The organism is Mesorhizobium sp. M0862 (assembly GCF_040319795.1).
Lineage (GTDB): Bacteria > Pseudomonadota > Alphaproteobacteria > Rhizobiales > Rhizobiaceae > Mesorhizobium.
The window spans coordinates 55,667-169,724 of sequence record NZ_JAMYOJ010000002.1 but is presented as its reverse complement, the minus strand read 5'-3'; the positions used below and the strand labels follow the sequence as shown (position 1 = coordinate 169,724).

At 61.3% G+C, this 114,058-nt stretch carries 102 protein-coding genes and 1 pseudogene (2 of these 103 cut by a window edge); 57 read left to right on the top strand and 46 right to left on the bottom strand.

All coding sequences use genetic code 11. The features are described 5' to 3' along the window. Both NKI15_RS03435 and NKI15_RS03430 read left to right on the top strand, forming a co-directional pair. Window positions 1-1,449: the 3' portion of a sugar ABC transporter ATP-binding protein gene (locus tag NKI15_RS03435; protein WP_352885776.1), read on the top strand. The gene continues 78 nt to the left of window position 1, outside the view; 1,449 of the gene's 1,527 nt are visible here — the last part of the coding sequence; its start codon lies off the left edge, out of view; its stop codon occupies window positions 1,447-1,449. Window positions 1,450-1,460: 11 nt separating this feature from the next. Next, a complete protein-coding gene (locus tag NKI15_RS03430) occupies window positions 1,461-2,444 on the top strand; it encodes an ABC transporter permease (protein ID WP_352885775.1) in 984 nt (327 codons plus the stop codon). Between the two features lie 60 nt (window positions 2,445-2,504). Here NKI15_RS03430 and NKI15_RS03425 read toward each other — a convergent pair whose 3' ends face one another. The 7 genes from NKI15_RS03425 to NKI15_RS03395 form a co-directional block, all read right to left on the bottom strand. Beyond that, window positions 2,505-3,335 (bottom strand): HAD-IIA family hydrolase, encoded by an 831-nt coding sequence (locus NKI15_RS03425; protein WP_352885774.1) that lies wholly within the window; start codon window positions 3,333-3,335, stop codon window positions 2,505-2,507. Window positions 3,336-3,750: 415 nt separating this feature from the next. Beyond that, window positions 3,751-4,488: an SDR family oxidoreductase gene (locus NKI15_RS03420; protein WP_352885773.1), complete on the bottom strand. Its 738-nt coding sequence runs from the start codon at window positions 4,486-4,488 to the stop codon at window positions 3,751-3,753. Continuing rightward, window positions 4,485-5,282, bottom strand: a complete 798-nt coding sequence (locus NKI15_RS03415) for an HpcH/HpaI aldolase family protein (RefSeq protein WP_352885772.1) — start codon at window positions 5,280-5,282, stop codon at window positions 4,485-4,487. Before NKI15_RS03415 ends, NKI15_RS03420 begins: the two co-directional genes overlap by 4 nt. Then, complete coding sequence (locus NKI15_RS03410) at window positions 5,279-6,250, bottom strand: phosphoglycerate dehydrogenase (protein ID WP_352885771.1); 972 nt, start codon at window positions 6,248-6,250, stop codon at window positions 5,279-5,281. The genes NKI15_RS03415 and NKI15_RS03410 overlap by 4 nt, the downstream gene beginning before the upstream one ends. Before the next feature lie 16 nt (window positions 6,251-6,266). Then, window positions 6,267-7,445 (bottom strand): Gfo/Idh/MocA family protein, encoded by a 1,179-nt coding sequence (locus NKI15_RS03405; RefSeq protein WP_352885770.1) that lies wholly within the window; start codon window positions 7,443-7,445, stop codon window positions 6,267-6,269. Window positions 7,446-7,516: 71 nt separating this feature from the next. Further along, window positions 7,517-8,587, bottom strand: a complete 1,071-nt coding sequence (locus NKI15_RS03400) for a LacI family DNA-binding transcriptional regulator (RefSeq protein WP_352885769.1) — start codon at window positions 8,585-8,587, stop codon at window positions 7,517-7,519. A gap of 123 nt (window positions 8,588-8,710) precedes the next feature. Then, on the bottom strand, window positions 8,711-9,736 hold the full coding sequence (locus NKI15_RS03395; protein ID WP_352885768.1) for a Gfo/Idh/MocA family protein: 1,026 nt from the start codon (window positions 9,734-9,736) through the stop codon (window positions 8,711-8,713). Window positions 9,737-9,797: 61 nt separating this feature from the next. On the opposite strand from NKI15_RS03395, the gene NKI15_RS03390 reads away from it, so the two are divergent. Further along, window positions 9,798-10,694, top strand: coding sequence for a sugar ABC transporter substrate-binding protein (locus NKI15_RS03390; RefSeq protein WP_352885767.1), 897 nt, complete (start codon window positions 9,798-9,800; stop codon window positions 10,692-10,694). Window positions 10,695-10,721: 27 nt separating this feature from the next. Here the strand turns inward: NKI15_RS03390 and NKI15_RS03385 are convergent, their stop codons facing one another. Together NKI15_RS03385 and iolD are read right to left on the bottom strand one after the other, a co-directional pair. Continuing rightward, window positions 10,722-11,591: an SMP-30/gluconolactonase/LRE family protein gene (locus NKI15_RS03385; protein WP_352885766.1), complete on the bottom strand. Its 870-nt coding sequence runs from the start codon at window positions 11,589-11,591 to the stop codon at window positions 10,722-10,724. 32 nt (window positions 11,592-11,623) lie between these two features. Next, the gene (gene iolD / locus NKI15_RS03380; protein ID WP_352885765.1) at window positions 11,624-13,492 is read right to left on the bottom strand and encodes a 3D-(3,5/4)-trihydroxycyclohexane-1,2-dione acylhydrolase (decyclizing); all 1,869 of its coding nucleotides are present in this window, start codon (window positions 13,490-13,492) and stop codon (window positions 11,624-11,626) included. Between the two features lie 124 nt (window positions 13,493-13,616). Here iolD and NKI15_RS03375 point away from each other — a divergent pair, with 124 nt between their 5' ends. Together NKI15_RS03375 and NKI15_RS03370 are read left to right on the top strand one after the other, a co-directional pair. Next, window positions 13,617-14,387: an SDR family NAD(P)-dependent oxidoreductase gene (locus NKI15_RS03375; protein ID WP_352574111.1), complete on the top strand. Its 771-nt coding sequence runs from the start codon at window positions 13,617-13,619 to the stop codon at window positions 14,385-14,387. 26 nt (window positions 14,388-14,413) lie between these two features. Then, the gene (locus NKI15_RS03370; RefSeq protein WP_352885764.1) at window positions 14,414-15,538 is read left to right on the top strand and encodes a Gfo/Idh/MocA family protein; all 1,125 of its coding nucleotides are present in this window, start codon (window positions 14,414-14,416) and stop codon (window positions 15,536-15,538) included. A 58-nt stretch (window positions 15,539-15,596) separates the two neighbouring features. On the opposite strand, the gene iolG is transcribed toward NKI15_RS03370, so the two are convergent. The 5 genes from iolG to NKI15_RS03345 form a co-directional block, all read right to left on the bottom strand. Beyond that, window positions 15,597-16,601 carry an inositol 2-dehydrogenase gene (iolG, locus tag NKI15_RS03365; protein WP_352885763.1) on the bottom strand — a complete coding sequence of 335 codons (1,005 nt, stop codon included), beginning with the start codon at window positions 16,599-16,601 and terminating at the stop codon, window positions 15,597-15,599. Window positions 16,602-16,624: 23 nt separating this feature from the next. After that, window positions 16,625-17,632: an ABC transporter permease gene (locus NKI15_RS03360; protein WP_352885762.1), complete on the bottom strand. Its 1,008-nt coding sequence runs from the start codon at window positions 17,630-17,632 to the stop codon at window positions 16,625-16,627. Continuing rightward, window positions 17,629-19,149 (bottom strand): sugar ABC transporter ATP-binding protein, encoded by a 1,521-nt coding sequence (locus NKI15_RS03355; protein WP_352885761.1) that lies wholly within the window; start codon window positions 19,147-19,149, stop codon window positions 17,629-17,631. Before NKI15_RS03355 ends, NKI15_RS03360 begins: the two co-directional genes overlap by 4 nt. Continuing rightward, window positions 19,146-20,048 carry an ABC transporter permease gene (locus NKI15_RS03350; protein WP_352885760.1) on the bottom strand — a complete coding sequence of 301 codons (903 nt, stop codon included), beginning with the start codon at window positions 20,046-20,048 and terminating at the stop codon, window positions 19,146-19,148. The genes NKI15_RS03355 and NKI15_RS03350 overlap by 4 nt, the downstream gene beginning before the upstream one ends. 156 nt (window positions 20,049-20,204) lie before the next feature. Next, the gene (locus tag NKI15_RS03345; protein ID WP_352885801.1) at window positions 20,205-21,326 is read right to left on the bottom strand and encodes a sugar ABC transporter substrate-binding protein; all 1,122 of its coding nucleotides are present in this window, start codon (window positions 21,324-21,326) and stop codon (window positions 20,205-20,207) included. Between NKI15_RS03345 and NKI15_RS03340 the strand changes: the two genes are divergently transcribed. The 4 genes from NKI15_RS03340 to NKI15_RS03325 are packed head-to-tail and all read left to right on the top strand — an operon-like array spanning window position 21,308 to window position 25,433. Next, window positions 21,308-22,333: a TIM barrel protein gene (locus NKI15_RS03340; protein WP_352885759.1), complete on the top strand. Its 1,026-nt coding sequence runs from the start codon at window positions 21,308-21,310 to the stop codon at window positions 22,331-22,333. The genes NKI15_RS03345 and NKI15_RS03340 overlap by 19 nt on opposite strands. Window positions 22,334-22,346: 13 nt before the next feature. Beyond that, window positions 22,347-23,654, top strand: coding sequence for a histidinol dehydrogenase (hisD, locus tag NKI15_RS03335; RefSeq protein ID WP_352885758.1), 1,308 nt, complete (start codon window positions 22,347-22,349; stop codon window positions 23,652-23,654). Then, window positions 23,651-24,439: an SDR family NAD(P)-dependent oxidoreductase gene (locus tag NKI15_RS03330; protein WP_352885757.1), complete on the top strand. Its 789-nt coding sequence runs from the start codon at window positions 23,651-23,653 to the stop codon at window positions 24,437-24,439. The genes hisD and NKI15_RS03330 overlap by 4 nt, the downstream gene beginning before the upstream one ends. Window position 24,440: 1 nt before the next feature. Next, on the top strand, window positions 24,441-25,433 hold the full coding sequence (locus NKI15_RS03325; RefSeq protein WP_352885756.1) for an ROK family protein: 993 nt from the start codon (window positions 24,441-24,443) through the stop codon (window positions 25,431-25,433). Here NKI15_RS03325 and NKI15_RS03320 read toward each other — a convergent pair. Both NKI15_RS03320 and NKI15_RS03315 read right to left on the bottom strand, forming a co-directional pair. Beyond that, window positions 25,430-25,987, bottom strand: a complete 558-nt coding sequence (locus NKI15_RS03320) for an HAD family hydrolase (protein WP_352885755.1) — start codon at window positions 25,985-25,987, stop codon at window positions 25,430-25,432. The two genes, NKI15_RS03325 and NKI15_RS03320, sit on opposite strands and share 4 nt — an antisense overlap. Window positions 25,988-26,013: 26 nt before the next feature. Then, window positions 26,014-26,502 carry a VOC family protein gene (locus NKI15_RS03315; protein ID WP_352885754.1) on the bottom strand — a complete coding sequence of 163 codons (489 nt, stop codon included), beginning with the start codon at window positions 26,500-26,502 and terminating at the stop codon, window positions 26,014-26,016. A 101-nt stretch (window positions 26,503-26,603) separates the two neighbouring features. Here NKI15_RS03315 and NKI15_RS03310 point away from each other — a divergent pair, with 101 nt between their 5' ends. After that, entirely contained in the window at window positions 26,604-28,160 is a 1,557-nt protein-coding gene (locus tag NKI15_RS03310) for a sugar ABC transporter ATP-binding protein (RefSeq protein ID WP_352885753.1), read from the top strand. A 112-nt stretch (window positions 28,161-28,272) separates the two neighbouring features. Here the strand turns inward: NKI15_RS03310 and NKI15_RS03305 are convergent, their stop codons facing one another. After that, window positions 28,273-28,437 (bottom strand): hypothetical protein, encoded by a 165-nt coding sequence (locus NKI15_RS03305; RefSeq protein WP_352885752.1) that lies wholly within the window; start codon window positions 28,435-28,437, stop codon window positions 28,273-28,275. On the opposite strand from NKI15_RS03305, the gene NKI15_RS03300 reads away from it, so the two are divergent. From NKI15_RS03300 to NKI15_RS03275, 6 genes are all read left to right on the top strand, one after another. After that, entirely contained in the window at window positions 28,419-29,132 is a 714-nt protein-coding gene (locus NKI15_RS03300; protein ID WP_352885800.1) for an ABC transporter permease, read from the top strand. The two genes, NKI15_RS03305 and NKI15_RS03300, sit on opposite strands and share 19 nt — an antisense overlap. Before the next feature lie 9 nt (window positions 29,133-29,141). Further along, window positions 29,142-30,173 (top strand): sugar ABC transporter substrate-binding protein, encoded by a 1,032-nt coding sequence (locus tag NKI15_RS03295; RefSeq protein WP_352885751.1) that lies wholly within the window; start codon window positions 29,142-29,144, stop codon window positions 30,171-30,173. A gap of 25 nt (window positions 30,174-30,198) precedes the next feature. Further along, the gene (locus NKI15_RS03290; RefSeq protein WP_352885750.1) at window positions 30,199-31,188 is read left to right on the top strand and encodes an ABC transporter permease; all 990 of its coding nucleotides are present in this window, start codon (window positions 30,199-30,201) and stop codon (window positions 31,186-31,188) included. Continuing rightward, a complete protein-coding gene (locus NKI15_RS03285; protein WP_352885749.1) occupies window positions 31,172-31,978 on the top strand; it encodes a LuxR family transcriptional regulator in 807 nt (268 codons plus the stop codon). The genes NKI15_RS03290 and NKI15_RS03285 overlap by 17 nt, the downstream gene beginning before the upstream one ends. A 197-nt stretch (window positions 31,979-32,175) precedes the next feature. Continuing rightward, the gene (locus NKI15_RS03280) at window positions 32,176-32,814 is read left to right on the top strand and encodes an acyl-homoserine-lactone synthase (protein ID WP_352885748.1); all 639 of its coding nucleotides are present in this window, start codon (window positions 32,176-32,178) and stop codon (window positions 32,812-32,814) included. A gap of 22 nt (window positions 32,815-32,836) precedes the next feature. After that, window positions 32,837-33,730: a LysR family transcriptional regulator gene (locus NKI15_RS03275; RefSeq protein ID WP_352885747.1), complete on the top strand. Its 894-nt coding sequence runs from the start codon at window positions 32,837-32,839 to the stop codon at window positions 33,728-33,730. Here NKI15_RS03275 and NKI15_RS03270 read toward each other — a convergent pair. The 11 genes from NKI15_RS03270 to trbB form a co-directional block, all read right to left on the bottom strand. After that, window positions 33,727-33,951: a DUF2274 domain-containing protein gene (locus NKI15_RS03270; RefSeq protein WP_352885746.1), complete on the bottom strand. Its 225-nt coding sequence runs from the start codon at window positions 33,949-33,951 to the stop codon at window positions 33,727-33,729. The two genes, NKI15_RS03275 and NKI15_RS03270, sit on opposite strands and share 4 nt — an antisense overlap. 3 nt (window positions 33,952-33,954) lie before the next feature. Then, window positions 33,955-35,091 (bottom strand): TraB/TrbI/VirB10 family type IV secretion system protein, encoded by a 1,137-nt coding sequence (locus NKI15_RS03265; RefSeq protein WP_502898674.1) that lies wholly within the window; start codon window positions 35,089-35,091, stop codon window positions 33,955-33,957. 62 nt (window positions 35,092-35,153) lie between these two features. Continuing rightward, window positions 35,154-36,257, bottom strand: coding sequence for a P-type conjugative transfer protein TrbG (trbG, locus tag NKI15_RS03260; RefSeq protein ID WP_352885744.1), 1,104 nt, complete (start codon window positions 36,255-36,257; stop codon window positions 35,154-35,156). After that, window positions 36,254-36,937 carry a conjugal transfer protein TrbF gene (trbF, locus tag NKI15_RS03255; RefSeq protein ID WP_352885743.1) on the bottom strand — a complete coding sequence of 228 codons (684 nt, stop codon included), beginning with the start codon at window positions 36,935-36,937 and terminating at the stop codon, window positions 36,254-36,256. Before trbF ends, trbG begins: the two co-directional genes overlap by 4 nt. Then, on the bottom strand, window positions 36,937-38,298 hold the full coding sequence (trbL, locus tag NKI15_RS03250; protein ID WP_352885742.1) for a P-type conjugative transfer protein TrbL: 1,362 nt from the start codon (window positions 38,296-38,298) through the stop codon (window positions 36,937-36,939). Before trbL ends, trbF begins: the two co-directional genes overlap by 1 nt. A gap of 4 nt (window positions 38,299-38,302) precedes the next feature. Beyond that, a complete protein-coding gene (gene trbK-alt / locus NKI15_RS03245) occupies window positions 38,303-38,587 on the bottom strand; it encodes a putative entry exclusion protein TrbK-alt (RefSeq protein WP_352885741.1) in 285 nt (94 codons plus the stop codon). A 10-nt stretch (window positions 38,588-38,597) separates the two neighbouring features. Continuing rightward, window positions 38,598-39,359: a P-type conjugative transfer protein TrbJ gene (gene trbJ, locus NKI15_RS03240; RefSeq protein WP_352885740.1), complete on the bottom strand. Its 762-nt coding sequence runs from the start codon at window positions 39,357-39,359 to the stop codon at window positions 38,598-38,600. Next, complete coding sequence (gene trbE / locus NKI15_RS03235; RefSeq protein WP_352885739.1) at window positions 39,356-41,812, bottom strand: conjugal transfer protein TrbE; 2,457 nt, start codon at window positions 41,810-41,812, stop codon at window positions 39,356-39,358. The genes trbJ and trbE overlap by 4 nt, the downstream gene beginning before the upstream one ends. Before the next feature lie 22 nt (window positions 41,813-41,834). Further along, the gene (locus NKI15_RS03230) at window positions 41,835-42,116 is read right to left on the bottom strand and encodes a VirB3 family type IV secretion system protein (RefSeq protein WP_352885738.1); all 282 of its coding nucleotides are present in this window, start codon (window positions 42,114-42,116) and stop codon (window positions 41,835-41,837) included. Then, window positions 42,116-42,448: a TrbC/VirB2 family type IV secretion system protein gene (locus NKI15_RS03225; protein WP_352885737.1), complete on the bottom strand. Its 333-nt coding sequence runs from the start codon at window positions 42,446-42,448 to the stop codon at window positions 42,116-42,118. Before NKI15_RS03225 ends, NKI15_RS03230 begins: the two co-directional genes overlap by 1 nt. Then, entirely contained in the window at window positions 42,445-43,428 is a 984-nt protein-coding gene (gene trbB, locus NKI15_RS03220) for a P-type conjugative transfer ATPase TrbB (protein WP_352885736.1), read from the bottom strand. Before trbB ends, NKI15_RS03225 begins: the two co-directional genes overlap by 4 nt. 313 nt (window positions 43,429-43,741) lie before the next feature. On the opposite strand from trbB, the gene NKI15_RS03215 reads away from it, so the two are divergent. Further along, entirely contained in the window at window positions 43,742-44,404 is a 663-nt protein-coding gene (locus NKI15_RS03215; RefSeq protein ID WP_352885735.1) for an FMN-dependent NADH-azoreductase, read from the top strand. Between the two features lie 78 nt (window positions 44,405-44,482). Here the strand turns inward: NKI15_RS03215 and NKI15_RS03210 are convergent, their stop codons facing one another. After that, window positions 44,483-45,700, bottom strand: coding sequence for an ABC transporter substrate-binding protein (locus NKI15_RS03210; protein ID WP_352885734.1), 1,218 nt, complete (start codon window positions 45,698-45,700; stop codon window positions 44,483-44,485). 39 nt (window positions 45,701-45,739) lie between these two features. Between NKI15_RS03210 and NKI15_RS03205 the strand changes: the two genes are divergently transcribed. Next, complete coding sequence (locus tag NKI15_RS03205; protein WP_352885733.1) at window positions 45,740-46,843, top strand: GntR family transcriptional regulator; 1,104 nt, start codon at window positions 45,740-45,742, stop codon at window positions 46,841-46,843. Between the two features lie 19 nt (window positions 46,844-46,862). After that, window positions 46,863-47,780, top strand: a complete 918-nt coding sequence (locus tag NKI15_RS03200) for a LysR family transcriptional regulator (RefSeq protein ID WP_352885732.1) — start codon at window positions 46,863-46,865, stop codon at window positions 47,778-47,780. On the opposite strand, the gene NKI15_RS03195 is transcribed toward NKI15_RS03200, so the two are convergent. The 3 genes from NKI15_RS03195 to NKI15_RS03185 form a co-directional block, all read right to left on the bottom strand. Then, a complete protein-coding gene (locus tag NKI15_RS03195; RefSeq protein WP_352885731.1) occupies window positions 47,759-48,619 on the bottom strand; it encodes a polysaccharide deacetylase family protein in 861 nt (286 codons plus the stop codon). The two genes, NKI15_RS03200 and NKI15_RS03195, sit on opposite strands and share 22 nt — an antisense overlap. A gap of 59 nt (window positions 48,620-48,678) precedes the next feature. Then, window positions 48,679-49,380 (bottom strand): DUF1989 domain-containing protein, encoded by a 702-nt coding sequence (locus tag NKI15_RS03190; protein WP_352885730.1) that lies wholly within the window; start codon window positions 49,378-49,380, stop codon window positions 48,679-48,681. A 90-nt stretch (window positions 49,381-49,470) separates the two neighbouring features. After that, window positions 49,471-49,608 carry a hypothetical protein gene (locus NKI15_RS03185; RefSeq protein ID WP_352885729.1) on the bottom strand — a complete coding sequence of 46 codons (138 nt, stop codon included), beginning with the start codon at window positions 49,606-49,608 and terminating at the stop codon, window positions 49,471-49,473. A 97-nt stretch (window positions 49,609-49,705) separates the two neighbouring features. Here NKI15_RS03185 and NKI15_RS03180 point away from each other — a divergent pair, with 97 nt between their 5' ends. The 22 genes from NKI15_RS03180 (at window position 49,706) to NKI15_RS03075 (ending at window position 72,125) form a co-directional block, all read left to right on the top strand. Next, window positions 49,706-50,161: a hypothetical protein gene (locus tag NKI15_RS03180; RefSeq protein WP_352885728.1), complete on the top strand. Its 456-nt coding sequence runs from the start codon at window positions 49,706-49,708 to the stop codon at window positions 50,159-50,161. Continuing rightward, entirely contained in the window at window positions 50,122-51,315 is a 1,194-nt protein-coding gene (locus NKI15_RS03175) for a hypothetical protein (protein ID WP_352885727.1), read from the top strand. The genes NKI15_RS03180 and NKI15_RS03175 overlap by 40 nt, the downstream gene beginning before the upstream one ends. 293 nt (window positions 51,316-51,608) lie before the next feature. Beyond that, window positions 51,609-52,001, top strand: a complete 393-nt coding sequence (locus NKI15_RS03170; protein ID WP_352885726.1) for a hypothetical protein — start codon at window positions 51,609-51,611, stop codon at window positions 51,999-52,001. After that, complete coding sequence (locus NKI15_RS03165) at window positions 51,994-52,809, top strand: hypothetical protein (protein ID WP_352885725.1); 816 nt, start codon at window positions 51,994-51,996, stop codon at window positions 52,807-52,809. Before NKI15_RS03170 ends, NKI15_RS03165 begins: the two co-directional genes overlap by 8 nt. Before the next feature lie 26 nt (window positions 52,810-52,835). Further along, window positions 52,836-53,084 carry a hypothetical protein gene (locus NKI15_RS03160; protein WP_352885724.1) on the top strand — a complete coding sequence of 83 codons (249 nt, stop codon included), beginning with the start codon at window positions 52,836-52,838 and terminating at the stop codon, window positions 53,082-53,084. Window positions 53,085-53,205: 121 nt separating this feature from the next. Further along, window positions 53,206-54,180 carry a BMP family protein gene (locus NKI15_RS03155; protein ID WP_352885723.1) on the top strand — a complete coding sequence of 325 codons (975 nt, stop codon included), beginning with the start codon at window positions 53,206-53,208 and terminating at the stop codon, window positions 54,178-54,180. Between the two features lie 89 nt (window positions 54,181-54,269). Further along, window positions 54,270-55,787 (top strand): ABC transporter ATP-binding protein, encoded by a 1,518-nt coding sequence (locus NKI15_RS03150; RefSeq protein ID WP_352885722.1) that lies wholly within the window; start codon window positions 54,270-54,272, stop codon window positions 55,785-55,787. Continuing rightward, the gene (locus NKI15_RS03145) at window positions 55,784-56,878 is read left to right on the top strand and encodes an ABC transporter permease (protein WP_352885721.1); all 1,095 of its coding nucleotides are present in this window, start codon (window positions 55,784-55,786) and stop codon (window positions 56,876-56,878) included. Before NKI15_RS03150 ends, NKI15_RS03145 begins: the two co-directional genes overlap by 4 nt. Beyond that, window positions 56,875-57,816 carry an ABC transporter permease gene (locus NKI15_RS03140; RefSeq protein WP_352885720.1) on the top strand — a complete coding sequence of 314 codons (942 nt, stop codon included), beginning with the start codon at window positions 56,875-56,877 and terminating at the stop codon, window positions 57,814-57,816. Before NKI15_RS03145 ends, NKI15_RS03140 begins: the two co-directional genes overlap by 4 nt. Before the next feature lie 448 nt (window positions 57,817-58,264). After that, window positions 58,265-59,476, top strand: a complete 1,212-nt coding sequence (gene metC, locus NKI15_RS03135) for a cystathionine beta-lyase (protein ID WP_352885719.1) — start codon at window positions 58,265-58,267, stop codon at window positions 59,474-59,476. After that, a complete protein-coding gene (locus tag NKI15_RS03130; RefSeq protein ID WP_352885718.1) occupies window positions 59,460-60,041 on the top strand; it encodes a cysteine dioxygenase family protein in 582 nt (193 codons plus the stop codon). Before metC ends, NKI15_RS03130 begins: the two co-directional genes overlap by 17 nt. Window positions 60,042-60,051: 10 nt before the next feature. Beyond that, window positions 60,052-61,692, top strand: coding sequence for a rhodanese-like domain-containing protein (locus NKI15_RS03125; protein WP_352885717.1), 1,641 nt, complete (start codon window positions 60,052-60,054; stop codon window positions 61,690-61,692). 101 nt (window positions 61,693-61,793) lie between these two features. After that, window positions 61,794-62,936, top strand: a complete 1,143-nt coding sequence (locus tag NKI15_RS03120; protein WP_352885716.1) for an ABC transporter substrate-binding protein — start codon at window positions 61,794-61,796, stop codon at window positions 62,934-62,936. A 33-nt stretch (window positions 62,937-62,969) separates the two neighbouring features. Continuing rightward, a complete protein-coding gene (locus NKI15_RS03115) occupies window positions 62,970-63,836 on the top strand; it encodes a branched-chain amino acid ABC transporter permease (protein ID WP_352447447.1) in 867 nt (288 codons plus the stop codon). After that, window positions 63,833-64,828, top strand: coding sequence for a branched-chain amino acid ABC transporter permease (locus NKI15_RS03110; RefSeq protein WP_352885715.1), 996 nt, complete (start codon window positions 63,833-63,835; stop codon window positions 64,826-64,828). The genes NKI15_RS03115 and NKI15_RS03110 overlap by 4 nt, the downstream gene beginning before the upstream one ends. Then, window positions 64,825-65,640 carry an ABC transporter ATP-binding protein gene (locus tag NKI15_RS03105; RefSeq protein WP_352885714.1) on the top strand — a complete coding sequence of 272 codons (816 nt, stop codon included), beginning with the start codon at window positions 64,825-64,827 and terminating at the stop codon, window positions 65,638-65,640. The genes NKI15_RS03110 and NKI15_RS03105 overlap by 4 nt, the downstream gene beginning before the upstream one ends. Continuing rightward, the gene (locus NKI15_RS03100; protein WP_352885713.1) at window positions 65,630-66,367 is read left to right on the top strand and encodes an ABC transporter ATP-binding protein; all 738 of its coding nucleotides are present in this window, start codon (window positions 65,630-65,632) and stop codon (window positions 66,365-66,367) included. The genes NKI15_RS03105 and NKI15_RS03100 overlap by 11 nt, the downstream gene beginning before the upstream one ends. 24 nt (window positions 66,368-66,391) lie before the next feature. Next, window positions 66,392-67,012, top strand: coding sequence for a DUF1989 domain-containing protein (locus tag NKI15_RS03095; RefSeq protein WP_352885712.1), 621 nt, complete (start codon window positions 66,392-66,394; stop codon window positions 67,010-67,012). 27 nt (window positions 67,013-67,039) lie between these two features. Next, complete coding sequence (locus tag NKI15_RS03090) at window positions 67,040-67,852, top strand: IclR family transcriptional regulator (RefSeq protein ID WP_352885711.1); 813 nt, start codon at window positions 67,040-67,042, stop codon at window positions 67,850-67,852. A gap of 76 nt (window positions 67,853-67,928) precedes the next feature. After that, on the top strand, window positions 67,929-68,951 hold the full coding sequence (locus NKI15_RS03085; protein WP_352885710.1) for a M14 family metallopeptidase: 1,023 nt from the start codon (window positions 67,929-67,931) through the stop codon (window positions 68,949-68,951). Between the two features lie 31 nt (window positions 68,952-68,982). Next, on the top strand, window positions 68,983-69,816 hold the full coding sequence (locus NKI15_RS03080; protein WP_352885709.1) for a nitrilase-related carbon-nitrogen hydrolase: 834 nt from the start codon (window positions 68,983-68,985) through the stop codon (window positions 69,814-69,816). Then, on the top strand, window positions 69,813-72,125 hold the full coding sequence (locus NKI15_RS03075; protein ID WP_352885708.1) for a molybdopterin-dependent oxidoreductase: 2,313 nt from the start codon (window positions 69,813-69,815) through the stop codon (window positions 72,123-72,125). The genes NKI15_RS03080 and NKI15_RS03075 overlap by 4 nt, the downstream gene beginning before the upstream one ends. Before the next feature lie 15 nt (window positions 72,126-72,140). Here NKI15_RS03075 and NKI15_RS03070 read toward each other — a convergent pair. Next, window positions 72,141-72,479 (bottom strand): annotated as a pseudogene (locus NKI15_RS03070) (ATPase, T2SS/T4P/T4SS family); the annotation flags it as partial. 208 nt (window positions 72,480-72,687) lie between these two features. On the opposite strand from NKI15_RS03070, the gene NKI15_RS03065 reads away from it, so the two are divergent. The 5 genes from NKI15_RS03065 to NKI15_RS03045 all read left to right on the top strand — a co-directional run bounded on the left by NKI15_RS03065 (window position 72,688) and on the right by NKI15_RS03045 (window position 77,901). After that, window positions 72,688-73,812 carry a sugar ABC transporter substrate-binding protein gene (locus NKI15_RS03065; protein WP_352885707.1) on the top strand — a complete coding sequence of 375 codons (1,125 nt, stop codon included), beginning with the start codon at window positions 72,688-72,690 and terminating at the stop codon, window positions 73,810-73,812. A 94-nt stretch (window positions 73,813-73,906) separates the two neighbouring features. Further along, entirely contained in the window at window positions 73,907-75,481 is a 1,575-nt protein-coding gene (locus tag NKI15_RS03060) for a sugar ABC transporter ATP-binding protein (RefSeq protein ID WP_352885706.1), read from the top strand. Next, on the top strand, window positions 75,478-76,455 hold the full coding sequence (locus tag NKI15_RS03055; protein WP_352885705.1) for an ABC transporter permease: 978 nt from the start codon (window positions 75,478-75,480) through the stop codon (window positions 76,453-76,455). The genes NKI15_RS03060 and NKI15_RS03055 overlap by 4 nt, the downstream gene beginning before the upstream one ends. Further along, window positions 76,452-77,411: an ABC transporter permease gene (locus NKI15_RS03050; RefSeq protein WP_352885704.1), complete on the top strand. Its 960-nt coding sequence runs from the start codon at window positions 76,452-76,454 to the stop codon at window positions 77,409-77,411. Before NKI15_RS03055 ends, NKI15_RS03050 begins: the two co-directional genes overlap by 4 nt. 28 nt (window positions 77,412-77,439) lie before the next feature. Next, window positions 77,440-77,901, top strand: a complete 462-nt coding sequence (locus NKI15_RS03045) for a cupin domain-containing protein (RefSeq protein ID WP_352885703.1) — start codon at window positions 77,440-77,442, stop codon at window positions 77,899-77,901. A gap of 11 nt (window positions 77,902-77,912) precedes the next feature. On the opposite strand, the gene NKI15_RS03040 is transcribed toward NKI15_RS03045, so the two are convergent. Further along, window positions 77,913-78,839, bottom strand: a complete 927-nt coding sequence (locus NKI15_RS03040; protein WP_352885702.1) for a LysR family transcriptional regulator — start codon at window positions 78,837-78,839, stop codon at window positions 77,913-77,915. 162 nt (window positions 78,840-79,001) lie between these two features. Here NKI15_RS03040 and NKI15_RS03035 point away from each other — a divergent pair, with 162 nt between their 5' ends. From NKI15_RS03035 to NKI15_RS03025, 3 genes are all read left to right on the top strand, one after another. After that, the gene (locus NKI15_RS03035; protein WP_352885701.1) at window positions 79,002-79,916 is read left to right on the top strand and encodes a LysR family transcriptional regulator; all 915 of its coding nucleotides are present in this window, start codon (window positions 79,002-79,004) and stop codon (window positions 79,914-79,916) included. A 209-nt stretch (window positions 79,917-80,125) separates the two neighbouring features. Continuing rightward, on the top strand, window positions 80,126-80,908 hold the full coding sequence (locus tag NKI15_RS03030) for an SDR family NAD(P)-dependent oxidoreductase (RefSeq protein WP_352885700.1): 783 nt from the start codon (window positions 80,126-80,128) through the stop codon (window positions 80,906-80,908). Window positions 80,909-81,094: 186 nt separating this feature from the next. Then, window positions 81,095-82,162, top strand: a complete 1,068-nt coding sequence (locus tag NKI15_RS03025) for an SDR family oxidoreductase (RefSeq protein ID WP_352885699.1) — start codon at window positions 81,095-81,097, stop codon at window positions 82,160-82,162. A 128-nt stretch (window positions 82,163-82,290) separates the two neighbouring features. Here NKI15_RS03025 and NKI15_RS03020 read toward each other — a convergent pair whose 3' ends face one another. After that, entirely contained in the window at window positions 82,291-82,596 is a 306-nt protein-coding gene (locus tag NKI15_RS03020) for a NifU family protein (RefSeq protein WP_352885698.1), read from the bottom strand. Further along, window positions 82,593-83,603: an amidohydrolase family protein gene (locus tag NKI15_RS03015; RefSeq protein WP_352885697.1), complete on the bottom strand. Its 1,011-nt coding sequence runs from the start codon at window positions 83,601-83,603 to the stop codon at window positions 82,593-82,595. Before NKI15_RS03015 ends, NKI15_RS03020 begins: the two co-directional genes overlap by 4 nt. A gap of 220 nt (window positions 83,604-83,823) precedes the next feature. Here NKI15_RS03015 and NKI15_RS03010 point away from each other — a divergent pair, with 220 nt between their 5' ends. From NKI15_RS03010 to NKI15_RS02990, 5 genes are read left to right on the top strand one after another with little or no spacing between them, the layout of a single operon-like run. Then, the gene (locus NKI15_RS03010) at window positions 83,824-84,732 is read left to right on the top strand and encodes a transketolase (protein WP_352885696.1); all 909 of its coding nucleotides are present in this window, start codon (window positions 83,824-83,826) and stop codon (window positions 84,730-84,732) included. After that, on the top strand, window positions 84,729-85,706 hold the full coding sequence (locus NKI15_RS03005; protein ID WP_352885695.1) for a transketolase family protein: 978 nt from the start codon (window positions 84,729-84,731) through the stop codon (window positions 85,704-85,706). Before NKI15_RS03010 ends, NKI15_RS03005 begins: the two co-directional genes overlap by 4 nt. 46 nt (window positions 85,707-85,752) lie before the next feature. Then, window positions 85,753-87,042 carry an SGNH/GDSL hydrolase family protein gene (locus tag NKI15_RS03000; RefSeq protein ID WP_352885694.1) on the top strand — a complete coding sequence of 430 codons (1,290 nt, stop codon included), beginning with the start codon at window positions 85,753-85,755 and terminating at the stop codon, window positions 87,040-87,042. A gap of 44 nt (window positions 87,043-87,086) precedes the next feature. Then, a complete protein-coding gene (locus NKI15_RS02995; RefSeq protein WP_502898670.1) occupies window positions 87,087-88,562 on the top strand; it encodes an NAD-dependent succinate-semialdehyde dehydrogenase in 1,476 nt (491 codons plus the stop codon). Between the two features lie 12 nt (window positions 88,563-88,574). Beyond that, window positions 88,575-89,480 (top strand): LysR family transcriptional regulator, encoded by a 906-nt coding sequence (locus tag NKI15_RS02990; protein ID WP_352885692.1) that lies wholly within the window; start codon window positions 88,575-88,577, stop codon window positions 89,478-89,480. An 8-nt stretch (window positions 89,481-89,488) separates the two neighbouring features. Here the strand turns inward: NKI15_RS02990 and NKI15_RS02985 are convergent, their stop codons facing one another. Both NKI15_RS02985 and NKI15_RS02980 read right to left on the bottom strand, forming a co-directional pair. After that, a complete protein-coding gene (locus NKI15_RS02985) occupies window positions 89,489-89,935 on the bottom strand; it encodes a ribbon-helix-helix domain-containing protein (RefSeq protein WP_352885691.1) in 447 nt (148 codons plus the stop codon). A 9-nt stretch (window positions 89,936-89,944) separates the two neighbouring features. Continuing rightward, window positions 89,945-91,936, bottom strand: a complete 1,992-nt coding sequence (locus NKI15_RS02980; RefSeq protein ID WP_352885690.1) for a conjugal transfer protein TraG — start codon at window positions 91,934-91,936, stop codon at window positions 89,945-89,947. A gap of 476 nt (window positions 91,937-92,412) precedes the next feature. On the opposite strand from NKI15_RS02980, the gene NKI15_RS02975 reads away from it, so the two are divergent. Next, the gene (locus NKI15_RS02975; protein ID WP_352885689.1) at window positions 92,413-93,156 is read left to right on the top strand and encodes a hypothetical protein; all 744 of its coding nucleotides are present in this window, start codon (window positions 92,413-92,415) and stop codon (window positions 93,154-93,156) included. 108 nt (window positions 93,157-93,264) lie between these two features. Here NKI15_RS02975 and NKI15_RS02970 read toward each other — a convergent pair whose 3' ends face one another. Beyond that, window positions 93,265-94,143: a hypothetical protein gene (locus NKI15_RS02970; protein WP_352885688.1), complete on the bottom strand. Its 879-nt coding sequence runs from the start codon at window positions 94,141-94,143 to the stop codon at window positions 93,265-93,267. Between the two features lie 128 nt (window positions 94,144-94,271). Next, window positions 94,272-95,099, bottom strand: coding sequence for a hypothetical protein (locus NKI15_RS02965; RefSeq protein ID WP_352885687.1), 828 nt, complete (start codon window positions 95,097-95,099; stop codon window positions 94,272-94,274). 331 nt (window positions 95,100-95,430) lie between these two features. Between NKI15_RS02965 and NKI15_RS02960 the strand changes: the two genes are divergently transcribed. Next, entirely contained in the window at window positions 95,431-102,942 is a 7,512-nt protein-coding gene (locus tag NKI15_RS02960; RefSeq protein ID WP_352885686.1) for a coiled-coil domain-containing protein, read from the top strand. Window positions 102,943-102,944: 2 nt separating this feature from the next. After that, on the top strand, window positions 102,945-109,433 hold the full coding sequence (locus NKI15_RS02955) for a hypothetical protein (protein ID WP_352885685.1): 6,489 nt from the start codon (window positions 102,945-102,947) through the stop codon (window positions 109,431-109,433). Window positions 109,434-109,655: 222 nt separating this feature from the next. On the opposite strand, the gene NKI15_RS02950 is transcribed toward NKI15_RS02955, so the two are convergent. The 6 genes from NKI15_RS02950 to NKI15_RS02925 all read right to left on the bottom strand — a co-directional run. Next, the gene (locus NKI15_RS02950) at window positions 109,656-111,428 is read right to left on the bottom strand and encodes a relaxase/mobilization nuclease domain-containing protein (protein ID WP_352885684.1); all 1,773 of its coding nucleotides are present in this window, start codon (window positions 111,426-111,428) and stop codon (window positions 109,656-109,658) included. Between the two features lie 253 nt (window positions 111,429-111,681). Continuing rightward, window positions 111,682-112,443, bottom strand: coding sequence for a lytic transglycosylase domain-containing protein (locus tag NKI15_RS02945; RefSeq protein WP_352885683.1), 762 nt, complete (start codon window positions 112,441-112,443; stop codon window positions 111,682-111,684). Between the two features lie 4 nt (window positions 112,444-112,447). Beyond that, window positions 112,448-112,786, bottom strand: a complete 339-nt coding sequence (locus tag NKI15_RS02940) for a DUF736 domain-containing protein (protein WP_352885682.1) — start codon at window positions 112,784-112,786, stop codon at window positions 112,448-112,450. A 44-nt stretch (window positions 112,787-112,830) separates the two neighbouring features. Continuing rightward, a complete protein-coding gene (locus NKI15_RS02935) occupies window positions 112,831-113,376 on the bottom strand; it encodes a S26 family signal peptidase (protein ID WP_352885681.1) in 546 nt (181 codons plus the stop codon). Continuing rightward, a complete protein-coding gene (locus NKI15_RS02930) occupies window positions 113,373-113,891 on the bottom strand; it encodes a DUF2840 domain-containing protein (RefSeq protein WP_502898669.1) in 519 nt (172 codons plus the stop codon). The genes NKI15_RS02935 and NKI15_RS02930 overlap by 4 nt, the downstream gene beginning before the upstream one ends. Continuing rightward, window positions 113,888-114,058, bottom strand: the 3' portion of a protein-coding gene (locus tag NKI15_RS02925) for a hypothetical protein (protein ID WP_352885680.1). It continues 84 nt past the right edge of the window; 171 of the gene's 255 nt are visible here — the last part of the coding sequence; its start codon lies beyond the right edge, outside the window; the stop codon is at window positions 113,888-113,890. The genes NKI15_RS02930 and NKI15_RS02925 overlap by 4 nt, the downstream gene beginning before the upstream one ends.

The window sequence follows — 114,058 nt, the reverse complement described above, 5'->3', positions numbered from 1 at the left end:
AAATCATTTCCCGGTACCCACGCCCTCAAATCGATCGACCTGGATGTTTTTTCCGGGGAAGTGCTGGGCGTGGTCGGCGAAAACGGCGCCGGAAAATCGACACTCATCAAGATCCTGACCGGGGCCTACGTCCCGTCCTGTGGATCCGTGATGATCGACGGGAAAAAGGTCGATCTGAGAACTCCCGCGGATGCTCAGGCACTGGGTCTGAACGCCGTGCATCAGGAGGTTGTCCTTTGTGCACATCTCAGCGTTGCCGAAAATATCTTCCTCGGTCTCGAACCGAATCGTATCGGAATGGTCCAGCGCCGGCTGATGAACCGGCAGGCCCAGGCCGTACTTGACCGTCTCGGCTTCGAGATCAATGCAGGCAGGCAGCTGGGGCAGCTCACAATCGGCCAGCAGCAGCTGGTGGCAACTGCCCGCGCCACGGTGCGCGACTGCCGTCTTCTCATCTTTGATGAGCCTACAGCCTATCTGACAAGGCAGGAAAGCAATCAGCTTTTCCAGCTGATCGGCCGCCTGCGCGCCCAGGGCGTTGCTGTCATCTACATCAGCCACCGCATGGAAGAGGTCTTCGAACTTTGCCAGCGGGCGGTGGTGTTGCGCGACGGTGAACTGGTCGCGACAAGAATGGTTTCGGAGACGAACGAGCGTCAGCTCATCCGCGATATGGCCAACCGCGAGATCGGCGACGTCCACTACAAGCAACGGATCAGTATCGGCAAAGAGGTCCTGGCAGTCGACGGGCTCTCCGGTCCCGGTTTTGAGGACGTCAGCCTCACGCTCAGGCGCGGAGAGATTGTTGGTCTCTTTGGCCTTGTCGGAGCGGGCCGCAGCGAGCTTGCCCAGTCTCTTTTCGGGCGGCAAAGGCTGACTGCGGGCACGATCACGATCGAGGGCGCGCCGTTCGTTCCGCTTTCCGAACGAATTTCGATCCGCAAGGGTCTCGCGCTGGTGCCAGAAAGCCGGCGCATCCAGGGACTTTGTCTCAACCAATCGGTCGCCTTCAATCTCAACCTTGCTGCCTACGAGCGTATCAGCCGCGGCGGTCTTGTCTCCCGCAACAGGGAGCGCGCAGTCGCGGCCGAACAGATCGGCTCGTTAAAGATCGCAACAGCAGGACAGGGGACCGAAGTTGCCAACCTTTCGGGGGGCAACCAGCAAAAGGTCGTGATTGGCAAATGGATCAACCGCGGCGCCGACATTTTCATCTTTGACGAACCCACGGCCGGTGTGGACGTCGGAACCAAGCGTGAGATCTACGGCCTCTTTGCCGAGCTGCTGAAGAAGGGCGCCGCGATCCTTTTGATCTCGTCCTACCTGCCGGAGGTCTACGACCTCAGCGATCGCCTTGTTGTCATGTATCGCGGTCGCGTTGCCCGAACTTTCGAAAATCCGCGTTCAGTCAGTCAGGATGACGTCCTGGCTGCCGCCATCGGCGACTAGAGGAGAGCACCATGTCTGAAAGTGCCGTGACGGCCCCGCAATCAACGCGCGGACTGCAGCGTATCCGTTTTGGTGTGCTCCTCAATCTGACCCTGTTTGGTCTTCTCATGGTGATCTGGGGGCTGCTCGCGGTGTCGACAGACTCCTTTATGACGGCCGGCAATCTTACCAATCTGATGCGGCAGTTCTCCCTGCTGGCGATCATTGCCATCGGCCAGACTTTCGTCATCATAACAGGCGGGATCGATCTCTCCGTGGGAGCGGTCGTCGGGCTGAGCAGCGTGATCGTCTCCATGCTGCTTGTGGCGGGATTGCCGATCCCGCTTGCGATCTTTGTGACCCTGCTCGCTGGCGCGGGAATAGGTGCGATCCATGCGTTCGGCGTAGCTTACATGCGACTGCCGCCGTTCATCATCACGCTTGCGGGTCTGACAGCCTGGCGCGGGGTCGGGCTACTTGCAACAAACGGCTTCAACATCTCTGGCCTGCCCAAGGAGTTCAGCGGGTTTTCCCGAGCCGAGTTTCTCGGCTTGCCGTCGCTTTTCTGGATGGTTCTTCTCGTTGCCATTCCAGCCTATGTGCTGCTCCATATCTCCCGCTGGGGGCGCTATATCTATGCTGTCGGCTCCAATGCGGAAGCAGCGCGGCTGTCAGGTATCAACATCCGCCACACGATTTTTCTTGTCTATATGATCTCTAGCACATGCGCCGCGCTTGCCGGGGTTCTGGCCGCGAGCCGGCTGAGCCTTGGCATCGCCACGACAGGCGACACCTGGGAATTGCAGGCGATTGCTTCGTCTGTAATTGGCGGTACGAGCCTGTTCGGCGCAGTCGGCAGCGTTGTCGGCCCAACGTTAGGCTCCCTGCTGCTGTCCACGATCAATCAGGGTGCAAACCTGCTCAATATCAATCCTTTCTGGCAGAGGATCGTAACCGGACTGCTGATCGTGTTGATCGTTTTCCTTGATCAGCTGCGGCGCACACGCAGGAACTAGATGCCACGCCTCCGGCGGCTGGTTCGCATCGGTTGCTGCTGGCTTTGCGTCACCGCCCTGTCAGGGTTTGATGATGATCTTGGCGAGATCGGCCAAACGTTCGATGACGTGGTCCGGCCTGAACGAAAACCGTTGAATGTCGGCCCTCGTGCTCACGCCAGTTAGTACTAAAACCGTGCGCAGGCCCGACTCCAATCCAGCGAGCACATCCGTATCCATCCTGTCTCCGACCATGACCGTATCAGCCCCGTCGACCCCCAGGCGCTCGAGAGCGCTTCGCATCATGAACGGGTTCGGCTTCCCGACGAAGTAAGGCTGCCGGCCGGTGGCCTTTTCGATCAGTGCTGCGACCGCACCGCAGGCTGGATGGAAGCTACGCTCGGTCGGCCCGGTGGCATCCGGGTTGGTTGCGAGGAACCAGGCGCCCTCCGCCACAAGTTCGGCACCTCTGGCGATCTGCTCGTAGTGATACGAAGTCGTGTCGCCAAGCACTACAAAATCGGGGGCAAACTCAGTGATCCGGCAGCCTGCAGACCGCAGGGCCTCTACCAGGCCATGGTCTCCGACGACGTATGCGGATGATCCGGGTTTTTGCAACGCCACGAACCGGGCGGTCGCCAGCGCTGACGTGTAGATATGTTCAGCTCCCACGGGGAAGCCAACCGCCCTCAGACGCGCGGCATGATCTTCCGGCGTGAAGCGCGAGTTGTTGGTGAAGATCTGGAACGGCTCGTCCTTGTCGATCAGTCCGGCGACATAGTCTACCGAACCTTCTATCGGTCTGCCACCGCGAACCAGGACACCGTCCATGTCGAGTAGATGCGCTACGATCATCGGAGATCGGCCCTCATTGTCTTTGGTTGGATTGACTGAAGCATGTGCTGCGTCCACCGCGATGCTTCTTTCCTAGGCGAAGATGCGCGTGCATGTGTACCGGTTCAGGATTGCGCGGGAAGGGCGCCCAACCATTGATGCGGCAATAGGATGCGGCAGCGTAAGAATGGGTCGCCGGCGCAATCCGGCCGGCGCGCGGGCTACACCGCTGGCCGCCCCGTCAATCGGGACCTTAAACTTTGATTGACCCCGGACAGTGGGCACGTGATGAACTTGGTCTTCACGCGCCGAAAATCAGCCGTGTCGGGTCATGGCAGATTGTCGTCCGGGCGATATGGGCAGTGCCTGGGTCTAGATAGTCGACAGCCATCAATTGTTAGGTGACGCGGTCCCACTTCGCTTCGGTGCCGGATTTGGATTCTGATCGGGCGACGCCTGCCGGAGCCCGCGCAAAATGGACGTGGGGTAAAACTCAGGTGACTGTTCGCCCGCCATTCACTGCGAATTTCTGTCCAGTGATGAAATCGGCCTTGGACGAAGCGAGGAACACGACCATATCGGCAATGTCGCGCGGCTTGCCGAAATATCCAAGCGGTGTCCTTGCCAGATACCAGTCGCGCTTGTCCTGCGGCACATCCGCGTGGCGTTCAACCGGAATCCAGCCCGGTGCCACGAGATTGACCGTGATGCCCTCCGGCGCCAACTCCTTGGCCCAGGATCGTGTCATTGACAGCATGGCGCCCTTTGCCGAGGCGTAGTTGCCGAAATACGGATTGCCGAGTTCCGCGATCTCGGAGCCGATGTTGACGACCCGCCCGGACTTGCGGGCACGCCAGTCAGGAAGCACGGCCTGCAGGAGTTCCAGTGGCGCCTTGACGAAGAATTCGAGCTGGTCGAGATAGCTTCGCCAGCTTTGCGCCATCAGCGGCATTTCCGGCTGCGGACCGGTGGCATTGTTGACGATCAGATCGACGGGGCCAAGGTTTCGCGCGATGGTCTCGACGCCGCCGGCAAGTTGGTCCTTGTCGACGACACTGAACTTGGCCGCGAAGGCGCGTCCACCCGCCTCAGCGATCTCGCTGACCACGCGGCCGGCGCCGTCGCTGTCATGGGCGTAGTTTACCGCCACCGCCCAGCCATCCGCTGCCAAGCCTCTGGCGATCTCGGCGCCAAGGCCGCGCGAAGCTCCGGTTACAAGCGCTGTTTTCATGATGCTGCCCTGCCTGCTGTTTCCCGCCCATGCGAGGCGTCAAAAGATGTGCGCAGGGCCTGGGCGCCCTGCATGAGGAATGTCTGATCGCTCGACAGCAGGAAGAAGCTGGCGCCCCGCTCAATCCAGACTGGGACGTCCGCGAGGTTGGAGACGAACATGCCGACCCGCCGGCCTGCTTCGCTTGCACGACGGCAGATCTCGGTCACAGCTTCTATGACGGCTGGGTCATCCGGGGTCTGGGCGCCCATCGAGATGGTGAGGTCGATGCGGCCGACAAAAACGCAGTCGAGACGATCGATGCGGACGATTTCGGCCAGATCGTTCAACGCTTCCCGATCCTCGAGCTGCGCGATGATCGCTGTGTCGTCGATGGCTCGCTGCCGATATGCCGCCATCGGGCTGCGCGTGAAGCCGGCAGCGCGGGTCGAGCCGGCATAGCCGCGTCCGCCAGGTCCAAACAGGCAATGGCGAACCAGCGCTTCAGCATCAGCGCCGGAACGGATGTGGGGAGCGACCACGCCGCTCGCGCCGAGATCCAGCGCGTTGAGAATGTTTTCGGGTGAGGACGAAGCCGGGCGGACCAGAACCGGCATTCCTTGAGCTCTCGACGCGAAGATAGCGCCATCGAGGTCGCTGCGGTCAAATGGAGCGTGCTCGGCGTCGAGGCACAGCACATCGAGCGCGGCACCTGCCAGAACCTCGGTTACGACACGGCTCGGCGTCTTGATCCAGGTCCCGACGAGCGGCTGTCCCGACAGCAATCTGCCACGGAATCCGAGTGCCGTGCTCATACCGGTGCCCGCAACGTCTGCCGGTTGACCACCGTTTCCGGCATGCTTCCGGCCAGCACATCAAGGACGGATTGTGTGGCCGAGGCGGTCATCCTGGCGACGGATTCGCGGCTGATGCCACCCATATGGGCTGCACAGACGAGGTTTGGTACACCGTCGAGCGCTTGCGGATCGGGAGGCTCGATCTCAAACACGTCCAACGCCGCACCGGCGATCTGGCCGGACTTCAGCGCCGCAAACAATGCCTGTTGGTCGACCACGGGCCCGCGGGCCGTGTTGATGATGAGGGCCGATGGTTTCATCCTGGCGATCGCAGCGGCGTTGATGAGGTGTCGGGTCTCGTCTAGCAGGGGAACGTGCAGACTGATGATGTCGCAACGGGCATAGAGTTCGGTCAGGCTCGCAAGTTTCGTTGCACCTGGAAAATCATCGACCATCTGGTCGAAATAGCAGATCGAGACGCCGAACCCGGCAAGCCTGCGCGCGACGGCGCGTCCGATCGTACCGGCACCGATGAGGCCGACGGTCTTGCCGGGCAGTTCGGAGGGCGTAAACGGGCCGACCCGTTCCCATCTGCCGGCCTTTACCGAGGCATCCTGCAGCGCAACCTTGCGGACCAAGGCAAGGATCAGGGCCAGCGTGTGGTCGGCCACCGTTTCGGCATTCATGCCGGGGGTGATCGAAATGGCGACGCCATGAGCGTCGGCTGCCCCGCGGTCGATGGAATCAAAGCCGACACCGACGCGCGCGATGATCCTGAGCGAGGGCAGGGCGCTTAGAACCTCGGCGTTGAAGGGATCGGTGCTGACAATTGCTCCTGTGCAGCCGTCGGCGAGGCGAACCACCTCCTCTGGCGTTCGCGCACCGAGTTTGGGGGCGAGCACCAGTTCGTGGCCTGCCTCGACCAGGCGGCGCCCGGTCTGTACATCTTCCGGATCATAGCCCGGCCAGCTGACGAATATTTTCATGACGCGCTCCCAAAGGTCAGAGCGACCTGTAGTTGATGTCGATCTTCTGCCCGGTCTGGGCCGCCCTTACAGCGGCGTCGATTATTTCCGAGCAATAGTAACCGTCCCTGAAGCTGGCTCCGATCGGTTCGACCTCGTGAAGACCGGCGATCGCGCCGAGAATATGGACTGCCTCATGGCTGAACGTGTCGACCCAGCCCAGCGGGTGGCCAGGCGGGAACCAGTTTGCCCGCAATGGATCATCCTCGCGCAATACAGGAATGGTGCGGAAGGCGTGATCGCGCCCGGCAACCTTGAGCTCGTTCAGAGTCTGCAGGGAGAAAGCGATCGAGCCCTTCGAGCCGTCGACCTCGATGCGGCTGGTCACCAGGTGGCCGCCGGCGACACGTGAAGCCTCGACGACGCCAAGCGCGCCATTGTCGAAGTCGAGAAGTGCGGCGAACTGGTCGTCGGTTTCGATTGCGGCGCCATCGGCGTCGGAAGCTACCTTGACGCGGGTCGTTGCCTGCACGCTGCGCGGATCGCTTGCGAGCAGAAAGCGCGACAGATCGAGGTGGTGCGCCGCAAGGTCGCCAAGAGCGCCTGCGCCTGCGGCGTCCTTGTCATCGCGCCAGCTCTTGCGTCGGCCGTCCCCCAGCGAAGAGGAAACCAGGAACTGCGAGCGATAGTGGTAGACGTCGCCGATCTCGCCCGACTGGATGATTTGCCGTGCCAGCTGCAGGGCAGGAAAGAACCGGTAGTTGAAGGCACACATGTGCTTGACGCCGGCTTGCGCCGCTGCTTGCCACATGGCGAAGGCGGTGTCCGCTGTTGGGCCCAGGGGCTTTTCGCAGAAGACATGCTTGCCGGCCTTGACCGCGGCGATCGTCGGCTCGACATGCAGCGCGTTGGGACCTGAATTGTCGATAAGCTGGATGGCCGGATCGGCGATCAGCTCCTTCCAGTCGGCCACGCCGCGTTCCCAGCCGAGCCGGCGGCGGGCTTCCTCGAGCCTGTCGCCGTTCCTGCCGTAAAGCGCCACGAGGCGTGGGCGGGGAACGCCATCGGCGGCGATTGCTGTGACATCGCGGTAGCCAAGCGAGTGAGCCTTGCCCATGAAGGCATAGCCAATCATCCCGACGCCAACCTCGCTCGATCCCGGCATATCCGCACCTATGAATGCTTCGTTGTTGTGACCGCGCCAATGGCGGATCATCTGCCATATCTACAATATGAATAGCTATGCAATGTCAATCCGGAAATCGGCTTCGACCAAAGGAAGGTTGGCTAGCGGAGTGTCGATTTCCGATCTTTGAGGATGCCCGGCACAAGCTTGAGCCTGCCGGCGGTGGCCGCGCCTTCCTGCCAGCGCTGCTTGAGCAGTCCGATTGCCGCGTCGACCATTTCGCCGGCGTTTTGCTGGATGGTCGTCAGTCCGTATGACGGCCAGGCGGAGAAGGAGGCGTCGTCGAAACCGGCGATCATGATGTCTTCTGGAATGCGCAGTCCAAATTCGAACCGCGCACATTCCATGACGCCGATTGCGGTGAGGTCGTTGGCGCAAAAGACGGCGTCTGGCCGGTTCGAACCTGCAAACATTTCCTTGGCTGCGGCGTAGCCGCCCTCATAGTGGAAGTCTCCCTGGATGATTTCCACTTCGTCGACGCCCAGTTCGCGCAGGCGGCCGATAAAGCCGGCCTGACGATCGGTATTGGCGAGCGTTTCCTTGCCGGCGATGTAGGCGAAACGGCTGCCGCCTTTCTGGAAGAGGAGATTTGCGATCTGGCGGCCACCCTCGACATTGTCGCAGCAGACAGCCGAAACCCATTTGTTCTGCTGGCGCCCGTTGAACAGGACGACGGGAATGCGCATGTGCGCGCATTCGTCGGCGGCCTCTTTCGACAGGATGGACAGCGCCGAAATGATGCCGTCGACGCGGTAGCGCATGATCAGCGGAATGGCATCGTCGAAATACTCGTTGTGGTCGACGAAGAAAACGAGAACCTGGTAGCCCTGGGACTGGAACTGCCGGGTGAACAGTTCGAAAATCTGGGCATAGTAGGGATTGTACATGCCACCGATGACGATCGCGATCAGTTGCGATCGATGGGTGACCAGAATGCGCGGCAGGATGCTCGGCTGATAGCCAAGTTCGCGTGCCGCGGCGATCACCTTTTCGCGCGTCTTCTTGCTGACGCTGGCGCCCGTCGTGAAGGCGCGTGAGACCGCTGACTGGGATACGCCGGCAAGGCGTGCGACATCGATCGAGGACGGCTGCAATTTCGCGCGTCCCTCGCTTTCGAGCAGGGGCTCGCCCCCGGCCCGCTTTTTGTTCTCGTCGACGCCGTCTCCGCGCACCGTTGCCTCCGGGAATCGCGCTGCCTTGCAATGCATGGCGACGTTAGCCGCATCGGGGATCGGGGACAATGATCCCGGCGCCGATTGCACCGCAAGGTCGCCGGCCCTCGGCAACTGAGGAATTCAGGACCTGCCGGCCGCCGGCAGATCTTCCGAAACGGGCAGTCGGCCGGCCGCCGCGTTGACGCGCTCGAGAAGATCGAATGCATTCAGTCCATCGAGGATCGTCGAGATCGGCGCCGCGCGACCAGCAAGAAGGCTGGCGAGATGATCAATTTCAGCCTGATAGGCGGCCTGGTATCGGTCGGGAAAGTGCTCATGGCGACGCGGCAGGCAAGTGGCTTCGGCGCCATCGAAGACCACGGGGCTTGTCATGGGATCGCCGCAGATCAGCCGGCCTTGCGAGCCGAAAACTTCAAGCCGCTGCTCGAAGCCATGGGCTGCGCGGCGCGTGGCGGTGATATGGGCAACAGGGCCGTCTTCCCACTCGAGCTGGACGGCAACGCTGTCATGGTCGTCCAGCTCGGCCAGGCTTTTGTCGACGTTGTTGGCGAGGGCTGCATGTACACGCTCCGGCGGTCGTCCAACCAGCCACAACAGCTCGTCAAGGTCGTGGATAATCATGTCCGCCACGATGCCGCCCTGATGGGCGATCACGCCACGGTCCGGCAAGCGGGGGTCGCGGCTGATCTGCAGCAGATGTTCGATGCTGCCGATCAAGCCCTGGCCGATCTTGTCCTTGACCTCGCGACGGTAGGGATCGAACCTGCGGTGAAAGCCGAGAATGACCGGAATGTCAGCGATCCTGACCGCCTCCACCGCCTCGGCGATCGGCTGTCTGGTCAGCGCAACCGGCTTCTCGCACAATGAAGGCAGACCAAAGCCCAGCGCTTGCTTGAGATATTCGACATGGGTCGCCGTCGGCGACGCGATGACCAGGCCCTCGGGGCGAAGGCGCTCGACTGCCGTCGCCAGCGAGGGAAAGCAGGGCACCCCTACGGATTGTGGCAGATCGCCCGCTTCGAATTCATTGACGAAGCCGGTGAGCTCGAGCGCCGGATTGCGGCGAACCGAGAGCGCGTGGACCGCTGCTATTCTGCCCGTGCCGATGATGACGATACCGCGCCTGCGCATATATGCACTTTTCATTTGAAATGGCGTCTACGACGTTATAGCACTAGCAGAATTGAATAGCTATGCAAGGATGAGCATGCGACCGAAGCGCCTGAAGTTCTACGCCGTCACCCATGACATTTTGGGCGATGTGTTCTGGGAGGTGTTCCGCAACGGCCTGATGGATGCGGCGCAACGCTACGATGTTGATGTCGAGCATTTGCGGCCGGGGAAGTTCTCGCCCGAGATCCAGGCCGGGCTTATCGAAGGGGCGACCTATGCGCTCCCGGACGGCATCATTTCGACCATCCCCGAGGTCGCCGCGGTCGATGCACCGCTGCGCAATGCGATCGCCCGCGGAATCCCGGTCATCGCCATCAACGCCAAGGATCCGAGGCCAAAAGGTGAGCGTATCCCGTATCTGTTCTACATCGGCGGTGACGACACCAATGCCGGCCGGATCGCCGGCGACTACCTGATCAAGGAGACGCCGCCGCGGGCCGGCATGTGCGTCGATCACTATCTCTACGAACATATCTGCCATTCCGATCGCTATCGCGGCTTCGACCAGGCATTCTTTGCGAAAGGATTGCCGGTGGACCGGCTGCGCGTCCCGGGTGGCGACGCCGAGGCCTGTGCGCGGGCGGTCGCCAGCTATCTCATGGAAAACGAAAGCGTTGACGCGGTGGCGACGCTTGGCCCTCCCGGCGCCCAGGCGGTTCTCGACGCGCGCAAGCTTTTGCCGCCACAGCGGAAATGGTCGCACATCACGTTCGACGTTGCCCAACTCCAGATCGATGGCATCAGGTCGGGTGAGATCGTCGCGACGATCGACAGCCAGCAATATCTGCAAGGCTATCTGTCGGTCCAGCAGATGTGGATGCATGTGGAGCAAGGGTTTACCATGGCCGACGACATCTACACGGGCCCGGCTGTCGTCGACGCCCGCAACATCGATGCTGCCGAAGCAGGGGTCCGGCGGGGAACCCGCTGACACATCACGCTGAGTGTTTTGCGCCTTTCAGAGGCTGCAGACCGGCTCGCGCCGGCCGCTGACATCGGTCTTGAAGATGAACAGATTGCCCGCTTCGGTCTGGATTCGTCGTTGGTCATCGTCCAACAGCCGCTTGGCGGTGGTCACGACAAGATGGTCCAACTCTGGCCCGGCAAAGGCGCAGGACGTCACCTGGCTGACCGGCAGGGGAACTTCGCCGACGATCTTGGCCAACTGGTCGTGGACCACCACCCGACCCCCGCCGAACTTGGCATTCCATATCGTCCCGTCCTGGGCGAGGGCCGCTCCGTCGGGAATGGATGGCAGCGCGCGATCGTCGACAAAAACCTGACGCTCCGACAGCGTGCCGTCATCCAAATCGACCTGGAAGCGCCAGATCGCCTTCAGATGGCTGTCGGAAAACAGCAGTTGGTTGTCGGGAAGGAAGACCAGCGAATTGGGGACATGGATCCCCGACAGCACCTGGCGGACAAGGCCGCCGGCAGAGACTCGATACAGCGCGCCTTCCGGCCGGCGCCCCAGCGTCGAGATCGAGCCGATCCAGAAATTGCCCGCATCGTCCGTCTTGCCTTCGTTGAGGCGGTTCGATGGCATGCCGGGTTCGGGATGGAGCAAAAAGCGGTACTGCCCGGTATTGGGGCTGAACCGGAACAGGCCAGTCTGGGCGGCGACGATCAGCTCATCATCGCCCAAAAGTCCGAGACCGCCGCCGAGCGCGGGCAGGGGCCAGGTCCTTATCGCTCCGCTGGCCCAGTCGCGTTCGAACAGGGTGCAGCGGATGATGTCCACCCAGTAAAGACGATTGTGGCGATGGTCCCACAATGGACACTCACCGAGCTCCATCTGCACCGCCGGCACGTCGACCAGTGCCGTCATGCCCACACGCCTTCTGTGTTCTGCCGACACGATCACACCAGGGCCTTCTGCCTTGCCCGGCCGGTTTCGTAGCGTTGTCGCGCAGCTCTGACCCGTTCGAGCTCGGAGACTTCGGCCACACCGACTTCCCACCAGAGGTCCGCGCCCGGTGAGCCGCCACGCTTTTCGGCCTGGGCGATGATGACGCTCGGACCGTCGAGCTTTTTTGCCTTGTCGAGCGCCTCGGCCAGTTCCTGGGGGTTCGAAGCCACAAAAGTCACGCAGCCCATCGAGCGGGCATTGGCCTCATAGTCGACATCGACATAGTCGCCGTCCGGCTGCCTGCCGGCAGCGGTGCGGCGGCGGAACTCGTTGCCAAAATTGTCGGCACCGGTCGAATGCTCTTGCAAGGCGCGAATGCACTGGAAGCCGCCATTCTCGATGACGATGGTTATCATCCTGGCGCCCTCCTGCGCCGCCGTGACGAGCTCAGTCGGCGCCATCAGGTAGGTCCCGTCGCCGATGACAACAAACACATTGCCCTGGTTGTTTCGGGCCAGGGCCACGCCCAGGCCGGCTGGTATTTCGTGTCCCATGCAGGAAAAACCGAACTCTATGAAGCACTCGCTTCCAGCTGAATTGTCCCAGGCTTTCATGATTTCCCCCGGCGAGGTGCCGGCGGCGGCAATGACGACGTCACCCTTGGCGGCGGCTGCATTCACCGATGCAATGATGGTGCCCTGTTTCATGGGCGCACCCTGCTCGTGGGTGATGGAGCCGTGATAGGTCGCCCACCAGCCTGAGATCGCGTCTGCCACTTCGGCGCGATAGGCGTCTGCAGTGGCGTAGTTGCCGAGGGCATCGCCAAGCGCCAGCAGGGCGAGCCTGGCGTCTGCAACCACCGGAGCGGCACCGAGCTTGTAGGCGTCCTGCGCATTGACATTGATCGCCACGAACCGCGTCTCATCGTTGAAATGGGAGCGCGAAGCGGTGGCGAAGTCGGTGAGCCGCGTGCCTATGGCGATGACCACGTCAGCCTTCTCGCCGATCCGGGCAGCAGCGGCGGTGCCGGTCGTGCCGCCGCCGCCGAGCAGCAGGCTGGCATTCTGCGACACGCCCTTACCGGCAAAGGTTTCCATCACAGGGATGCCGAAGCGGTTGCAAAAAGCCACGAGTTCGGTCTGCGCCGCCGAATAACGGACACCCCCGCCGGCAATGATCAGTGGACGCTTTGCGGTAACGATCAATGCGGTAGCGCTTGCAATCTCGTCGTCGTTCGGACGCGTGCGACGGATCTGCCAGCGGCGCTTTTCGAAGAAACGGGCAGGAAAGGGGAAGGCCTCGCCCTGCACGTCCTGCGGCAACGAAATGGTCACCGCACCGGTTTCTGCGGGATCGACCAGCACGCGCATCGCTTCGGGCAATGCGGTCAGGAGCTGCTCCGGCCGCGAGATGCGGTCAAAGAAGCGAGATAGCGGCCGAAACGAATCATTCACCGACAGGTCGGCTTCGATCGGATGCTCAAGCTGCTGCAGCACATTGCCTGGCCGCCGATGGGCGAAGATATCGGAGGGCAGCAGCAGCACCGGAACGCGGTTGATCGTCGCCGTCGCCGCACCGGTCAGCATGTTGGTCGAGCCAGGGCCGATGGAGGCCGTGCAGGCCAAGGTGGCGCGCCTGTTCTTGGCCTTGGCGAAACCCATGGCGGCATGCACCATCGATTGCTCATTCTTGGCCTGGTAGAAGGGTAGACCTTCGCCGTATTCGTCGAGCGCCTCACCCATGCCGGCGACATTGCCGTGGCCGAAGATGCCGAACATGCCGCCAATCAGCCGTTCCTCCACGTCGTCGTAAACGGAGAACTGCGATTTCAGGTAGAGCACCACCGCCTGTGCTGCGGTGAGCGATCTGGCGTTCGTCATCTTCCGATTCCTCATATTGACTAGCTATGCAATTTAGGCTTCATACTCCACCCAAGCGTCGAGTTCAACTAGGGCAGGGGAGCCTCCCGAACGAAATCGGCCCGAGACCAAATGGCGGCAAAACGTGGAATTGAACCCTATGCAAGGCGACGGGCTGAAGCGTTTCGAAGGCAAGATTGTCCTGGTAACGGGTGCCTCTACCGGCATTGGCCTCGCCACCATAAGGCGCATCCACGGCGAGGGGGGCAAAGTTGCGGCCGCTCATCGGCGAAGCAACAAGGACATCGACCTCGACGACGCCTACTCGGTACGGCTCGATGTCACATCCGCCGACGAGTGGGAGCAGGCCATGCGTTCCGTCGTCGACCAGTTTGGACGGCTCGACGTTCTGGTGAACAATGCTGGGGCCCGGGCGAGCGGCGGGGTCGAAGAAACCGACCTCGATCTCTGGAACGAGATGCTGCGCACCAACCTGACCAGCGTCTTCCTTGGTTGTCGCGCTGCGGTGCCGCATCTTCGTGCCGCCGGTGGCGGAGCGATCGTCAACGTCGGCTCGATCACCGGCATTCGTGGCACCGAGAATATGGTGGCCTACAGCGCCTCCAAGAGCGGCATCACCACGCTTACCGCGTCGCTCGCGCTCGATCTCGCCAAAGACAGGATTCGCGTCAATGCATGCTGCCCGGCGGCAATCGGCACGCGCATGGTGTCGAACTGGCTCGAGGCCGCGCCAGATCCAGACGCGGCGACCGATGCGGTCGTTGCCAAGCATCCCATCGGGCGCATCGGGCGCCCGGAAGAGGTGGCAAGCGTCATCGCCTTTCTGGCCAGCGATGACGCCAGTTTCATGACCGGCCTGTCCATACCGGTCGATGGCGGCCGGTCGATCAGATAGGAGCATACGGATTGGGAGAGCATCACGTGCAAAGTTTGAGGTTCGGTATCGTCGGTTCGGGCTATATGGCCAAGACCCACAGCCTGTCACTGCGCAATATCGAAGGGTTCCTGTGGCCGAAGATGCCGCGCATCGAGATGGTTCGGCTTGCCGACATCGATCTGAGCCTGGCCGAAGACAGCGCCCGGCGCTGGGGATGGCGCGAGGCGACCACCGACTGGAAGGCCGTGACGCGCGGCGACGACATCGATGTCGTCGTCATTATCACGCCCAATGACAGCCACGAGGAGATTGCGCTCGACGCCTTTGCCAACGGCAAGCACGTCTTCTGCGAGAAGCCGTTGGCCAACACTGCGGCTGCCGCGCGCCGCATGGCCGAGGCTGCCGAATGCTCCGGCAAGGTCAACATCGTCAACTTCGTCTATCGCTGCTGGCCTGCCGTGCAGTTCGCTCGCAAGCTGATCGACGACGGCGAATTGGGTGAACTGCGTCACTTCGAAGGGCATTTCTTCCAGGATTACGCAAATGATTCCGGCCTGCCTCATGCCTGGCGTTTCGACAAGGAAAGGGCCGGCGCTGGCGCGGGCGGCGATCTTGGATCGCATATCAGCGACATCGCCGTTTTCCTGTTCGGGCCGATCGGCCGCGTCGCAGCCAACACCCGCACCTATTTTCCCGAACGTGCGACGGCCACCGGTCCGACAACCGTAACCGTCGACGACATGACGACGACGCTTGTGGAATTCCGCTCCGGAGCGACCGGCTCGGTCCATTCCTCATGGGCGGCCACCGGCCACAAAAGCGATCTCGCCTTCACGATCATCGGCTCGAAGGGATCGCTTTCGTTCAGCTGGGAGCGCAGCAACGAAATCCATCTCTACACAGAAGCGGAACGCAAAGATCGCAGCGGTTTCCGCCGTATCATGATCGGAGGCATCCATCCGGAAGCGGAGCCGTTCTGGTATGCGCAGGGGCAAGGTCTGGGCTATGGCGAAGCCTTCGTGATCACGGCCCGGCGCCTCATCGAGGCGATCCAGAAGAACGACACTTCAGCTTCGCCCAATTTTGCTGAAGCAGCTCATATAAACGCCGTTATAGAAGCGACTGTCAAAGCTGCCGCAACACGGAGTTGGCAGGACGTCGTAGGCTGATCGCCAGTGTCGCCGGCGGCGTGTTTTGCGCGGCGATCTGCAGGCGAGTGGACGGAGTTCAACCGAGCCTTACAGCAAGGCCCGACCTCATCGACTCCTCTGCAGCCTGGGCGATCTCAAGCGCTTTCAGGCCGTCGGCCGCACCTGGTGACAAGGCGCCTCCCTCTTCGAGGCGGCTGACAAAGTAGTCGAGCTCTCGCCGGTAGGCTTCGGCATATCGTTCAAGAAAGAAGGGCTGCGGCTTGTCGGATAAGCCGCCGCCGGCGTTCCAGGCGACGACGGGGGTCGGCAGCACGTTGCCGAGCTGGAGCATGCCGCCCGCTCCATGAACTTCCGCGCGCTGATCGTAGCCATAGGCAGATCGCCAGGAATTGTTGATCGAAACGAGTGTTCCCGACGGCATGGTCAGGGTCACCATGACGGTGTCGACATGTCCGGCTGCCACGATCCGCGGGTCAGTGCGCGCCGCACCAACGGCATAGACACTATCCGGCTCCTCGCCGGTCAGCCAGCGCGCCATATCAATGTCGTGGATGGTGGTCTCGCGAAGCATGCCGCCTGACGCCACGACATACTCGATCGGCGGCGGGCCGGGATCGCGGCTGGTGAGCAGCACCAGTTCCGGGGCTCCTGCCTCGCCCTGTCGCAGCCGCGAGGCAAGCGACGCAAACCCTGGATCGAAGCGACGGTTGAAGGCCAGCAGGAATGGGATGCCTGAAGCCTCAACGGCGGCGGCAAGGGATCGAACCGTGCCGAGGTCGCGTGCCAGCGGCTTCTCGCAGAAGACGGCCTTGCCGCAGCCAAGTGCCCGCTCAATCAGTTCGGGGTGCGTGGAAGCTGCGCTGGCAATGACGACGGCGTCTATGGCCGGATCGTCGAAGACATCGGCTGTCGTGCGCACACGAGACCGGGAGGCGCGCGCCAGAACCTGCGCGGCTGCTTCATCCGGATCGCAGATCCCGGCAAGTGCTGCACGGGGGTGGGCAACAATGTTTGCCGCGTGGATGGTGCCCATGCGCCCGGCGCCAAACAGCGCCAGCTGCAACTGCCGCTGTTTAGACATTCGTCCTCCTTCCCGGCCGCGTCCTACTTGATGATGCCAATTTTCTCGCGATCGATCGTTATGGCGACGGCAATCACGATAACCACGCCGAAGACGATGTTCTGGTAGGCGGGATTGAGCCCGACGATGACCGTTCCGATGCGCACCAGACCGGCGATCAGCCCACCGATCAGGGCGCAGGCGATGCCCCCGATGCCTCCCGAAATGGCAGTACCGCCGACCACCACCCCGACGATCGCCGGAAGGAGGTAGTTGTTCGCCATTGCAGGCGAGCTGTATCCGGTCTGCCCGAGCAGGAGCAGGCCGGCGACAGAAGCGCAGATCGCCGAGATGGCGAAGGCCACCACCTTGACGCGCAGGGTCCTGACACCCGACAGGAGGGCCGCCCTTTCTGAAGCGCCGACTGCAAAGATCTCGCGGCCAAGGCGGGTAAACCGGAACAGGGCGCCGAGGATGGCGGCCGAGACGAGAACAACGATCACGCCGTTCGGCAGTCCGGCGGTTCGGCTGCCGAAGAAGGAGATGATGGCCGATGGCTGCGACAGGGGGGCCGCAGTGGCATTCGAAATGAAATGGGTGATGCCGTAGAGCATACCCAGAGATCCGAAGCTTACGACAAACGACGGAATCTGGGCCCGGTGGTGGACAAAGCCCTGTAGCGCGCCAATGAGGCCGGCAAGCGCGATTACAGCGAAGAATGCGAGTTCCCCAAGGGCCGGATTGAGGATGACGAAGGCAACTGCCGCAAAGGAGGCCATGGTTGCCACGCTGAGGTCGATACCACCAAGCAGGATGACGACGGCACTGCCCATCACCAGCATGAGCAGCGGCGCGGCGTCTGTTGATAGTCCTGCAAGGGCCCGCAACGACAGGAGTTTGGGCTGGACACACGCGATGGCCGAAAACAGCGCGACAAGCGCGATCGCGGGAACGGCGATCGACCTGAGCTTACGGGCAATTTCAATACGCCTGATGGATGCCGTCTGTTCGCCAGCCTGGCCAGCGCGCGTTTCTGGACTGTCGCCACTCATACCATTGCCTCGACAATTTCTTCGGGTCTGGGCTTGTGCAGGCAAAGGTCTTCAAATCTGGCCGACACTTCGCCGTCACGCATGACGATCACGGTGTCTGCCATGCCCAGCGTCTCCTCGAGCGTCTCCGAGACGAAGATTATCGCCAGCCCCTGGCGTGCAAGCCCTCTCATGACTGCGAAGAGATCGGCCTTGGCGCCAGGATCAAGCCCCCGCGTCGGATGGTCGAGGATGAGGACCTGCAGCCGCTCCGACATCAGCCATTTGGCGAGAGAAATCTTCTGCTGGTTGCCCCCGCTCAAGCGCTCGACATATTCTACAGGCGAGGGCGTCTTGACCTTGAGCCTGTTGATCCAGGAGAGCGCCTGCGCCGTTTCCTTTTTCCGGTTGACCAGACCGCCCCGTCCCATCTGCGGGCCGAAGGTGAGGACGATGTTTTCCAGGACAGTGCGTCCAACTAGGACACCCTCAAGCTTGCGCTCGGCAGGGACGTAGCCAATGCCGGCGCGAATTGCTGCATCGGGCATGGCGGATGAACCCAGTTCGTCGCCTGCGACCCTGACGCTGCCACTCACTGCGTCCTCGGCGCCGAAAATGGCACGGCAGAAGGGTTCGGCGCCCGAGCCTGCCACGCCGGTGACGGCCACGATCTCGCCTGGCCGGACCGAAAGCGACACGTCGCGAAACCTGCCGGGTGCGGTGAGGCCGCTGACCACCAAGCGCGGTTCAATCGCCTCTACCGGCCCGCGACCGCTTTCCTGATAGTAGTCGTCGGAGCGTCGCGAGCCGACCATCAGATGATAAAGTTCCTCGTGGCTCGTGGTGGCTTGCGTTCTTTCCGCGACATTCTCGCCATTGACCATGACATGCACGCGGTCGGAGATCTTCAGCACCTCGTCCATCCGGTGCGACACAAAAACCACCGAAGCGCGCGTCCGCAGGCGCCTGATCTGGCGAAACAGATCGTCGACCTCCGATGGGCTGAGCAGTGACGTTGGTTCGTCAAACAGGATGACAAGTGGCTGGTCCACCAGTTCCTCGATTGCCAGCACCTTGGCGAACTCGACCATCTGCCGGTCCGGAAAACTCAGCGCGTCGACCTTGATGTCTGGGGGAATATCGCACTCAAGCTTTGCGAGCTGGCGGGCGGCTTCCCGGTTGAGACCTTTCCAGTTGTAGATGCCGAAGCGGCGGTGCGGCGACGGCTTGTCGAAAAAGATGTTCTCGGCAACCGTGAGATTGGGGATTAGCGACTGCTCCTGGTGAACCAGCCCTATTCCCATGCTCGCCGCGGCCAGTGGCGAGCGGACCACGGTGTCAACGCCACGCAGGCGGATTGTCCCGGTGGTCGGCTGCTCCATCCCAGAAAGGATCTTCAGAAGCGTCGACTTGCCGGACCCGTTCTGGCCAATGAGACCAAGAACCTCGTTCTGGCGCAGCTCGACGCTGACATCGTGCAAGGCACGCACGCCCGGATAGGTCTTGCCAATGCCTGTCGCAGCGAGAACCGGGGTCATTTCACGATCCTCAGCCGCCCACGCAGGCTCCAGTTGCCCACGACCAAGGCTGCGATGATGGTGAGGCCCTCGGCGACATGGCGCAAATAGGGGTCGACGCCTAGCTGGATCATGCCGTTGCGCAGGACCTCGAGAATGAACACGCCGATGATCGACTGGAGCACGCCGCCGGTGCCGCCACTGAGAAGCGTCCCGCCAATCACGGCGGCACTGACAGCCGGGAACAGGAAACCCTCGCCGGCCGCGGGATTGCCGACGGCGAGCTGCGCAGAGATCATGACGCCGCCAACGCCAGACACGAGCCCCATAAGCACAAAGGCCAGGATTTTGTGAAAGCGGACATGCTGTCCTGACTGCCTCGTGGCCTTCTCGTCGCGGCCGATGGCGTAGGACATGCGCCCGAACTGGGTATAGGTCTGCAGAAGCCATCCAAGTGCAGCAACCGCGAGCGCCAGGAAAACCAGGGCAGAGACGCCAAGGCTCTTGTCCAGCGCCAGGCGCGTCAGCCGCTCATCAAGAATTTGTGGCTGCCTGCCCGGAAAGAGCAGGGTGGCGATACCCAACCCGACAAACCAGGTTGCGAGCGTGACGATCAGGGACGGCAATCGCAGGACTGTGTAGACAAGGCCATTGACCAGGCCAAAAGCCGATCCGAGACCGGCGCCTGCCAGGATGGCCCACCAGCCCAGATCGAAACCCGTCACCGAATTGGCAATAAGCAGCGAGACCAGCATGCTCGATGCTGCCATGACGCCTTCGATCGACAGATCGATTGAACCCTGGACCAGGATGAAGGAAAGGCCGACGACGAGAACAACCGGGATCGCACTCGATTCAAGAACGACCTTCAAATTGCCAGCCGTCAGAAACTGCGCGCTTGTCAGTGAAAAGACCAGCACCAGAACTGCAAGCGTGGCGACCGGACCAAGTTCCCTGAGCGGAAGCCGCCACCTTGATGCAACCCTTGCCTGGCCCGCAGGTCTCCCCGCATTCGTGTGCGGGGAGGCTTCGATGGACGCATTTTGCGTAAGTGTCATGACCGACCAGTTTCCAGTCTACTTGTTGGCACCGGCGGGGATCTGGCCGACCGAGGCGGCCCAGAAATTGGCCTTCACCTTGTCGTAGCTATAGGCAGCCGGATCGTTTTTCTTGGTGAGGATCGCGTCGACATTGTCCTTGTTGACCAGGGTCTGCGACAGGTAGAAGTCACGTTGCTCATTGCCCAGTTTGGAAAGGTCGATGTCGCCGGTAATTGCCCCGACCGCCAGCGCCGTGGCCGTGGCACCCTGGACAAAGCCGTCGATGTACATCGTCGACAGCATCTCACCGGTCTTGATCAGATGCATGGCATCACTGGAGCCATCCGATCCGGTGACCGGAATTTTTCCCGCGAGGCCCTGCTCGCGCAGGGCCGCTACAGCGCCCAACGCCATACCGTCATTCTCGGCAAAAATGCCGTTCAGGCCTTTGCCATATTTGGTCAGCCATGCCCGCGTAATGTCCTGGCCCTGGGTCTGGTCCCAGTTGCCAACCTGAACGTCAACCAGCTTCATGCCGGGGCACTCAGCCACTGCTTTTTTCAGGCCGGCGAGGCGTTGCTTCGCCGGCGGATTGTCGGGAATTCCCTCCAGGGCGACGATGTTGCCATCACCCTTGAGCGCCTTGCACAGTTCCATGCCGTTGCGGTAACCGGAATCCACGCCGTCAAACGATATGTTGGCAACCCAGGCATCGGGGGCCGTATCCCAGGGGTGAATCTCGTCGGGCCGGTTCCACAGATTGACGATCTTGGCGCCGGCTTCACCGGCACGCTCCACGATTGCCTTTGTAAAGGCATTGGATGCCGGGTCGACAGCAATCGCGCAGCCTTCGCAGCCTGTGGCGAACACGGCCCCGAACTGCTCCAGCAGTTTTTGCCCGTTGAAGTCGCTGACAATGACGTTGACGTCCTTGCCCTTCGATCCTGCGACCGCCTTTGCACCCTCGATGAAAGCCGCCCAGTACTCGCTCGACGCGCTCCCGACGCCCACATAGACGTTGGCGAGATCACTAGCGGAGGAGGGCGTTGCCGCGAGCGACAGAACCCCAAGTCCGACGGCAAGCTTTCTCCTGAAATTCTTTAGCATGGCTTCCTCCCTAGTTTTGAAAACCACCCGCCATGGACGGGCTGCCGTCACCAAACGCCAAATTGCATAGCAATGCAACTGGAATCTTGCATTGCTATGCAGCATGTGATTATGCTGATCCACCGCAGCCGCGAAACGGCAACACAAATGCACAGCCAGGGGATATCCAGATGCTCGTCAAGCTTTCCAACGCGCCCGTATCCTGGGGGGTCGACTATGCCGACGATCCCAAAAATCCGGCATGGCCGCATGTGATGGATGAGATCAGCGCTGCCGGTTACGGCTACACCGAGCTAGGGCCTTACGGGTATTATCCGACGGATCCTGCGGTTCTGAGGCCCGAGTTCGAACGCCGTAGCCTCACAGTGATAGCGGGGTTCGTCTTTCAGGATCTGCACAGTCCGGAGAAGGCTGAATTCGTGCTCGACGTTGCGGACCGCACCGTGCGCCTGCTTGCTGCTGCCGGCGGAAAGTATCTTGTCACGATCGATCATATCTCACCGGAACGGATGAACACTGCAGGGCGGCGTGACCTCGCAGAGCCGATCGGTGCGCAGCGCCTCAACCATCTTGTCGGGTTGATCGACCGGATCGCCGACCTGGCGCTCGCCCATGGCGTCATGCCTGTCATTCATCAGCATGCCGGCTGCTACATCGAATTCGAGGACGAATTCGAGACCATCCTGGACAAACTGGACCCTGGCCGGGTCGGCATCTGCATCGATACGGGCCACATGGCCTACGCCGGCATCGATCCTGTTGCCTTCTACCGACGGCATCAGCATCGCGTACGCTACTTCCACTTCAAGGATATCGATCCCGCCGTCCACAAGCGCGTGCTGGCAGAGCGCATACCGTTTCTCACTGCTGTCGAGCAGAAGGTCTTTTGCCCGCTGGGCAAGGGCGTTGTCGACTGGGCCGCACTGGCGAAGGCCTTGCGGGATACCGGATATGACGGGGCCGCTACCGTTGAACAGGACATTGATCCAACGATTTCACTCAATCCGGCGGAGGATGCGCGGGCCAGTCTCGCCTATCTCCGCTCGGTCGGCTTCTAAGCGAGGTGCTGCAATGATCCGTGTCCTGAAAGAAGGCCGTTCATCGGTCCAGAAGGCCAACGACCATACCTCCGTCAAGACGGCGGTGGAAGCTGTACTGGCCGCGGTTGAGCAGCGCGGCGACGAAGCCGTGCGCCACTATTCAGAAACATTCGACAAATGGACGCCTGACAGTTTCCGCCTGTCACAGGCCGAGATCGATGAATGCATCGCCGCTGTGGCTCCCCGGGACCTCGAGGACATCCGGTTCGCACAGGCGCAGATCCGGCGTTTCGCCGAGATCCAGAAGGATGCACTTCGGGACGTCGAGGTGGAGACGCTGCCTGGCGTGGTGCTTGGGCACAAGAATATTCCGATGAATTCCGTCGGCTGCTATGTGCCGGGTGGCAAGTACCCGCTGGTGGCGTCGGCGCATATGAGTGTCGTCACCGCCAAGGTCGCCGGAGTGAAACGCGTCATTGCGATGACGCCACCCTTCCACGGCAAGCCGGCGCCGGCGGTGATCGCGGCAATGGCGATGGCCGGTGCCGATGAGATCTACGTTCTTGGCGGCATCCAGGCGATCGCTGCGATGGCGATCGGCACCGCCACGATCGCGCCGGTCGACTTCCTCGTCGGGCCAGGCAACGCCTATGTCGCCGAGGCCAAACGTCAGTTGTTCGGCCGTGTCGGCATCGACTTGCTGGCCGGGCCGACCGAAACCCTGGTGATCGCCGACGCGACGGTCGATGCCGAGCTCTGCGCCACGGACCTCCTGGGTCAAGCCGAGCACGGTCCCAACTCGCCGGCGATCCTTTTGACCAACTCCGAACGGCTGGCCCGAGACACCGTCATCGAGGTAGAGCGGCTCCTCGAAATCCTCCCAACCGCGACGATCGCCCGCCAGGCCTGGACCGACTACGGCCAGGTCATCGTCTGCGACACCGATGAGGAGATGCTGGCGGAGGCCGATCGCATCGCTTCCGAGCATGTCCAGGTGATGACCCGCGATCCCGAGTACTTCCTTGCCGGGATGACCAACTACGGTGCGCTCTTCCTTGGGCCGCGCACCAACGTTGCCTACGGCGACAAGGTCATCGGCACCAACCACACTTTGCCGACGCTCGGCAACGCCCGGTTTACCGGCGGCCTGTGGGTTGGCAAGTTCATGAAGACCTGCACCTACCAGCGCATCCTCACCGACGAAGCCTCAGCAATGATCGGCTCATACTGCTCGCGCCTTTGCGTGCTGGAGGGGTTCCTGGGCCATGCCGAGCAGGCCAACATCCGCGTGCGGCGCTATGGCGGCCGGAACGTGCCTTACGCCGAGGCGGCCGAGTGAGCGCAGCGCAAGAGCCTGGCCTCGCATTGCCGGTGACACCGTCCTTTCGCCTCGACGGCCGGCGCGCCCTGGTGACTGGCGCCGGCCGTGGACTGGGCGTGGCGATAGCGGCAGCACTTGCAGACGCGGGTGCGCAGGTGCAGCTGATCGCGCGCACGGCTAGCGACGTGGAAGCGGTGGCTGCCGCGATCGAAGCGCGTGGCGGCCGCGCGGGCGCGGCCCTTGTCGACGTGACCGACCTCGATCAGGTCCGCGCGGCGCTGGGCGCAATGCCTGCCTTCGATATTCTGGTTAACAATGCCGGCACCAACCGGCCAAAGCCGATGACCGAGGTGACACCGGCGGATTTCGCGGCGATTTTCGACCTCAACGTGCGCGCTGCCTTTTTCGTCAGCCAGGCAGTCGTCGACGGCATGATCGCAGACGGTCGCGGCGGTTCGATTATCAACATTTCCTCGCAGATGGGCCTTGTTGGAGCGCCTAACCGCACCCTTTACTGCGCTTCAAAGCACGCGCTCGAAGGGCTTACCAAAGCCATGGCGGTGGAACTCGCGGCGCGTGGCATCCGGGTCAACACGATTGCCCCCACTTTCGTCGAAACGCCGATGACGCGGCCCTATCTCGAGGACCCGGCATTCTCGCGGGACGTGCTGTCCAAGATCAAGCTTGGCCGCCTCGGACGGGTCGAGGACATCATGGGAGCGGTAGTGTACCTTGCTTCCGATGCGTCGGCCCTGGTGACCGGGACCGCGCTGGTTGTCGATGGCGGCTGGACCGCCGATTGAGATGCTTGCTCTGGTCTATGAAATCGGCGGATCGAACACCCGCGCAGCACTCGTCAACACGCTCACGCTTGAGGTGCTGTTCGAGGCGCGCTCGCCAACACCCAATTTTCACAGTCACGGCAAGGCGGGGATCGATGGACTGCTTGAGGCTCTGGCCGCGACCATCCGAGACCTTGCGCAAAGTGCTCGATCACACGGGCAAGCAAACCTGGTCGCGATCGGTTATCCCGGCCCAATCTCGCCAGAAGGGATAGCCTTGTCGTCGCCGACTTTGCTCGGCGCCTCGCTCGACCGCCATCTCGATATCGCCGACCTTGTGCATCGAGCGACTGGACTGCGCCGTGTGGTGGCAATGAACGATGTGACTGCCTGCGGCTTCCGCTATGTTGCGGACGGAGAAACCGACTTCGCGCTCATCAATGTCGGTTCGGGCGTCGGCAACAAGCTTTTCGTTCGCGGAAATCCGGTGATCGGTCCCGGTGGGCGCGGCGGTGAGTTCGGCCATTTCACCGTCGACATGCGGCCCGATGCATCGCTTTGCGAATGCGGCGGGCGCGGCCACCTGGCCGGCATATCATCTGGACGTGGCGTCGAACGTGCGGTCCGCCAGGCGGCCAGGCAAGATCCACCAGGATTTCGCGGCAGCGCGCTGGGCGAGGACGACAGCGACCTCCGCCTCATCGACACGCCGGCGATCGTGGCCGCCTTTCGCGGCGGTGATGAATGGACCATCCATCACGTCGCAACGGCCACCCGGCCTCTGGCTCACGCCATGGCCGGATTGCACACGGCGACCGGAACCGAATCCTTCATCCTGGTCGGCGGTTTCGCTCTCGCGCTCGGTCCCGCCTGGCGTGATCTTCTGGCTGTGCAATGTGCGGCAGCGTGTTGGAATCTCGGTCAGGATTGGCAACGCATGGTTCGGCTTGGCGAGCCGGGAGATCGCGATGGCCTCATTGGTCTCGCTTTCGCCGCCGGCCGCGATGTGGCTTAGAGCAGAAGCGCCCGCAGCTGCTCCACATCCTGGAACAGGATCGCGTCGAAGCCCGCCGCCTCGGCTCGAAGGGCGGATGCCGGATCGTCCTCGATCATCAACGGCCGCTCGGCGAAAGGGCCGGCGAGGCGATAGGCATGCCGGAACAGCGCGCCGTCGCGCTTGTCCTGCCGCACCTCGAACGATCGGAATTTCAGGCGGGGCAGGGCGGTCCAGGGATACAGGCGCTCGAGCGCGTCGACACGATCCTTCACGGTCTCGGCAATGATGCCGAGTTCATGCCCGCGCTCAGTCAGGTCCGACAGCAGCGCTTCCATGCCTTGGTGGGGCAAGAAACTGGCGATCCAACGGTCGCGGAAAGCGCCGGTTGCAAGACCTGTGATGGCGCGGACATCGTTTTCGACCACGCGCCAGAAATCGGCCGGTTCGATCTCGCCGCGCCGCAGCGCCCAGGACAGGGGGCTACTGACGATCGCTTCCAGGGCGGCATGCTGGCCGCGCCCCTCCCTCTCAAGGCTCCCGATGAAACGTGCAGTGCCATTCTCGAACAGCACGCCACTGGCGTCGAAGAAGATCGCTCTCATCGATGGCCTTGGAGCAATTCGTAGCTGTGCGAATAGATCTCGATGACGGTTCCGAAAGGGTCGCGGCAGTAGCACATTTTGTAGTTCGGATCGCCGCCGCGTTCGTCCCAGACTCCTGACAATAGCGCGCCACCCGATGCGACGATCCTGTCAGCAAGTTCCTCGACATCGGGATGGGTGACACAGATATGGAAAACCCCGCTCTTCCAAAACTCGACTGCATCGTCCCGACGCTCGAAAGGCGGCTCGATCGAATGGAAGAACTCGATGCCGATGCCATTGATTGAACTCAGATGTGCCTGGCGCATCCTTCCAAAGCGCGAACCGAGCACGTTTTGCGCCTGGCGGTCGTTGCTCACCTCGACCGGGCCTGAAATCAGCCGCATTCCCAGAATGTCGCAATACCAGGCGATTGCCGCATCGATGTCGGCGACCCCGATGCCGACGTGGTTGAAGGCGACCGCGAACGCGGGTCTGTCGTTCATTTCCGTGCTCCCGTAAAAATCGACAGCACCATATTGCATAGCTAGTCAATTTTGGCTAGCGTCCATCCATGAGGCGCGCCGTTGCCGCCGGGAGGGATGCCATGTCAGGCTTGGCCGAAGCGAATGTCGTCGTCGCCGACAGGGCGCCGGTGATCGCGCTCTCGGCGATCGCCAAGAGTTTCGGCGGCAAGGTTGTGCTCGAGAATGTGTCCTTCGCCGTCCGTCCAGGCGAGTGCTTGATGCTGGTCGGCGAAAACGGAGCCGGCAAGTCGACGCTGAAGAACATTATGTGCGGCCTGCTGCAGCCGGATGCAGGATCGATCACGATTGACGGCCGCGCTCTGACCATAGGTGGACAGCGGCAGGCGCAGGAATTGGGTATTGCTACCATCCATCAGGAATTGAGCCTGTTCCCGAACCTGTCGGTGGCCGAGAACATTCACCTCGGCCAGGTATCGGGACCCGCCGCCAGGATACCTTGGAAAGCCTGGCGTGAGCGCGCCTTGCGCATCCTGCGCGACCAGCTCGAAAGCGATATCGAGCCGAACGCAACCGTCGAGGACCTCAGCATCGGTCAGCGCCAGCTCGTTGAGATCGCCAAGGCGCTCGTGCTCGACGCTCGCATCGTCATCCTGGACGAGCCGACAACCTGCCTTACTCTTCCCGAGCGCAACCGGCTGATTGCGCTTGTCCGCCGGCTTCTCGCCGATGGCATAGCGGTCATTTACATCACCCATTTCATGGACGAGGTCTATGCGCTGGCCCATCATATTGCGGTCCTGCGCGACGGCCGGCTGGTTGGCGAGGGCAAGCCTTCCGAAATCCCCCGTTCGGAACTTGGCAGGCTGATGGCGGGGCGCGAAGTCGCGGAGTCTATCGGTACCTTGCCGCCTGCGCCCGTCTCCGGCCCAGCCCGACTGCGGGTGGTCAACCTCGCCGACGGCGGGCTGGTTCGCGATGTCGGCTTCAGCGTGCGTCCGGGCGAGATCGTCGGTCTGGCCGGTTTGGTGGGCAGCGGCAGAAGCGAAGTGGCAGAACTGCTCGTCGGCCTTCACGAGGCGTCGTCAGGACAGATTTTCCTCGACGACGTGGCGGTCCGCCCCGCCGGTCCCCGCGATGCCCTTGGCCTTGGCATCGCACTCATCTCGGAGGATCGCCGCAAGGACCAGGCATTTCTGGAGCGACCGGTGCTTGAGAACATGACGGCGCCATTTCTGAAGCGCATGATCGGCTCAATCGGTCTGCTCAGCAGCAAGGCCGAAGCCGCAATGGCAGCGAAGCTATCGAAATCCTACCGCATCAGCCATCCCGGCAACCACAGCCCGATGTCTTCGCTGTCGGGCGGAAACCAGCAGAAGGTCATCATCGGCCGCTGGCTGCAGACCAATCCGCGATTGTGCATCCTCGACGAGCCGACCAAAGGCATAGACATCGGCGCGCGCGAGCTCATCCATCGCCTGATCGCAAATCTGGCCGGCAAGGGCATGGCGATCTTGCTCATTTCCTCGGACCTGCCGGAACTGATGGCGTTGTCCCACCGTCTCGTCATCCTCCACAAGGGGCGCACGGTCGGTGAGGCCGATCCGAGCACGATATCGCCGAGCGAACTGATCCAGATGGCCTCGTCAGGGTCGACAGCCGGGAGTGCTACCCAATGATCGCGGCGCCGCGCCGAATGTTCGCGCATACTGAGCCGCGTGGCGCAGCACTGCTCGGCGTCCTTGTGGTTCTGGTTGTTGCCTTCGGCATCCTCTCCGACCGATTCCTCGACTACGACAACATGGCCAATCTCCTGCTCCAGTCGAGCATTACCGGGATCGCCGCGATCGGGCTCTCCTTCGTCATCATGACTGCCGGCATCGATCTCTCGGCAGGCTCTTCGATGAACCTCGCGCTGGTGCTGGCGATCTCGATCGCTGGCACGGCCGGCACCATGGAACTGGGTCGTCTATCCCGTCGCGCTGATCGCCGGCACGGCACTTGGTTGCCTCAATGCTTTGGCCATCATCGTCCTCAGGCTCAGTCCGCTCATCGTCACGCTGGCGACGCTAAGCTTGTACCGCGGGATTGCACTTCACCTGACGGGCGGGCGGGAGATGCTTGTCTTCGGCTCGATCCGGGAATTCGGGCGAGGGATGGTCGCGATCGGCATCGGCTATCCGGTCGTGGCGATGTTTGCACTGGCCGCGCTGGCGACGGTTCTGCTGCGCCATGTCAGCATCGGCCGCTTCGTCCTGGCCGTCGGGGGATCCGAACGCTCGGCCCGCGAGAATGGCATTCCCACGCATCGTGTCTTGTTCTTCGCCTATGGTTTTGCCGGCTTTGCGGCAGCGGTTGCCGGCCTGGTGCTTGTCGGCCGCGTCGGCGCCGTCAATCCGGATCTCGGCTGGCAGTTCGAGTTCACTGTCATCACTGCCGTTGTCCTGGGGGGAACCAGTCTGCTTGGCGGCAAGGGATCGATCCGTGGCGCCATCGTCGCCGCCGTGGTGCTCAGCACCATCAGCAATGGGCTGAATCTAATCGGTGCAGACCCATTCATTTATGACGTTGTCAGAGGCTGTGTCCTGTTGTTTGCGGTCGTGCTTGACGCCGCCGCACAGCTTCGCACCCCCGCAATCCGAACGGTCTGACGATCACACATGGAATTCATCGTGCGCGCACATGAATGCATAGCAATGCAACCGGAGGAGTATAAAATGATAATGAAGTCTGGAATTTTCGCTTTGTCGTCGCTCGCAATCGCCATTTGCGCCGGGGCCAGCCAGGCCGCGGCACAGGAGCCAATCGTCATCGGCGTTTCTTTCGACAAGATGGAATCGTTTCGCGAAGGCGAGTTGAACGCGATCAAAGCGGCAGCGGCCGCCAAGGGCGCAAAGATTGTCTTCCAGAACGCTCAGGAGGACGCGCAACGCCAGGCATCGCAGATCGAAAGCATGATCGCGCAGGGGGCAAAGGCCATTATCGCCATTCCGTGGGACATCGAAGCGGCGGTGAACGACGCCAACAATGCCCGAAGTGCGGGGGTGGCTTATGTGACGCTCGATCAGGCGCCGGCCGATCTGAAGGCGGTCGATTTCCATGTTGGTGGTGACCCATGTGCAGATGGCACCGCGGCCGGCGAATTCTTTGCCAAGGCAGCGGGCGAGAAGCCCTACAAACTGCTCGAACTGCAAGGCGGCTTGTCGAACGACAACGGCATTCGACGCTCGAAGTGCCTGGATGAGGTTCTGGCCAAACATAGCAATATTGTGATCGTCGCGCAGGTGCCCACCGACTGGAAGCCCGAGAAGGCACTGACTGGGACCGAGAACGCGTTGCAGGCGCACCCCGATCTCAACGCCATCTATTCACCGTGGAACATCGGCCTTCAGGGCGTCTTCTCCGTGCTCGAAAAGGCCGGGAAGCTGAAGAAGGTCGGCGAAAAGGGCCATATCGACATCGTTTCCATCGACGGCGCCCCAACAGGTTGCCAGGCCGTCCGCGACGGCTTGATCGACATGGACCTGGCCACTCCGGTGGGCGACATGGCGGCAGCCGCCGTGGATGCGGCGATTGCTGTCGCCTCCGGGGGCAAGCCGGCCGCGCCAACGGCCTTCCTGCCTGGAACGCCCTATACTCCGGCGGACGTGGCGACCCAGGCCCCGAAGGTCTGGGGCTGCGTGGCTGGCTGAGCGGATCGACAAGGTGGAAAAAGTGATGGTTAGCAAACGGCCGGGCGACGCTGTCGCCCGGTCCTCCGAGTTCGGCTTGCGGCTTGTCGCTGCGTTGCCGCTTTTGCCTATCGTTCTTGTCGTCGCACTGGCGATGTGGGTCCTGGTGCCGGGCTTTGCCACGATGATCAATCTGGAGAACATGGCACGGGTGCTTGCGCCGCTGCTCGTTGCCGCGATCGGCGCGACCTTTGTCATGATCACCGGCGGAATCGACCTCTCTGTCGGCGCGACATTCGGGCTGGCGTCCGTCGTCGGCGCAACCGTCATGCGCGACACCGGCAGTGTTGGTCTCGGCCTGGTCGCCGGGATTGCCGTGGGTGCCGCGGTCGGTGCCGCCAACGGTTTCGCCGTGGCTCGGCTCAGACTTTCGCCCTTCGTCTATACGCTGGCGATCCTTTTGACCGTGCGGGCGACGGCTTTCCTGCTCTCGCGAGGCTACTCCGTGGGCCGGCTTCCCAGCGAGGCGACTGCCTTCGGCCGCTCGCAGATCTTCGGCGTCCCGTCGCTTCTGTGGATCGCGCTCGTGATCTTGGGGATCGGGCTGGTCGTCCTGCACAAGACGCCGTTTGGGCGCTCCGTCTATCTGGTCGGCTCAAATGAGCGCGCCGCCACCTTCAACGCCATAAACGTCCAAATTACCAAGTGGCTTGTCTATTTCATCGGTGGCACACTCTCCGGCGTCGCCAGCATGCTCGCCGTGCTTCGGCTCGGCTCCGGAGCGCCGGTCCTCGGCGATGCTATCCTGTTGCAGATCATTGCGGCGGTCGTCGTCGGCGGCACCAGCGTGTTCGGCGGCGAGGGCGGTTTGTGGCGAACCTTCACCGGAGTCGTGCTGGTCGTGATGCTCGAGAAGGGCCTCGATCTGATGGGGGTGGCCTTCTACGACCAGGCGATCGTCATCGGCGCGGTGATCCTCTTCGGAAGCGCCTTCGGCGTCTATCTGCGGCGTCGCAGGAATGTTGGCCTGCGATAAGTTGTCCTTTGGTGCGCGCCTGAACGTTCCGCTCAAGTTCCGAATGGCCCAGAGTTTCGTGAAAGTGATGACGCTTCTCGACCTCACACTGAGAGACTTCATCGACGCCCTTGAAACGGCCCATGAGGAGGCTGGCTTCAAGGGGGCCGCGGATCGTTTCGCGGCGCGACTAGGCTACCGATGGTTTGCCTATCTCGGGTTTTCTGATCCCTCGCTCAAGGTGCTTTCGTCATACCCGCGGTCGTGGGCACAGCAGTATATCGAGCAGCGATACGAGGATATTGATCCCGTGGTCGGGCTGGCTCGATCATCACAACGGTCGTTCCAGTGGGATCGCTGGACGTTGCGCCCGCAATCCGCATCTCAGCAGCGCTTCTTCACTGAGGCCGCCAAGTTTGGAATTCACAGTGGCTCGACTGTTCCGATAAGGGGAGGTTTTGGCCGCTTCGCTGCATTCACTGTCGCAGGCAGCAGGGAAGCAGGGCTTGATCGTCGCCCACCCGATGAAATGGATATCCTCCAGCTTGCCGGCTTGTACTATCATGCCCACGTCTATGCGAAACTTCAGTTGGGCCTGACGCGGCTTGCCGACGCGCCACTCACACAACGAGAGCGGCAGTGTCTTTACTGGGCGGCGCGCGGCAAGAAGATGCCAGAAACCGCCATTATTCTCGGCATTGCCACGCGAACGGTGGTCTTCCATATCGAGAATGCCCGGTCCAAGCTGGGAGCATCAACTGTTGCGCAAGCCGTGGCCGAGGCCGCGCACCGCGGCCTTATCTCTTACTGAGAAAGCGCGCTTGTCTGTTTGCCCAGGATCAAGGGCAACGCCCTGAATTGGGTATCCCGCAATCGAAGCCATTACTACGACAACCGCGGCTGTTGTACGCCAGTGCTTCCTCGCCTCGTTCGCCCTGTAAGACCCTACAGCTACGCCAGGTGGCTCGAAGTGCTCTTTGTTTCTCGCAAACAAAGGAGCCTGCAGCCATGCGCATCCACGCCGTCACCCATTTGGAGTACCCGGAATTTCACGACTTGATCGCGGATATGCACCGCTTGCGCTATCGCGTGTTCAGGGATCGTCTGAACTGGGATGTTTCTGTTTCAGGCGACATGGAGATCGACGCTTACGACGCTCTCAAGCCGACATATATCATTGCTGTCGACGCCAGTGGTGCCGTGGTCGGCTGCGCGAGGCTGCTGCCGACGTTAGGACCAACGATGTTGGTGAATACCTTCCCGGCGCTGCTAGGGTCTTACCCTGCGCCGAAAAGTGACAGCATCTTCGAAAGTTCTCGCTTCTGTGTGGACACCGGAGCGGCAGAGGCCGTGGCCGCGACCGGGCTTCGCGATGCGACGCTCAGTCTCCTGGCAGGGATACTCGAGTGGGGACTTTTGACGCGACTGGAGGCCGTGGTCACTGTCACAGATGTTCGCTTCGAGCGCATCTTGAGGCGCGCTGGATGGCCCCTGGAACGCTTCGCTCAACCTATGCAGATCGGCGACACAAGGGCCTTGGCCGGTCGTCTGGCGATCTCCCAGGCCGCGCTGATGAGCGTCCGTGAGATTGGCCAGATAGAAGGGCCGGTGCTGACGGCCCGCACTGTCCGCCCGGAAGCAGCATGATGGTCTTTGCCGCAAGTCTGTAATGGCGATCGAACTGCGCCATCTTCGCTTTGCTGTCGCCGCTGCGCACTACGGCAGCTTCCGCCGTGCTGCAGAGGCGCTTGGCGTCAAGCAGTCGTCGCTCAGCCGCCTCATGCGCCAGATGGAGGAGCGTCTTGGCGTGACGGTCTTCGAACGGTCGAGCAGCGGTGTGCGGCTGACACCGGCCGGCGTCGAAATCCTGCGCACCTCCCGGCATCTGGTCGATGGACTGGAGGATATGGTGGCGTCGGCCAAGGCGGCAGGCCGTGGGGAGGCCGGTCGGCTGTCCGTCGGCTTCTACACCTCGCTGTCGGCGGGAAATTTGCGCGCGAGCCTGGTGGAACATGCGCGGCGATTTCCGCAGGTGGAAATCCGCATGATCGAGGCGGCGCGGGCGAACCTCTTGGTGGGCTTGCGTCACGCCCAGCTTGACGTCGCCATCATCACTGGCGAGCCGGTTGACCGCGAAGGGCGAACGATGGCCTTGTGGAGCGAGCGCATCATGGTCGTGCTGCCGGAGAGCCATCCACTGGCCACGAACGAGATCGTCTATTGGACCGACCTTAGAAGCGAGAGTTTTCTGCTGAGCCGCCGCGACCCCGGACCGGAACTGCGCGACATCTTGCTGGCAAAACTCGCTTCGCCCAAGGTTGTCGGCCAGGACGTCAGTCGCGAAAGCATAATGGGCCTGGTCGGGGCCGGCTTTGGGGTCAGCCTGATCTGTGAAGCGGGCATCGGCGCCAGTCACGCCGGGGTTGTCTATCGCGATCTGCAAGACGGCAATGGCCCAAGCCGGATCAACTACGCCGCCTATTGGCGCAGCGACAACGACAATGCGGCTCTGCTGAACTTCCGTAAGCTCCTGGAAGAGCGCTATCCCTTGCCTTCTAGCTAGGGTTGCCGTGTCCGCCGCGCTTTGGCGAAGGCTCGATCTGTCGCCATAAAGCGCTCGATCATGGGTGAAATCAGTTTGGCGGGGTCGCCAACGGGACTTCCCGTTTCCTGAGCGAGCACATCGGCATAGGCGACCAACTGGCGGTGAATCGCTGCCGGCAAATCCACAGTGACCCTGACCGGTTTGTCGTCGGCAATCGCTCCTAGTTTCAGCTTTGGCATGGATCATCCTGCATAGGGTTCGAGGACAAGATCGTGGGTGACGATCACGCGGACAGGAAAGCCCGGCCGGATGGTGAGGGTGGGTGCAATATCGAGCTGGCGACCGACGATCTGCTGGCCGATCTGGCTGATGCTGTTGGACGCCCCCTGACGCAGCGCGCGAACGATATCGCCTTCACCACTCGATGATCCGGTCTCCGCACCGATGCTGAGCAGTGTCGAGAGCGTGGCGGCCTTGAAGAGTTCGCGCCAGTGATAATCGACGCCGTCCTCGAGACCGGCGTAGCCCTCGGCATCGGCGCCAGGTTGCCGTTCCAGAACGATGGATCGGCCGTTTGGCATGATGATGCGGTTCCAGGCCAGCAGCACGCGACGCTGGCCGAAGCCGATGCCATTGTCGTACTGACCGATCAGCCGCGCGCCCTGCGGGACGACGAGGATGCGTCCGGTCGGACTGTCATAGACGTTCTCGGTCACCTGGGCGGTGATCTGGCCGGGCAGGTCAGATCGAATGCCGGTGATGAGGGCGGCCGAGATGATCGAACCTGCCTGTAGGACGTAAGGCGAGGCCGGCGCGGCAACCCGATCAGGACTGACGGTGCGCCGATCGACCGCGGCGTTGAGGAAGGCGGCCTGCAGTTCCTGCGCCGTCGGCGTCACCGGCTCCGGCGCGAGGCCAAGCCCTGCGAGCGTCGGTTGTTGCGTTGTTTGCGTTTCTCCGGAAGCAGCCACTGGCGTGGCTGGTGCGGACCGACCCTCGGTGCCGGCGAAAAGCCGGCTGGTCCGCGCGGCATCGATTTCCTGGAGCCGGCGCTGTTCCTCAGCGCTGGCGCCTGTAACAGGCTGACCACCGTTCTGGGCGCTGAGTATCGGACGCCCAAGGTCTCCTGGAAGCGGCGGACCCAATTGTGGAACATTGGGCCGCGGCACGCCGGAATAATCGCGTGGCAATCCGGCGAGCCCGTCGGCCGTGGCCCGATTGTCTGTCGAATAGAGTTCCTCGCTGCCGGCGCCGCCATGGCGCGACTGGAGGCCATAGACGAAGGCGCCGCCAATGCCGAGACAGGCGATCAAGCCCAGCCCGGCCAGCACGCGCCTGGACAGGCGGGTAACCCGAGGTGGATCCCCACGCAGCCGCATAGTGGAGAGGCTTGGCGCTCCTGGCTCGAACTGCTGCTGCTCGTCCTCCTCCCGGCCCTCGCTCACCACGCTTGCCCTCCGCTGTCGTTCCGGGGGCTGGAGTTTCGCATCCATGAAAACGGCCCGTGCCTTACCCCGTCGGTGCGTGTGATGCGAACGCGCTGTTGCTGACGACCGCTGCCGAAGCGGAGCTCGGCGGCGGCAAACAGACGGTCGACAATCATGTGATTGCCGCGGACGCGGTAGTTGACGAGCTCGGAGGTCTTGCCCTCTGGACCGACGACAAACAGCGGCGGCATTTCGCCCTGGCCGATGCCGCGCGGGAATTCGATGAACACCTGGCGGCCATCGTCGAAGGCGCGCAGCGGCCGCCACGGTGCGCGGTCTCCATCGATCGCGTAGCGGAAGTTGATCGCGGCAAGGTCGACGCCAGTGGCCACAGGCTGGGCGGCCTGCGCCTCGGTATTCTGCCGATGCAGCGCGATGAGCTGGTCCTGCGGGTACTGCCAGGAGACCGATGCCATGTAGGTCTTCTCGGTCGACCGCAACTCCATATGGTAGGTGCGGCGATCGGTGTTGATGACGAGGTTGGTCGTCAGGTCGGCACGGGTCGGCTTGACCAGGATGTGGATCTGACGCGTTGCGCCCGAGCCACTTTCGGTGTCGCCGATCAGCCAGCGCACCGTGTCGCCGGCGGCGACGGGGCCGCTACCGACGAACTGCTCTCCGGGTTGCAGCGCGACGTCGGTAATCTGGCCGACGGCGGCATAGACCTGATAGAGCGCGCCGGCGACAAACGGATAGACCTGCATCGCGTTGATGAAGCCATCGCGAACCGGTTGCATGCGGGCAGCGGCGTTAGCCTGGTTCACCCGGATGGTCGGCTCGGTCGGCTCGGGAGCGCGGCGGGTTTCCTTGATTGGCTTCAACTGACCAGGCAGCGGCAGGGGTCGGGGAAGTTCGACCACCTGCACCGGCGCGGGCGGGGCGGGCGCGAACACAGCGGGTTGCGGATCGTTGTAGGAAATCTGCGGCGGCTTTCTGGTGGCGCAACCGCCAAGCACAGTTGCTGAGAGCAGCACAAGCGGAAGTACGGATTTACGGAAACGGTGAAGTCCGGCTTTGAGTGGATCCGACCCAACGGTTTTACAAGAATGCAAGATCATTGGCCCAGTTCCTTCGACCAGTTGATGGCGTTGATGAAGACGCCGAGGGGATTCTTGCGCAGCCGCTCAGCGTCGCGCGGCGGCTGGATGACGACAGTGAGGATGGCGGTCCAGCGTTCCGTGGATGCGAGCGAGCCGTCCTGGTAGCGCCGCTCGACCCAAGCGACGCGGAAACTATCGGGAGAGGCGCGGATGACGCTCGACACTTCAACGGCAATCTGCTGCTTGCCGACCTTCGAGAAGGGATCGTTGGTGCGGGCGTAGTCGTTGAGGGCCAGTGCGCCGCGGTCGGTCGTGAAATCGTAGGCTCTCAGCCAATTCTGGCGAACAATGATCGCGTCGGCGGGAATGGAGCGGACCTGTTCGATGAAGCGCGCCAGGTGCCAGGCGATCTGCGGATCAGTCGGGCGGTAGTCCGAGACTGCGGGCTCCACCGCCTGGGCCTGTCCGAGCCGGTCGACCTGTACCACCCAGGGCACGACCGTGCCGCGCGCGGATTGCCAGACCAGCGCCGTTGCGAAGCCGCCGGCGAGCACTAGCGAGCCGAAGGCCATCAGGCGCCAGTTCCTAGCCTGGACGCGTGCCGAACCGATGCGCTCGTCCCAGACCTGTGCCGCCCTTTGGTACGGGGTCTCGGGCTGGGGCGTCTTGGCGTAGTGAGTGGATGAGCGTCGAAACATCAGCGGTCCCCTTCGGAGAGATTGATGGATGAGCCGCCGCCACGCGCGTCGCCCGATCGGACGGCATGGCCGACGGCCGATACCCCATGGCTGACCGTCTGGGAGCGCTTCATGCGCTTGGCCCAGTCTGGTGGGGCTGAGGAGCTCGCGAGAGCGGAAGGACCGCCTGGGGTTGCTTCCGCGCCGCCGAGAGTGCCTTGTGTCGATGAGCCACCGGTGGCCTCAAAAGCGGATGTCGCACCGCCGGAGAAGCTTTGCTTCATGGTGTCAGTGGTGCGTGACGCGGCGGCTCTGAACGGCGATATGGCCGCGGCCGCGCCGGCACGCGCGACACCGCCGAGGCCGGAGGCCACGCCGGCAGCACCCGTCTGGCCGGCGGAGGCGATGGTGTAGGAAGTCGCGGCGCCGCCGGCGAGAGTTGCGCCACCGCGCGCGGCGACCGCGGCCCCACCTGCCATAGCGCCGACGCCGCCGGAGGCCGCGGCAAGGCCTGCTCCGCCCGCCACTGCCAAGCCACCGGCAGCAAGACCCGTGCCGATAGCGGCGCCGGCGCCGAGCTGTGGTCCGCCGGAGACGAGGCCGTTGGCAATGCCGGGTCCAAAAATGCCAAGGCCGAGAAGAGCGAGTGCCGCAAGAACGATCGCCATGGCGTCGTCGATCGTTGGCGTTGCTCCGCCGAAGCCGGCGGTAAATTCGGAAAAGAGCGTCGAGCCTATGCCGATGATGACGGCCAGCACCAACACCTTGATGCCGGAGGAGATGACGTTGCCGAGCACGCGCTCGGCCATGAAGGCGGATTTGCCGAAGAGGCCGAAGGGGATCAGCACGAAGCCGGCGAGCGTGGTCAGCTTGAACTCGATGAGGGTGACGAAGAGCTGGACCGCCAGAATGAAGAAGGCGAACAGCACCAGTGCCCAGGCCAGAAACATGCAGGCGATCTGGATGAAATTCTCGAAGAACGACCAATAGCCCATCAGGCCGGAGATGGAGTCGAGCAGGGGACGTCCTGCGTCCAACCCTGTCTGTGCGACCTTGCCGGGTCGTAGAAGATCGGCTGTCGAAAAACCCGTTCCGGAGGCCTTCAGGCCGAGGCCGGCGAAGCTTTCGAAGACTATGCGGGCGAGATTGTTCCAGTTGCCGATGATGTAGGCGAAGACACCGATGAATAGCGTCTTCCTGACCAGCCGCGCGATGATGTCGTCATCGGCGCCCCAGGACCAGAACAGCGCCGCCAGCGTCACGTCGATCACGATCAGCGTGGTGGCGATGAAGGCGACCTCGCCACCGAGCAGGCCGAAGCCTGAATCGATGTAACGGGTGAAAACCTCGAGGAAATGATCGATGACGCCGGTGCCACCCATGATGCTATCGGACCTGCGGCCGATCGATCGCCGGCGGCGCAGGCGTGAGGAAGCGACGGCGGCTCTCGGCCCAGGCGCGCAGACAGGCCGGATCGCGTGTGCCCGCTTCGCCAAGCTGCTGGCACCGGCTCAGCTGGTAGCGCAGCGCTTCGGTGCTGGGAGCTACACTTGGGCCTACCGACAAGATTGGGGAGCGATCCCCCTTGCGGGTCAATTCGAACGCGGCCGCCGCGGCGGCGACCGCGACGAACACGAATGCGCCCAGCCGCGCGAGCATCTTTGCGTCCATGGCGCTGTCCTCAGTTGCCGTTCTGGAACATGCGGGCGTTGCCCGGCTGGTAGCCGGCGCCCGGCGTCAGGAAGCGGCGGCGCTGCTCGCGACCCTGTTCGGCAGCCGCTGCTTGTTCCGCTGATTGAAGCGCCTGTGCCCGGCCGTTCGCGGCAACCACGGCAGTGAGGTCGGCAAGCTGCTGCGCCTGAAGGCCGAGCAGCTGGTTGCCGGCCTGCGCCGCCTGCAGCGCGCCGGTGGCGCCCTGGCTCTGCCCGATGAGGGCGGACATCTGCGTCCGGTTGGTGTCGATGTTGCCGACGACGGTGGCCTGGACACGCATGGCGTCTTGGAGGCCGCCGACGGTGTTCTGCCAGCGCTCGCGAGCGCCAGCGATCAGCTGCTGGTCCGAAGCCGAAAGCGAGGCATTGCCGTAGGTCGTCTGGAAGGCGCGGTCGATCTGCTGCACGTCGAAGGCGATGTTCTGCGCCTGGGAGAGGAGCTGCTGCGTCCGTTGTACGGATTGCTGCAACTGCTGGAGCGCGGAATAGGGCAGGCTCGCGAGGTTGCGGGCCTGGTTGATCAACATCTGCGCTTCGTTCTGAAGCGAGGTGATCTGATTGGTGACCTGCTCCAGTGCACGGGCGGCCTGAAGGACATTCTGCGCGTAGTTCGTCGGATCGAAGACGATGAAGGCATAAGCGGATGTCGCGACCATCGGCGAAAGTGCCGCGGGTGCTGTCACGAAAGCTGCCGCCATGCAGATAGCGAGCGAACGGGAACGGGTCTTCATGATTGTGGCTCCGGCTGGTTTTGGGGACTGAAGTTGGTGAGATCGGGAATGAGGTCGACCGCCCAGGCGACGCCGCGGGCGCGCAGCCAGGCCGGTACAAAGCCGTCTCGGCCGTGCTCAGCGAGGACGCGCTCGATCGCTGCCTGGTCGCTCTTGGACGACGTGGCGGTGAAGGCCAGCGCGACGTCGCCGAGCCCAAGTTCGAACAGGCGGTTGCCGCGGCGGCTCTGGCAGTAATAGTCGCGCTTGGGGACGGCTCGGGCGAGGATCTCGATCTGGCGGTCGTTGAGGCCGAAGCGCCGGTAGATCGCGGTGATCTGCGGCTCGATCGCCCGCTCGTTGGGCAAGAGAAGGCGCGTCTGGCAGCTCTCGATGATCGCGGGCGCAATCGCCGAGCCATCGATGTCGGAGAGCGACTGCGTGGCGAAGACAACGCTGGCGTTCTTCTTGCGCAGCGTCTTCAGCCACTCGCGGAGCTGGGCGGCAAATCCCTCATCGTCCAATGCAAGCCAACCCTCATCGACGATGAGCAACGTCGGCCGTCCGTCGAGACGGTCCTCGATGCGGTGGAACAGATAGGAGAGCGCGGCGGCCTCAGCGCCGGTGCCGATCAGCCCTTCGGTCTCGAAGGCCTGGACCGAGGCCTCGCCGAGCCGCTCCGTTTCGGCGTCGAGCAGCCGGCCGTAGGGTCCACCGACACAATAGGGTCGAAGCGCCTGCTTCAGGGCCGATGATTGCAGCAACACGGAGAGGCCCGTCAGCGTTCGTTCCGCCACCGGGGCCGACGCAAGCGAGGTCAACGCCGACCACAGATGCTCTTTCACCTCCGGCGTGACAGCGACGCTCTCGCGCATCAGGATCGCCACGATCCAGTCGGCAGCCCAAGCGCGCTCGGGTGTGTGATGGATACGGGCGAGCGGCTGGAGTGAGACTGAGCCCGCGGCACCATCGGTCAGGTCGCCACCGAGGTCATGCCAATCTCCGCCCATGGCCAGCGCGGCGGCGCGGATCGAACCGCCGAAGTCGAAGGCAAAGACCTGCGCGTGTTCGTAGCGCCGGAACTGCAGGGCCATCAGCGCAAGAAGCACCGACTTGCCGGCGCCGGTCGGGCCGACGACAAGGGTGTGGCCGACATCGCCGACATGAAGAGAAAACCGGAACGGTGTCGAGCCTTCGGTCTTGCCGAACAGCAGAGGGGGGGCCGCTAAATGCTCGTCCCGTTCCGGCCCCGCCCACACCGCTGAGAGCGGGATCATGTGGGCGAGATTGAGTGTTGAGATCGGCGGCTGCCGAACATTGGCGTAGACATGGCCGGGCAGGGATCCTAGCCAGGCATCGACCGCGTTGATGGACTCGGTCATGGCGGTGAAGTCGCGGCCCTGGATCACCTTGCCGACAAGGCGCAGTTTCTCTTGGGCGATGCGTGGATCGTCATCCCAAACGACGACGCTTGCCGTGACATAGGCTTGCCCGATCAGGTCGGAGCCAAGTTCCTGCAGCGCGAGATCGGCATCGACCGCCTTGTTGGCCGCATCGCTGTCGATCAGCGTCGACGCCTCGTTTGTCATGACTTCCTTCAGGATTGCTGCGATCGACTTGCGCTTGGCGAACCATTGCCGGCGAATTTTCGTGAGCAGCTTCGTGGCATCGGTCTTGTCGAGCAGGATTGCGCGGGTCGACCAGCGATACGGAAAGGCGAGCCGGTTCAGCTCATCGAGGATGCCAGGTGTCGTCGAGGCCGGAAATCCGACGATGGTCAGCAAGCGCAGGTGGGCTTGGCCGAGCTGCGGCTTAAGGCCGCCGGTCAGCGGTTCATCCGCAAGCAGCGCGTCGAGATACATCGGGGTCTCGGGCACGCGCACCCGATGGCGCTTCGTCGAGACCGTCGAGTGCAGGTAGGTCAGTGTGTCGGCGTCATCGATCCAGGCGCATTCGGGCATGAAGCTTTCGACGAGCTGAAGCACCCGGTCTGTGCGGTCGATGAAGCCGCGCAGTATTGCGCGGGCGTCGACGCCGCTCTGTGCCTTGCCCTCATAGAGCCAGCCCTCGGCCCGCGCGGCGTCCTCGGCCGGCGGCAGATAGACGAAGGTCAGGTAGTAGCTGGACTCGTAGTGCGCGCCTTCTTCCTCGAACTCGGCCTTGCGTTCGGCGTCGACGAGGGCGGATGCCGCGTCGGGAAATTGGCTCTCGGGATAACGCTGTGCTGTCAACCTGGCCGCCTCGACGAAGATTGCCCAGCCAGAGCCGAGCCGGCGGAAGGCATTGTTGAGGCGGCCGGCTACAGCGACGAGTTCGGCAGGCACCGAGGACTCAAGATCGGGGCCGCGGAAACGTGCGGTCCTCTGAAAGGAACCGTCCTTGTTCAGGACAACGCCTTCACCGACGAGAGCGGCCCAAGGCAGGAAGTCGGCCAGGTGAGAAGGCGTGCGGCGATATTCGGTGAGGTTCATCATGGCGGGCTCCGATCCATCTCTCTCAGACGTGCAAATGGCCGGGTATGCGCAGATGCCTGCGCACCACATCGACGAACATTGGGTCGCGCTTCGCCGCCCACACGGCTGCGAAATGGCCTATCGCCCAAAGCATCAGGCCGACCAGCCAGAGCCGCAGGCCAAGGCCAAGCGCTGCGGCCAGCGTCCCGTTCAGGATTGCGACCGAGCGCGGCGCGCCGCCGAGCAGGATGTGGTCGGTCAGTGCGCGGTGGACGGGGGCGGTGAAGCCTGGGACGTCGCTGCCAGTGTCAAGAATGCCCGCCATCAGATGAGCGCTCCGCCGCCGAACGAAAAGAAGGACAGGAAGAAGGAGCTGGCCGCGAAGGCGATGCTCAAGCCGAACACGATCTGGATCAGGCGGCGAAAACCGCCCGAAGTGTCACCGAAGGCCAGCGTCAGCCCGGTGACGATGATGATGATCACCGCCATGATCTTGGCGACAGGTCCTTCGACGGATTCGAGGATCGACTGGAGGGGCGCTTCCCAGGGCATCGAGGAGCCCGCCGCCTTGGCGCAAGGCGGCAACAGCAGCGTGGCGAAGCTGGCGAAGGCTGCGGTCGCGATGTGACGGGGAATATTGAAGGCAGGGCGGATCATGGGCGGTCTCCTTGGATCTCGAGTGTTGCGGGGGTGAGGGCGTAGTCGCCGGTCCGGTCCAGCCCCTCGACGCGGGCGAGTTCGGCAAGGCGTCGGTGCGAGCCGCGACCGGAAAGTACGGCCACCAGATCAATGGTCTCGGCGATCAGTGCGCGCGGCACGGTGACGACAGCCTCCTGGATGAGTTGATCCATGCGGCGCAGCGCACCCAGCGCGCTGCCGGCGTGAATGGTGCCGATGCCGCCAGGATGGCCAGTGCCCCATGCCTTGAGCAGATCCAGCGCCTCGGCGCCGCGGACCTCGCCGATCGGAATGCGGTCGGGGCGCAGGCGAAGCGACGAGCGCACGAGGTCGGAAAGCGAGGCAATGCCGTCCTTGGTGCGCAGCGCCACAAGGTTCGGTGCAGCGCATTGCAGCTCGCGAGTGTCTTCGATGAGCACCACCCGGTCCCCGGTCTTGGCGACCTCAGCCAGCAGTGCGTTGGTGAGCGTGGTCTTGCCGGTAGACGTGCCGCCGGCGACGAGGATATTCTTGCGGGCGATGACGGCCGCGCGCAGCAGTTCGGCCTGCTCGGCCGTCATGATGCCGGCGGCCACATAATCGCCAAGAGTGAAGACGGCGACTGCCGGCTTGCGGATCGCGAAGGTCGGGCCCGCGACGACAGGCGGCAGCAGCCCCTCGAACCGCTCTCCGGTTTCGGGCAGTTCGGCCGAAACGCGTGGGCGGCCGGAATGGACTTCGGCACCGACATGGTGGGCGACGAGACGAACGATGCGCTCGCCATCGGCAAACGACAGCTGCTCGCCCGTGAAGGCGAGCCCCTGGGAAAGACGGTCGACCCATAGCAGCCCATCGGGGTTGAGCATCACCTCGACGATTTCTGGATCTTCGAGAAACCCGGCTATTGCCGGACCAAGCGCTGTGCGCAGCATGCGCGCGCCGCGAATGATCGCCTCGGATTGCTGGTGAAAGCCCGCCATGTCGTCCCCTTTCGCCCATGAACCGCAAATGCGGCTTTGGCTCGGGGATGATCAGAAAGGGCAGGAAACAGGAGCTGGCAACAACAACTATGTGGCGTCGTAGCCTGGCGTGCAAAGACAGGCGGCCGGCGGGTGGACCTGGTCGCGAGCGGGCCAGGCTGCGGGTCCCGATAGCGGCATGCCGCGATAGGAATTTCTGCTGCGGCCGAAAGCAGTTGAGCTCGATTCATGCATGCTTGAGGAGTTCGATTTTGCGCCCGACAAGGGAACGGGCTAGTTGCGGGCATCTTCTCGCTACAAGGGGCTACCGGAAATGAACAGGCGCACGATACTGCATATCGACTCCAGCGCGCGGCTCGCTCGATCGCATTCCCGTAGGCTTGGCAGGATATTCGTGGACGCCTGGCTCGCCGAGCGCGGGCAGGACGAAGTCATCTATCGGGATATTGGGATCAATCCACCACCATTCATGACACAGGACTGGATAGCGGCAGCCTTCACCAAGCCCGAAGCGCGCAGCGATGCGATGAAACAGACTCTTGCCTATTCGGATGAGCTCATCGACGAAATTGAACGAGCCGAGGTGATTGTGTTGGGCGCGCCCATGTACAACTACAATATGCCGGCCGCTCTCAAGGCCTGGTTCGACCAGATAGCAAGAATTGGTCGGACGTTCTCGTTTGACCTGGCGCGTGGCGACTTTCCAATCGAGCCTATTTTGAGTGGCAAGACACTTGTCGTGGTGTCGTCGCGCGGCGAGTTTGGATTCGACGGGGGCGTAAGGCAGCATATGAATGCGCTGGACATGGGCATCTCGGCATGCTCGCACTACCTCGGCGCTTCCAGCATCCACACGATTTCGGCGGAATTTGAAGAGTTCGGCGGCGAGCGCCGGGCAAACTCTGTCGAAGCCGCCGAAATTAAAGCCAGGGCCTTGGCCAACTCGCTTGTTTCCAGTCTCCGACAGGCCGCGTAGCCGATCCGCAAAGGCTCCCGGGGAGGCGGTTCCACGCTTCCCTGGGAGCTGCTGCCAAACGGATGAACCAGCGCAGGTTCAATGGCGAAAGTTCAAGAAATCATGCCAGCGTCTGACCAGGTAATTGTGCTCGTCCATCACGGCATTCCAGATCGCGACCTTTGAGATGCGCTCCTGATAGGAGCCACCCTCGCGGACGCTGCCCCGCCTGACAACGGGGTCGCCGAAGGGACCCGGCAGATCTTCTGCTGCAGGCAGACCTCCATACCAGTAGTCCCATTCAGTGCTGGTGAGATGACTGCGAACCGGTTCGAGTGCCGAGAAGTAGTATCCGTGGCGCGCAACGACTGCAGCTGGCCAACCGTCCATCCACCAGTTCAGATACTCATATGCCATGTCGAGAGCGTAGCCATCGGCATGACGCGAAAGCGACATCCCGCCAAACCAGCCACGATATCCCTCTTTTGGGGCTGCAGTTCTGATGTCAATGCCGCGTAGTGCCGGCAGGACCAGGGCCGAGGACCAGATGCTGCCGATGCGTGTCCGGCCATTGGAAAACAAATCGGCCGACTGCGCCTGTGTTTCCCAGAAGCCTGAGAAATGCCCACGCTTGCGCAGTGCCATGAGCACGCCCATCAAACGGTCGATCTCCTCGATCGACAGGTTGCCGGGGTCTTTGAAGTCGACGAGGCCGGCGGCACGCACCGCAAGCACTGCATCGATGGCGCCAATGGATGCGTTGTTCTGAAGAGTGACGCGCTTCCAGGACGGATCGAGCAGCCAGGCCCAGCTCTCATTCTCGACGTTTGCGCCATCCGGCAGCAGATCACGTCGATAACCAAAACTGTCGGCACAGTGGCTTAGAGGCAGCATGCTGATCCGCTCGGTCGGATTGTCGGACAGACGTCCGTCACCCTGCACGAAAAGCAACCGGTTGGGCGCGCCTCCCGGCACTGGCGGCAGGTCGGCGTCGGCCCTACCGACGAGCGCGACTTTGCCGATGTCCTTCCACCTGGCTATGCGCTCCAGCTGAATGGGCTGGATCGAATGCGCTGTCCAAACGAACTCCAGATTGTGAAACCACTGGTCATAGATGTCGAAACTTTCCGGCGCGATCACACCGACCTGGTGGGCCACGTTGCCGTCCAGAACCTTGCCCTCGACCTTGAAGCCAAGGTCGGCGTTGGCACCGGTCAGAATGGGCTCGAGCACCGTCGATGCAGTGCCCAGCACTCTGAGGACGCGGGTCCTTGTGTGGACGGCTGGGCGCGACAGGCTCTTGCCCGGATCAATCATGGCGGTCTCGTTTGGTCAGCCTTGATCCTGCATAAAACGATGTTTGTTTACAAGCATCATTTTTTATGCGACGATTTTCACCTGCCTTGCATCTCATTTCAGCCGCGCGCGGCTGGTCACTGGAACTGCGACAGGCCTATGCAATCATCTGTTTCTGAGAGCGAGAACGAAACCGCCTCGCTCTACAGGCGCTGCACGTCACAAATTTCAGCTGCGATCGAAAACGGCTTGCTCGAGCCGGGGCTGGTCCTTCTTGAAGGCTCGATTTCCCTCATCTTCGAGACGAGCCGCGCCACAATACGCAAGGCTCTGACGGCAATCGCTGATCAAGGCGCCATTGAACGCTTCGACGGTCGCGGCTTTGTGGTTGGCGGCAGTGCTCCGGGCTCCGTTCCGATACGGCGCGATCTGTCGGGCGAGGATTTCGCGCTTCAAGGTCCAGCGACGACAAATGGAAAGGCCGCAGCTGACCAGATCATTGCCGATGTTGAGGCGGCTATCATGGTTGCCATCGCCTTTGGCCACTACCGCATCGACGAGCAAAGGCTCGCCGACAGCTACGGTGTCAGCCGTCTGGTAGCCCGAGAGGTGCTGTGGCGTCTTCGCGAAGCCGGGCTTGTAGAGAAGGACCATCACTCGCCATGGCTGGTAGGGCCGGTGACCGCGCGGGCTGTTGCGGAGGACCGCGAGCTTCGCATATTGCTGGAACCGCATGCGCTCAAGCAGTCCGCGCCCAGTCTGGAGACCGGCGAACTGGTCGCAATGCGTGACACGATTGCCCGGGCAAGGGCACATCAGGGAAAGTTACCTCGGGCCGACATCGAACGCATCGAGCAGGATCTCCACATCTCCTGCTTGCGACACTACGACAACAACCGCATCAGGTTGATCTTGCGCAGTTGTCGCCTGCCGATGATCGTGGACGGTCTGTTCGCCGAATTCATAGGGATCTACAGGGACGACGCCACCTTCACCGAGCACATGACAGTCATCGATAACCTGCTTGCAGGCGAGTTCGAGGCTGCAGCCGCCTGTCATTCAGCACATCTTCGCCAGGAGAGCCGTCGCACGCTCGACCGGCTTAAGGTCCTATCGGTCCTGCCGGAGCCCGAGGTGGCGCCGTATTTGCAGCGAATCGTCTAACCGGAGAACGGAGACCGCCATGCGCAAGCTTCCACCCCTCAACGCAATTCGCGCCTTCGAGGCCGCGGCCAGGAATCGCAGCTTCACGGCGGCCGCGTCGGAACTTTGCGTTACAGTGACCGCCGTCTCACACCAGATCCGCCACCTCGAAGACCAGATCGGGCAGAAGCTGTTCGAACGCACGCCGCGAGCCGTTACCCTGACGTTGCTCGGCGAGAGGCTCTTTCCGGCATTGCGGGAAGGTTTCGATCGCTTCGCCGAGGCTTTTGAGGAACTGGAGGAGAACAGCTCAGGCGACACGCTCACCGTCACGACAACGCGCGCATTTGCAGAGCGCTGGCTGATGCCACGGCTGTCACGCTTTACGCGGGCCTTTCCGGAACTGGGCGTGAATGTCGAGGGATCGGATGCACTGGTGGATCTGCGAACAGCCAACACGGACGTCGCCATCAGGTACGGCATGCCGGCAGGTGATGAGCTTTATTCCCTGCCGCTTCTGGACGATGTCTACCACCCCACGGTAGCGACCGGGCCAGGTTCGGTTGCCTCCTCGAGGATTGAAGACTACCGGCCGGGACCCCTGCTCACCTACAAATGGCACAACAGGTCGATCGATTGTCCGACCTGGGCAAAATGGCTTCGCGCCGCCGGCAAGCCTGATGAGGATTATCGGCTATCCTGGATCAATGAAGAAAGCCTGGCACTCCACGCCATGGAGCGCAGCTTCGGACCTCTTTTGTGCTCCAGCGTCATGGTGTCGGAAGGCATACAGGATGGCCGCCTTGTGCGATTGGACGGGCCGGATCTGAAGGGCTTCAGCTATCGGATTGCCTATGTGCCAACGCGCAAGACCAAGCGAGCAATAGGCAAATTCACCGACTGGCTGCGCAGCGAGGCAAGCGAGTTCGGAAGCACCTACAGCGGGCTCGCCGCCTGACGACGGATGTCCTCGTTCATCAGCATGACCGGCCTGTCATAGTAAGGCAGGTGCTCGACACGCACGTGTCCGCCGCCGCGTCGGAACGTCTCGACATGCTCCACAATGTCACGCAGCGGAGCAAACCAGACCTTGTGCGTGGACAGTATTTTCTTGAGGAACTTTTCGACCAGCCGCCATCGCGCCAAGCGGCCAGTCAGGAACGGATGCCAGACCGGCATCCAGAGACCGCCGGCTTCGTAGTGGGCCTCGAACTCCTCGAAGAAGGCAGACAGGCCGATGGAAGGGGAACGCACGGGCATCATGTAGCCGATCTCCTCGAAATGCGCGAACGCTGGCCAGTCGTCGTTGCCCCAATGAGGTGGCACTTCAAACAGCTCTCCGGCAGCGGTTTGCATGACATAGGGAATGTCATCGGCCATGAGTGATGAATCGTAGCGAAATCCATGTTCGACAAGCAGGTCGACTGTACCCTGGGTGACATTGTAGACCGGCGCCCGGTAACCTGACGGGCTCTTTCCGGTCATGCGCTTGTGGACCTCAAGAGCCCGCTCGAACCAGTGGCGCTGTTCCGGCTGCGAAATAGTGGTCGGGTCCTCGTGCAGGAAACCATGATGTCCGACCTCATGGCCGTCGCGGAGGATTGCTTCCAGCGCATCCGGATATTGCTGCATGGTCCAGGCCGGTATGAAGAAGGATTGCTTCAGACCAAGGCGCCGGTAGGTCTCCAGAATCCGCGGCAATGCGACTGTGGGTCCATAGCGGCCCATGGTGATTGGATAGAGCCGGTTGAAGCCATCGCGCGGTCTGGCGATGTGGATCAGGCTATCGGCATCCATGTCGAATGATATCGAGCAGGCGCACCGGGCACCGTTCGGCCACGGAATGGGGTTCATGATCATCGACGTGGCTCTGCTACGAGGAATGACAGGCCGTGCGGCATCTGGTCTGCGCCATTGATCGGAACCATGTCCTGCGGACACGCTGACATGACGGCGACCACGTCCATTTCAGCACGAAGAACAAATCGGTCCCCTTTTGAAGAGACCGGAGCGAGCCAGGAGATCGAACCGTCAGCGGCGACCGGTGTATTCATCCAGATGTTCAACGGCGCAGGCACGCCGGATGGGTGACGGCCGATCGCCAGCAGAGCCTGCTTCAGATTGTCTGTGCAGTTGTCGTGATAGCCATGTGCACCAAGCTGGCGATAGCGATGCACGTCGCATGCAGCGACAACGGTATCGTGAACGCCCGGCGACGTATCCTCGATCAGGGTCATGAGTGGCCGGCGTGCATTGCTTACCAGCGCATCTCCCTGCAGCAGCCTCACCCCGCTCGATACAGCGTGCTGATGCGGCATTGAGAGAAATTCATTTCTGTCTGCCGCGTTGAAAGCCCAGAAATCGCAAACCTGGGAGCCGTGGGTGTTGACGATGGTGAGGGATTGTCCTGCTCGCACCACGACGGCGCGCGCCTCACGCGCGGGGATTTCGTAGAGAAGTCCGTGGATCGGAGTTCCGTCTGGCGAAATCGGGCTGACGGAACTGCCGTTCCGGCCATCGGGAACGCCTGGGTCGCTCACTGCCTGGGAGGTTGTCATCGTTTTTCGGCTCCTTCAGATCGTGACCAACCTTTGCCATTTCGTTGCGGCGGGCACGAATGGGATAATTTCAACCGGGGTGCCAAAAAACTAATCGCGGGATGCAGAGGGTGACGCCCAGAGCCCGGCGGCAAGGACGGCGTCATCGGAACCGGAGGCTGCTGTCAGGCGCACCGATGTCGGCAGGCCATCGGAATCGACACCGGACGGCACGGCAAGGCCCGGCATATCCAGAAAGCTCCCGATCACCGTCGTCGGCAGTGATTATTCACTGCGCAGTGAATATTGCATTCCTACCACCTGAAAAGGATCGGGCTCAAAGTCAATGCGATCGAAGGCGCACTCGTTTTTTCCGACGCTTTTGACGGCCGGACGCGCCAAGGCAGACGACGCGGACAAGCGGCTGCTGGTGTGGGATGAAGCGGTGAAGGGCGAGACGCAAGCTCTGGCTGCAACCGCATTTCAACACGTTGACACGAGAAATCTGAGACGCCTCACTATTACGCACGACGGCTCGACGACAGACGGCGTCAAAGCGGATTGTCTTGGCGTCCTTGGCATCGCGGATGTAGCGACCGATTTTTATGTTGAGATCAATCCCGAGCATCTGCTTCCGGGCGTAGGAACCGTCAAGCCGATTTTCCGCGCATCGGCAACAGCTGAATTCAAAGCTGGCTTCAAGTCTCCGTTCGGCGCCGGCGCAGTTGACGCCGTTTATCGCAGGTTTCGCAGGATAAGGGTATGGCTTCCATTTCAGCGGTTGCGGCAGCCAACTTCTTGAGTTTGGAAAATAACTCGCTCCTGCGGGCACGCTCAAGTTTCCGCTCCTCGCGCCCGACCTCCAGCGGCTTTCCACTTCGTGTATCCTGCGATTGGAACCTGAGACGTTACGTTGATGGCATTCGCGGACCGGCTGTGTATGCTTGGTTCGGCATGTTGCCGACTTCAAACGGGAATGGAGCAAAAGGAATGGCCAAAAGAAAGTCAGAAAAAAAGCCCTCCGCTTCTGCCGCGAAGGCCGTCTCGCGCCAGCGCGCACACGCTGCTTCGCAGGACGAGGGTCTCAAAAGTCTGGGCGCGCTTGGGCGGGAGAGCGACTCGTCACCGGCTGCGGAAGGGCGGTTTGGTCAATTGGCAGACACATCGGATTGCGTTGGCATCGATCAGGATCGCGTCGCGACGCAGGATTGCCTGCAAATCGCAAGCGCCCTCCTCGGTGAACCGCCGGTGTTTTGGGGGCGCTACTTCAAAGGCCCAGGCAACAAGTCACCCGTTCAGTACCAGCCACAGGACGAGTCGAATTTCTTCAACCGAAACCATATCAGGGTACTGCCGCTGGCTAGGCAGACCAATCATGTCAACAAGAATGATGATCAGTTAGGCTACAAAGACGGCCTTCGAAACGCGGCGGCAGTTATCGCTGCGTTCGGTGCTTCCTTGCTTGCGAAGCAGGTTCAGGTCTTGGTCTTCCTTGATGTCGAACCTTCCGATCCGCTTAACGTGAACTATTTCATGGGCTGGAGTCGTGGGCTGACGGAGGCCGGTGAATCGGCAATGATTGATTTCTCCGATGAGGTGGCAGCCAAGATCCTGCCACCTAACGTCAAGATATCGTTCGCCCCCGCGGTCTATGGCCATCACACCGACGCTACTACGTGGAGCGCCTTATCAAAGGCGGTCTCTGCAGGTGCTCCCTGCGAGGCCGCGTGGGTGGTTTATATGAACGACAATCCAACATTTCCGATCGGCCCCTGGCGGTCGCAATATACCTCGCCCAAGATGCCTGCGAGCGTTCCGGTCGTTTTGTGTCAGCGTATCCTGAACTACAGAGATGCCAAGAAGCGCAGCTACGACTTTGATCTTGCTAACCCCGCCCACAAGGACTGGTTGCTCGACCGCCTCGTGATCCCGGACGCAATGTCTGTGTCTGCGTGAGGTCGGCGAATGTATTCCAATCATGTTCCCTCAGGCCGATTCTGTGATCGCCGCCCGCAGCCACGAATCGCCAGCTTTGATCAGCCGCGCCTCAAGCTCGTCGGGTGAACAGTTTTGGTCCGTCCGCTAGTTCTCCTGGCACTGCGGGCGCGATGAGGCGCGAAGAACTCTAGTTTCGTATGACAGTGCTAAAAATTTTCTATTTGTTCATCGTGATCATTTCTCGTTGTCGCAGAGGACGAGCGACGAATATACAGTTAACGTAGAGCATTCTCCCCCGGAGAGGTCTTTTGATGAGCATAACTGTAACGCCAAATACCGACGGCACGGTTACCATCCAATGCGGCACTGAATCGATTACAATTGGCGCGCAAACGCCACCCAAGCAGACCGCTGCGCCGGACATTCCGATTCTCTGGCCAGCCGGTGGCGTGACAGCGTCTATCGTCGCGGGCGGAAAGGCCAGAACGATTGAGGTCGACGTCGCGTCCGCCAATGGGCTCGCGGACGCGATACGGGGTCAGTATGATCAGTATATCGCTACGCCCGAGGAAACCCTCTTCCAATTTGATGTGAAGGGCACTGAGCCGCTGAAAATTGGAGAGTTCAACAAGGCTCTTTCCGCCCTTGGCAATCCGGAATGGATGGGTGCGCAGATAAGATTGACCGGCGATCGCAATGAGTGATGCCGCTGATACGTACGCCGCTGCAAAGGCCAACTTGCGCGACACCGTCAAGTGGCTGGCGACGAGCCTTGCCGCCGTTGGGGGGGCGGTCATCGCCGGTGCCTCGATCAACGGTTTAGCTTCCCTTCAGGGCCAGGCGCTGACAGTTGCGGCCCTGCTCGGGGGGGCTGGCCTCATCGCGATCCTCCGCGCAATCGGTATCATGGTGCAGTTGCTTACCTCGAACGTTTTCTATTTCTCAGATTTGGAGGAGCCTGAAAACGACATTACCAAGGAGATAAACGAGCACGCCCGAGATATTCTCTCGCCACAAACACCAGCGATCGCCGACCTCGTTAGGTTTCGCCAAGGAGCCGTCGACGATCTTGGCAGATCACAACCTGGTGATCCCCTTTATGAGCTCGCTTTCAGGAAATGGGTCGCCGCCAATGACCTGATCGCACGTGTCACAAGTCTGGGTCAGTTCCTCGCCCTTCGGAACGCGTTCACGAAGCAGCAGGGTAACCTGTTTGGCCTGACCATCGTCATCATTCTAACACTCGGCGGCTATGCGGTGATTGTTGGAACAAAATCAGATTTTAGTTCCGAATTGGCGCCGAAGATTGTTTTCAAGCCTGGGCCCGGTTGGTCGGACGCTGCCGCATCGCTTGCAAAAACCTGCGGAGGCGATCCGCTTAACGGAAGTATGATTCAGAAGAAATCTTTCGATGGCTGGGTCAGTATCCGATTGGCTGAGCCTGGCAAATGCAGCGGGCTTGAGTTGACGGTGCCGGCCTCCCTTGTTCAGCTTGTTGGACCGACTCCATAGCGCCTCGATCGCTCCTTGGCGTTGAAATGAACATCTCGGCGAGCGTTTCCAGCCCATCGCGCAGCGCCGCACGCTTCGTAGCGTCTCCGGCCCTGTTGATGATGCCGCCGCCGACTTACTTGACGATGTCGAAGACGGCCGCTGCAGGAGAGGCCGAACTCAGTTCTGACGTGATCATTCGGTTCGGCTCGGTCGCGCTACCCGAACCCTGGGGGCGCATGGTGGCCTGCAAGACGTCGAAAAGCTTGCCGATGAAGAAACCTCAACAGGACTGAACCGCCGATCGTTCAACCCCGGTTGAGAACTGCTCACTTGAGCAACCGGCCAGGTGCACGATTAGTAGCGGCGAGGCAGAACGTCGCTCTGCCTGCACGATTCCTGGGAGGGAGATGTAAAATGAAGATCACCAGACGCAGATTGCTCGGGACAGCAGTGCTGGCTGCACCGGCCCTTTTGCTGGCACGCAACAGTTTTGCAGCCGGCGCTACACTCAAGGCTGCGATCGTCATGCCGGGCCCGATCACCGATCACGGCTGGAGCCAGTCAGGTTATGAGGCGATGAAGGTCGCCGGCGAGAAGCTCGGGATCGAGACCGCATACAGCGAAAAGGTCGCGCAACCGGATCATGTTGAGATCCTCTCGGACTATGCGCGCCGCGGCTTTACCCACGTGATCGGTCACGGCGGCGAGTTCCAGGACGCTATCGATCGGGTCGCGGCCCGGTTCACGGAGACCCGGTTCATCGTGACCAACGGACTCCACGCCAAGGACAATGTCAGTACCGCCGACTTCTATTTCAGCCAGCCGGCATATCTGTTGGGCTTCCTGGGCGGACGTATCTCCAAGACCGGCAAGGTCGGCCTGATCCAGGCACAGAAATTCAAGTTCACCAACGACACGCTGGCCGGCTTCGAAGCCGGGTTCAAGGCGGCGCGACCGGATGGCGAGGTTTTTGCCACGTGGACCGGTGACTGGGACGACGTCGCCAAAGGGAAGGAAGCGGCACTCAATCAGATCAGCCAGGGCGCCGATATCATATGGCCGACCATGGACAGCGCAACGCAGGGTTCGTTGCAGGCAGTACGCGAAAAGCGCGTGAAGGCTTTCGGCCTCTACTACGATGCGATCACGAAGTGGCCTGACATCATGTTGCAGTCGTCCATTCTCGATGTGAAGGCGCTGATCGTCTCACTTCTGACGATGGCCAAGACTGAAGGACTGACGGGCAAGAACTACAAGTACGACGTCAATCAGGCCGATGTGGTGCGGCTTGGTACTTTTGGCCCCGACATTGCGCCGTCGGTTGTCGCCGAGGTCGAGACGCTGGTCTCCAAAATCAAGTCCGGCGAGCTCGTCATCGAACCCGTCTGACCACCCGGTCAGTGCGCGACACGCGGCCCGTCGATCGGACCGCGTATCGCCATTTGAGAAGATCCTGCGGACACCGGAGGAAGAAACCCTTGTCGTATCTTGTTCTTGACCGGATCAACAAACGATTCGGCGACTTCAGCGCGTTGAACGATATCCACCTCTCAGTCGAGCGCGGGACGGCGCGGGCAATTCTTGGCGAGAACGGAGCTGGCAAGACGACGCTGATGAACGTGCTGTACGGCCTGTACCGCCCTACAGATGGCAGCATCCATATCGACGGCAAGGCCGTGTCCTTGAAATCGCCGGCCGATGCCATCGCCAATGGTGTTGGTATGATTCACCAGCATATGCATCTGGCCAATGCACTCACGGTCACCGAAAACATCGTGCTCGGTCTTGGAGCTCCCCACAATCTCCTCAATCTTCGCCGGCACTCGGCGCAAATTGCCGAGATGAGCGAACAATACGGACTTGCTGTCGAACCGGATCAGCCGGTCTGGAAGTTGCCTATGGGCATGCGCCAGCGTGTGGAAATCCTCAAGATGCTCTACAGGGGCGCGAAAATACTGGTGCTGGACGAACCCACCAGCGTGCTGGCGCCGAACGAGATCGACTCCTTTCTGGATCGCATCAGAGCATTGCGCGATGCCGGAACGACGATCCTGTTCGTTACCCACAAACTCGATGAAGTGATGCATGTCGCCGATGCGGTGTCGGTCATGCGCCAGGGCCGGGTGGTGGCCGAGCGTGATATCTCGCAAACCAACATGCGACAGCTGTCGCAGCTGATGGTCGGCAGGGATGTCGAGCCAGTCCGTTTGCCGCGCCAAGCCGAACCTGGGCGCGTTGCCCTTGAATGTACAAATCTTGTTGCGCGCAGCGACCGGGGCCTGACGGCACTTGACGGGATTTCGCTCAGCATACGACAGGGCGAGGTGCTCGGGATTGCTGGCGTCGACGGAAATGGACAGAGCGAACTTGCTGAGGTGATATGCGGTCTCCGCCGGCTCGAATCGGGCCGCGTTGTCGCCGACGGCAGGGAGATTACCGCCCTTAGCGTATCCGCGCGCATGCAAGGGGCGCGGATCGGCTATGTGCCAGAGGACCGGCATGGGACCGGTCTGGTGCTCGACCATTCGATAGCGACCAATTTTGTTCTGCGCTCCTTCCGTCGCAAGCCCATTGCTCGTTTCGGCCTGATCGACATGCGCCTGGTCAGCAGCGGAGCGCGCAAGCTGATGAAGCGCTACGACGTGCGTTCCCGCTCTTCAGGCCAGGCCGCGCGAGAACTTTCAGGTGGCAATCAGCAGAAGATCATTCTCGCCCGCGAGATGGAAGCAGCGCCTCAGATACTGGTTGTCATGCAGGCGACCAAGGGACTTGACGTCGGTGCTGTTGAGTTCGTGCAGCGCAAGATCCTTGAAGAGCGCGATCGCGGCGTTGCCGTGCTCTACATCTCGACCGAACTCGAGCATGTCGCCGAGGTAGCTGACCGCATTGCTGTGATGCACCGGGGTCGGATCACAGGCGAGGTTCTCCCCCATGAGGCCACGGCCGAGCGCATCGGCATGCTGATGTCGGGGATATCAGCGGGAGAAATACATTGACGAACCTTTTCGAGGCACTCCTTGGTCTACGGGTCGTAGCAGCCATCCTGGCAGCGTTAGCGGTGGGTTCCGTTCTTGTCGTGATCGCTGGCGCCGACCCTTTGGCCGCCTATGCCGCGCTCTTCCATGAAGCTTTCTTTGACTATTGGGGCCTGTCCAACACAGTCGTGAAAGCCTCACCGATCCTGCTTGCCTCGCTGGCCGTGATCCTGCCGTTGAGGGCCGGGATCTATAACATTGGTGGTGAAGGCCAGATCTACATGGGAGGCCTGTTCGCCACGCTGGCAGCGCTCAACCTTCCCCCGATGCCATCCGCACTGGCGATCCCGGTGGCGATTTCGTGCGCCATGCTTGGCGGCGCGCTCTGGGCGAGCGTGGCTGGTCTGTTGCGAGCATGGAAGGGGATCAACGAAGTCATCGTCACGCTTCTCATGAATTACATCGCCATCTACATCGTCAGCTTCGCGGTCAGCGGCCCGATGATGGCCGACGGCGCGCCGTATCCCTACTCGAACGAAATTCCCGAGGCGTTTCGCCTTCCGATCCTGATGCCACAGACTGACGCGCATATTGGCATCATTTTCGGTGTCGTCGCCGCCGCAGCGATCGCCTTTGTGTTCACCCGCACGTCAGCAGGTCTGGCACTGGACATTGTCGGCAAAAGCCCTGCGGCCGCCCGCTATGCAGGCCTGCAGGTCAACCGCCACATCATCGGTTCCATGGCGGCGGGCGGCATGCTCGCTGGCCTCGCCGGCGGGATTGAGGTGCTCGGCCTGAAATATCGGCTCTTTCATCTGTTCAGCCCGGGGTACGGCTTCGACGGCGTTGTTGCCGCCTTCATAGCCAATGCCAATCCGGCCCTGGCTCCGATATCGGCCCTGTTCCTTGCGGGCCTCAAATCCGGCGCAAGCGTGATGCAGCGGGCGGCCGGCGTCGAAGGCACCGTGGTGGATGCCATTGTTGGCCTTGTGGTCATTTTCGTTGCCGCAAGCCTCGCCTGGAAAACGGAATCTTTCCGCGGCCTTGTCTACGGATTCAGGGCAGGGCCGTTGGCCGGAAACGGTGTTCAAAAGACTGGACAGGAATCATGAGCATCCTCCCCGATATCGGACTGGTGACTGTCATACTGGCGTCGGGCGTGAGGCTGGCGACTCCAATCGGCTTCGCAGCACTGGGCGGGGTCCTGGCCGAGCGCAGCGGCGTCTACAATGTCGGTCTTGAAGGCATGATGCTTTGGGGTGCCTTCGGTGCGGCCGCTGGCGCCTACTTCACCGGCTCGCCGGTTGCGGGGCTGGCCGCCGGCGTCCTGTTGGGGATGGTTGCAGGACTGCTGCTTGCGGTTCTCAGCGTCAGCCTTGCTGTCAACCAGCTCGTTGCCGGCATCGCAGTCAACCTGCTCTGCGCCGGCCTTACAGCGTTCATGGCGCGCATAACCTTCGGCATTTCAGATGGCGCAGGCAATATTGCAGGATTTCAGGCCCTAGCCATACCCTACCTTTCCTATCTGCCGGTGATCGGGTCCGCGCTGTTCAAACAGGATCCGCTGGCCTATCTGCTTGCCATACTCGCGGTGTTTGTCGCGTTCTGCATGTATCGCACCCAGGCCGGTCTTCGGCTGCGAGCTGCAGGTGAGAGCCCCCGGGCTGCCGACTCCGCAGGGGTCAACGTGACGGCCGTCCGTTATGGCGCGCTGATGCTGAGTGGTGCGCTTGCCGCCGCTGGCGGCTGCCACCTGGTTCTCTGCCAGGTCTACCTGTTCTCCGAGGGCATGAGTGCCGGCAAAGGCTTTATTGCACTGGCTGCGGTCATCCTTGGACGATGGCACCCGGTAGGCGCCGTAGCGGCGGCGCTCTTCTTTGGGCTTTGCGATGCCCTGCAACTTCAATTGCAGTTTTCGAATCCGCATATTCCCTATCAGATCTTCTTGATATTGCCGTTTGCTGCTTCCCTTGTGGCCCTTGTCTGGTTCAACGGAGGCACACCCCAGCCGGAGGCGACCGGCAAGATATTCGATCGGGAAACCCGCTGAGGTCCTGCCTCCAAGGGTCGTTTCCCGAGCCTGGACGGGTTCTACGGACGGCTATCTGAGGCCTTGTTGCCTCGAAATGTCGGCGCGCGGCCATTGCCGCTGAGGTATCGGAAACCAGGCGCACGAACTCGTCCTCCGCGCGCGTCCCCATAGCGGTCCTTGTGTGTGAGGAGGTCGTCGATCTCTGGTTTCGGCCGCGAGGCTGAAAATCCGTGGACTCGCCGGACTGGCTTGACAGGCCGAAGACTGATTGCGTATAATGCAATCCAGTTGCAAATAGTGCAACAAATGGGAGTGAGCTTTGCTTAAGACGCTGCAAAGAGTGATGGACCTGCTGGCCGGCACCGTCCCGGCCTTGGTGGTCTGCGCAGTCGGTGGGCATCCGGTATCTCTGGCTGCCAGCCCTCCAGGTGTCAGCGTCCGGCCATTCAGGACGGTGGGCTAGATCATGCGATCCCCGAAACGGAAACGCGACACGACCCTGGTCCAGGCGGGCAGGCACCCCTCGGAGTTCGGCGGCGTTGTGAACACGCCCGTTGTCCGGGCTTCCACCGTTCTCTACCCGGACCTGGCATCGTATGAGCGCTCGAGGGCCAGGAAGTTCGGCGCATTGCGCTATGGTCGCTATGGCACGCAGACTGCTTTCGCTTTCGAGGAGGCAATGGCCGAATGTGAAAGCGGGGACGGGGCTGTCCTGTACCCGTCCGGGCTTTCGGCTATCGCCGGCGTTTTGAAATCGATGCTCGGTCACGGAGACCATTTGCTGGTCGTGGACACCGTCTACGCTCCTGCGCGGGCATTTTGCGAAAACGAATTGCGACGCTGCGGGATCGATGTCACTTTTTACGACCCCGCAATTGGCTCATCCATTGGCGAACTGATCCGCCCGCGGACGCGGGTCGTATACTGCGAGTCCCCGGGAAGTCTGACTTTCGAGGTCCAGGACATTCCGGCCCTGGCCGCAGCATGCAAGTCGCGCGACGTCGCAATCGTCGTCGACAACACGTGGGCTACGCCCTTTTTCCATCAGCCGCTGAAACTCGGCGCCCATGTGGCAATCCATGCCGCTACAAAATACATCGTGGGCCATTCGGATGCGATGCTGGGCGTCGCCGTTGCCCGCAACAGCCATCTTCCTCAAATCAGAAACTGGGCCGCTGAACATGGCGTTCTTGCCGGACCGGACGAATGCTGGCTGGCCTTGCGCGGCCTTCGGTCCCTCGGGGCGAGGCTCCGTCAGCACCAGGAGACCGCAAAGCTCGTAGTCGCTGACCTGCGTGAGCACCCTGCCGTCAGGCGCGTTCTCTACCCGGCATCAGGGAGCGGCGGATCCAACAAGCTCTGGCGTCGCGACTTTTCCGGTGCGAGCGGACTGTTGGGAATGGAACTCATGGAAGCCGAATCCGATACGGTTCGCACATTCATCGACTCCCTGGACCTTTTTGGAATCGGGTCCAGCTGGGGCGGCTTCGAGAGCCTTGTCCTTCCGTCCAATCCGGTGCGTACCGCCACTCAACCGCACTGGACCGGACCTTTGCTGCGCCTTCATATCGGGCTCGAGGATCCGGATGATCTCATCAACGATCTGCATCGCGGGCTTGATGTCCTGCGCGCCGCCAATTCGCAGATGGAAAGGGAACGCAATGTCCAGGATCGCTGACGGTACCATTGATGCCCTGGTCGCCAAGGCCAGGCTGCCTATAGAGCGCAAGGGTGTAAACAGGGAGAGCCTGAGCGAGGTTCTGCAGGTCATCGAGGAGGTGGCGCGATTGCCTGGCCGCTGGAGTTCCGACCTTTATCCGGATCCAGACGCAGCGGAGCGGCAGGCACGCTACCTGATCGCTTCAGATGCCGACGACAGTTACACCCTGTATCTCAATGTCATGCGTCCGGGAAACCGGATCCCTCCACACAATCACACGACATGGGCCTGTATTGCTGCTGTCGAAGGGGCCGAGCACAACATCCTCTATGAACGCACGGATGGCGGTCGCAGTGCCGGGCCGGCAACTGTTTGCATCACCCAGGAAGTCGAAGTCAGACCGGGCATCGGCATCGCCCTGCTTCCCGATGACATCCATTCGGTCGAAATCAGGGGAGAGCAGCCGATCAGGCATCTCCATTTCTACGGCAAGGCGCTCGAAACGCTCACCCAACGTCTGATGTTCGATATCGATGCGGGTGAAGCAAGGCCAATGAAGATGGCGGTCGCAACCAGGCGGTAAAGGCGAACACGTGTCACGCTCCTCAACGATCGATCCGTCAACGGCAAAAGCCTGGCTTGCAGATGGCCAGGAAGTTGCGCTCGTCGATGTGCGCGAGGCGGGCGAATTTGCGTCAGGTCATCCGTTGTTTGCCACTTCGATCCCGCTGGGCATCCTGGACGTCAGGCTCTCGGAAATGGTGCCTTCCAGATCCTGTCGTCTTGTGCTGGTCGACGACGGTTATTCCGGACGTGCAAAGCTGGCTGCCGAAATCGCTTCCCGGCTCGGCTACTCGGCTGTCTTCCAGCTGGATGGAGGAACGGCCGGCTGGCAGCGGCTGGGCATGACGCTCTTCGAGGGTGCTTTTGTTCCCAGCAAGGCATTCGGAGAACTCGTCGAGGAGGCATTTTCCGTCCCGCACATCTCCCCGCAGCTGCTCAGAAGCTGGCAAGACGCCGGCAAAGAGGTCGTTCTCCTGGACGGTCGGCCGTTCGAAGAACATCGCCGGATGAACATTCCAGGCAGTATCTGCCTTCCAAACGGTGAACTGGCGTATCGCGCCCACGAGATTGTTTCCGATCCTGGCGTCCCCGTCGTGGTGCATTGCGCGGGTCGGACAAGATCCATTATCGGCGCCCAGATTCTGCGGGATCTGGGTTTTGCCAATCCCGTCTTTGCGCTGGAAAACGGAACACAGGGTTGGACGCTCGCGGGTTATGAGCTGGAACGCGGCTCAGTTCGCCGCGTGGACCAGATTCCATCCGCACAGCGCATTCAAGAGATGCGACAGCAGGCCCAGTCCCTGGCCGATGCCTGGGACATACCTTGCGTGGATGTGCACACGACAAGCCTTTGGGCACATGACACGTCGAAAACCACCTATGTCCTCGACGTTCGCAGTGATGACGAGTTCCTCGACGGTCACATCGCTGGAGCCGTTCACGCCCCTGGCGGTCAGCTGATTCAGTCGACCGATCAATGGGTCGGGGTTCGCAGAGGCCGGATTGTCCTTGTTGACGATACGGGCCTGCGTGCCGTTGTCGTCGCGCGCTGGCTGCGGATGATGGGTCTCGACTGTCATGTCCTGTCCGCACGACGCGAAGAATGGCCGATGCTGACATTGCCGGCCAGACCGAAGGTTCCGGCACTTTCGCTGCCGGTGGCTGCCTTTCCGCTGGCGGGCGATGCCCTGATACTGGATACAAGGTCAAGCATGGAGTATCGCGCGGCGCACCTCGCCGGTGCCCGATGGATCCTTCGCTGGCAACTGGGCGATCGTGTCAGGGACGTCCCGAAATCGACGCCGATAGTGCTGTGCGGCGATGCCAGCGAAGTTGTTGCGCTGGTCGCGAGCGACCTGCGTTCCTACGGGTTTGACAACCTGGCAGTGGTGAGTGGACAGCCGGCGGACTGGCGTCTGGCCAATGTAGAGGTCGTCGCCACAGCTCTAGACCCCACTGACGCCGAGGCTCTGGATTTCGTGTTCTTCACGCACGATCGACACAGCGGAAACCTTGAGGCAGCGCGCCGCTATCTTTCATGGGAAACCGGCCTGGTCGACAGGCTGGGGCCAGACGAGCGATCGGAATTCAGGATCAGACCGGACGCGGTATCGACGGCTGGAACCGATTTCGTTCGCACAAAGACCCTTTCAAGAAAAACAACTCTCTAACTCAGGGTGAAACCAGAACGCCTCATCTTGAGCACTTTGCAAGCATGCCAATAAAATGAAAACCAGTTGCATAATATGCAACACAGAGATAGGGGAATTAGATGACCACGCAGATTTCCATCCGATTTGCTGCTGCGCTGACCGCGCTCGTGCTTGGTTCGCAACTGGCAGCCGCGGACCCGATCGTCATCGGGCTGAGCAGCCCCCAGACTGGTGGTGCCGCATACCTTGGCCAGCATCAACGCTGGGGTGCGGAACTTGCCATCAACGAGATCAATGCCGCCGGCGGCGCCATCGGCCAGCAGCTGGAACTCGCGGTCCAGGACAACCAGTGCAATCCCACTCAGGGCGCCACCAGTGCTGAACAGCTCATCAGTGTTGGCAAGGTCTCGGCCATCGTCGGCGCTCTCTGCAGCTCGGCAACGCTGAGCATCATGCCGATCATCGAAAAGGCCAAAATTCCTCTGGTGGTGGAAACGTCGACCTCTCCGAAAATAACCGAGCAGGCTGGCGTCGGCGGCAACACCTGGACCTTCCGGATCAATCCTTCGGATTTGGAACTTGCGGTCGGGCTTGCCCGCTTTCTGATTGCCGACGGCAAGATCAAGAAGGTGGCGTTCGCCGGCGAAGATACCGACTATGGCCGTGGCGGGCACTCTGCTCTCAAGACCGTTCTGGAGAAGAACGGAATCGAGGTCGGCGATGGCGACTTCTTCGGGCGCGACACACAGGACTTTTCCGCGTTCCTCGCTCGCATGGCATCCGAAAAGCCTGACGCCATTGCGCTCTATCTGAACGGCGCCGACGAGCTGAACTTCCTCAGACAATACCGGGCCTCGGGCCTGAGCGTTCCCCTTACCGGCCGAGTAGAATTCTCCGAGCTGCAAGAGGGCATCGTCGAGAGCGGGGCGATCAATGGGGCAACGAGCGTGTACCCGTACTCCGAGCAGATAGCTGCTGGTGACAACGCGGCTTTCGTCGAAACATTCAAGAAGAAGTTCGGCGAGCTTCCGAACACACAGAGCTACGAGGCCTATACCGCCATCAAGCTGGTGGCTGATGCGATCGTGAGAGCCAAATCAAGCGAACCCGCCAAGATTCGTGATGCTCTGGAAAGCGCAGAATACAAGGCTACCCTGGGTGACGTGCTGAAATTCGATGACCATCATCAGGCGCATCCCTCAGCAGTGATCCTGCAGATTGAAAACGGAAAGGTCGTCGTGAAGGGCCTGTTCAACACCTGATCAGGCGCCCGACTCTCGCTGAAAGAGCTCGTCATGCTTATTTCGACTCTCATTCTCAATGGCTTGGTGATGGGCGCGATCTACGCGCTCATCGGGGTGGGACTGTCCCTGATATTCGGAGTTCTCGAGATCGTGAACTTTGCGCACGGGCAGATCTACGCTCTCGGAGCCTTGGCGCTGGCAGTCCTGGTCGGACATTTTGGCTTCGGATTCCTGCCCGCAGCACTTGTCTCGGCCCTCGCTGTCGCTGCCTTCGGCTACGTCCTCTATGTGCTCTTCCTGCGGCACATCAAGAAAGGGGAGTTTGAGCGAGGGATCATCCTGACGCTCGGTATCGGCATCGTGTTGCAGAATGCCCTGATCTATCTCTATGGGGCCACGCCGCAGATCGTCGACACCGAGTTCAGCTTCAAGGACATCAGCTTCCTTGGCTTCCGGGTCGAGGTGATCAAGGCAATTGCCGTGGGATTTGCGATCGTCTCGATCACACTCCTTCATCTCGTATTGACCCGGACGCGTTTTGGCATGGCAATCCGCGCGCTGTCGCAAAATCGGGAGGCGGCGTTGGTGGTCGGCATGCGGCCGACGATTGTTGCAGGGCATGCCGTGATCATTGGCATGGCCCTGGCCGGTCTTGCCGGCGCCGTCCTGGCGCCGGTGTTCACCGTCCATCCCCTGATGGGAGGCCCCATCCTCTTCAAGGCCTTTGCGATCGTCATAATCGGCGGTCTTGGACATCTGCCGGGGGCGGTCGTTGCAAGTCTGATCATCGGCGTCTCGGAGAGCCTGGCAGGAGGGCTGGGCTCGGCCTCACTGCAGGATGCAGCAGTCTTCCTGGTCATGATCGCAATGCTGCAATTCAGGCCGATCGGCCTCTTTGGCAAAGGGGTCAGGATATGAGCGCGGCGGCCGTGAGTTTGGGTTCATCAAAGCCGTCATTGCGTCTTGCCGGGATAGGCATCGGTGCGGCAATCCTGTTGACGCTGCCTTTGTGGTCGCCGTCGAATTATGTGACCAGCGTCGCCACGCTCGCCATCTTCTTTGCCGTCGCGAGCACGGGTCTCAATGTCGTCTATGGTTATGCGGGCCTGTTGTCATTCGCCCAGGTCGGATTCTGGGGACTGGGCGCCTACGTATCTGCACTCCTTGTCACGGATCTCGGGTTTTCCCCCTGGACCGCCGTCATATGCGCCGGCCTGGTCTGCGTGGCGGCTGCCATCATTGGCGGGCTGGCGGCGCTCAGGGTATCGCGTGATGCGTTCGTTGTGGTCACGCTGAGCTTCAGCCTGCTCCTGCAGCTGCTTGCGCGCAGCTGGACGTCTCTGACGCGTGGCGCCATGGGCATACCGGGATTGGCGCCTCCCCAAGTCCGTTTCTCAGGTTTCGTTTTGCTGGACGGCAACAGCGCCGGGGATTTCTACTGGATCGCGCTTGGCAGCGGAGCATTGGTGATTGCCGCGACGTACTGGCTGTTGCGTTCGCGTATTGGCAGGGCATTCATCGCGGTCAATCTGGATGAGCATCTTGCGCGCTCGCAGGGCATATCCGTTTTCATGCACCAGCTTTCGGCCTTTGCGCTGTCGGCGCTGATTGGTGGATTGGCCGGCGGGCTTTATGTCTTCAAACTTGGGATCGTGGATCCAGGGATTTTCGACATCTATTACACGCAGATGATGCTGATCATCGTCATCGTGGGTGGCGCCGGCCATTTCTGGTGCGTGCTGCTGATGAGCATCGTCTTTACGGCCTTGCCCGAATTTCTCCGCCTTGCCCCCGAACTGCGGATGATCTTGTTCGGGATCGTCTTGATCATAACCATCCAGTTCATGCCCCAAGGGCTCGGAGGGCTGATTGCCGAACGCCGCAGCCGCATGCTGAGGAGGACCGAATGACAAGCGCAGCCGTAGCCAATCCGCTCCTTGGCGTCGAACACCTCTCGAAGGCCTTTTCTGGCGTGCATGCTGTAGATGATTTTGGTTTCACCGTTGAACGCGGCGCAATCGTCGGGCTGATCGGGCCAAACGGATCTGGAAAGAGCACCACGATTGACTGCATCACCGGGTTTACTGCGGCCGACCTTGGAACGGTCATGCTCGATGGCGTTAGTCTGACAGGGGCGCGGGCCGAACAAGTCGCTCAGGCAGGAATGGTTCGAACCTTTCAGAACGTTCGAGTCTACGACCGCCTGTCTCTTATCGAAAATGTTCTCATTGCCCGCCAGGCGTATGACAATGTGTCGTGGTGGCAGATACTGGCAGCATCACCGGCTTGCCGGACCGCGGAAGCGCGGGCAAGGGACCGCGGTCGCGAACTGATCCACCTGGTAGGCCTCGCCGCCATGATGGAGTTTCCAGCAGCCTTCCTGTCCTACGGGCAAAAGAAGCTGCTGGCCTTGGCAATGACCCTGATGTCTGACCCCAAGATCGTGATCCTCGACGAGCCCCTTGCGGGCGTCAATCCAACGGTCATCAGGCGGGTCGCGACACTGATCAGGTCGCTCAACGACAGCGGTCAGACCTTCATCATCGTCGAACACAATGTCCAGTTCATCATGGATCATTGTTCGAAAGTTGTTGTGATGGAGCAAGGGCGCAAACTCGCAGAGGGCCCACCTGCACTTATCCGGGAGGATGAGAGGGTGCTTCATGCCTATCTTGGAAAAGCCGATGCCGTCGCGATGGAGCTGGCGTTCCATGGCCGATAACATCGCACTCGAGATTCGCAATTGGTCAGTGGGTTATCTGGATCATCCGATCGTCCGCGACTTCTCGGCCGTTTTCAACGCGGGCTCGGTAACCAGCCTGATCGGAGGAAATGGTGCCGGAAAGTCGACCCTGCTCAAGTCCATCTTCGGGCTCAACAGGCAGTTCGGTGGCACGCTGATTTTTGAAGGCAAGCCAGTCGACGGGTTGAGCCCGTCATCCCGTCTCAAGGCCGGTATTGGTATTGTCCCGCAAGGACGGTGCAATTTTCCGCAGATGACCGTTCACGAGAATCTGGAGATGGGGACATATCTGTTGCCGCGTGCAAAGGCGTCTGCCGCGATCGAGCGCGTTGTGGACATATTTCCAATGCTCCGTCGCAAATGGCGCCAGTTGGCCGGCAATCTGAGCGGTGGCGAGCAGCAGGTCCTTGAGACAGCCATGGTGATCGAGAGCGGTCCCCGGCTTCTCTTGCTTGACGAGCCGTCGCTCGGCCTGTCACCCAAAATGCAGGCGGAGGTTTTCGAGACGGTCAAAGCGATCCGCGACGATGGGGTCACGGTGATCATGGCCGAGCAAAATGTCTTCGGGTCTCTGATGATCTCCGACCGGGCCATCGTGCTCGAACTTGGAAAAAAGTTCGCCGATGGGCCGGCCAATGAAATCATGCACGATCCACGGATCAAGGCTGCCTTCCTGGGCGGCGACCCCGTTGTCGAGAACGATTAACAGCTATCAGGTTCTGGAGCTTCCATGAGCAATTCCGAGACAAGGATCATTCCGGCACGCACTGGTGTCGCATTTGAGGTGCGCAGTGGTAGCAGGCTGAAGATCATCAATACCTATGGCTCCCAGGTGCTGGACACGTGGGCTTTTGCGGCCGCCGACATGGACGAATACATGTCGATGGAGCACACGCGTTCCGCCACCAGCCGGATCATCCCCGGCGTCGGCGACACCTATGTAAGCAACAGGTTTACGCCCATGCTCTCGGTTGTCCAGGACACGTCCCCAGGTGTCCATGACACACTGATGTGCTGCTGCAGCCGCAAAACCTACGAGCGGCTCAAATTCCAGGGTTATCACGACAACTGCAACGACAACTTCCAGTCCGCTCTTGCCTCCGTGGGCAAGCACTCGCCATTCACCCCCGGCCCGCTCAACCTGTTCATGAATTTCCCTGTTTCAGCCGAAGGCGTGATCTCCAGAGAGCCACCGGTTTCGAAGCCTGGCGACTACGTCCTGTTCGACGTCCAGACAGACCTGCTGATGATCATCTCGGCCTGCCCACAGGACATACAGACGGTGAATGGTGCTGGCAAAATGCCTACTGACGCGGCATTCCAGATTCTGAATCAGGCGACGACCAGCTAATTCGAAAACCAGAGGCAGCTACTCCAGATGAAAACCCTCGATACCGCGCTCAAACTGCTGAAGCTTTTCGAGACCGAGGAACAGACGCTGTCTGTCACCGAGATTTCCGAGGCAACCGCGTTGCCCAAAAGCAAGGTGTCGCGATTGCTGGCTGACTTTCGAGCCAACGGATTTCTGGAGCAGGACGAACAGACGCGCAGGTATCGCGTCGGTCTTGCCGCATTTGAGCTGGGATCCAACTACGTCAAATCGCAGCCTCTGGCGCACGCAGCGCTGCCGGTGTTGCGGCATATCGTGGATCAGACCGGTCATTCCACCACGCTGAGCGTCATGCGAGGCGACCTTATCCTGCACATCCTTGCAGTAGAGGGGCCGCACTACATTGACGGGCGTTGGCGCGTTGGAAACAGGCTTCCCTTCCATGCGACCTCTGCCGGCAAGGTGTTGCTGGCTGGCCTGACGCCGGCGGGATTCAACGCATTCATCTCCAGTCACAAGCTCGAACCCATAACGCCTTCGACCGTCACCGACCCGGCGGTGTTTCGACGCCAGATCGATGAGATCCGCGCGCAGGGAGCCTCCATTACGCGGGGCGAAAGCGCACCCGGGCTGGTCGCTATCGCCGTGCCGGTGTTGGGTCGATCAAACGAGACCGTCGCGGCGCTTGGCCTCATCATCCCAGACCGGTTCTTTGCCGAGGATCAGACGGACGACCTTATCGCGTTGCTTCATGAGGAAGCGCGAACCCTTTCGATCAAGAGCGGGGCGGCCGATTATCCATACGGCACTGCCGACAAATCCTCGAAGCCTGCCCTGACGAGGTCAACCCTCAAGGCGTGACCGAGCCTATCTTCGATAGGGGGAGGCTTGTTCCTGCATGGAACAGAGTTGCAGATAGTGAAACGGATACCTGTGCATGAATGAAAACACCTCTTCGTCTCTGGCCGTGTCGGCAGATTCAATGTCCCAGCGCGGTACGATCGGGATCGGATCGACGGCAGGCGGGCGCGAGATCAGGATACCGTATCTGGTCAAACAGGGACGCTCCGACGGGCCCGTCCTTTGGGTAAATGCGGCTGTTCACGGCGATGAAATCAATGGCGTGTTTGCCGCCCAGCGTTTCTTTGATCGCCTCGATGCTTCGACGATGAACGGCAAGGTTGTCGTCACCCCGGTGGCCAATCTGCATGCGTTTGATGAACGTCGCAAAACGACGTTGATCGACGGCATCGACATGGATCAGTGCTTTCCCGGCAAAGCGGATGGCTTTGTCACCGAGCGGGCCGCGGCAGCCCTGTTCGAGCGTTTTGGAAGATCGGCGAATGTTATAGTCAACATCCACACGCTCGGGACGCCTTTCGATGCCAGCCCTTATGCCGTCTACAAGGTCCACCCGAATGGGCTGGTTTCCGAAGCTTCCTTGCTTTCGCACATAGCGTGCTTTGAGCCGACCATTGCCTGCAGGATGCCGGTCGCAGATGCATCCGGCGAGCTGCCCGGCAACATCGCAGGCGCGCTGGACTATCAGGCCCTTTCACTTGGCGCGACGGCATTCATGATCGAACTCGGTGGGGGTGGACGGCTGGAGAATGACTTTGTCGAACATGGTGTCGCCGGTCTTCTGCGCCTTGCCGGAAAGATCGGGATCAACGGGCATGGCACAGCTGCAGTCTCGCGGCCGATCAAGAGGGTGACCAAGAGGGCTCACAGGCTTGCGGGGGTCGCCGGGCTCTTCGAACCCGCGACCTCTCCTGGCAGAAGTGTATCGGCAGGTTCAACGATAGGCGTTATTCGTGATCTGTTTGGGGATGTAATTGAGGACGTGCGGACGGAGTGCGACAGTTGGGTCATAGCCATCCGGCGCGATCCGGTCGTGCATTCAGGCGATCGCGTCGCGTTCCTCGGAACCGAATGGAGTGACGTCGATGCAGGTCAATGAAACCGCTCATTCGACAAGGCCGCTCGTTTCGGTGTCGCAATATGCGCCTGTTCACGGCGAGCTCGCCCACAATCTCGACCTGTCCCTGCAGAAGATCGCCGAGGCGTCGGATCGCAAGGCGTCCATCATCATCCTTCCCGAGTGCTGCACGACCGGGCTCGTATTCGGCAATCGGGCCGACCTGTTTGACCTCGCCGAGGAAATCGATGGACCAAGCGTCGCTGCCTGGAGGTCGATCGCTTCCAGGCTGAACATCTATCTCATCGCAGGCATGGCTGAACGAGAGGGCAATCGCCTCTATAATACCGCGGTGACAGTAGCGCCTGATGGCGCCGTTCTGCGCTACCGCAAGGCCCATGTTTTTGGCGGAGAACGATCTCTGTTTGATCTTGGTGATCAACTTGCCTGCGTCGAAACCCCCTGGGGCCGGATCGGTCTTGCCGTCTGCTACGACCTCTGGTTCCCGGAGCTGACCCGCGCGCTGGCGAAGAACGGTGCAACACTGATTGTTTCTCCAAGCAACTGGTTTGTTCCGCCGCGGCAGTCCACGGATGCGCCTGACGCAACGCCAATGGCGATGCACCTGGCGATTGCTGCAGCGTGCAGCAATGAAATCACCGTCGCCTGCGCAGATCGGACCGGCGAGGAATGCGGGGTCCGCTTCCTTGGCAACAGCTTCATCGTCGGCCCCAATGGCCGCCTTCTTGCCGGGCCTGCAAGCGCTTCGGAAGATGATTGCCTTGTCGCGGAATGGGGCGACGCATCGCTGACGCGAACGATGGTCCAAAGCCACATGGCTACCCGTCGCGAGCAGCTCTACGACAGCCCGGTCGTGACCTTGAACGACACAACCAGCGCATCATGAGCCGGAAGCTCAGTCACGCGCATTGGGGCTCATTCGACGCCGAAATCATCGGCGACAGGATTGAGGCGGTCGCGCCCTTTCAACACGACAGGGATCCGTCCGCCTTGATGGGCTCTGTGCCGAGCGCGGTTCATGCTGCTTCCCGGATTTCGCAACCCATGGTCCGCGAGGGGTATCTGCTGCGTGGGCCAGCTGACACGGGACGTCGGAGGGGGGCGGAGCCGTTTGTGCCCGTCAGCTGGGACGAGGCTCTCGATCTGGTTGCCAGGCGGCTGGCCGACGTCAAGGAGAAGCACGGAAATCAGGCAATTTTCGGTGGCTCTTACGGCTGGTCGAGCGCTGGACGGATCAATCACGCAAGAACGCTGCTGCACCGCTTCCTGTATCGGTTCGGTGGATGTGTCGACCAGGTGACAAATTACAGTTGGGGGGCTGCCGCTGTTCTGTTGCCGCATATCGTTGGCGGCATCGAGGCCGTTGCGGGTCCCGTTACCGATTGGCCAAGCATCGTCGAAAACACCGACCTGATGATCCTCTTCGGCGGTGCAGCCGAAAAGAACATGCTGATCACCACGGGGGGCGCCGGCTCTCACGAAACGCCTGGCTGGTTTCGTGCCGCAAAGGAGGCTGGCGTAGAATTTGTTTCCGTCAGTCCCCTGATGCGAGACTGTGGAGACTGGTTGAACGCTGAGTGGCTTCCGATCAGGCCCGGCGCAGATACCGCACTTATCCTGGCGCTCGCTCACACGCTCATTGTCCAGGGTCAGGTCGATCATGCATTCCTCGAGAAATATACGGTCGGCTACGATCGTTTCCGCGACTATGTCCTGGGGATTGCGGACGAGACGCCAAAGTCGGCTGCCTGGGCAGCCGAACTCACAGGAATAGAGGCCGACGAGATCGCGGCACTTGCTTTGCGCATCGCGAAGGGTCGTACCATGCTCACGGCCACCTGGTCGCTTCAGCGCGCCGACCATGGCGAGCAACCCTATTGGGCGCTGATCGCATTGGCAGCGATGGTCGGCCAGATAGGGTTGCCGGGAGGAGGGTTCGGGTTCGGGTACGGCTCCATCAATGGCATGGGAACGCCTCGCCGACCGACATCCTCCCCGGCAATGGAATCGGGAAAGAACCCGCTCGGCATCGCAATCCCGGTTGCGCGCATGGCCGATCTGTTGCTTCAGCCGGGTAGAACGATCCCGTTCGATGGCAAGACCATAGTCTTTCCGCACATCAAGCTGGTCTATTGGTGCGGCGGCAACCCGTTCCATCACCATCAGGACCTGAATCGGCTGGTCGAAGCCTGGAACCGGCCTGAGACGATTGTCGTGCACGATATCTGGTGGACCGCTACCGCGCGTCAGGCGGATATTGTTCTCCCCGCAACAACCACCTTTGAGCGTGACGATATAGGCGCGTCCCCTCGTGATCGCTTCATCGTCGCCATGCCGCAGCTGATCGCACCCGTCGGCGCGGCCCGAAATGACTATGACATTTTCCGCGATCTTTCCGCACGCCTGGGGATCGAGGAGCAGTTTACGGAGGGGCGCGATATCCGCGGCTGGATAGAATATGCCTACGAGCGGTGTCGGACAAAAGCCTGGGCACAATCGGTGGAACTCCCAGTTTTTGAAGAATTCTGGCGCGATGGCTTCATTGAGGTCCCGCCGCCAATCGAGGACTTTGTCCTCTATGCGGATTTTCGCAGTGACCCGATCGCCCATCCCCTTCAGACGCCGTCGGGACTTATCGAGATATTCAGCGAGAGGATTGCCAGCTTTGGGTATGCCAATTGCCCGGGCCATCCGGTATGGCTGCCGCCAAAGGAATGGCACGCGGCGAAGGTTGCGGAGCGCTTTCCACTGCATATGATCTCGAACCAGCCTTCAAAGCGTCTTCATAGCCAGCTCGACGACGCGAAATTGAGCAAGGAGTCGAAGGTGGCCGGCCGCGAGCCGGTCCTGATCAATCGCAAGGATGCGTTGGTGCGCGGAGTTTCCGACGGAGATATCGTTCGGCTCTTCAATGATCGGGGAGCATGCCTGGCCGGCGCCGTGCTCTCGGACGAGATCCTGGAAGGAGTGGTGCAGCTCGCCTCCGGCGCCTGGTATCACCCTCAGGACTATGGAACGCCAGGTTCTCTCGATCTCCACGGAAACCCGAACATGCTGACACGCGACGAGGGCACCTCATATCTGGGGCAGGGTCCATCCGCCCAGTCGGTTCTCGTCGAGATCGAAAAATTCACTGAGACAGTAGAGGCGGGCGGATTTGCGATGCCCGACCTTGCAAGCGACCACACGTCCTGACGCGAGCCGGGCCCGTCGAGGTCGCAGCGCGACATGGTTGGGCGCGGCGCACTGCAACCCGCGAGTGTCCTCGATCAGCACCACGCGGTCCCTCGGTCTTGGCGACCCTCAGCCAGCAAGGCGTGGGTGCGCGTGGTCTTACCGGTCGAGGTGGCGCCGGCGACGAGGATATTCTTGCGGGCTGTGACGGTCCGCCCGCAGCACTTCTTCTTGCTCGGCTGTCATGGCTCCGGCTGTCACGTAGTCGCCAAGCCCCTCGAACCGCTCCCCGGTTTGGGCAGCTCGACCGAGACGCCTGGGCGACCAAAATGACCTCCGTGCCGATATGGTGGCGACGAGACGGACGATGCGCTCGGCTCGGTCATTGGGCAGTGCAGTCGAGCATCTCATCTGCGAATTTCGTTCACAAGTCGTGTTCTGTGCGTGCGGCTAGTGCATCGGTCGTCCCAGCAAGAAGATTGGCATGGCGAAAGTGAGGCTCGAAGGATGCCAAGGGCACGACCCTCACCGTGCCGGAAACGACTGGGAGAGGTCGTCGGCGTCGCCACAACGGGAGGAAGCATTGAAATCATATCTGTCACGATTGAGAACACTTACCCGTGCCGCCAGCGCACTCGCTGTCGCGAGCGCCTTGCTGGTCCAGACGGCACAGGCCGGCACCTTCATGCCGGAATGCTACAAGCCGGGCCTCGGCAACACCGGGACGATCAAATACGCCAGCAAGGAAGGGCCATACCGTGTTGCGCTGGTTAACGGCCACACGGGCATTCCGTGGCGCGAGCAGATGATCAAGAGCGTCAAGGTCTGGGCGGCTGCTCCGGAAAACGCCAAGAACATCACCGAACTCAAGGTCGTCAGCACCGGGTCTGACGTGGCTGCCCAGATTGCCGCGATCGACAACTTCATCCAGGCCGGTTACGACGCCATTGCTTTCATTGCCGTGAACCCGACCGCCTTCGACGCGGTCATAAAACGCGCCAAAAAGGCGGGAACCGTCCTGGTTTCGTTCGACAATCCCGTCGACAGCCCGAGCGTGCTGCGCATAACGCCGGAATGGATCGAATTCGAAGGCGCAATCAAAGCCCAGTCCGTCGTCAACCAGATGAAGGAACCGAAGGGCAAGATTCTGGAGATCCGCGGCATTCAGGGCAATTCCACGGATCGTGATCGACATTTGGGCGTGCAGAAGGTTCTGGCAAAATATCCGAACATCGAAGTCGTCGAAGTCGTTGGCAATTGGGATACGGGGACTGTCCAGAAGGTGACCGCCGACGCCATTGCGGTTCACGGTTTCTTTGACGCCATCATTTGCCAGCATGGCTGCCGCGGCGTGACCAATGCGATGAAGGCGACCGGCCATCCGCCGGTGCCAGTTGGCGGCGATGCCGAAAACGGCTTCGTCAAGGCGCTGGCGACGAACGACATCCCTGGCATTTCCGTTTCAACGTCGCCCGGCCAGGGTCCCGTCGCCGTTCGCGCTGCCATTGCATTGCTGCAGGGCGAAGAGTTTCCGGCCCTGGTCAACGTTCCGACGCCCTATGTCGAAACCAAAGACATGAAACCCAATGTCAACTACTTCCCCGACGAGCCCGACACGTTGGAAACGGTGACCGGCTATGCGGTCTGTGGCCCCGACATGGTGTTCACGCCGGCGCAATTGAATGCCCAGTCCGCCGACAACAACTAGTCGTCCATAGCGTCCGAACGGACGCTTCTGCACGTCGGCCGAGAGCAGATCCGACAAGCTCTCGGCCAACCGTGATCGGATGGGAGGAGGGAAGATGACCGAAGGTAATTCCTTCTTGGCGTTGACGGACGTGACCAAGACATATGGCGGCGTCAATGCGCTAAAAAGTGTTTGCTTCGAAGCCAGACGTGGATCCATTCACGCCATCCTTGGCGAGAATGGTGCCGGCAAGAGCACGCTGATGAAAGTCCTTGCCGGTGTCACCCAGCCTGATTCCGGAGCCATTCGCTTGCACGGCGATAACGTGACATTCGCCAATCCCGCCGATGCCGCGGCCAAGGGCATCGTGTGCATCTTCCAGGAACTCTCCATAATCCCGGATCTGAGCGTCGCCGAGAATATCTGCCTTACCCAACCGCCGAAGAGGGCGTTCGGATTGATCGACCGCAAGGCGCAGGATCGTCTTGCCGCCGCGGTGCTGAAACAGATGGGTTGCGGGGAGGGCATCGATACGCGCAGCCGCTGCGCAGACCTGCCCTTGTCGAAACGGCAGATCGTCGAAATCGCCAAGGCGATCGTCCGAAAGCCAGATGTCCTCATTCTCGACGAAGCCACCTCCGCGCTGACCGCTTCGGATGTCGGGCCGGTGATGGAGCTTTTGCGCCGCATGCGCGACGACGGCGCCTGCATCCTGTTCATCTCCCACCGCATGCATGAAATCGAGGCGCTGGCCGACACTTGTTCGGTCTTCCGCAACGGCGAGCACGTCTCGACCTTCGCCAGCGGCGCCAAGACGCATGACGAGATCGTCCAGTTGATGATCGGCAAGCCAATTTCGCAGGTCTATCCTGACAAACCAGCCGCGGTGCCGGTGGCGCCGCCTTACCTCGACATCCACGACCTGCGCTGGGGCGACCAGCTCAAAGGCGTCAGCCTGTCACTGCGGCCGGGCGAAATCGTCGGGCTTGGCGGCCTCGACGGGCAGGGCCAGCAGGAGGTGCTGCTGGCCATCGCCGGCGTGCTGCGTGGTACCACCGGTACCGTGCGGATCAACGGCCGTCCGGCCGTCCATCGTGGCCCGAAAGGGGGTAAGGGTTCGCACTTGCGGATCGCGCTGATCCCCGAGGACAGGAAGACGCAAGGCCTCTTCCTCAGTCTTTCAGTCCGCGACAACCTCACCGTCTCGATGCTCGACCGCCTGAGCCGCTACGCTATCGTCGACCGTCCAGGCGAAAAAGCGCTGGTCGACCGCATGATCGATCTGCTCAAGATCAAGACCGACAACGCCGATGTCGCGGTCGGCACCCTGTCCGGCGGCAACCAGCAGAAGGTGGTGCTGGCCAAATGGCTGGCGACGGACCCTAAGCTGCTGCTACTGATGGATCCGACCCGTGGCATCGATGTCGGCACCAAGCAGGAAATCTATCGGCTGCTGCGCCGGCTGGCTGGCGACGGCCTCGCAATTCTGTTCCACTCAACCGACTATGACGAGCTGATCGGTCTGTGTGACCGGGCCCTCATCATGTACGACGGCCGCGTCGCCTCGACGCTGAGCGGTCCGTCACTGAACGAGCACAACATCCTGACGAGCGCGCTTAACCTGTCCCATGACAACTCCGGACGGGAAACTGCCGCGCCGACTGCAGCACTGGCGGAGGGCCTGGCATGACAGCTTTCCTCAACATTCATTTGCGCCGCAACAACCGAGCGCTGCTCGCCTGGCTGGTGCTCGGCGGGTTGCTCATCTATTTCCTGCACATCCATCCGAGGGGTGCCAGCATTGGCGTCCTTTCGGCCTGGGCGAACCAAGGTACAGCGCTCGCCTTCCTGGCTATCGGCCAGACCATCGTCGTGATGTCGCGTGGCGTCGACCTGTCGATCGGTCCGATCATGGCATTGACCAATTGTTTGGCCTCGCATCTGGTCAATGGCGGGCCGCTGGAGCTTGCCTTCGGCATCGCCGTCGTGGTCCTGGCCGGCGCCGTCTGCGGCGCGATCAACGGCATCGTCGTCGTCTTCGGCAAGATACAGCCAATCATCGCGACCCTGGCGACAGGGGCCATCTATTCAGGCTTTGCCCTGATCATCAGACCGATCCCCGGTGGGTCGATAGACGAAACACTCAGCGAACTGACGACAGGCGACCTTGCCGGTATCCTGCCGAGCTCGATCGTTGTGCTGCTCGTCCTCGCCTGCCTGTTCTGGCTGCCGGTGTCGAAGGCCAGCCTCGGACGATCGATCGTCGCGGTCGGCTCGTCGGAACAGGCCGCCTATATGTCCGGTCTCAAGGTCGATCGGGCCAAGATCGCCGCCTACACGCTTGGCGGAATCTTCGCCTCATTCAGCGGCCTCTTCATCGGCTTTCAGACCCTAAGCGGCGACCCGTCGATCGGGCTACCCTACACGCTCAATTCGATCGCCGCGGTCGTGATTGGCGGTACCGCGCTGACCGGTGGTGCCGGCAGCGTCCTGGGTTCGATCGCCGGCGCGCTGATCCTGCGCACCATAGGCAGCCTGATTTTCTTCACTGGCCTGCCGCCACTGGCACAGCCTCTCTTCGAAGGCACGGTGCTGCTCGTCGCCGTGGCCTTCGGCGCTACCCGGCTGCTGCGCATCAACAATCGGCTGGAGGTGTTTCAATGAGAGCCGTGTCGTTCGTCACGTCCTTCGACGGTCCGACCAAAGCGATCGCCTTGGCGATGCTCCTGCTCCTGGCTGTCGGTGGCGCCTACTATCACCAATTCCTGTCGCCGATGTACCTGATGCAGCAGCTCCAAAACGGGGCGTTTCTCGGCATTGTCGCAGCTGGCACGATGATGGTGATCCTGCTTGGTCACATTGACCTGTCTGTGCCGTGGACAATTACCGCATCTGCCACCTTGGCTACCGCGCTGGTCGGCACCAACCCGGAAACTCTCGTCAGCGAGCGCGGCCTGATTGCCGGCCTCGGCGCCGGACTGTTGATCGGACTGATCAACGGGCTGGGCGTCGCCTATCTGCGCATCCCGTCGATGATCTGGACGCTGGTCACCAACAACATCATCCTGGGGGTCTGCGTTTTCTACAGCGGCTTCTACGCACTGCGCAGCCAGCCTTCTCCGGTCATGTCGGCATTGGGAGCCGGCCAACTGTTCGGGGTACCGTGCGCCGTCCTCGTCTGGTTTGCGGTCTCGGCGGCAATCGTGTTCTTGCTTCGGCGCAGCAGGACTGGCCGCTACATCTACGCGGTCGGCACCCACGAACCGGCCGCCTATCTGTCCGGGATCGATACGCGCAAGGTCATCGTCTTCGCCTTTGTCGTTGCGGGCCTGTGCAGCGCCATCGCCGGGATGCTCCTCACCGGTTATGCCGGCCAATCCTATCAGCGCATGGGCGATCCCTATCTGCTGCCGGGCATCGCCGCGGTCGTTCTCGGCGGCAGCAGCCTGTTCGGTGGCCGGGGTTCCTACTCGGGAACCGTCGCCGGCGTCCTGCTGATCACCCTGATCTCGTCGATGTTGTCGATCATGCAGGCGCCCGAAGCTGCCAAGCAGATCTGCTACGGCGTCGTTATCATTCTCATGGTCGGGCTCTACAGCCGGGCAGCGCCGGCCAACTAAATCATTCAGGCAGACAGGATGGGTCGGCATGCAACGAAGTGATGCACAGCGGCATTTGCAGCCGCCGGCCAAATGGAGCGATGCGCTGAAGCAGGAGTTCGCCGTCAATCAGCTCAATGGCTGCGTCGGCCAGTTGCTGGTATCGGAGACCACACGGGTTCGCGTCTGGATGATCCGGCTGAAGCCTGGTGAACGGCTGGGCTTCCATCGTCACGTGCTCGACTATTTCTGGACGACGTCGACGGCCGGCAGCTCGCTCTCATCCTTCCACGACGGCCGGGTTGCCGAGACGATTTACCGTCCTGGCGATACCAAGCATTTCCGCTTCGGAGCCGGGCAGTTTGCAGTGCACGACCTGAAAAACACCGGGGATGCCGCGCTGGTATTCACCACGGTCGAATTTATGGAGAGTGCCAATCCGCCGCTGCCGGTTCCCGATCATATTCGGGTGCGGCCAGGCCGGGTTACCTGGCCTGCGCTGTCCGATTAACTCACGAGCCGTCAGGACGGCTGACCGGTCGTTATGCGGCGTGGAATGCGCTCTGCCAGGAAGTTCACGAAGACGCGGATGCGGTTGGACAGATGCTCGTGGTCGACGAAGATCGCGTGGATGGGTTCGAGGTCGCCGGGATTGAAGTCCTCAAGGACGGTGATCAGCCGACCCTCCTCGATATCCTTTCCGACATGGAATGACGACAGCCTTGCAATGCCGAGTCCGGCCAGCGTCAGTTGGCGCATGGTCTCGCCATTGTCGGTTCGCATGTTGCCGCTGACCGGCAAGCTAAGCAGGGCCGCGGCAGCATTTTGTCTGTCCTGGAACGGCCATGTATCGAGGTTGCGGCGGATGTTGAAGTTCAGACAGTTGTGCGACGCCAGTTCCTGCGGATGCGACGGGATTCCGTACTTCGCGAAGTAGGTCGGTGAGCCGATGACGTGTCGATCGCTTTCCAGCAGCTTGCGGGCCTTGAGCGACGAGTCATGCAGGACGCCGGTGCGTATGGCGACGTCGGCGCGTTCGTAGATCAGGTCGACCGGAAAATCGGAAAGAGTGAGATCGAGCGTAATGCCGGGGTTTTGCGCCAGGAATTCGGGAATAATCGGGATGAGGTAGTGCGTCGCGAATGGAATGTTGGCGTTTACCCGCAGCGGCCCACGGGGTTCATTGGACCCCGATGCGACGGCGCGCTCGGTCTGCTCGATCTCGCTGACGATGCGCTGTGCCCGGTCGAAAAGCATCTCGCCTTCCGGGGTGAGTTGAAGATTGCGCGTCGACCGGATGACCAGAGGAACGCCGAGCCGCTCCTCGATTCTGGTGACCAGCTTGCTGACCGCTGAGGGTGTGATGTGCAGCGCGCGCGCCGCAGCCGAGAAACTGCCCATCTCGACAACCCGGACGAACACTTCCATCTCGGCGCCGCGATTGATCACCTGATCCTCCCTCCCACTACGCGCCTGATCATAAGGAATCTGCGAGCAATTGTGAAATTGGTTCACAGCTGAAATCTGTTTTTCGCAAATTCTGAAAAACACACTCTTGCGCTACTGAAGGATCAAGCCGGTGCTAACCGGACAGCGGTTGAGGAGGGCGGCATGGACAGAATTCAGGATCTTCATCTGTTTCGCACGGTGGTGCGCGCCGGCAGTCTGACTTCTGCCGGCAACCATCTCGGTCTGTCACCTGCTGCCATGAGTGGGCGCTTGAAGGCGTTGGAAGCCCACTATGGTGTCTCGCTGCTGAAACGGTCGACCCGTTCCATGAACCTGACGCCGGAAGGGCGGCTTCTGTTCGAGAATTCAGACCGCGTGATCGAGGAATTCGATACGCTTGAGGCGACGCTGCGCCGCGGCGGCAGCGATCTGTGCGGCTCTATCACGCTGACATGTCCGAGCGATCTGGGCCGGCAGCATGTGGCGGGAATGGTGGATGAGTTCCTCGCCGAAAATCCCGAAATTCAGATGCGCATGTTCCTCACAGACAACGTCCTGGACATCGTCGAGACCGGCTGCGACGTAGCGATCCGCTATGGCAACCTGCCTGACAGCGCACTGACCACCAGACGGCTCGGACCCAACCGGCGGCTGATCTGCTGCGCGCCTGCTTATGCCGAGCGGCATGGCATGCCGGCCACGCCTCATGATCTTTCGCAGCACAACTGCCTGGCGCTGCTCAGGTCGGATCGCATCATGGATGAGTGGGAATTTTTCAAGGATGGCGAGACAACGAGCGTCCGCATCCAGGGCGATCGCATGTCGAGTGATGGCTTCGCCCTTCGGCAGATGGCGATGGAGGGCGTTGGCATGGTGCGCAAATCGCTGTGGGATGTTGCCGATGATCTGAAGGGCGGACGGCTGCTCAGCGTGCTCGACGATTACACGCGCACCCCCTTCGGCTTTCACCTGCTGACCGACCATCGCACGATGATGCCGCGGCGCATACGCCTGTTCATCGATTTCGCGGTTCGATATTTCAAGCGGCTGAGCGGCGCGTTGGCAGCATATGTCTAGGCCGCCGCACGCCAGCATCCGCCGTACGGCGGTGGCATCTTTCGGAAATGCCGAAATAGGTCTTTCGCCCTTGGCTGTTTTTCCCATCGGCAAAGACGGGCAACAAGGCGGCGGCAGAGTGCGTGCGGTCAGCTGCGTTTAGCAGGAGCGACCGGGCGGACGTTTGCCACAGTCAATTTTCTTCAATCAACAGGATGGAGGCCAAGGTCATGGATCTCGGTATAGCTGGAAAAGTGGCAATCGTGACCGGTGGCAGTTCCGGTATCGGACTGGCGATCGCCCAGTCGTTCCATAGTGAAGGGGTGACCGTCGTCATCAACGGCCGTGATGCGGCGAAGCTGGAGGCGGCCGTCACCCAGATCGGACCCAACTGCCGTGGCGTCGTCGCCGATCTGACGACGGCGGAGGGTGCGGCCAAGCTCTATGCCTTTGCACGCCAGTCCGGTCCGATCGCGTTCCTCGTCAACAACATCGGTCGCTTCGACGTCGAGGATTTCTTCAGCATCTCCGACGAGCGCTGGCACGAATATTTTGAGTTCAACGTCATGACCGGCATCCGCATCACGCGGCCGGTGCTGAAGGAGATGCTCGACAACAATGACGGCAGTATCGTTTTCATCTCGAGCGAAGCGGCAGTGCGTTCAATCCCGTTCATGGTCCATTATTCCCTGACCAAGACCGCGCAGCTCGGTTTGTCGCGGGCGCTTGCCGAGATGACGCGGGGCACCCGCGTCCGCGTCAACGCCTACATGCCGGGACCGACGGCGACGGATTCGGTCAAGGACTACTTCCACGGAATTGCTGCCGAACGGGGGATCTCGTACGACGACGTATTGCGAGGATTTTTCAAGGACGACCAGCCCGGATCGCTCATCCAGAAGCTGATCGATCCAGAAATGCACGGACGGGCCGTCGTGCAGATGGCAGCCAACTGGGCGATGAACGGGACCATGCAGCGCGCCGACGGCGGCGCTGTCCACTCGATCCTCTGAGCGCCGGGAAGGCACACGCCCGATCGGCAGCGAAGATCGCCCGCCGGCATCACCGCATTGACGTGGGGGCACAGCTGTTTGGAAACGCAGCCGGCTGCCGCTTCTCGACACTCGAGCCTACCATTTCATCATCGATCGCCATGGGCCTCATCGTGCCGGGCGGACGACAGCATCAGGGAGATCCCAATGTATAAAAAGCGCGCCTTAATCGTCGGTGTTACCGGCATCGTCGGGTTGAATGTCGCCGAGCACCTTGCCGAGCAGGGTGGCTGGGAGATCAATGGGATCTCCCGGCGGCCGCCGCTCGGTGCGAGTTACGTCAACACGATCGCACTCGACGTCCTCGATCGCGAGAAGACAGTTCAGAGCCTGGCGCATATCGAGCCGACCCACGTCTTCTACTGCACCTGGACCCGCGGTGCCGACGAGGACGAGAACATCCGCCTCAATGGCGCCATGCTCGGCAATGTGCTCGATGCTTTCCAGGGCAAGGGCTGCGTCGAACATGTCGCGGTGGTGACCGGCACCAAGCACTATCTCGGCCCGTTCGAGCACTACGCCAAGAGCACGCCGGTGACGCCGTTCCGCGAAGACCAGCCTCGCCTGCCGCACAAGAATTTCTATTACGCGCTTGAGGACATCGTCATGGCCGCGGCGGCCGAACGCGGCTTCGGCTGGAGCGTCCATCGATCGCATACGATTATCGGCTATGCCGTCGGCAACCTGATGAATATCGGCGCCACACTGGCGACGCACGCGTCGATCTGCAAGGCGACCGGACAGCCGTTCTTCTTTCCCGGCCATCCCGCGGCCTATCTCGGATTGAACGATATCACCGACGCGCGTTTGTTGGCCCGGCAGATCGTCTGGGCCTCTACCGAACCGAATGCCCGCAATGAAGCCTACAACGCCGCCAATGGCGACGTCTTCCGCTGGAGCCGGCTGTGGAACGTCATCGCCGACTATTTCGGCATCGAGGCTGCGCCTTACCCCGACAGGCAGGTCAAGCTTGAGGATCAGATGAAGAACTCTGGTCCGGCTTGGGATGGGCTGGTCGCCCAACACGGTCTGCAGCCGAACAAGCTTGGCATGCTGGCCTCTCCATGGCACACCGACCTCGACCTCGGCCGGCCGATGGAATGTGTCAACAGCATGGAGAAGAGCCGCCGTTTCGGCTTCCTCGACTATCAGGACACCGACCGATCGTTCATCGACGTCTTCGATCGCTTGCGGCGCGAACGCGTCATTCCGTGACGCGGCTGCGGATCTGCTCGAGGCGGCGCTGGTCGACGGCGCCGCTTTTCTTTTTCGACAAGGCGAGCTGGTGGTTGGGGTGATCTTGACGGGCCTGGGTCGAGCCGCCGCCTCGGCCGATGCCGTCGTTACTCGAAGGGGCGGGCGCCCAGCATGTGGGCGATGCGCTCAAGGGTCCGCTTCGATGCATGCATCCGCCGGCACTTCACTTCCCTGACGCCAGGGACCTCCAACAGGAAGGTGCGGATCGGCCCTGCATAGGTCATGGCGATGTTGGGGCATGCCTCGCAGGCACCGGTCAGCTCGACGGTGACGACGCCATTGTCGATATCGACAATTTCGATGTTGCCGCCATGGCCGAGTACCAGCGGGCGGATGCCGGCGAGCGCCCGTTCGAGACCGTCCGCGTTGATCTGCGTGCCACCGGCGGTCATGCAGTGAGCCCCAGCTCGGCGCGTTTGCGGTTGAGATCGATGCCGAGGCCGTTGGCGAAGTTGATGCCGAAGACCTTTTCCTTGATCTCCCTGGTAAGCTGGGGATAGCCGTATTTGTCCTGCAGTTCGTCCGGCATCTCCATCGTCGCCCAGGCATCGATGTAGGGCTGGATGTGGGGCCAGATGAACGCCTCCGAACCATAGCAAATACGGTCGCTGCCGACGAAAAGCAGCGCCTCGCCAAGCCTGTGCAGCATCTTGTGCGGCTGCAGGAAGTACTGATTGAACCACAACGGCAGGATCAGATAGACGTTTTCGAACCGGCTGGCGATCGAGATGGTTTCGGCAACATAGGGGTCGCCCAGATGGTGGATGCCGAAATTGAGTTCCGGAAAATCGGCCGCCGCATACTGGATGTCGTTCGGCATAAAGGCTTCGACCGGTCCGAGCTCGAGCGGGAAGCCCTTGTGGAACTGAACCATCTTGATGCCGAGCTCGATTGCCTTCTCCCATAGCGGATAGGCAACGTCGCGATCGTCGGCGCGCCACTGACAGCCACGCATCTGGTACTGATAGAATTTCATGCTGACGGCGCCCCATTCCTTCACCTGGCGTTCCATCTCGGCAAGTGCGTAGTCCAACCCCTGGTAAGCGGGGTCGACGCCGCCCGTAAAAAGGATGCGGGACGGGTTGGATTTGGCCAGTTCGTAGCTCAGTTCGACGGGACCGAGGCCGGCCTTCCAATGGGCGAAGAGCGGCACCGAACACGCCATGGCGAGATCGGTGTCGGACTTCTCGAAAAGGGCGGCGTTCGCCCAGTCGAGATCCGGGGGTGACGAGAAGCCGGGATTGGCCTCCGGGCCACGTCGCGCGGTGAGGTCGATGAAGCCCTTCAACTGTTCGCGCAGCACGCGCACCCGGCGCCCGTCGCTGCCGGGCTTGATCTGTCTGTCGGTGAAGTCCTGGCAATGGACCGCTGCGTCGAAGACAAACATTCCGTCCTTCATGATTTCCTCCGCTTTGCCATGGCCGATCGTGCAGCCACAGCAAATTGCAGCGGCAAACGGATCGCCTGATGCTCGTCTCTAGCACGCCAATCGGACTCGGATTTTTCAGCTTTTCCGCAGTCAGTTTTCAGAATGAATTGCCAACGAAATGACCGCTGAACGGTTAGAAAACCGACACAAAGCCGAAGGTGAGATCGGCGTCGCGTGGAGGACAAAAAGCGTGCTCGGGAAGCAGAAGAACAGGACACTGAACAATTCGCCGCCCGCCGGTCGCGCTGAATTCGCACCGAACGAGGTGGAACTGGCCATGCTCAAGGACAAAGCACGGTTCTCACGGCTGGAGGCGATCCGGCTGATCGAGATCGCCAAGGTCGGCCATTATACCTCGGCCTTTTCGGCCGCCGAGCTGTTCGCCTCGCTCTACTATGGCGTCATGCGCCTGAAGCCCGGTGACCCGAACTGGGCCGAGCGCGATCGTTTCATGATGGGCAAGGGCCATGCGGCAGTTGGGCTCTTCCCGATCCTTGCCGATCTTGGCTTCTTTCCGACGGAAATCCTCGACGGCTACACGCGCCTCGGCAATCCGCTCGGCGACCATCCCGACATGCGCAAGGTGCCCGGCATTGATTTCAGTTCCGGTTCCATCGGCCATGCGCTGTCGGCCGGCTGCGGCATGGCGCTGGCCGGCCGCATTCTCGGCAAGGACTTCCATACTTTTGTGATGATCGGCGACGGCGAGCTGCAGGAAGGTCAGGTCTGGGAAGCGGCCCTGTTCGGTGCGCATAACAGGCTGAACCGGCTGATCGGCATCATCGACCGCAACGGCTACCAGCTCGACGGCGCCGTCGACGACATAATCACCGTCGAGCCGATCGTCGACAAATGGCAGAGCTTCGGCTGGGAAACTCACGTCGTCGACGGCCATGACGTTGGTGCGGTGACGACGCTGCTGCGCTCTCTCAAGGCCGACACGGCGCGCGACCGCCCGGTCATGGTCGTGGCCGAGACGGTGAAGGGCAAGGGCGTCTCCTACATGGAGACCGAACCGGGCTGGCATCTTGGCTATCTCGATCCTGTCGATGCCGAACGGGCGGTCGCCGAGATCAAGTCAATGGAGGCAAGAGGATGAACCGGCCACTTTCCGAAAAGTCCTGGCAGTATCGCCAGTTGAATGCCCAGACGCCGGGCCTCGACGCCTTATCCGACGCGCTGCTCGAGCTGGTCCGGGCTGGCGAGCCGGTGGTCGCCGGAACCGCCGACCTGCAATATTCGAATGGTCTGGCGAAATTCGCGCGGGAATGCCCGGATCGCTTCGTCCAGTTTGGCATTTCAGAGCAGAACATGGTGTCGGCGGCGGCCGGTATGGCCGCGGTAGGGCTCAAGCCCTATGTCGCGACATTCGCTTCTTTTCTGGCACTGCTGTGCTGCGAACAGATACGCATGGACGTTGCCTACTCCGCTCTGCCGGTCCGGTTGATCGGTCATCACGCAGGCATCTCGCTTGGCTTCTACGGCACCTCGCATCACGCCACCGAAGATCTGGCCATCGCCCGCTCCATAGCCGGTCTGACCGTGGTGGCGCCAGCCGATGGCGCCCAGCTTGCCTCGGTGATCGCAGCATCAGCCGACTATGCGGAGCCGATCTATATCCGTACCCAGCGTGGGCGCGACCCGGTGGTCTATGAGGCTGGCAAACCTTTCGTCTTCGGTAAGGCAATCAAGCATCTCGAAGGCAAGGACCTGGTCATCATCGCATGCGGCTCGACGGTCCATCCGGCGCTTCAGGCGGCCAAAGCCCTGAACGCCAAAGGTCACAGCGTCGGCCTGCTCGATATGGCGACGGTCAAGCCGATCGACAGCGAGGCCATTCTCGATGCGGCCACGAACGCCAGGATGGTGCTGACGGTGGAGGAACACAATGTTCTGGGTGGTCTGGGCGGCGCCGTCGCCGAGGTGATCGCCGGCGAAGGGTTGCCTGTGAAGCTGCGCCGCCATGGCATCCATGACGAGTACAGCCTGATTGCGCCGCCAACTCATCTCTATGCGCATTACAAGCTGGACAGTGCCGGTATCGAAGAGATCGCGGCAGGTTTGCTCGCTTGAGCACGGACTGGCGCAGCAACGAGTTGAACCCTTTGGGAGGACCTACGTGAAACGGATCGGCCATATGTGCGACTGTATCTACCGCGGCGCCAGGATAGGCGTGACGCTGACGACAATGATCACGGCTGGCGTCGCCCTTGCCACACCGTCGCGTGCCGCCGATAGCATGACCTGGATCGGCAGCTGGGCCGCCAGCCCTCAGCCGGCCTGGGACGGTGATTTTCCTCTGCCGACGATGCTACCGTTCAACCTGTGGAACCAGACAGTGCGCCAGGTCGTACGTCTGAGCCTCGGCGGCAATCGGCTGCGTGTCGTCATCTCGAACGAGTACGGCACGGAACCGCTGGTCATCAACGCTGCGCATATTGCGCTGGCGGGTGGTGGCTCTAGCATTCGCGACGGCAGTGATCGCGTGTTGACCTTCAGTGGATCGCAAACGGCGATTGTTCCCCCTGGTGCGCCGATGATAAGCGATCCGATCGACCTCGACGTTCCGGCGCGCGGCGACGTATCCGTCTCACTGTTTGTGGCCAGCCCGACGCCATTGTCGACATTTCATTGGGATGCGGAGCAGACCGGCTATATCGGCGCGGGAAACCAGGTGTCGGCTGCGGCGATCGAAAGCCCAAGTGAGATCACCACACGCATCTTTCTCACTGACGTTCTGGTAGAGGCGCCACAAGGCGCGAGGACGGTGGTCGCGCTCGGCGATTCAATCACCGACGGCGCCGCTTCGGGTCTCAACCTGAATGTCAGGTGGCCGGACTTTCTGGCCGAACGGCTTGCCGGCGACAACGTCGCAGTGCTGAACGCAGGTATCTCTGGCGCTCGCCTGCTGCAGAGTCGGATGGGCGAGAACGCGCTTGCCCGCTTCGGCCGCGATGTTCTCAGCCAGCCCAATGTCAAGACGGTCGTGGTGTTGATCGGTATCAACGATATCGCCTGGCCTGGACAAAGCTTCGCACCGAAGGATCCATTTCCAACCCTTGATGACATTGTCACCGGATTTCGACAGCTGATCGCTCAAGCCCACACGCGAAATGTCCGGATCGTCGTCGGCACGCTGACACCATTCGAAAACGCGCTCGCCGGCAGCCCGCTCGAGGGGTACTACAACCAACAGCGCGACGACCTTCGACAGAAGGTCAATGAATGGATCCGCGCCAGCGGCGAATTCGATGCTGTCGTCGATCTCGATGCGATGCTTCGCGATCCGGCAAACTCCCTGCGTATGAAAGCCGAATATGATTCCGGCGACCATCTGCATGCCGGTGCCGGCGGTACCAAGGCCATTGCAGATGCGATGACGCTCGACCTGCTGTTCGGTAACCAGTGAGCAAAGGCCGTTTCATTCAACCGCAGCGCTGGGGTCTCTTACGCATGGAACCGGGGTCGTTAGGGAACCAGATGGGATGCCATTTCATGCGCCAGGCCAATCTCATCAACGGCGAATGGGTGCAGGCCGACAGCGGCCAGACGGTCGACGTCAACAACCCGGCCACCGGCCTCAAGATTGGCACCGTGCCGAAGTCGGGCAAGGCGGAAACACGCCGCGCCATCGAAGCCGCAAGCGAAGCCTTCAAGACCTGGCGCAAGACCACCGCGCTCGAACGCTCGAAGCTCTTGCGCAAGCTGCATGACGCGATGATGGACAATCAGGATGTGCTGGCCGAACTGCTGACCATCGAGCAGGGCAAGTCGCTGGCCGAATCCAAGGGCGAGATCGGCTCGGCCGCGTCCTACATCCTGTGGTTCGCTGAAGAAGGCCGCCGCACCTATGGCGACGTCGTGCCGTCGCCGTGGGGCGATCGCCGCATCCTGGTGACCAAGGAGCCGGTCGGCGTTATCGCCGCCATCACGCCCTGGAATTTTCCGTCATCGATGCTTGCCCGCAAGCTCGGCCCGGCGCTCGCCGCCGGCTGCACCGCCGTGGTCAAGCCGGCCTCGCAGACGCCGTATTCCGGCCTTGCCTGGGGAGCGCTGGCTGAGGAAGTCGGCTTCCCCAAGGGCGTCATCAACATCCTGACGGGTGCTGCCGGCGAAATCGGCGACGAGATCTGCGCCAATCCGCTGGTGTCGAAGATCACCTTCACCGGCTCGACCGAGATCGGCAAGCTGCTGATCCAGAAGTCGTCCGTCACCGTCAAGAAGGTCTCGATGGAACTCGGCGGCAATGCGCCGTTCCTGGTCTTCGACGATGCCGACCTCGATCGCGCCGTCGCCGGCGCCATCACCGCCAAATACCGCAATTCCGGCCAGACCTGCGTCTGCACCAACCGCTTCCTGGTGCAGGCCGGCATCTACGACAAGTTTGTCGAGAAGCTGGCTACCGCGAGCAATGCGCTGAAAGTTGGCTCGGGCCTGGAAGAGGGCGTGCAGCAGGGACCGCTGATCGACGCGAAGGCGGTCGAGAAGGTCGAGGAATTCATCGCCGACGCCACGTCGAAGGGTGGCAAGGTCGTTGCCGGCGGCAAGCGCCACGCGCTTGGCGGCTCGTTCTTCCAGCCGACCGTCATCGCCGATGCGAAGCCTGACATGCGCTTCATGAAGGAAGAGATTTTTGGCCCGATCGCCCCGGTATTCAAGTTCGAGACCGAAGAGGAAGCCATTGCGCTTGCCAACGACACCGAGTTCGGCCTTGCCGCCTATTTCTACACCGGCGACCTCGGCCGCGCCTTCCGGGTCATGGAAGGCCTGAAATACGGCATGGTCGGCGTCAATGAAGGCCTGATCACCACGCCGGAAGCGCCGTTCGGCGGCGTCAAGGAATCGGGCCTCGGCAAGGAAGGCGGACACCAGGGCATCGAGGATTACCTCGACACCAAATATGTCTGCATCGGGGGTCTCGGCCTCTAGAGGAAATCCACAATGCCGAGACCAGAGATCAACCGATCAGGCGAAATGGAGGTGTTCGTAAGCGTCGTTGACTTGGGTGGCCTCTCGCCAGCCGCGCGAGCCAACCGGGTGACTCCCTCAGGTGTAAGCAAATTGATCTCCCGGCTGGAAGCACGCATAGGCGCCCGGCTGCTCAACCGCTCTACAAGAAAAGTTCAACTCACACCGGAGGGGCGCGTTTTTTATGACCGCTGTGTAGGGATCTTGTCCGATATCGACGAGGCGGAGGGCTGCGTTGGCGTCGGGCAAACACCCTCGGGTCGGTTGTCTGTCAGTGCCAGTAGACCGATAGGCACGCATATTCTTCTGCCGCTCGTTTCCGAATTTCTTTCCCGCAATCCGAAGGTCACGGTCGAGCTTCTTCTTACCGACGATATTGGCGACATTCGGGAAGAACGAACGGACCTGACCGTGACAAGCGGTCCGATGAAAAGCTCTCACACTGATGCTCGCAAGCTTGGTGAGACCGGCATGATTATCGTTGGCGCTCCTTCCTATCTTGAAAGCTTCGGCACGCCGAAAACGCCAGAAGATCTGGAACGTCACAACCGCCTCGGCCTTGCCCATATTCGACCCGTGGAGGGGTGGCCGCTCTTGAAAGGCGCCGAGAAAATTTGCGTTCCGCTGGTTGGAAATGCTCGTATCGGCGACGGGGAATCCTTGCGAAAACTCGTTATAGGAGGCCTCGGCCTCGCGCGATTGGCTGGCTTTCAAGTGAAGAGGGATATTGAGGCCGGCCGCCTCGTGCCAGTCCTTGAGGACCTTAATCCGGGCGATCGTGAAGAGATCCAGGCAGTGTACGCAGGTGAGGGGGGAAATCTCCCGGTGCGTGTGCGCGCGTTTCTGGATTTCCTGGATGAGAAAGTTTCGATTTCTTGATCGCAGAGTCAGGCGCTGGGGCGCGCCTCGTTGGGCTCTTCGGCCGGCGTGAGACTGCCGATATCATCGGGAATTTCCCTGAGAAAACTCTGTCCCTTCTGCAGGCGCCGGCCCAGCGCTTCGATAAACCCTTCGAAGCGCTCACGCCCCTTGGTTTGGGCGGCCGCCTGCGCGTCGGGTGGCAGCGGTGGAGTAATCGTCAGCCAGAAGCGGACGAACAGAGCCAGGGTTTCCGCGGTGATACCAAGATCTCGCTCCATGCGCTGAACCTGGCGCGACAGCCGGTCGAGACGGCGGGTGAAGGCCGCCTCCCGGCGGTCGGCGCCGTCCGGTGACAGAAAGGAGGCGACCGCGGCTTCCACGATCGCCGAGCGGGAGAGCTTCTTGCGATCGGCAAGCTCGGCGATCTGTCTCAGCATCGCGGGCGGGAAATACACGTTCATCCGGTCGCGCATGATCCAACCTCACATCTCGATGCCGTCGTTTGGGTCGAGGGCGACCTGGCGGGCGACCCCACACATCTGCTGGCGAAGAATGCGGCTTTGCCGCGCGGCGTCTTCGGGTTCGTCGTCTTCGATAATGGCAAACTCTTCCTGTGCCCTCAGTCCGTTGGTCTCCTTCGCGATAGCGACGTGATCGGGCAACTCGGGCTCGCGGCGTACGCCGCCATTGGCCGCATCCTGCTCGGTCTTCTCGGCCTCGGCGGGGACCATGGGCGAAGGTCTCTGCAGCGTGAGTGCCGACCAGTTGTCCTTGCGTGTGGACCGACCGCTCGTGACCGGATCTGGGGGCGGCAGGACGCGCTGCTTGAACCGCTCGTCCTCGAAATAGCGAGCTTTCTTAGCACGTACGGGTGGCGTTCCGGCCACCATGACGATCTCGTCGCTCGGCGGGAGTTGCATGACTTCGCCAGGGGTGAGCAGGGGCCTGGCCGTTTCCGAGCGCGAGACCATGAGATGCCCGAGCCAGGGTGACAGCCGGTGCCCGGCATAGTTCCTCATCGCTTTCAGTTCGGTAGCAGTGCCCAGCGCGTCCGATACACGCTTGGCGGTTCGTTCGTCGTTCGTGGCGAAGCTCACGCGGACATGGCAGTTGTCGAGGATCGAGTTGTTGGCGCCGTAAGCCTTTTCGATCTGGTTGAGCGATTGCGCGATGAGGAAGGCCTTGAGGCCGTAGCCCGCCATGAAGGCCAAGGCGCTCTCGAAGAAATCCAGCCGACCCAAAGCTGGAAACTCGTCGAGCATCATCAGGACGCGGTGGCGGCGGTCCGTCGCATGAAGATCTTCAGTCAGGCGCCGGCCGATCTGGTTGAGCACCAGGCGAATAAGAGGCTTGGTGCGTGAAATGTCGGACGGCGGTACGACGAGGTAGAGCGTCGCCGGCCTGGCGCCTGAAACGATGTCGGCGATCCGCCAGTCGCAGCGGCGGGTGACCTCGGCGACAACCGGGTCGCGATAGAGGCCGAGAAACGACATGGCGGTCGAGAGCACGCCGGACCGCTCATTGTCGGATTTGTTCAAGAGCTCGCGCGCCGTCGACGCCACGACAGGATGCGGACCAGCTTCTCTCAGATGCGGCGTCGTCATCATCGCCGCCAGCGTGGCCTCGATCGGCCGCCTCGGGTCCGAGAGGAATCCAGCGACGCCAGCCAACGTCTTGTCAGGCTCGGCGTAGAGTACATGCAGGATGGCGCCGACGAGCAGAGAATGGCTCGTCTTCTCCCAATGGTTCCGCTTTTCGAGCGAGCCTTCGGGGTCGACCAACACGTCGGCGACATTCTGGACGTCGCGGACCTCCCATTCGCCGCGGCGCACCTCAAGTAGCGGATTGTAGGCAGAGGACTTCCTATTTGTAGGATCGAACAACAGCACCCGCCCATGCCGGGCTCGAAAGCCTGCGGTGAGTTGCCAGTTTTCGCCTTTGATATCGTGGACGATGGCCGATTCTGGCCAGGCGAGAAGCGAGGGTATGACGAGGCCGACGCCTTTGCCGCTTCGCGTCGGCGCGAAGCACAACACATGTTCGGGGCCGTCATGGCGGAGATAGCCGCCATCGAGCTTGCCCAGCACCACCCCGTCAGGGCCGAACAGGCCGGCAGCCCTGACCTCGTCCGGCTTCGCCCACCGTGCCGAGCCATACGTCTCGACATTCTTTGCCTCGCGCGCTCGCCAGACCGACATGCCGACCGCCACGGCGATGGAGATGAAGCCTCCAGAGGCCGCAATGAAGGCGCCCTCGACAAAGATCGCCGGCGCATAGGCCTCGTAGAAGTACCACCACCAAAAGAATGCCGGCGGATAGTAGAATGGGACCGTCGCGAACTCGAACCATGGCGGCCCGAGTTGCGTCTGGAAGCCGAGCCTCCACGCTGTCCATTGCGTCGCTGCCCAGGTCGTGGCGAGCACGATCAGGAAGACGACTGTGATCTGGCCCCAAAGGATTTTCGTGGCGGACAAAGTGCGTGGTCCTCGACAGGAAATACAATCAAGGTCAGCGGTCAACTCACTTCATTGCAAGGCTTCACCTTCGAGGGTAGCAAGCCCGGCGGCGCTAGAGCACATATAGAGGGAAAAGGGTAGGTCGCTATGCAGGCCCGCGCTAAGCCCAACGTACAGCGAAGACGTTAATTGACTGCGCTGCAAACCGCAGCAATGCGCCTAGTGTCAGTCATCATGTGAGGCCGCAGCTGAACCCGAAAGCAGTCCTTCGTTCCTGATCGAAGCGCGGACGCGAGACGCGTCTGGCCCGAGCACACCGCCAGGGAAAGGGTCAAGCCAAGAACGATCCATATCGAGCTTGCCTCTCCTTCACTAATAGAACCTTCCGTGATCTCGTATTTTGATTATAGTGCACCTGTACATCGATCTTATCGCACGCGTGGAGACTTTGTTCCGTTGCGGAAATTCTTGCCGTGGCACCAAGGGAGGTAGCGATGTCTCGCCGGAAGCGTCCGCCGGGCGATATCGATAATGCGCAAGGGGCTGTACAGCGCTCAACGGTGACAACTGGCGCAACTGCCAGCCCGCCGATTTCGTCGAATCTCGATGGTGCGGCTGTGCGCAGCAAAACCCCTCGGCTGATAGAAAACCCGTGGATTGCGCTCGTCCTGCTGCCGGTCCTCACCACGCTACTAGGCGTCCTCGCGGCCCTCTACCTTGATGACTGGCGCGCGTCGCGCGAACAGAAGGACCGGGCAATCGGCCTGTTGCAGATCGCCGGTCAGGAATGTGACGCGATCATCGGAACGCTCGAGGGCGTGCAGATCCAACAGCAGCCCGTGTTTGTCCCCTCGCTCGGAATCGCCCTCTTGAACATCCAGCAGGATGCGGCGAGCCTCAACGTCATTCCGGCATCAGATTTTCGCGACCTCGTCCAGCAACTCGTCGGGATTCAGTCCACCTTGAGCGACTATGGCCGACTGGCCAATGACTACAGGTTCTTGGCGATGCAGGTTCCGCGCGGCGCTCCGCCCGCGATTCTGCCGATGCCTAACGGTCCGCCGAAACCAGAGACGCCAGAGGAAGCCCGGGAACGCTTTACAAAGGCGATGGAGGAGCTGGAGACGATGAGGCAGACGCATCTTGAGCACATGCGTCAGACACTGCAGTCCTACAAGAACGCAGTGAAAGGCTTCTGTGCGGTCGGCGCACGTATCCGCGATCAACTCACAGGTTAGAAAATTGGCTAAGCGGCGCCAAGATCAGGTGCTTCTGGCCTTCAGACTGCGAAATCAGTACGCGGATAGCGGAGGTTGGTCTGGATAACTCCTTCTGCCTGATCCGATCTAAAACAATTGGGCGACCAGCTTGTCGACCTCATTCGCTTCCTTAGCGAACACCTTTTTCAATGCGTCTGGGTCTCCGCCGCTGACTTTCCAGTAAGTATACCAGTAATCGGCGTGCTCGGCATTGGTTTGGCCGATCGCCGCGGCCACCTTCTTGAAGGCAATGCGGACCAGGTAGGCACCGAACTGGTCATTCTGCTCAAGTAATGTCCGAATTAGATTTCCATCGGGAAAGTACGAGCATGAGCTGTCCTTTGGGTCATAGCCGGGAAGGTCATCCTCTGAATCCTTCAGTTCCTTCTTGGTATTCCCGGTAGTACCTGCGAGCTTGTCGATATAGCCTGCTTGGCGAGCGTACTGCATAGCTTCCTTTGCGCGATAAGCTTCGAACTGGAAGAAGCTTCTTGCAGGTCCGTCGCCGTATTGAACGCGCGTTCGTAACTTGTCGCCCTCATGCCAGGCAACATGAAGGAGAAAGCGTTTGGTGTTATCCGAAGGGTTAGGGTCAAGAGCGTCAACGCAGGCGCCAACAATCGGCCGGAAAGCAACAGCCCGCTTCATTGGATCGGGCTCATCAGGAATATCGGCCAATGCTGAGCGTACAAGAGAGACATTCCGAGCAGCGGCAAGAACAAGGGCTTCGTGCCACATCGAGATTGTTGCCTGCGTAGCAGCGCGCTGATCTTTCGATAGCTGGTTCAACTCCGGAAGATCGCAGAGGAGCCGGCTGCAAAGGTCTATCTGTTCCAAGATCTCGCGTTGTTGCGGCAAAAGATCGGACAGCGCCTCTAGACGCCGTGCGCGCACTCTCAACGGCGCGCGCCTTGCAGACTGTTTTTGCCCGTGAGCGGATGTCGATTTGCGTGGCGTCTTTGCCATGGTCGATGTCCCTTGGATTGATTCACAACGAGAATGCGAGCGCCAAGCTGCGCCTGGGGACGCTCTCCATCCCAAGTAGATCTGACAGATCGCATGGACCCGCTGATGTCGGGTCAGTCTTGCTCCGGCTAGGCCGGCGCCTTGCGACCTCTGCGCGCCGTGACAGTAGCCACGGTCATCGACGGTGCGAAATTAAGGTCACCGGCGATCGTGGAACTCTTTCGAGCGCAGTGGACGACCTGATAGATCTTCTCCCAGTTGCCTGGGGCGCAGGTGAGGCATCCGGCCGAAAACTTCCCGGGGTGCAAATAGCGGTCCCCACTCGTACCCAAGCGGAACCACACCGTTCCATGTGCCCCGTATGCCGAGCCCAAAGAGTGGGGAAAGTCGGCAATCGATACCAAATGGTCGCCATCGGGAAGGGGATTGTCGGGGTCTGTTTTGGCGGGAAATGGACCAAGCGACTTCTTTGCGCTGCTCTCGGTATAGGTCATCGAGACCTCGAGGTCGTACTCGATGCCATCGATCACGACCGGACCACTAGACGTGGTCACAACCTTCATCTTCAGGTCAGAGACCCTGCGGTAACTTGCCTCCAGATTGCCTGAGGCAACGTCAAAAGTCTCGCCGTCGAGGGCACCTTCGCTGATGGTGCCCGAATCGCGCCCCCCGCTGGAACCTGTCAGAGAGACCTTCAGGCCGGATGGAATCGATTCCGTACTGCCGCCGGTCTTGACCAGAAGCCAGCCATCCGAAGTAGCACGGACGTATTTGACCTGCGCGACCGTGGTTTTCACCTGACGGCGCCTGGGTTTGCCCCGATCCTTTCCGTAGAACCGTAGCCAGTAAAGTCGGTCGACGGTTTCTTCGAGAAAGGCGATCCGCGACGCCAGCGTTTCTTTTTCCGCGTTGCCGCTAGGCTTGCGTGTTGAAGTCGAAGTAACCGCCTTCTTCATGGTTTCCTCCCGGCCACACGTTGAATTTCGGTTAATTGTGGACATAAGAGCACAAGTACTTGCCCAAAGCCAGGGAATCAGCCAGCCTTGTAAATTACTAGGCACTTAGAACTATATTTGGTGTAGTCGTGCGCGCCAGCATGTCCTGGTGACGGGGTGGAAGCATATTGAATGTGTGGACGCCTTTGTAGGAAGAATAGACGGAAGAGCCACCTGTTCTTCTGAGTAAGAAATATCAGTTTAACTTTGAGTAGTTTGAGAGGGCGTAGCCAATAGCTCGTGATTGAGCAAGGGAATTCAACAAGCCTGGCCGGCGGAAAGGGAACATGCCATGTTTCTCGCGTTCAGGCTGTTCGGGAATTTTCATTGGCCGCCGGTCCCGGAACGCCCGCTCGAAACCCCTGACCAAACACAGGCCGGCGTCATCGAGATCTTCTTCGGTGAGAAGGCAGGCGGCGGGGCGGGGACGTTCACGGCGCTGTTGAGGTGGTGTCCCGGGCGCGTAGAGGGCGGCACGGGCACGCCGGAGCCTGATGCAGGCACTCTGTCACTGTTTAGATTGGATCAAAAAGATGCCCTGAATTGGTTCGAAGGCACGCGCGATGCTGAAGGCATTATTTGGCTTGATGGCGATAAGGCAACAAAAATTGCCTTCCGCGGGGCCTTCCTCCTGGAGCAGTATGGCGAACAATACGGCGATGCGCCTCTGCAGTGGCCGCTGGTCTCTCAGGTAAAATACGTCACAGACAGTATGACCCATACGGCCCTGATGCTTTACCGCTACAGGGTGCCGCTGTTCCGCTTCAACCTCAACCTCCCGCTTCCTGTCATGCGTAGGGTTGAGTCGGGACTTTACACCGACGCACCGGCATTTCCATTCTGCGTGGTCTATAACGCCGTTTCCAAGTCGGACAGCAACCCGCCTTCGCCACATACTATCGTTGCGGGATGGATTGAAGCAGACGCCACCGCTGATACGGCTGATACGCGAGGCGTTCAGTCTTACATCTTGAACTCGAGCGAGGCGCCGGCGGATAGCCGGCTCGGGCGCTTCGGTTTCGCAACGCAACAGGACGGCAAGAAATACTTTGCCGTACTGGCCGGGCGGGGTGACGGCAGCGTTCCAATAGAGCGGATGTGGCCTGCCAATTTGAAGGTTGCGGCAAGGCAGATTCTCCAGCGCTATGGGTTTTCGATTTCCGGAAACGGCTCGAAAGTCGATCTCGTCGACAAGTACGGCAACCCCGCGCTCGCCGCGAACGCGCTCAGCCTACGGTTCGAAAACGATCGGCTGATCTACCGTGTCGCGATACCGACCGGCTTCACAGCATCCGGCAGCGACATCACGGCGGCATCCGGCGCAAAACTCCAGGTCAGGCTCACTCAGGAACTTGGCGGTCCAGTTGCAGACCGTGTGCACTACGATGCCTCGGCAGCGCCAGTCTCGCTCTTGGCTTTGGGCAAGACGCTACTGGTGGACTGCGAAATGTCGTGGTCGATTGAACCGGGGAAGATCTGGCCCCCAACGGAGCCCAGCGGCCCTGGGCATGATGGCCGTGACTGGAATGCAAAAGTCTCACTGCGTCTGATGTGGAGTGAGACGGTCAACACTTTCGGCAGCGCCGCGGCAAGCCCGTCGACACCGCTGCCGTTGGGGCTGTTGGCACTCGCCAACTACAGCTTGGCCACAACGCGAGACGCGCTGGTCGCTGGCGAGGCAGGTATGCCGCACTCGTTCTTGCCCGAAATCCTCAAGATCGCCGGCTCAAGCGAAATTCGCTTTTGCTTGCACGGTTCGCCCCTCGATGCGGTTTTCTATCAGGCAGGGTCGACCGCTTGGGGCCGGGCCACCGATCCGGAGGGCTGGTCGCGGCCGCCGATGCGTCTCACGCTAGCTGACGCGCAATCACTTGGCTCACACCTCGAGGGCGAAGCCGAGACTGAAATTGCCGTCCATCTGACGAATATCAGTTTCTTCCAGACAGACGGCGTGAGGCTGCATGCGACGCTCGCACCGGACTTGGCGTGGCCGCCGGCCAGCGCTGCTCAGATACGCGACGGCGACCCCTACTTTGCGTCTTATAGATTGATCCTCAACAAGGTCGAAACCGCCGACGGCAAGTCGTGGCGCGGCCGGCTTGGCGCGCTGCAATTCAAGGGCGATCCAGACACAATTAAGTCACCCGCGAACCTTCCCCCCGACGGCTACTTGCGCATTGGACGCGAGGGCGGAGCGGGCTCCTCGTCGAGCCCACTACCCAGCCTTGTGTATCCGCAAGGCGCTGGCGCGGTCGAGATTACCGTTCCCGTTCCTGCGAATCGCATCGATCAGATCACGGCCGACGTCGAGCGGTTCGACAGGACGGGCCGTCCAGGTCCATTGCTTGTCCCAATCTCAAAAGGCTCTCCCGCTAGGGGCAACCACGGCGTCACGCCTTACTGGCTTTTCGCGACAGAGCATTTGGCACCGCGCCAGGACCGCTGGCTCGAGGCAAATGTCTTCGACTTGACCGAGGCCGCGGCCGATGGCGAGCAAAAATCATATGTTATCCTCTCACAGGAGCCGTTTTCTGTCCTGAAGTTCACGCAAAGCCCACTGGGGTCGCGTGGCGATGCGGCAAGTGCCTCGGTCGCTACCTATTCTGGCGATACGCGGCTTTGGCAATACAAGGTCGTCTCGCCATACTATCATTACGTCCTGCCACCTCAGGTAGTCGGCGAAAGCGCCGACAAGCCTCGGCGGCTCGAAATTCACGATCTGCAATCCGGCTCGACCGAACTACCACCCCGGCCTTACGCGACGGAATCATATCCCGACGATCCCAAAGGTACGCCGCTGGACCTCCGTCGCCGGGCCGTCGATTTCCGGCTGACACCGTCGGCCGAAATCTGGATCAGCCCGAGCGATGTCGAGCGCGGTTACTTCGTGCCGGAATCGACCAGTTACGAGATATTCCGCCAGTACGGCGAATACGGGTTGGGCGCTCAACTTTCTTACTTGCGCGGCGAATTCCTCTACGGCCTGTCCGTCGGCATCGACGTCTCCAAGGAAACTGGCATTTCCCGTGGCGCCCGTATCGCCGAGATAGAGGCATTGACCGGACAGTTGCCCGGCCGGGGCGGTGCCAATGCGGCGGCCGACCAGCGCAATCGCTGGAGCGCCGTGCGCGCAGCGGTGGCGCGCCGCCCAGAGCGGCTCGAAGTCTGGGCTCGCAATCTCGATTCCACGGTAGCGTTCACACGGGCTCGTTTCACCGACGGCGTGCGTTTCTCGCTACGGGGCACTGCTCTTCATCGCCATCCGATCGGTCCCGACGGCAAGGTCTCGTCCATCCCCTCAGTGGGCGGCCAGGAACCCAAGGACCTGACGCTCGACAAGCCACGCCATCATCCGCAGGGATTGAGCGGCGGCGCCATTTGGCCAGTCGAATCCAACAACCTCTTCAACACTCTCGTGTCTTCGCCGAGATCCCGCGGAGGTGTTATCCAGCGCATCGCACTCTCCCCGATGGGCGGAGATGCCCAGCAGAAGGCCGAATTCCTGGACGGCAAGGTCACGATCATTTCGGAAACCTACAATGGCCAAGTCCAGCGCCAGCAGGTCGAGGTGCTCGGGCGCATCTGTTGCCTCTGGCACCGCGCCAAGCACGTGGTGGTCTACGAGCGCACGGTCAATGCCTCGGCTCAATTCGCACCATTGAAGGAAGAGGACCCCTACCAGACCCGCACCCGGCGGCCTGTGCTTCGCAAGGTGCGCGAATACATCGAACTGATGCAGGATGAGCGGAACTATCCGGACTTTGCCAATGCCGAACAGCGCAATTCGGGCTTTCTTGAGAGAGTTCGTTTCAATTCCCGCATCATCAATGTGGACAGCGCATGGGGCCGCGATATCGGAGATTTCGGCTGGATGGTCCCTCTCTGGAACCGTCTCGCTTCGCGCCAGCGGCCCCAGGTCTATCCGATGCCCGACGTCGCCTTCGGCGCGCTGGCTGAAGGAGAGGGCGATCGGCCGACTGTTTCGCTGGAATGCCTGGATTCCGATTTCCTTTTCTTCTTCGCCGACTTCAAGGCGGCCACCAGCGACACCGATCTCTGGGTGTCCCGGTTGGGCCTCGACTATGCGAACGTGCCACCCTCGGCCAGTATCTCCAAGTTCGCCGACAAGGCGTCAGCGGACCAGAGGCCGCAGCCCGACGATTTCACAGAGGGGCGCCGCCGGCCGGTCGGCCGCTTTCTCCCTGGACTTCGCCAGTTCACCTGGCGGCTTGCGCCGGCAGCCCAAAAGGCCGCGCTCAACGCGGGACGTTCTGCCAAGCCCGTCTATGTCGACCTGAATTCGGTCACCTTTGTGCGGGCGACCCACGCGCCCGATCAAGCATTGCGACCGGATCTAGTGAAGGTCGTAGCAGATGGTGGGGATATCAATCGCAACAGCGACGAGGCACGGCGGCTGGCCAAGGTCGCCTACTGGCAGACTGATGGTTCCGGGGCGAAGTTCGATTATCAAGACCTGTTGCAAAAAGTCACGAGTCAGAGTGGCGACTTAAAGAAAGCGATCGACGCGAACAATTGGGCAAAAGTCGATGAACTGCTTAAGGATTTCAAAGGAGCCGACTGGAAGACCATAAAGCCGAAGCTGGCAGGATATCTCGCGGGGCTCGCTGACCAAGGGGACCTGAAACCCTTTAAGGATATCACTGGTGTCTTCAAGCAGGGGGGCAAGTTATGCGACAAGCTCAAGCAGGACGCGGTCGATATGGTCAAGCGCAAAGAAATGCTGTTGCGCACGGCCATTCACGATGCCGTCGGCGCAGGGGATGCTGTCCTTGAATCCCTGCCGATCAACAAGTCCGACTTGGCTGGTCACCTTCACGATCTGGCGATCGAGCAAATCCGGCTGATCCTGTCGGAGGCGAGCGCCGACATCGGCAAGCTGGATGAGGGCGTCGAGCAGATGCGGGCGATGCTCCTCGATCTGGAAGCCGAAATCGAGGCGGTGTTCGCCCGAGCGCGCCAGCGCGTCAAGGAATTCTCGGCCGGCTACGAACGCGACAAGCCCTGGTCGGAAGCCCGACGCATCGCATTCCGCAACGGTTTAGCAGCGGCCGTAAACAGCGTCGCGGATGATATCCGAGCCGCAATCGACGAATGCCGGCAACGCCTCGGGGTGGAGTTGAACAACGTCTCGCAAGCCGTGGCCGGTCATGTGGCACGGCTGCTGGCAGAAGCGGCTGAAGCGCGGCTCGAGACCAACATCATCACGGCAAAGGTGGGTGCGGCCGTCGATCAGATTGTGGGGCGCGTGGATCGGGCACTCGCGGAACTGACCATGGTGATTGGTCAGGCGACGAAATCGAAGCTCGATTTGCTGTTGGATAAGGCACAGAGCATTCAGGACACGGGGGTCAAGGATGCTGTCGTCGAGGCCCTCGGAAAGATTAAGGACTATCGCGAAGACGCCCTCCAGAGAATCGCCACAGCGCGGGAACTCGCTGCAAAGGTCGACGACATAGCCGACCGGGGCCTTGAGGGGTTCGATGCAGCGCTTCAGGCAGCCCTGACCGCGGTCTCACAGATCGGTAACCAACTGGCCGCAAACGTGGCCGTCGTGGCCAACGCCCTCTACGCCAGCGCCGACGAGTTTGGCCAGGACGCGGCAAACTGGTTTAGGACCCTTATAGTCGAACAGATTGGAGGTGAACTCGATCGCATCGCCACGTTCGTCGAAGGACCGATCAAGAAGATAGGCGGCGAAGTCGATTCTGCCGTTGCCTTCACGGCCGCCACGATGGAAGAACTCCGGGTCGCCCTGCTGGCCGAAGTCCGCAAGATTCCCGACACCGCGCTGCCGATCATTGACGATGTGCGGGCGGCACTAGCGTCCGCTGAGCAGGCGCTGTCGCCAGATGCGCTGGTCGAAACACTTATTGCCGGATCGGTCGTCGACCCAGCCATCGCACGGCTTCTACAACCTCTGCCTGACACCATCGACGTCAAAATACGGAAACTCGCCGGCGACCGCCTGATGGAATTCGAGGGGTTTGTCGGCGACGCCATCCGTGATCTCCAGGCGTCGGCGCTGGGAACGTTGGCCGAACTCTCGGCTGCGTGTAGCGCCGTCTACGAGGGCGTGGACGAGGTCGCACGGCGCCTTCAGGAAATGGGCGACAACTTCCAGAAATATGTCGATGCCGAACTTGAAAAGGCCTACGAGAACTTCGTCGCGGCACTCGGACCTTTCCCGCAAGAGATTAAGGACGCCAAGAGATTTGCCGAGAAGTTGCTCGGCGCGGTGAAGTCGTTCGACTATTCAGTACGCCGCCTTCAGAACGACCTTTCACGAAGTTTCGAAACGGCCGGGTCCTATGCCGATCGCGTCCTCGATCTTGCGGGCAAGATCGAGGAGGGCGGCCTCATGGCGGCCCCTTCCAATCTATTGAAACTCTATTCAGCGGTTACCTCGGCACCCGAAATAGCGGCTCTAAAAGCCGATATTGACCGAATCCGCTCGGATTTCGACGAACTGTCGGACATCATCCAGACGACAAAGGCGAACGCTTTGTTCAACCGGCTGGGCGATGAACTCAAGGGTCTTGGCCTCTCACTTCCCTTCGACCAAATCGGCGAGCGCCTGCTTCCTGCCGATCTGTCGGGCCTTGATATCGGCAAGGTGTTCCGCAACTTCGGCGGGGCAAAATTAGATCGCCTGTTTTCGGGTTACAAAATTCCCGCCGGGGTACGCGACGCCGTCAAGATCACGCACGATTTCGACAAGAAGCAGGCACGCGCCTGGGTTCAAGTTGACATCAACGCGCCCATGCCCGGCCGCCGTAGCCTGTTTTCGGTGGGCGTCTTCAAAGCAGACTTCGTGGACATGCAACTTGTCGGGCAGGTCCGGCTCGAGGCTTCCAAGGATCAAGACAAGGTCACTCAGACTGGATTCGGCCGCATAGCGACGAAGATCGATATGGTGGCGGGCGGCCAGTCGATGGTTTGCTTCGAGAATTTCGGCTTGAATTTCACCAAGGAGAAGGGGCTCGACATCGAGTTCGACCCCAGCAACATCAGGCTGAACCCGCAGTTCAAGTTCATCCAGGATTTCCTCTCCACCCTGTTCGGCGGCGACCCAGGCGGTCTCACCATCATCACCGAAGGCGGTCTGCCGGTCGGCGTCGAGCACCTGTTCACCATCCCGCCGGTGTCGCTCAACTTTGGCACCAGCGGCGTCCAGAATGTCTCGATCGAGAACCGGTTCAAGCTGGTCGCTTACCCCGATTTCATGCTGGCGGATCGCTTCAACCTTTCTATTCTGGAGCGGCCGTTCATCTTCGCCATCTTCATCATTGGCGGTACCGGCTATATCCAGTTGGAAGCGCAGTACCGTCCCTTCGCCAACGAATTGACCGTGCTTGTCGAGGCCGGGGCAGGGGGCTCTGCCTCGCTAGCGTTCGCCTTCGGCCCATTCTCAGGTCAGGTGTTCATCACGCTCTCCGGCACGCTTTCCTACCGCAAGCTGATCGGCAAGCCCGGCGGCGGCCTCGCGGTTTCGGTCGTGTTGGTCATCGCAGGTCACGTCGACGTCGCCGGCATCATCACCGTCGGCATCACGCTGACGCTACGGATGACCTACCGCGATAGCGGGCAGGTTGACGGTGATGGCAGCCTGTCGGTGACGATCCGCATTTCGAGATTTTTCAAACTTACGGCCCGCGCAAACGTCAAATACAAACTGCGCGGCGGCAAATCCGAAACGAAAGTCTCAACAAGCGTCGATAGCGAGCAACTGAAGCTCGAGAAGGCAAAACAGGTCGTCGACAAGCTCGAAAAGGTGAGGAACTGAGCATGGCCGTCACCGACACGATCCTCCATTGTCAGATAGACCGGGAGCCGAAAAGCTTCAGTGAAAGTGATCAGAGCGGGGCAACGTTCTCCTTGTCGGTCAATCTCAGCATCGACTGTCACGCCTCAGGCGCAGACGAAGATGTTCCTGACGATGAGAAGGCGGCTCGGGAGAAGATTGTAAAGTTCCTCGACGCTGCCCAGAACCTCTTTATGGCGGTCTACCGGTATAGGGGGAAGGGTGAATCTCTCGTACTCGACGACGGCCGCCTCTATGAAGTGCGCGAGACGTACCACGCGGGCTTGCCGGCCGACCTCATCCAGTGGCTGGACGAGCAGAAACAGGTTTTGCCACGCCAGCTTCGCTTCTGGGCGCCCGAGCCGCAATCCGGCACCTCATCCGAGGTCGCCACGACTTCGGCGGGCGCAGGTGACAGGTTGCGCGCGGTTCAATCCTGGGACGCCCCTGTTGGTCACGGACTTGGCCTGACGCGCATCATTCGGGTACAAAAATCGCTGCTGCAAGATTACGGCTTGGTGGCACTGCCATTCTACATGGGCGTCAAGCCTCCACCGTACTTGACGGCCCTGGTCGAAACGGGATCGCCTGGCGACGACGACTGGTGTGGCGATGTAGAATACGACGTCTATGGCGACGGGACGTCGCTGAAGGTTCGCGCGACCCCGGTGGAAAAGGGCGCCGATTGGCTCAAACTGGAATATTTTAAGCCGGTAAGCCTTACCGCCAAAGGCTACCTCAAAATCAATCCCGCCGCGGCGGAGGTTCATCGCATCTCGCGATGGTTCGAGGAGCGCGCGGCGTTGATGATTGCTCCGGCGGCCGCGCTCGGACCGCGCGACGCCACGATCGAAGAAGTAAAGCGCGTCGAGAACCTGTGCGCTTTTGTCGAAGAGCGCAACGCCGACGGCACGAAAATTATCGCCTACCATTGGGACAATGCCGTCTGGTACGGCATCTCGCGGCTGGTAGCGGCGCTGGACAACCTTGTAATTTCCATCGTCCAACCGCCAGGGGTAGGACGCGAGGGCGAGGTAGTTGCACCGTTCGTCTCGCTGGTGCTGGACCGCCTCAGAGAGATGGATCCTCCTCTCAGGGAGGAGCAACTCCGGACGGCTCAGATCACAGAGGCGATACGGGGCACCTTCAAGGACGTTTCGCCGCTTACCCATACGACAACAGATTCTAAGCTAGGCGAGGCTGTCAGGCACGTCCACGCTGTGCCCATGCCGGGGGGGGCCAAGACAGACATCGTGGACGACTCCGATCTCGTAGCGGAATTGGTTCAGCATTTCGCCAAAGCCAAGTTCGGCGACGCGGTTGGAGAAAGGCTCAAGAAATACGCCGACAATGTTCCTCTGGCGCGGGTGAAAGTCGGCGAGGTGCTGACCAGGGCCGTCGGCGCGTTTGAACAAGCACTGAACGAGGAGCGCGGCGCGGAAGCCGCAGCGCTGCGTCTGCTGGAAACCGTTGATCTGGCATCGGACACCCCGCAGCCTCATGCCCGATTTGCCAAACGTTTCATAAACGACGCAAAGGTGGCCGATGCGTCCAAGGCAGCAGTCTATCTGGCCTTTGAGCAGGCATGGATTGAGTATCGCGGGCTGCTGGAGGGTCCGTTCAATGGCGCCGAAGCGGTCAGCCGCGCCGCGAGCCATTGCCTCACCCAGGCGCTTCTGTCGTCCTTTGACAAAATGGAAAGAATGACGGCTGGAGACATTGCCGACAAGCTCCAGCAGGCCGACTATTTCGCGCGGCGTTTCCTGGGGCCGGCCGGGGCGAGTATTCAGTGTTTCGACCCAATATCGGCCGTCTTGATCAATGTCGCGCCCGGCTGGCTGGCGGGCGTCGACGAGCACATCTTGCGCACTCACCTCATCAGGAGCTTCGCCGACGCGGTCGATCCCGTGAAAGCTCTGACCAAGCCCCAGCGTTTTGTTCCCGACCAATGCCCCCTTCCGCTGCCGGTGCAGATCGGCTCGAACGTCGATGGCGACAAGGTCGAAGATTTTGCCAGGGCATTGAACGGGATCGCGGTCGCAATTCGACGTCTTGACGATGATAATCCGCCATTTGCTCACGCTCATCTCGCCGATCTCTTCTGGACGTGGCCTTCGACCAAGGACATCGAACCCGAGTTGAAGGTCTACTCCGCGCTCGATCCGATGCTGCCCGCGGTCAGTGACGGTCGCGCGCCAATGTTCATCGAATATCAAGGTTATCCATTTGCCGACGGTATCCCGAGCGGAGGCGTCGTCTACAACGGCAACGAGCCTACCGACGCAACGCGTCCTCATTACAGTGTAGGGCCGCACGAGCCATTGGGGAGCAGTGACTTCGCCAGCCTTCCCAAGTTGGCTTATGGCAGAACGTATCAGACGTTCGCATTCGTAACCAGCAATGCAGGCACTCTGCCTCTCGACCTTCAACTGAACAGGACAGAGGCGCCCTGGATGCCGGACATACTCAAGACCCGCGCGCCGAAGGGCGCCCCGGTCATGGATGTCGACTACCAGCGCACGACCGCGATCTCCGACATGACGATAACAGAACTCGATGATGGGCCGGCGCTGTTTGGCAAGTCGATCGACAAGGTTATGCCGCTCGCCCTCGACTATCCGCGGGCCGTGATCTTCGCATCGCAGAGCAATTCGTCCTACTGCGACCTGTTCCGGTCGAAGGGCGGTTTCGGTGAAATACCGATCCCGTCCAATCCGGAGAAGCAATCGTCCCACGACGTGACGCTGGCCGACATCCGTTGGTCGGGTAAACCGAAATCGATTGTCCTGCAGGTTATGGACCGCCTGAGTGATCAGCCGCACGTGCTGGAGCGCATGAGCACGGCCGAGAGGAAACGCGATGGACTCGACGACAGCCGGGTCGGGCCGTCGTTTTCCATCCCTGTCGATGGCCGTTCCGAACTGACCGTTACATTCCGGACCATCGTTCCGCCGGACGGTTCGGGCGGGGACCCCGCGCGTTTCCTCGTTATCGATGGCCGCGCGAATGTGTTGCCATCCTGGCTCGATGATACGTGCTGGATCCGCCTTGTGGTCGAGGCGCCGGCTGATGCTTCGGCATGCATGTCTTTCGCCGAGGTCGAGGGCAGCGCAGTTGCCGGAGGGCCGCTGCTGCTGCTGCGGCCGAAATCAACCAAGGCGCAGTGGAACAAGAGCCTGAGGTCCGAACGCAGGGCCGAAGTCTCGACGCCACGTGTGGGGTATCTCGACTTTGAACGCTGGTACGCGAACCCCGATCGCCGATCCGACCTACCGGACCGCGTGCGAAGGGCGCTCAGCCTGGCCTACGCGCTGCGCGACGTTCGCCCGGAGCTTGGGACGCTCACCCCCCGTCTTCCCGATCCGGCCGTGCAAGCCGTCCGCGTCGATTTCGCCATGATCGACACGTTGATCGATGATCTTTCCGCTCCTCCGCCGGTGCTGGTCGATATTTCGCAATGGTTGGCCGAGGTCGCGGCCAGGATATTCTACGAGATCGAAAAACCGCTTCTAGCGGCGGCGGGGCTTGATGAAGAAAAGCCGACGCCGTGGACACTCGATGCACTCGTTGAGATGCTGAAAATGGTCGACGAAAAGTTCCGCTTTGTGATCAATTTCAGAGCCGGTGATCAACTGATACTGGACCAGCCCGGTTCCTCCTATGTGCAGGCAACCGCACCCGAAGGCTCCGTGACGTTTCTACGTCTCCACTCGCACGTCTCCATCGAGCACTTTGAACAAGGCACCCATCCATCGATGTTCGACGCGCGCATGTTGCAATACGCAAGTGTGATCAATGGCGACACCACCGCGTCGTTCCCCGGGCCGCCCCTGCGCATGGAAATCATGGCAGGATTTATGGACGAGATAGCTGGCGATATCGCGATAGAGCTGGCAGAAAAGATGATCGCTACAGAACCCTTCGAGCGGGTGCGTCGCTACGACCTCGTCACACTGGCGGCGATGCCGGCCAAGGCGCCTCAACTGAAGCTCTCTTACTGGCGGCTGCTGTCTGAAGTGGACGTCACGACGCAACGCTGGCGCCCGTCAGGCCGCCCCATATACAGCTACATCCGGCCCGAGGACCATGTTGACGACAGCTGGAAGAAAAAGCTGGCTGGCGCAAGGACGTTCGCGCGTGAGCTCACCGTCGACGCCGCCGTGGCCCGGTTCGAGCATGAGGCTTTCTACGATCGCCTCCATCTCGACGCGCACACCCTCACCCAGCGCATCACGCCGATGCCGTCCCGGACCACGCTGCAGCAGTTCTTCTGGGAGGCCCCGTCGGCCACCTATTTCCGGCACCGCTTCACGCTTCGTTCGCGATACGCCGGAGCGTTGCTCCGCCAGGAAGACAGGGAGTGCCCAGCTTGGCCAGCGGATGAACAAGTCGGTTCGTCGGAACAAACGTCTCCCGGCTGGGCGCGGCCCTGGACAAGGCGGGTGGTGATGCTCGCGGATGCTTCGCGCGTCATCGTGGCGCGTCCCCAGTTGCGGGCATTGATCCCGCTCACGTCCGCGCCCGACACAGATGGGCGGCGACAACCTGCGCCGCCAGTTGCCGCGATCCTTCAGGAGCCCCCCTTCGCTCAAGGCGGACTGGCAGATCGCATCGCTGCGGAAGTCAAAACCGGCTTCGGGTACGGCTTCAAGGCCGAGCAGCCGGAAGGCGGCGAAATTATTCCGGTCGAAATCCTCGATTCCCGCAAGGAAGCCGGCGTCGCGCCGTATCTAACCTATGCACCAATGGATGCAGCCAGCGCCCTCGGCATGACGTTGATACCTGAAGGTCCCATGGGACTGACGTTCGATTCGGTGACCGCGCCAGCTCCCGCCTTCCCGAATTCCATGTTTACATTGCGTCCCACCAGTTGGTGCGAGGGGCAATTGCCACTCGAGGATTTGATGATGGGCGTCGCGATGCGTCGCTACATTGACCCAGCTTGGACGGCGGCCGAGACCATCAAGCCTTCGCGAGGCAAAGCTCTAACTCTCGATCCTGATCGCACCTGGCTGATCGGCGCGAAGCCGTACAACTGGTTGGCAGGCGAGTTCGTGCCCTTGCCGGGCCTGTACGTAAAGCTGTCAAGCGGGCAACTGCCGGTTTTGACGCTGACGGTGGAAGACGGACAGGTCGTAGCTCGGGTTTCCAAAATGCTGATCGACGGCGTCGACACGAGCGGCGTTCCTATTGTTGTCGCCCGCTTTGCGAGGGACAAGGCTGAGGATAGACTGTTTATCCTTACTCAACCTGTGTCGGCCGGTAGATACTCCACGGCCCTGCTTGCCGTGCCGTTGAAGCCCAGCATTGCCGAGGGAGCAAGTGACTTACCGGTCGTGATGGCCAGCTTCGAATGGTCGTTGCCCAAGGATACGTACGGATCCCCGATCACGGACGGAAAAACGGGTGCAACGCTTCTGGTTTCTGGCACGCTTAGTCCCAAAGCTTGGGAGACGATTGCCAGCGCGCAGACATTCCTCAGATGGGCCCGTACCGGGCGCGATTTCGACTTCATCCATGTCGCGGCAACGGAAAACTACGAGTGGCGCCAGGCAAGTGTACCGGTTGATGGCCTTGAGGCATCCGTCCTGGCCGACGGAACGCTCAGCATCGGTCGCGGACAGAGCAAGAAGCCCATTTGGCCTTGCTCCTCGACCTTCACCAGCCCCTATCCGCTTCATGTGCACCGACATATGGCGGTAATAACATCGCGTCTCCTTGATGAGTTGGGCAGGCCGATCGAAATTTACGCGCGTAGCGCCGCTTCATGCCTGCTCGCGCCCACTCTGGTTACTCCCAGCGGCGAGGACAAGCCGCCGGTAGAGCACGCATGCCGCGTCATCGAATATGAGACGCCGGCGGCCATTTTGTGCGACGGCAACATCCCGGGCATACCCGAAACCTACCGGACGGCTTACTTCGATTTGCTTTCGACTGGTTTCAATTCAGGAGCACAGGGTGCGACGCTGCGCCTGTTCTTTCGGTTCGTCGCTCCATTCATCCACCGATCCTCGTTGAAAAACATGGTTCTGAAGATAGGGACGACCTATGGGGACCTCGTGCAATACACGCTCGGCCTCCCAACATCGAAAGAAGGTGTCGTAGGCCTGTCAGTTACGATTGACTCGAACTCTGCAGCAAAGCCCAGCTTCCAGTTTCTGGATGCCAGGGGGCAGCGGATGCCGCCGAAGGGCGACCTAGGGGGGAAACCTTTGGTTCTCGTCGATCCCACAGCCAAACAGCCCGGCCTATATGTTGAGGTGACCAGCGACTCCACGTCAGAGTTGTGGATGGACGTTTCTCTACTGCATTCTATCGGCACTGTTGCGGGCGAACCGTTCGACTTTGACTGGCTGTTCTCGCCGACCGATGGCGGGCCGCCGACCGATAGCGTCAGTCCGGCAGGGCTCAACAGGATGGTAGAGGCGCAGGCTCGCATCGTGTCGGTGTCGCCTCCGATTCGGTTGGTGTGAGGCCTCCTTTCCGGGCCGCACAGGGGAGCCGAAAGCAAGCGCACGAGGACCAAGTCTACTCTTATGAAACCATCTTCGCCTTAGCGAGAGATGGGATGGAACGAAGGGGGAGATACTGCCGAGTTTAGAGTTTACGCCAGTACCACGGTATAGGCCGATTGATGTCGCGACGCCGGCCGATTCGGCGAGAACGTTCAATGCGTAGCTGCGACAACTACAAGCCTACATTCCGATCTCCCGTTTGCGGCCAAAGCTCCAGTCAATGCCCCCGCCGTCCCGGGTGACGCCAGCGATGTGCTGGCCAAGCTTCTTCTCGAGTGCGGCGGACCATGGCACGAGCTGGAAGCCGAGGCCGTTGTCGATCATCGCGAAGCGACCCGACGAGAGTAGCAAGCGCTGGCGATAGGTGCCTGAGACGTGTTGGCCGGCAGCAGCCGACACCCGCGGCAAGCCGGTTTCTTCCGACAGCTTCTTGCCGACGGCGTCCAACTCGCGGCGGCGCAGCGTATCGAGCAAGTCGCGCTGGAGGATGATGCGCCGACCCTGGCGGCGAGCTAGCCCTTCGTCGGCGAGATACTCGGCGCGGGACTGCATGGCGTCGCGGGCCTCTCTGCCGAACCCGCCCAGGGAAAGCGGCATCTGCTCGCGCTCGACCAGACGGTGGTCGAGCCACGTGGCTCCGGGCGCTGTGATCTGGGTGTGCAGATCGAGATCGGAACGGGTGGCGAGCATCAGTGTGGCTTGCGGATCCTCCAACCCGCCAAACTGACGAACCTCAACGATGCCGCCGACCGGCGGCGCGTGCTCGAATGCCTCGATGCCGCGGAAGCGGACATGATGTGCGCGGCCGTCTGTGCCATCGATCACGGCGTAGGCTTCTCCCGTCAGTTCGTTGTGAAGGCCCTTGTCCACCAGCCGGCCGATGAGGGGCGCGGTCTTCATGCCGGCGTCGATCGCAAAGTCAGCGACGCCACGATCCTGGCCGCGCTCGGCAAAGGCTCGATGCATCGTCTTGATGATGTCGCCGCGCATGCCGAGGTCGCGGAGCGAGCGTTCGGCTTCTAGACCGACCATCCATTCGCCGTGGCCGGCCGGGGTCGCGAGGCCCATCTTCTCCAGATGCTGGACCCGGCCGATCATCAGGCGACGGATTTCGGGATCGGCGGGGCCGGTCGCCTCGGGGCGCAGGTCGATGTACCCCGTCTCGTGAGCGGCGATGCGGATCTCCACATCGAGTCGCGTCCAACGCTCGGCGGTGATCTCCTTCTCCAGGGCGTTGCGGATTTCGTGCTCGGGCCGCGGCCCGAGTTCGATCGAGACCAGCTCCTCGGCGCGGGAGCGCAGGCCACGGCTGATATAGTCGCGCGAGATCACGAGGTCCGCGCCGGTGTCGTCGACCCCACGCACTAGCAGATGGACGTGGGGGTTGTCGGTGTTCCAGTGATCGACGGCGAGCCAGTCGAGACGGGATCCGAGGTCGGCTTCCATCTGCTTCGCAAGGTCGCGCGTAAAGGCGGGCAGGTCCGTCATCTCGCCGGCGTCCTCGGGCGAGACGATGAAGCGGAAATGGTGGCGGTCGTCCTTGGATCGCTCGGCGAAGGCTACGTCATTGGCGCGGTCGCTGCCGGCGTCAAACATCACTGCCTTCTCACTGTTGCGGGTGACGCCGTCGCGCTTCAGATAGGACAGATGTGCGGACAAGGGGGCGGAGCGAAACGCCTTGCCGGAATGCCGGGCAATCCGCGCTGCGACGACGACACGTCGGTTAGAGGAGAAGAGCCGGTTCCGGCTGAAGTTGATCCGGCCACGCCCGAAGCTGGAGCGGCCCAGAGCCGGCGAACGGCCGTTCCTCGGCGCTGAACTGAACGCGCCATCGGTATGGCCGGCGCGCTTGGCGGCTCGCAGCACCTGGTTGACGAAGCTCTTCGCCTTCGGCGCGCGGGTGCTGCGGATGCGTCCTGGCCGGAGGCGAAAGTCGCTGTCGCCCTCGCTCATGGCTACCCCGCCAACAGGGGTGTTAGCCGTACAGTGCCGGAAACCACTTTGAAATCGTTGACAAAACCCTCAAGCGCGGCACGCGCCTCGACCGACAGGCTCGCCGGAAGCCAAGCCATATCAATGGCTTGGCTGACGACCGGCGAGCCCCTTTTATCTTGCCGTCCTAAGCTCGTGTTTCCTCGCCACTCCTGCAATTCCCTCCACCCTCCGCCATTCCACGCCGGGCAGCGCGATCCCGCGAAACTCGTCATCATGGGCCGCCAGAGCCGGGACGGGCGATGAACAGGCCATCGGAAATGGGCGAGATGGCGGAGAGATCGTGCACGGGAGTTGCCGCCGGGGCGTCATCGGGCTGGCCATCGCGCGGTGCAGGATCGACAGCCGGCGGGTGCTCGGACTGGGCGGTGAAAAGCGGTGCGCGCGTCCAGCTATTGCGCTCGACGGCCCCGGCTAAGAAAGGGCGATCAAACTTTCCGCCTCCGACTATTGGAGCGAGGGCAGCGACGTAGGCGCGCGTTTCTGCTGGTAGCGCACGTCTGCCCGCGAGGTATTCCTCGTAGCGGCCAGGGCCTGCATTGTAGGCGGCGAGGAAGCCCGGAGAACCATACCGGTCATGCATCTCGCGCAGGTAGGCTGCGCCTGCCAGGATGTTGTCACGTGGGCTGAAGGGATCGCCGCCGAGATGGTGGCGAAGACGAAGATCGGCCCACGTCTCGGGCATGATTTGCATCAGCCCCATGGCGCCCACAGATGAGATCGCCCGAGCGTCGCCTGTGCTTTCGGCGCGCATGATGGCGCGTATCCAGCTCTTCGGAATGCCGAAGCGCTGCGACGCCTCGGCAACAATTGCGGCGTAGGGATCGCCGGGAGCCTTTCGCTCGATCGGTGCCTTCTGCGCGACCGTGGCCGGCGACAAAGCGACGATCGAGATAAGGCCGGAAAGGACAATGAATGCGCCGCGGACGGGGATCTTCGGACGTCCGATGGAAAAGCGGTGGCGGGAGATCGGCATGGCCTCACTCCCGTTCGCTGCGTTTGGGCGAACGGTTCCAGTGCAGCGACCATGATGCATTGTCGGCATCAGACCGGAAGAGGTTTGCCCGGATCGGCTGCGCGAGGACGGGATCGTCGAACAGCAGCGAGACGTATTCGCCGGCCTTGTCTCCGGTTCGCTTCCAGCCTGCACCGACCTCTGGTCCGTCACCATCCTCACCCATCTGGATGCGATAATCCGGCGCGTTCTCCGCGTCCGACGGCTCGGCCGGAACGAGGGCGAGTTGCACGTCGATGGCGAGCGTGCGGACGCGGCCGGAATATCCGGACTTCGTGCGGATGAAGTCTCCGATCTGTGACATTTCTTTGCTCCTTTCTGCGATGGGGGTTGAAGGTTCGGGCGCAATCAGTGGCTTGGAGCGCGCCATTCGTAGCCGCCGGTCCCGCCCTGCTCGGTCCACAGCGGGGTGGCGCGGCCGATGATCAAGCTGGTCGCAATCGACCCGAAGTAGCGACCATCGAGACTGTCGTGGACTTGTGCATTCATGAGGAAGACTTCGCCGCCGACGATGCGCCGGCAGCCCTGCCAGACCGGCAGTGGGCGGCCGAGGTGATCGTGTTCGAGCGCCTTGCCAATCTCGATTCCATCGACGGCGATGGCGAGGCCATTGCGACAGACTTCCTGCCCGGGAAGGCCGGCGACGCGCTTCATCAGCGGCACACCGCGCGGCAGGAAGCCGTTGTCGGCAAGGAAGCTCGCCAGTGGTTCTGGAGCATCGACAGCAACAAGATCGCCCACAGCAAGCCGCCCTGCCGGGCGGATGCGGTAGAGACCGATCGGCGTGCTGGCTGATGCGTTCCAGATCAGCTTTGGAGTGACATGGATGAATGACAGCCCACCGACCGCGAGCACCGCGAAATATGTCGTCATGGTGTAGCCGAACCGCGTCATCGTTCGGTCCTGCTACGCTGGAGCCAGGCGTCATGCCGCTCGCTGGTGTAGGGGCGTGGCTCTTGGTCGGCCTTCAGACGGTTGTGGACATGACGCCAATGGTCAGGCGCGACATCGGCGGGATCGATGCCGAGCGCCTCGATGGCGTCGATGGCCTGCAGCACGCGCTCGACCTTCGGCCATCTGTCGACTTTCAGCAGGATGTCGCCGCCTGGTCTGACGAATGGCAGTGTCTGGAACAGTTCGCCGTCACGAACCGCGCGCAGGATGTCGATGCGCGAGATGATCGTGCCGAAGTCGTTCGCCGCCCAGCGGACGAAGGCGAAGGTGGTGTTGGGCGCAAACCCGACGACGCGGTGGCGCTGGTCGAGAACCTGCTCGTGAATCTTGCGACCGAACCTGATCCAGTGCTCGATCCGCTTCTCGATCCAGGTCAGTTCAACGAGGGTTGTGGATGGTGTGGCAACGTCGGGCTGTCGGCCGCCGCGTATACGACGCGTCTGGTTTCGGGTCACGGAGTGTCTCCTTGGCTCTCGGGAAATTCGCGGGCGAGCAGGTCGCGCAGCATGTCGGCGACGGTCTGGCCTCGCTGGAAGGCGACAATCTTGATGCGACCGCGCAGCTCGGGTGTGACGTCGATCGTCAGCCGGGCGGTGAAAGCAGAGCCGTCATTGCTTCGACC

Excerpts from the sequence above, each read along its gene's own strand:
- NKI15_RS03430 (WP_352885775.1), top strand. The coding sequence starts at position 1,461 with ATGTCTGAAAGTGCCGTGACGGCCCCGCAATCAACGCGCGGACTGCAG.
- NKI15_RS03420 (WP_352885773.1), bottom strand. The coding sequence starts at position 4,488 with ATGAAAACAGCGCTTGTAACCGGAGCTTCGCGCGGCCTTGGCGCCGAG.
- NKI15_RS03415 (WP_352885772.1), bottom strand. The coding sequence starts at position 5,282 with ATGAGCACGGCACTCGGATTCCGTGGCAGATTGCTGTCGGGACAGCCG.
- NKI15_RS03410 (WP_352885771.1), bottom strand. The coding sequence starts at position 6,250 with ATGAAAATATTCGTCAGCTGGCCGGGCTATGATCCGGAAGATGTACAG.
- NKI15_RS03405 (WP_352885770.1), bottom strand. The coding sequence starts at position 7,445 with ATGATCCGCCATTGGCGCGGTCACAACAACGAAGCATTCATAGGTGCG.
- NKI15_RS03395 (WP_352885768.1), bottom strand. The coding sequence starts at position 9,736 with ATGAAAAGTGCATATATGCGCAGGCGCGGTATCGTCATCATCGGCACG.
- NKI15_RS03390 (WP_352885767.1), top strand. The coding sequence starts at position 9,798 with ATGCGACCGAAGCGCCTGAAGTTCTACGCCGTCACCCATGACATTTTG.
- NKI15_RS03385 (WP_352885766.1), bottom strand. The coding sequence starts at position 11,591 with ATGACGGCACTGGTCGACGTGCCGGCGGTGCAGATGGAGCTCGGTGAG.
- iolD (WP_352885765.1), bottom strand. The coding sequence starts at position 13,492 with ATGACGAACGCCAGATCGCTCACCGCAGCACAGGCGGTGGTGCTCTAC.
- iolG (WP_352885763.1), bottom strand. The coding sequence starts at position 16,601 with ATGTCTAAACAGCGGCAGTTGCAGCTGGCGCTGTTTGGCGCCGGGCGC.
- NKI15_RS03360 (WP_352885762.1), bottom strand. The coding sequence starts at position 17,632 with ATGAGTGGCGACAGTCCAGAAACGCGCGCTGGCCAGGCTGGCGAACAG.
- NKI15_RS03355 (WP_352885761.1), bottom strand. The coding sequence starts at position 19,149 with ATGACCCCGGTTCTCGCTGCGACAGGCATTGGCAAGACCTATCCGGGC.
- NKI15_RS03340 (WP_352885759.1), top strand. The coding sequence starts at position 21,308 with ATGGACGGGCTGCCGTCACCAAACGCCAAATTGCATAGCAATGCAACT.
- hisD (WP_352885758.1), top strand. The coding sequence starts at position 22,347 with ATGATCCGTGTCCTGAAAGAAGGCCGTTCATCGGTCCAGAAGGCCAAC.
- NKI15_RS03325 (WP_352885756.1), top strand. The coding sequence starts at position 24,441 with ATGCTTGCTCTGGTCTATGAAATCGGCGGATCGAACACCCGCGCAGCA.
- NKI15_RS03315 (WP_352885754.1), bottom strand. The coding sequence starts at position 26,502 with ATGAACGACAGACCCGCGTTCGCGGTCGCCTTCAACCACGTCGGCATC.
- NKI15_RS03310 (WP_352885753.1), top strand. The coding sequence starts at position 26,604 with ATGTCAGGCTTGGCCGAAGCGAATGTCGTCGTCGCCGACAGGGCGCCG.
- NKI15_RS03305 (WP_352885752.1), bottom strand. The coding sequence starts at position 28,437 with ATGGTGCCGGCCGTGCCAGCGATCGAGATCGCCAGCACCAGCGCGAGG.
- NKI15_RS03295 (WP_352885751.1), top strand. The coding sequence starts at position 29,142 with ATGGAATTCATCGTGCGCGCACATGAATGCATAGCAATGCAACCGGAG.
- NKI15_RS03290 (WP_352885750.1), top strand. The coding sequence starts at position 30,199 with ATGGTTAGCAAACGGCCGGGCGACGCTGTCGCCCGGTCCTCCGAGTTC.
- NKI15_RS03285 (WP_352885749.1), top strand. The coding sequence starts at position 31,172 with ATGTTGGCCTGCGATAAGTTGTCCTTTGGTGCGCGCCTGAACGTTCCG.
- NKI15_RS03280 (WP_352885748.1), top strand. The coding sequence starts at position 32,176 with ATGCGCATCCACGCCGTCACCCATTTGGAGTACCCGGAATTTCACGAC.
- NKI15_RS03275 (WP_352885747.1), top strand. The coding sequence starts at position 32,837 with ATGGCGATCGAACTGCGCCATCTTCGCTTTGCTGTCGCCGCTGCGCAC.
- NKI15_RS03270 (WP_352885746.1), bottom strand. The coding sequence starts at position 33,951 with ATGCCAAAGCTGAAACTAGGAGCGATTGCCGACGACAAACCGGTCAGG.
- NKI15_RS03265 (WP_502898674.1), bottom strand. The coding sequence starts at position 35,091 with ATGCGGCTGCGTGGGGATCCACCTCGGGTTACCCGCCTGTCCAGGCGC.
- trbG (WP_352885744.1), bottom strand. The coding sequence starts at position 36,257 with ATGATCTTGCATTCTTGTAAAACCGTTGGGTCGGATCCACTCAAAGCC.
- trbF (WP_352885743.1), bottom strand. The coding sequence starts at position 36,937 with ATGTTTCGACGCTCATCCACTCACTACGCCAAGACGCCCCAGCCCGAG.
- trbL (WP_352885742.1), bottom strand. The coding sequence starts at position 38,298 with ATGGGTGGCACCGGCGTCATCGATCATTTCCTCGAGGTTTTCACCCGT.
- trbK-alt (WP_352885741.1), bottom strand. The coding sequence starts at position 38,587 with ATGGACGCAAAGATGCTCGCGCGGCTGGGCGCATTCGTGTTCGTCGCG.
- trbJ (WP_352885740.1), bottom strand. The coding sequence starts at position 39,359 with ATGAAGACCCGTTCCCGTTCGCTCGCTATCTGCATGGCGGCAGCTTTC.
- trbE (WP_352885739.1), bottom strand. The coding sequence starts at position 41,812 with ATGATGAACCTCACCGAATATCGCCGCACGCCTTCTCACCTGGCCGAC.
- NKI15_RS03230 (WP_352885738.1), bottom strand. The coding sequence starts at position 42,116 with ATGGCGGGCATTCTTGACACTGGCAGCGACGTCCCAGGCTTCACCGCC.
- NKI15_RS03225 (WP_352885737.1), bottom strand. The coding sequence starts at position 42,448 with ATGATCCGCCCTGCCTTCAATATTCCCCGTCACATCGCGACCGCAGCC.
- trbB (WP_352885736.1), bottom strand. The coding sequence starts at position 43,428 with ATGGCGGGCTTTCACCAGCAATCCGAGGCGATCATTCGCGGCGCGCGC.
- NKI15_RS03215 (WP_352885735.1), top strand. The coding sequence starts at position 43,742 with ATGAACAGGCGCACGATACTGCATATCGACTCCAGCGCGCGGCTCGCT.
- NKI15_RS03210 (WP_352885734.1), bottom strand. The coding sequence starts at position 45,700 with ATGATTGATCCGGGCAAGAGCCTGTCGCGCCCAGCCGTCCACACAAGG.
- NKI15_RS03205 (WP_352885733.1), top strand. The coding sequence starts at position 45,740 with ATGTTTGTTTACAAGCATCATTTTTTATGCGACGATTTTCACCTGCCT.
- NKI15_RS03200 (WP_352885732.1), top strand. The coding sequence starts at position 46,863 with ATGCGCAAGCTTCCACCCCTCAACGCAATTCGCGCCTTCGAGGCCGCG.
- NKI15_RS03195 (WP_352885731.1), bottom strand. The coding sequence starts at position 48,619 with ATGGATGCCGATAGCCTGATCCACATCGCCAGACCGCGCGATGGCTTC.
- NKI15_RS03190 (WP_352885730.1), bottom strand. The coding sequence starts at position 49,380 with ATGACAACCTCCCAGGCAGTGAGCGACCCAGGCGTTCCCGATGGCCGG.
- NKI15_RS03185 (WP_352885729.1), bottom strand. The coding sequence starts at position 49,608 with ATGCCGGGCCTTGCCGTGCCGTCCGGTGTCGATTCCGATGGCCTGCCG.
- NKI15_RS03180 (WP_352885728.1), top strand. The coding sequence starts at position 49,706 with ATGCGATCGAAGGCGCACTCGTTTTTTCCGACGCTTTTGACGGCCGGA.
- NKI15_RS03175 (WP_352885727.1), top strand. The coding sequence starts at position 50,122 with ATGGCTTCCATTTCAGCGGTTGCGGCAGCCAACTTCTTGAGTTTGGAA.
- NKI15_RS03170 (WP_352885726.1), top strand. The coding sequence starts at position 51,609 with ATGAGCATAACTGTAACGCCAAATACCGACGGCACGGTTACCATCCAA.
- NKI15_RS03165 (WP_352885725.1), top strand. The coding sequence starts at position 51,994 with ATGAGTGATGCCGCTGATACGTACGCCGCTGCAAAGGCCAACTTGCGC.
- NKI15_RS03160 (WP_352885724.1), top strand. The coding sequence starts at position 52,836 with ATGAACATCTCGGCGAGCGTTTCCAGCCCATCGCGCAGCGCCGCACGC.
- NKI15_RS03155 (WP_352885723.1), top strand. The coding sequence starts at position 53,206 with ATGAAGATCACCAGACGCAGATTGCTCGGGACAGCAGTGCTGGCTGCA.
- NKI15_RS03140 (WP_352885720.1), top strand. The coding sequence starts at position 56,875 with ATGAGCATCCTCCCCGATATCGGACTGGTGACTGTCATACTGGCGTCG.
- metC (WP_352885719.1), top strand. The coding sequence starts at position 58,265 with ATGCGATCCCCGAAACGGAAACGCGACACGACCCTGGTCCAGGCGGGC.
- NKI15_RS03130 (WP_352885718.1), top strand. The coding sequence starts at position 59,460 with ATGTCCAGGATCGCTGACGGTACCATTGATGCCCTGGTCGCCAAGGCC.
- NKI15_RS03120 (WP_352885716.1), top strand. The coding sequence starts at position 61,794 with ATGACCACGCAGATTTCCATCCGATTTGCTGCTGCGCTGACCGCGCTC.
- NKI15_RS03115 (WP_352447447.1), top strand. The coding sequence starts at position 62,970 with ATGCTTATTTCGACTCTCATTCTCAATGGCTTGGTGATGGGCGCGATC.
- NKI15_RS03110 (WP_352885715.1), top strand. The coding sequence starts at position 63,833 with ATGAGCGCGGCGGCCGTGAGTTTGGGTTCATCAAAGCCGTCATTGCGT.
- NKI15_RS03105 (WP_352885714.1), top strand. The coding sequence starts at position 64,825 with ATGACAAGCGCAGCCGTAGCCAATCCGCTCCTTGGCGTCGAACACCTC.
- NKI15_RS03100 (WP_352885713.1), top strand. The coding sequence starts at position 65,630 with ATGGCCGATAACATCGCACTCGAGATTCGCAATTGGTCAGTGGGTTAT.
- NKI15_RS03095 (WP_352885712.1), top strand. The coding sequence starts at position 66,392 with ATGAGCAATTCCGAGACAAGGATCATTCCGGCACGCACTGGTGTCGCA.
- NKI15_RS03090 (WP_352885711.1), top strand. The coding sequence starts at position 67,040 with ATGAAAACCCTCGATACCGCGCTCAAACTGCTGAAGCTTTTCGAGACC.
- NKI15_RS03085 (WP_352885710.1), top strand. The coding sequence starts at position 67,929 with ATGAATGAAAACACCTCTTCGTCTCTGGCCGTGTCGGCAGATTCAATG.
- NKI15_RS03075 (WP_352885708.1), top strand. The coding sequence starts at position 69,813 with ATGAGCCGGAAGCTCAGTCACGCGCATTGGGGCTCATTCGACGCCGAA.
- NKI15_RS03060 (WP_352885706.1), top strand. The coding sequence starts at position 73,907 with ATGACCGAAGGTAATTCCTTCTTGGCGTTGACGGACGTGACCAAGACA.
- NKI15_RS03055 (WP_352885705.1), top strand. The coding sequence starts at position 75,478 with ATGACAGCTTTCCTCAACATTCATTTGCGCCGCAACAACCGAGCGCTG.
- NKI15_RS03050 (WP_352885704.1), top strand. The coding sequence starts at position 76,452 with ATGAGAGCCGTGTCGTTCGTCACGTCCTTCGACGGTCCGACCAAAGCG.
- NKI15_RS03045 (WP_352885703.1), top strand. The coding sequence starts at position 77,440 with ATGCAACGAAGTGATGCACAGCGGCATTTGCAGCCGCCGGCCAAATGG.
- NKI15_RS03035 (WP_352885701.1), top strand. The coding sequence starts at position 79,002 with ATGGACAGAATTCAGGATCTTCATCTGTTTCGCACGGTGGTGCGCGCC.
- NKI15_RS03030 (WP_352885700.1), top strand. The coding sequence starts at position 80,126 with ATGGATCTCGGTATAGCTGGAAAAGTGGCAATCGTGACCGGTGGCAGT.
- NKI15_RS03025 (WP_352885699.1), top strand. The coding sequence starts at position 81,095 with ATGTATAAAAAGCGCGCCTTAATCGTCGGTGTTACCGGCATCGTCGGG.
- NKI15_RS03020 (WP_352885698.1), bottom strand. The coding sequence starts at position 82,596 with ATGACCGCCGGTGGCACGCAGATCAACGCGGACGGTCTCGAACGGGCG.
- NKI15_RS03015 (WP_352885697.1), bottom strand. The coding sequence starts at position 83,603 with ATGAAGGACGGAATGTTTGTCTTCGACGCAGCGGTCCATTGCCAGGAC.
- NKI15_RS03005 (WP_352885695.1), top strand. The coding sequence starts at position 84,729 with ATGAACCGGCCACTTTCCGAAAAGTCCTGGCAGTATCGCCAGTTGAAT.
- NKI15_RS02995 (WP_502898670.1), top strand. The coding sequence starts at position 87,087 with ATGGAACCGGGGTCGTTAGGGAACCAGATGGGATGCCATTTCATGCGC.
- NKI15_RS02990 (WP_352885692.1), top strand. The coding sequence starts at position 88,575 with ATGCCGAGACCAGAGATCAACCGATCAGGCGAAATGGAGGTGTTCGTA.
- NKI15_RS02985 (WP_352885691.1), bottom strand. The coding sequence starts at position 89,935 with ATGCGCGACCGGATGAACGTGTATTTCCCGCCCGCGATGCTGAGACAG.
- NKI15_RS02975 (WP_352885689.1), top strand. The coding sequence starts at position 92,413 with ATGTCTCGCCGGAAGCGTCCGCCGGGCGATATCGATAATGCGCAAGGG.
- NKI15_RS02970 (WP_352885688.1), bottom strand. The coding sequence starts at position 94,143 with ATGGCAAAGACGCCACGCAAATCGACATCCGCTCACGGGCAAAAACAG.
- NKI15_RS02965 (WP_352885687.1), bottom strand. The coding sequence starts at position 95,099 with ATGAAGAAGGCGGTTACTTCGACTTCAACACGCAAGCCTAGCGGCAAC.
- NKI15_RS02960 (WP_352885686.1), top strand. The coding sequence starts at position 95,431 with ATGTTTCTCGCGTTCAGGCTGTTCGGGAATTTTCATTGGCCGCCGGTC.
- NKI15_RS02955 (WP_352885685.1), top strand. The coding sequence starts at position 102,945 with ATGGCCGTCACCGACACGATCCTCCATTGTCAGATAGACCGGGAGCCG.
- NKI15_RS02950 (WP_352885684.1), bottom strand. The coding sequence starts at position 111,428 with ATGAGCGAGGGCGACAGCGACTTTCGCCTCCGGCCAGGACGCATCCGC.
- NKI15_RS02945 (WP_352885683.1), bottom strand. The coding sequence starts at position 112,443 with ATGCCGATCTCCCGCCACCGCTTTTCCATCGGACGTCCGAAGATCCCC.
- NKI15_RS02940 (WP_352885682.1), bottom strand. The coding sequence starts at position 112,786 with ATGTCACAGATCGGAGACTTCATCCGCACGAAGTCCGGATATTCCGGC.
- NKI15_RS02935 (WP_352885681.1), bottom strand. The coding sequence starts at position 113,376 with ATGACGCGGTTCGGCTACACCATGACGACATATTTCGCGGTGCTCGCG.